This is a genomic window from Kordiimonas sp. UBA4487 (genome assembly GCF_002389025.1).
Lineage (GTDB): Bacteria > Pseudomonadota > Alphaproteobacteria > Sphingomonadales > Kordiimonadaceae > Kordiimonas > Kordiimonas lacus.
On record NZ_DGNR01000012.1, the window covers coordinates 286080 to 399580 of the forward strand.

A 113501-nucleotide genomic window follows, 5' to 3' on the forward strand; every position below is an offset into this window, starting at 1 on the left:
AGAGAATTTTTCATGTATGGAAAATAGCAACCTGAACTTCCAAACTGACCGCCTGACGGTTACCCATTGGCGCGCGGATCTAGCCGACCCTGAGGCGCGCCGGGCGCTTGAATTGACGCTGCCTGGTATCCTGGCGCCCGAGACAACGGCTTTCCTGCCGCCCCATATGCAGCTCGGTGCTGCCGCAGAGGCGGCTACGTGGATCGATGCACGGGCGGCGGAGTCGGACGTGTGTCTGGTGAAAACCCACGATGATATGCTGATCGGCCTCCTGATCCTGTTTGTAGCGGATGAGGACGAGCGTACGGTGGTGCGTATTGGTTATCTCCTTGACCAGGCCCAGTGGGGCAAGGGATATGCGTCAGAGCTGCTGGCGGGGCTCGTGGATTGGTGCAGGGGGCAAGTGCAATCTGGCGGCAAACCCATGGAGCTGATCGGCGGCGTCGAGGCCGACAACGGGGCCTCTATCCGCGTTCTGGAAAAAGCCGGATTTGCGCTCGAGGGTGACACCTCGACAGACACAAACAGATATTACCACCTGCAAGTGGAATAACGACCGGGGGATAGTATGCGGAATTTTGTGACAGCGGCCCTGATGGCCTTTGGTTTGGCCGCAGCGGCGCGGGCGGATGTGGTCGATGATATCGCAGCCAAAATGCGGGCGGGCGACTATAAGGGCATCACCGGCATGATGGTCAGCCAGGACGGTAAGATGCTGGCGGAAGCCTACGCGCCCGGCTGTGGGGCCGACAGGCACCATGATATCCGTTCCGCAACCAAAAGCATCACGGCGCTGCTGGTCGGTGAGTTGATCGAGGATGGGTCGCTCAAGTCCGTCAAAACGAAGCTTTCGAAAATCCTGCCGGACGCTTTTGCGCACATGCCGAAGGATGACCCACGCCGCGATATCACGGTGGAGGATGCGCTGACGATGCGCACGGGCCTGGCCTGCAATGACTGGATACCCGCAAGCGTGGGCCTGGAAGACAAAATGTACAAAACCCGCGACTGGGGCGCGTTCCTCTGGGCCCTGCCGATGGCCTATGAGCGCGGCAAGCATTTCAGCTACTGTACCGGTGGCGTCGTGTTCCTGGGGCGCGTGATTGAAAAGCTTTCCGGCAAGTCTGTACCAGCGTATGCCGAAGAACGGCTCTTTGGCCCCATGGGCATTGAAGGCGCCAAGTGGGAGAAAACCCCCAAGGGCCATACCGACACGGGTGGGCACCTGCGCCTGACGCTTTCCGACCTGCACCGGCTGGGGCAGTTGGTGCAGCATGGCGGCGAGGGGCTCGTGGACCCCAAGTGGCTCAAGGATGCGACGTCCGAGAAAACCCACGTGTATGAAAGGAACGAGCGCTACGGCTATCTGTGGTGGCTGAATAGTGGCATCGTCAAGGAACAGCCCATCAGCCTGGTGTACGCCCACGGCAATGGCGGTAATTTCATTTTTGTTGTGCCAGAGCTGAAGCTGGTCGCCGCCTTCACCGGCAAGAACTATGGCGACCGCACGCAGTTCATCCCCATGCAGCTGCTGACCCGCGAGATCATCCCGAGCCTGATTGAAGAGAAATGATTGCACCAGGGTCACGGACCCTGTAGTCAAGGCTGACTATAAAAAGCCCCGACAGAGGGCACTAAAAGGACAGCGACTATGCAACTTTCTTCTCTTCTTGGTGACAGGTTCACCAAGAGCCGTTTGGCCATTATCATTCTTTTGGCAGGCCTGCTCGTTTTCTACCATATTTCAACGGTCTATGACCTGTATCTGGGGGACGGCATGGCCGATCACCCGCTGATGATCCATATCCAGTCGGCATTGCGGCTTTCGATCGCAGCAAGCTTGATGCTTGTGGTTATCGGCGTAAGGCGCGCGCTCTACGCCATGTGGCTGACGATTGGTGGGTTGGTGCTGACACAATATATCGTGCATTTTGGCTCGAATCCGCCCGAGTTTGCGCTGGAACGGTCAGCTTTTTCCTACCTGCGGGGGTTTATCTTCCCCACCATCATCACGTTGCTGTTTCCTTACCGGAAGAGCCCGAAGAGCTGAATTTAACGCCAGACACGAAAGCTCCCATCTCGAACGCGCAATTCCGCCCGAATTGGGAGTCTTCAAGCATGTGGGCCATCAGTATGCTGCCGGGGATGTCGCAACGTCCCCGGCCATTATTTGTTTCCAGTTAACCGAAGATGAAATCGTCAGTTGTTAGCAAGGTCATATCGAAATTCTGCAGCGTGATACTGCTGCCCATGCCTGTGCTGATGATAGTGTGTCCTTCGCCTTGGGTAATGGTCAGATCATCAAATTGCAGTCCTGTGGATGTCAGGTCCAACAAATCGATTCCATCCTCGAACCCAACGACAAGGTCATTTCCCCAGTCGGTATCGAAGACAAGAATATCCGTCATATTGTCAGGATTGGCTGGTGCGCCGGCGATTGTATCGTCTCCGGCTCCGCCAATGACAGTATCCTGGCCCCAACCACCGAAGACATAGTCGTTACCGTCACCGCCATCGACCACATCGTTGCCACTGCCACCCTTAAGGATGTCATCTCCGGCGTCACCGTAGACAAGGTCCGACCAGGAACCAGCGTTGACGTAATCAGCCCCTTCGCCGCCAAATATCGTGTCATTCTGACCGCCATAAATGGTGTCGTCGCCGTCATCCCCAAGAATATGATTATGGCCGGACCAGCCTGTTATATAGTCGTTACCCGTTCCGCCAGACATGACGTCGTTGCCGTATCCGCCATTCATTGTGTCGTTCGCGGCGCCACCGAAGACATAGTCATCACCGTCACCGCCGTCGACAACATCTGCACCGCCACCGCCATAAAGGATGTCGTTCCCAGCGTCGCCATAAACTAGGTCTGCCCAGGACCCGGCACTGATATAATCTGCGCCTTCACCTCCATGAATGGTATCTGCTTGGCCACCGTAGATGACATCGTCGCCATCGTCGCCAAACATGAGATTATGGCCTGACCAGCCTGCCATAAGGTCATCGCCTGCGCCACCAGCCATGGTATCGTTGCCGTACCTGCCTTCCAGCGTATCATTGCCGCCCAGGCCGTTTATGGAATCATCACCATCCGTGCCGACCAAAGAGTCGTCAAAAATGGTGCCTTCGATAATATTGATAGGCATAAAGTCTCCTTATTCGCCATTGAAAATGGCACCCAGCGTAAAGTCCCAAAAAATGTTCAGGTCGGATTGCAGAAAGCTTTAAAATGCTTGGGAAATTGTATGAAAAGTTGGCGATGTCTCAGGGGTGGAAGGCTGTTGTGGTCAAGCTTGCGGGCGACTATATCAACCGGTCTAGCTAATCGGCTAGTTCAGTTTCTGTACCAATTGCTTTAGGCCAACCTGGACGGGGCTACCTGTTGCGGTCGTTACTTTTCTGGCATGTCCAGCGAACTGCCACGCCAACTGGCCACTTGATCTAGATCACATTCCCTTGAAACGAACTCTGTTATCCAGAGGCTGGACCGATTTTGGCTGGATAATATGTATCGCGATACGACACGACAAATGGCGACGGTGGCCGTGCAGAAAATGGAGTACCTGAAGGCGCATCCCCTCGGGTTTTCCATCTCGACCATGATGGCGGGTGCCTATGTGGGCATTGGCATCATTCTTATCCTGACGCTTGGCAATGACGCCGAGCCCCTGTCCCGCAACCTGATCATGGGCTGCTTCTTTGGCATTACCCTGACGTTGATTGTCTTTGCCGGTGCCGAGCTGTTCTCGGGCCACACCATGTTCATGGCATTCGGGTATCTTTATAAAAGGCTGACGGCCATTCAGGTGATCTGTGACTGGGTGATCTGCTGGGGTGGTAACCTGTTTGGGGCCATGATGCTGGGCGTGCTATTCACGCTTGGCGGCGGGGGCGGCTGGCTGGATGATCCGGCTAGCCTCGTGCATCAGATATCTGCGGCCAAAGTGGAAAGCAGCATCACCGCACTGGTCGCCAGGGCGATCATCTGCAACTGGCTTATCTGCCTGGCCATCTGGATGACGGCCCGCACCATGAGCGATACCGCCAAATGCATCCTTATTTTCTGGTGCCTGTTCGCCTTCGTGGCGGCGGGGTTCGAGCATGGCGTCGCCAATATGACGGTCTTCACCATTTCGCTTCTGGGCGCGCATGCTGACAGCGTGACCGTCTGGAGCGCCTGGTACAATCTGATCTGGGTGTCGGTGGGCAACATCATCGGCGGGGCCGGATTCATCGGCGTCGCCTATTATCTTACCGGCAGCCCAACGCAGTTCTCGCAAACCGACAGCGAGGAAGACGTCGAAAGCTCAGGCGCCAACCTTCACTAATAGGGCTGCTCTGCAGGCTTGGTAGACGCGCCTAGGCCGCATATTCGCCGAACTGCAGGTCCGCGAGGCGCTTATAGAGGCCGCCCTTGGCCACCAGTTCATCGTGCGTGCCTTCGGCGACGATCTTGCCGTCTTCAAGCACGATGATGCGGTCCACCTTTTTGACAGTCGCCAGTCGGTGGGCGATCACCAGCGTGGTGCGGCCTTCCATCAGATGTTCGAGCGCTTCCTGAACCTTGAGTTCCGACTCGGCGTCGAGCGCACTTGTGGCCTCATCAAGAAGCAGGATCGGTGCGTCCCGGAGGATCGCACGGGCAATGGCGATGCGCTGGCGCTGGCCGCCCGATAGGCGCGTGCCGCGTTCTCCCAGGAAGGTATCGAAGCCGTCTGTGGCGCGCTCGACAAACTCGGTTGCCGCCGCAGCCTCAACCGCCTGCCGCACTTCCTCGTCCGTGGCATCCTGACGGCCATAGCGCACATTCTCGGCGATCGTGTCGGCGAAGATGATGGTGTCCTGCGGCACGAAGGCCAGATGCTCGCGGAAGGCTTTGGGGTCTGTCTGGGCGATATCGACGCCGTCCATCTTCACAGCGCCCGATTGCGGGTCATAGAACCTCAAGAGCAGCTGCAGCACGGTGGATTTGCCCGCGCCAGACGGGCCCACAAGTGCGACCGTCTCACCCGCCTTCACATGCAGGTTGAAGTCTTCGAGCGCGGCCACGTCGGGCTTGGTCGGATAGTAGAACGTTACGTTATCGAAATGAATATCGCCTTCGATTTTAGCCGGCAATGCCTTGGGGTTGTCTGGCGCCTTGATCTTGGCTTCCGACGACAGCAGTTCCGCCAGCCGCCCGGCAGCACCCGCCGCGCGCTGCAGTTCGCTGTAGACTTCCGAGAGCGCACCAAAGGCACCGGCCACGAACACAGCCAGCATGATAAACTCAAGCATCTCGCCGCCTGTCATGTCCCCGGTCATCACATCCTGCGCGCCTTCGAAAAGCACCAGGGCGATGGCGGAAAAGATCATGAAGATCATGATGAAGGTCAGGCCTGCGCGTACCTGGATGCGGCGTTTGGCGGCAACGAAAGCGTCATCAACCTGTTCACCGAATCGGCGGGCTTCAGTTTTTTCCTGGGTGAAGGCCTGCACGATATTGAGGGCCGAGAGCGATTCGCCCGCGCGTGCACCCACATCGGCCACCTTGTCCTGGCTGGTGCGCGACAGGTTTCTGACCTTGCGCCCGACCACAATGATGATGCCGAGAAGGAGCGGGATCACCAGAGCGATATAGCCCATCAGCTTGGGCGACATAATGAAAAGCGCAATGGTACCGGCAACGGCGATCAGGAAGTTTCGTAGCCAGACGGACGCGCTGGAGCCCACGATTGTTTGAACCAGCGTGGTGTCTGCCGTCAGGCGGGAGACGATCTCGCCGGGGCGGTTCTCTTCAAAGAACTCGGGCGACAGGGTGATCAGCCGCTCATAGACCGCTTTCCGGATGTCCGCGACAACCCGTTCGCCGATCCAGGTAACAAAATAGAAACGGCAGGCGGTTGCCACAGCCATGACAACAACAATGGCCACAAACACAAGGAAATAGTCGTTCACCGCCTGGGCGTTGTCGTTTGAAAAGCCGTTATCGACAATGTTGCCAAGAGCCTTTGGGACCACCAGTGTGGTTGCCGCCGCCACCAGCAGGAAGAAGCCGGCCAGTACCAGTTGGAGCTTGTAGGGCTTTACGAAAGTCCAAAGCGTCCTGAGGTTCGCGAGCTTGCCCTTTGGCGGTTCGTGCTCGCGGCGGATGGTACTGTCTGACATGGATGCTCCCTTGGCTTATGTTTGTGCTGATATAGGGAATTGGGCGCCATAATCCAATCAACGATTTTGACTTTGTTATAATGCGCCTGTGCAACATGTGGTTATAATGCGCCTGTGCAACATGTGGGAAGGGCGCGGCATATTATTTTCACCACTGAGGGCAAAAAGCGTAGAAACAGCCTTGCATTCGTTGAAATATTGACCTATACGGACGCCTCGTTTTCGGAGGTAAGACCATGAAACAAGAAATTCATCCCGACTACCACAACATCAAAGTGGTAATGACTGACGGGACGACTTTTGAGACCCGCTCTACTTGGGGCTCGGAAGGCGACACCATGACGCTTGAGATTGATCCTAAGTCGCACCCAGCTTGGACTGGTGGCGTTCGTCAGGTTCTTGAAGGTGGCCGTGTGGCTAAATTCAACAAGCGCTTCGGTGGCCTGTCGCTCAAGAAGTAAGTCGTTCTCGACATTCGAGTTTTTCGGAAAAGGCGTCCCGTTCGGGCGCCTTTTTCATTTTCTGCTCTTGAAGGCCAAAAACTCCTCCCCACATATGATTTGTCCGGTCGCCGAATTCGGGGCCAGACAGTGAACCGACCCGGCATTTATGCGGGTCACGTAAAATCAGTCGCTTCACTTGGAGGACATGACATGAGAAACTTTGACCTTACCCCCCTTATGCGCAGCACCGTTGGCTTCGATCACCTGAGCCGCCTGCTCGATTCGGCCCTGACATCAGAAGGTGCAGCCGCGTATCCGCCCTACAATATCGAAAAGCTGAGCGAAGATGATTACCGAATCACCATGGCGGTGGCCGGTTTTGCTCCCGATGAACTGAATGTCACCGTTCAGGAAGGCACGCTCTATATCTCCGGCAAGGGCCGTGAAGAGGAAGAAGAGCGCCGTTTCCTGCACAAGGGCATCGCAAAGCGCGCCTTCGAGCGCCGCTTCGAGCTTGCGGAAACCATCCGCGTTGGTGACGCCAAGTTTGAAAATGGTCTTCTCGAGATCGAACTGAAGCGCGTGATCCCTGATCACAAGAAACCGCGTCAGGTCGAGATCCGCTCTACGGACGCGAAGATGAAGACCATTGAGGCAGACGCCGCCTAAGGGCGCGTCAACTCTAGCGCCCTGACCCCTTCCGGGGCGCTAACCTCCCAGTTTCCTCCACGACTCCTCGCTGTCGTGAACCTGACGTGAGGGCCGGGCATTCCTCCCCCAAAGCTCCTGGCTCTCACGGCTTTTTGCTGCAAATCGGACAAAAGTCCCTCGGCTACGCCTCAGTGTACTTTTGCCCGGGGCTCAATATGAAAAACCGACCCTCGAAGCGGTTCTTCGGGCCTGTTTTGCTCATTGTCTTGAAATCCGCCTCTGGCGGATTTTTCATGTAAAATTTGGAAACAAGGCGAAGAGCCGCCTCGAGGCTTGTTTTCGCCTTGTGGCTACTGAAGGAAAGTACATTGAGCGTTAGCGAAGGACTTTTCTTCAACTCTTAAAGAAGGCCTCAGCCGCTGCCTTGCTTGAACCCTTGGAGTCGAGTTCGCCCTTGGTGCGGGTGATTTCTGCTTCAAGCCGGCTGATGCGTTCCTCAAGTTCATGGGCGCTCAGGGTGGACAGGTCTTCCTTCTCGACCGCCGTCAGCGGACTGTCTTTCTTGATCGGGAGATCGTCAAAATCCATGGCATGTGCCTCCTGCCTTTTTTCACCTTTTACCTTGTATTCCTGCCTATCGCCCACAGATACTTTAGGCAAGCAGGGAGATGACTTTATGAAAGCGATTGAGATTACCACACCGGGCGGGCCTGAGGTCTTGAAACCGTGTGAGCGCGACAACCCGGCGCCGGGTGCGGGTGAATTGCTGATCCGGGTGATGGCGGCAGGCGTAAACCGGCCAGATGTGGTGCAACGGCTGGGCCGCTACCCCGCGCCACCGGGCGCCAGCGATATTCCGGGCCTTGAGGTCGCGGGCGAAGTCGTGGCGCTGGGGGACGGTGCTGAAGGCTTCAAGGTCGGCGACAAGGTCTGTGCGCTGGTGCCAGGCGGTGGTTACGCAGAACTATGCACGGCCAATGCGGCCTCGGCCATGCATGTGCCGAAGGGCTTTTCAATGGTGCAGGCAGCAGCGATCCCCGAAACCTATTTTACTGTATGGTCGAACCTGTTTGACCGGGCCGGTCTGACGGCGGGTGAAACACTTCTGGTGCATGGTGGTTCGTCTGGCATCGGCTCCACGGCCATCCAGCTCGCGAAGGCTTTCGGCGCCAGGGTCATCACCACCGTGGGTAACGCCGAGAAGGCTGAGTTCTGCAAGAAGCTGGGCGCTGACGTGGTGGTGAACTATCGCGAGGGCGACTATGTCGAGGCCGTGAAAGACTTCACGGAAGGCACGGGCGTGAATGTGGTGCTGGATATGGTGGGCGGCGATTATATCGCCAAGAATATCGAGTGTTTGGCGGTTGAAGGCAGGCATGTGTCCATCGCCTTTCTGCAGGGGCCGCAGGTGACCATGAACATGCTACCGGTGATGCTGAAGCGGCTGGTGCTGACGGGCAGCACGCTTCGGGCGCGGGACAATGCCTTCAAGGGCGCGATTGCAGCGAACCTGCAGAAGCATGTCTGGCCACTGATGGAGGCAGGCAAGGTGGCGCCGGTGATCGATTCGACCTTCCCGCTGGATCAGGCCGCAGACGCCCACGCCCGCATGGAAACAAGCCTCCATATGGGTAAGATCATGCTTGAGGTGGCCTAAGCGGGGCCAAAGTGCGGAAAAGCGGTCAAATTGAACCAGAAATCTGTTCAGGGCGCCATTATTCGCCATGACAGGGGCTTTTTGACCTGTTACACATGGGGCGGGAGGAATTTCTCTCCCCCCTTTCAGGAAAACATGGATCCAGAGAGGGCAGGTAAGCGGTACCGCTTATCTGGGCGAAGAGGAATTTCCGTAAACAAGGGATAACGGGATGACACAACCTTTGATGCCGATGGCCACCGCTGTATGGCTGGTGGATAACACGGCGCTTACATTCAAGCAGATTGCCGAATTCTGCCAGTTGCACGAACTTGAAGTTCAGGGCATTGCAGACGGCACTGTTGGTACGAATATCGTTGGCCAGGACCCGACTGCGAGCGGCCAGCTGACGTGGGACGAAATCAATCGCTGCCAGGCAGACCCAAAGGGTGCGCTTGTACTGAGCGAAGACGATGTGAAAGCGGTGCCGCGCACCAAGGGCCCGCGTTATACGCCGGTGTCCAAGCGCCAGGACAAGCCAGACGCCATCGCCTGGCTGGTGCGTAATCACCCAGAGCTTTCGGACCTGCAGATCAGCCGCCTGGTGGGCACCACCAAGCCGACGATCTCTGCGATCCGCGAGCGCAGCCACTGGAACATCCAGAACATCAAGCCGCAGGACCCGGTAGGTCTGGGCCTGTGTAAGCAGCTTGAGTTGGACGAAGCCGTGCGTCAGGCCGCAGCCCGCCGCGACAAGGCCGCTGCCAAATCAGGCGAAAAGCCTGCAGAGGCTGCGCCCGTAGAGGCGCCGGTTGAAGCCCCTGTTGTAGAAGCGCCAGCTGAAGAAGCTCCTGCGAAGGAAAAAGAACTGACTGCCGCTGACGTGTTCGGTGAAGAGCCAGCAGCGGACGCTGACGAAGAAGCTGACAAAGAATAAGGCCCACGCTAACTGGGCAAACAAAAAGCGCGAGGACTTGCCTCGCGCTTTTTTTGTTAAGCTTGTCTGCCCTTAGTGTCTGACCAGGCGGGTCATTTCCTCTTTCAGGCGGAGTTTCTGCTTTTTAAGCTGTGCTATTCGTATGGTATCGGGGCACGGCCTGTGTTCTTCCCGGGTGATGATCTCTTCAATTTCAGCATGTTTCGCGTTCAAGGTATTCACATGCGACTGTAGGTTCATTCCCGCACTCCTCTTCATTACGATTTTAAGACAGCATTATGAGACCAAATGAAGGGGCTCTTGTCACGGAAAAGATTTGCGCCCGAGCACTTGTCCTGTATCTTCGGGCACTTAGCAAATCGCGGAAAACCCCCGTTTGAAGGATTGTTGCGCCAAATGGCAGAGACTCGAAAGAAAAGGCTGATTATTGCCATCACGGGCGCTAGTGGTGTGGCTTACGGTGTCCGCGCGCTTGAGCTTCTGAAGGGGCTGGATGTTGAGCGCCATCTGGTGATGTCAAAGGCGGGTGAACGCACGCTTCTGGAGGAAACCGACTATAGCGTGCGTGACGTGCAGGCGATGGCGGATGTGCTCTATCCGGCCAAGGATATCGGCGCCGCGATCGCCAGTGGGTCCTTCCGTACCATGGGTATGCTGATTGCGCCGTGTTCGGTCAAGACCATGGGGGAAATCCGCACCGGGATCACCTCCAGCCTGGTCAGCCGGGCGGCCGATGTGATCCTCAAGGAACGCCGTCGGCTGGTGCTGATGGTCAGGGAGACGCCGCTGCATACCGGACACCTCAGAACCATGACGGCGCTCAGTGAAATGGGGGCGATCATCGCGCCGCCTGTCCCCAGCCTCTATGCCAAGCCCGCAAGCATTGACGACATGGTCACCTACACGGCGGCCCGCGCGCTGGACCTGTTTGATCTGGAAGTGGAAGGCCTTAACCGCTGGGGTGAATAACCGCCTTCATGCAGGCATATTGGGCGCCTTCAGCTTGGCCCCGCAAATCTGCAGATAGCTGCTGACACACGGCCATACGTCCCGCGCGTGGCTTGATTTGAGCGGCGGTTTGGTCAGGCACTTCAGAAGCGCCCGCTGCTCCTGCTGTTCGGCTTCAAGCTCTTCGGCCTTGGCGTCCTCATAGCCGTCCTGGCCCTTGAGGGCGCGCCGTGCCATACGGAGCGGCGCCAGCTTTTCCTCCTGCCACCAGCTGGCGGCTTCCATCAGCAAATCCCAGTCGTCAGCCACCGGGCGAACACCATGGTCATCCATCCACAGGCACAAAAGCAGCAGGTTTACGTCCGCGCCCAGGCTGTCCTGCGCATCAAGGCAGGCTTCCTGCATCGATGCATGGCTATAGGTACGGCAAGTGAAGTCCCAAAAATCGTCAGGCGAAGGCCAGCGGGTCGATTGCTGTGCTTCTATGTCGGCATTTGTCATGCTATAACCACCGCAATTCTAATGAGTTTTGGGGCCAGTATATGGATGAAGATGCCATCAGGGAGCAAATTTCTGCCCTCATGGAGGAGCACCGCGACCTGGATGATGCCATCACGGCAGTACAACGCGCCGGTACGTTCGATCTTTTGCAAGTGCAGCGCATGAAGAAGCGCAAGCTTCTTCTGAAGGATGAGATTGCGAAACTGCGTAATATGCTGGTGCCTGATATCATCGCTTGAGGCATAGCCCCCTGAACAGGGAGCCCTTAGCGTGGCTCGCTGTCGCCCTTGAGTTCCCGCTTGTTTTCATACATGGCCTTGTCCGCCTTATCGAGCGCGTCATGCGGCTCGTCGCCCTGGCGGAAGGTATAGGTGCCGAAGGCCATGCTCATCTTGATGGTCTCGCCGCCAATCACCAGCGGCGTGTCGGCAATGGTCTGCGCCAGTGAAGCTGCCTTGTCGTGTCCCACCTGTTCGTCAGCTTGCGCCAGGATCACGCCGAACTCGTCGCCGCCCAAACGACCAATCACATCGGTGCCGCGGACATTGTCCACCAGCGTGCGGGCCACATGAAACAGGGCCTTGTCGCCAGCTTCGTGGCCATATTTGTCGTTGATCAGCTTCATGTCATTGAGGTCAATGAACATCAGCGTTGAAGGCGTGCCGTAGCGTTCCGCGAAACTGATCATGCGGTTCAGCTCGCGCACAAACGCCCGCCGGTTCGGGATTGGCAGAAGGGCGTCCGTGTCGGCCACATCTTCCATTTCCCTGAGGCGCCGGTTGGTGGCATCCAGTTCGCGCCTGAGCTTGTCCACCTCTTCCATCAGCGACATGATCGCCTGCTGGACGCGCGGCGTCATTTCCTCAGGGGGAATAGTGGTAACCTGTACGGTGTCATTGATTTCGCGTGGCGCGGACGTTTCAGTCGCGCTGCCGGTCGCCCCCGTTTTGCGCACTGGGCGCGTCGGAGCGGTACGCGTGACGCCGGGTGTATTGGTTATTTTCATACAAGACCCTGTACCGGTTACTTTCGACTGTAGATAATCCATTATGGCGTCTTTGTGAATCGACTTGCAAGTTTCCTGATGAAATTGGCGTGAAATAGGCGGTTTTTGGGGCTTTTCGGCAAAGCTTGCAATAAGGAGGCGCATGCCTATAATGCGCGCTCCGCAGGGATGGCAGATGGGTTGCCCCTATGGCGGCACCTGTCATGGCTTTTAGGATGGAAGCGACCATGAGCACTGAGACGCCCGAAATTGGTATCATTATGGGAAGCCAGTCTGACTGGCCAACAATGAAGCACGCAGCAGATGTGCTCGCCGAACTTGGGGTCTCCTTCGAGACCCGCATCGTTTCGGCCCACCGGACGCCAGACCGCCTTTATGACTATGCCAAAACAGCCAAAGACCGTGGCCTGAAATGCATCATTGCCGGTGCTGGCGGTGCCGCGCACCTGCCGGGAATGGCAGCCGCCATGACCCCGCTGCCGGTTTTCGGTGTGCCAGTGCAATCCAGCATGCTTTCCGGCAAGGACAGCCTGCTGTCGATCGTGCAGATGCCAGGCGGTGTGCCTGTGGGCACCTTGGCGATAGGCAAGGCCGGCGCCAAGAACGCGGGCCTCCTGGCCGCGGCTGTAATTGCCCTGATGGATGAAGGCGTTGCCGAACGGCTTGACGCCTGGCGTGCCGCGCAAACCGAAAGCGTGGCCGAAATTCCGGTAGATGACGCTTAAGCGCTAACGGCTCAAAGGCAGGATATCAGCATGACACAGATTAAACCGGGTGGAAAAATCGGCATTTTGGGCGGTGGCCAGCTTGGCCGCATGCTCGCTATGGCCGCTGCGCGCCTTGGCTATCGCTGTCACATTTTTTGCCCGGACGTCCGCAGCCCGGCGTTTCATGTGGCGTGCGATTTCACTATCGCTGAATATGAAAATGAAGAGGCGCTGAAGGAGTTCGCCTCCAGCGTTGATGTGGCAACTTACGAGTTCGAAAATGTCCCGGCCCGCACGGCTGAGATTGTCTCGAAGGAAACGCTGCTGCGCCCGGGTGCGCGCGCCCTTGAAGTGTCGCAGGACCGGCTGACGGAAAAGAAATTTCTCAATGAATGCGGTGTGAAAACAGCGCCCTTCAAGGCTTTCCAGACACAGGAAGAGCTGGATGAGGCCTACAAGGAAATCGGCCGTCCGTCTGTCGCCAAGACCCGGCGTTTTGGCTATGACGGCAAAGGCCAGTTGATGATCAAGGCGCGCAAGGACGTGGACGACGTCATGGGCGTGACCAAGGGCACCGCCGCCATTCTTGAAGGCTTCGTGACCTTCGACCGCGAGATCAGCGTTGTTGTGGCGCGCTCGGCGTCGGGTGACGTGGCGGCTTTCCCGGTGGCGGAAAATGTGCACACCAACCATATCCTGGATACCAGCACCGTGCCGGCGCAGATCAGTGAAGTGGTGGAGGCCAAAGCCAAGGTAATGGCCACCCGCATCGCCAACGCGCTCGAATATATCGGTGTGATGACCGTTGAGATGTTCGTCAATGACGGCACGGGCGAGATTGTGGTTAATGAAATTGCGCCGCGCGTGCACAACAGTGGCCACTGGACCATCGAAGGCGCTGCCACCAGCCAGTTCGAACAGCATATCCGCGCCATCTGCGACCTGCCGCTGGGCGGAACGGATGCCCGCGGCAAGGTGCGGATGAAGAACCTGTTGGGCAAGGATATCCTGGATTTCGAACAGTATCTCACGGACCCAAAGGCCCACTTCCATCACTATGGCAAGCTGGAGCCGCGCGAAGGCCGCAAGATGGGCCATGTGACCTGGGTCGAAGACGCAGACTAAAATCTGAATAAGGAAAGGGAGGCCTTCGCCTCCCTTTTTTATTGCCTGCATAAGGCTTTGGGTGATTGGCTTGTCCTGCGGGATGGTTGTAATGATATAACTTTTGGTATAGCCTTTCCCTGTCAGAAGGGGGGCTTATGCAGTTTTTGAAATATTCACTTGTCGCCTTGCTTGTGGTCGGCTGTACGGCAGTGCCGACAACCGGCGACTGGCCGGAGGCGAAGATCGACCGCTCTGAAATCGAGCGCGTGTCGCTGAAGGGCCGGATCGTAATTATTGAACAGGTGCCCCGTTTTCTGCAGTTCGGCAGTGCGCAGGTGGTCAGCCCAAGCCTGGATCATTATCTGTTCTGGGACTTCTGCCGGGGCTCGGGCACCGTGTGGCAGATGGTGGCGCTCAGGCCCGATGAGAGGGCCAGTTCAGGCTGGTCCTATACGCGTACCAGGACCTTCCCTGCCACAAAGAGGCATGAGGCGGAAACGCGGGTAACCGAAGGGTTTCTTGAACGGCGTATCGCCGGATTTGAAGACCTGCGGAAAGCGGGCCTGTCCTTCTTCAAGCCCGGCACCATCAAATGCGACGCCACCTACGGTGACCCGATCTAGCGCCTAGCGCTCGAGAATCCAGGTGGCGTGTTCGGCGCGCACGGTGAAACCGTATTTATCCGCAAATGCATTGACGATATCGCGCATGGGGAAGCCTTTTGACCGGCTCCAATGCCAGTCATCGCCGGTGATCTGGGCGTCGGGCCACAGCTCATGGCAGACCTCAAGGTCCACGGCCTGCTTGTTGGCGTCAATATAGACCAGCTCCGGCTCGAAGCCCTTGTCTTTCAGTTCATAAAGCGCGTCGGGCGACAGGCCGCGGTACGGCACGAAGCGGCCCTCGAAGCCGCGCAGGTTCGCAAGCGCGGTGGGGAAGGGGCCCTGGCGCTCCACGTCTGCGGCAAAGCGCTTCTGGTCTTCCATATTGGGGTATTCGCGGGTCAGCTTCGGGCGGCCCACATAGCGCTGGACCTGCTCGATCAGATGGTCGCTCCAGGGGTCCACGCCCACAAGGCGAAGGTCCGGCTCCACCGACAGCCAGCGCTTGGCGCTGGAGCACAGGAAGCAGCCGATTTCCAGCATGTAGCGGGGCTTACGCGTGCGGATGATCTCATCCACCATGTCGCGCCCATAACCACCAAGCGTATAGTCCCACGCCACCAGGCCTTTGGTCTCGGGCCACGGGTTTTCCGCCAGAAGTTTTTCGAATGCCGTGTCCGTCATGCTGTGCTCCGGATACAAAAAGGGCGCGGTGTGTCCGCGCCCTGATCGATTGGTTCTTTAGAGGATCGAGAAGCCAGTGGCTGCCCAGTCCTTGTCGAAGCCCGCGAGGCCATTGGTGGTCAGCGGGTGATTGAACAGCTTCCTGAGCACGTCGATCGGGAAAGTGGCAACATCGGCACCGATGCGCGCGCTCTCCAGGATGTGCGTGGGGTGGCGAACAGAAGCCACCAGGATTTCCGTATCGAAATTGTAGTTGTCATAGATGTTGCGGATGTCTTCAATCAGCTCCATGCCGTTGAAGCCCACATCGTCATGACGGCCCACGAACGGGGAAATGAAGCTTGCGCCCGCTTTGGCGGCCAGAAGCGCCTGATTGGCACTGAAGCACAGCGTCACATTCACCATGATGCCTTCAGCGCGCAGCGCCTTACAGGTTTTGAGGCCATCGATGGTCAGTGGAACCTTGACCGCGATATTGTCGGCGATCTTGGCGCACTTGAGGCCTTCCTTCAGCATGGTTTCATGGTCGTGGGCAACGGTTTCAGCCGATACCGGGCCATCCACTTCCTTGGCGATCTCGGTAATCACTTCGAAAAACTCGCGACCAGCTTTCTTGATCAGCGACGGGTTGGTGGTTACGCCGTCAAGAAGGCCCGTGGCGTTTGCTTCACGGATTTCATCGATGTTGGCGGTATCCAGGAAAAATTTCATTGTTAGCTCCTTCGGCACTCCGGGCATGGAGTGGGTCACAGTATCCAGTGGGCGGCTGCAATCTTATATATCGACAAATGATGTGCGATGCACTCAATTCCGCCTATTCGAGGCCTGACTAATCAAGATTAGGGCTGCATGCAAGCACGGAGTGCAGAAGCAGCGTGCAGAATCAGGCCTCAACAGGATGGCCGATGTCGTCTTCCGCCTGATCCTGCTTGGGCATCTTGACAAAGAGGGATGCCAGAATCACCACAAGGGCGGCGGCAAACAGCGCCATATAGGCATTATTATAGGCCATCATGGCGGCTTCGCGCTGTACCAGCATGTCGCTGATGGCCAGTTGCTGCAGTGCCTCCGGACTGCCGGACATGGAGATGGCCTTGGGCGTGAAGGCCCTCAGCGGGCTCAGCCGCTCCACAAGCTCGGCGTGGTTGATCTGGCTATAGCGGCTGACGAGCGCCACCACCATGGAAATGGCGGCCGCCTGGCCCAGCCCGCGCACCAGCGAAAAGACGGATGAGGCCTCCACCTGCATCTCATGGCTGATGGACGCATAAGCGACGGTGGAAGCAATCACGAACAGGATTCCGATACCGAAGCCGTGCAGGATGGGCGGCACCGCCAAGAGCATGGCCGGTGTTTCCGTGGTCAGATGGATGAAGGGGTAGAGCCCTGTGGCCATGCAGGCGCCGCCAAGCGCCAGGAGCAGCCGCACGCTCAGGAACTGGGTCAGCTTTGGGGTCAGCATCATGCCCACCATCATGCCCACACCGCGCCACATCAGGATCACGCCGGTCTCCAAGACCGGATAGCCCATCAGGTTCTGCATCATGGGCGGCTGTAGTACCACCGAAGCGGTCATGTTGCCGGCGGTGATCAGGATCAGGAGCATGCCGATCATATAATTGCGGTCGCGGAACAGGGCACCGGGCAGGAAGGGGCGGGGGCTGGTGCGGCTGTTGACCGTGAAAATCCAGGCCGCGGCCAGGAACACCAGGCAGTAGGCGATGATTTCCATGCTTTCGAACCAGTCTTCGGTCTCGCCCCGGTCGAGCGCCAGTTGCAGCGTGCCGATGGCAATAGCAAGGCTGAAGAAGCCAATGAAATTCAGCTTGTGGCCGGGGAAATGCATGCCCTTTTTCATGGTCATGCCAAGGCCGAAGGCCGTCAGGATGCCCACAGGCAGGTTGATGAAGAACACCCAGCGCCAGTTGGCGACATCGGTGATATAGCCACCCAGCGACGGCCCCAGCACCGGCCCCGCCATGGTCCCCAGGCCAAACAGTGCCATCAGGCGTGCGCGGTCTGTATTGTCGGTGGACATGCGGTTCATGGTGGCGATGGCAAGCGGGATCAGCGGGGCGCCCGCCGCGCCCTGCAAAATGCGGGCGGCCAGCATGGCCTCAAGCGTGATCGCCAGCCCACACAGCACGGACGCCAGCGTGAAGATGGAAACCGACAGGATCATCAGCCTTTTCACGCCAAAGCGGCTCGCGGCCCAGCCCACCAGGGGGGTCAGCACCACGGCGGCGATGATATAGGTGGTGACCACCCATGAAATCTGGTCGAACGTTGCCTGCAGGGTGCCGCGCATTTCCGGCAGCGCCACATTGACGATGGTGGCGTCAATGGTGTGCAGCGACACGGCCGCCATCAGGCAGACCAGAAGGCCGCCCCGATGGTCTGTGATGGCGCTTGCGGGATGCTCGACTTCCGCCATGGATCAAAGCCCCAGAAGCGTCAGCAGGTCATCCGTTGTGCGTTCATGACCGGTGTCGATCGAGACTTCGGCGCTCAGGCCCGCGCGCAGGGCGCTTGTGTCCTGGCCATCATCCAGCCGGATCTGCACGGGAATACGCTGGATTACCTTGACCCAGTTGCCGGTGGCATTCTGGGCTGGAAGGACGGCGAATTCAGCCCCCGTCGCAGGGTCGATGGATGCCACCTTGCCGGTGAAATGCTCACCCGGCAGGGCGTCGATCATCACATCAACCGGCTGGCCAACCCTGATGAATGTCAGGTCGGTTTCCTTGGGGTTTGCTTCAATGCGCAGGTCGTTGTCCACCGTCAAGCCAAAGATTGGGTAACCTGCGGCGACATATTCGCCCGGGTGCAGATCGATCTGCGTGATGGTGCCGCCGGTGCGGGTGCGTACCTTCAGGTGGTCCAGCATCACTTCGGCGGACCGCACAGCCGCCTTGGCCTTCAAGACCATTGGGTGTTTGTTGGTTTCCAGGTCCGGGTTGCCGCCCAGCTGCGTCAGTGCCATGTTGGCTGCTTCCCGAAGCACTGTCAGCTGGCGCTCGGACTCCATCACCTTGTGGCGGTGGTTGTCGAGTGACGCTTCAGAGATATTCTGGTCCTTCGCCAGCGCTTCGGCGCGCTCCAGCTCACGCTGTTCGAACGCCAGCACTTCTTCTTCCTTGGCGATGGCGGCCAGGCTCTGGCGGTGGTTGGCGCGGATCGCGGCCACAAAGTTGCGCGCGCTTACCACTCCCGCCTGTGCTTCCAGAAGTTTCACCTGGGCGTCGGCGTCATCCAGTTCGGCGATCACATCGCCTGCGTTCACATGCTGGTTCCGTTCAACAAGCACCGTGCGTACTTCGCCGGAGACGCGCGCCGCACCCGTCAGGATGCCGGTGCGCACATAGGCATTGTCGGTGGTGATCATGCGCCCGCCAGACAGGTAAACCATGGCGGCAACCACGGCGATCAGGCTGGGAACACTGATATAAAGGAGGATACGCTTCATTGTTTGTTACTCGCGGTCTGGTCGGCCCGCCGTTGGCTGGCGTCGGTGATGACACGGTCCATCAGCTCAAGGAGTGTGTCGCGCTCGGCTTTTGAAAGGGCCGACAGGAAGAGGTCGGATATCCGGTCGATCCGCTCCAGCATGGGGCGGATAACGGGGTCTGTTTTCTCGGTGATGAACAGGCGGCGGACGCGGCGGTCTGTGCTGTCGGTGCGCCTCTCGATCATGCCGCGCGCCTCAAGAGCGTCAACCTGCCGACATACGCTCATGGTGGCGATATCCAGTCGGGCGGCCAGCGCCTGCTGGGTAATGCCCGGGTTCCGCCAGATGGCAATCAGCATCTTGGCCTGGGCGCGGGTGACGTCCAGATCCTGTTCGGCTTCAAAGCTTTGGCGCACCAAACGGTACAGGTCGCCCACCTGGAATACGAAGGAGTTATGGTTTTTTTCCTGTTTCATGGCGCCTGATATGGGTCGGTGAGTTTCATAAGCAAGGATAATTGTAAGCTAGGCTTATTAATATTTCCTTGCGCGGAGCTTTTGGCGCAATTGCTGTGGCGGATTTTGTCGCCTATGGTGGCGCGGATTGGTTGTCCATTCGGGCAGATATTGGCAGAGGTCTTACCGCGTGACGCAGGCGCAGCTTTTCAAGGATCAGGAAGTGGTGAGCGAGGAGGCTGGCGCGCGCGTGCAGGTGCTGTTGCCGCTGCCGCTGGCTGGTCCCCTGGATTACCGCGTGCCGGACGGTATGGCGAACCAGCTTGAACCTGGCGCAGTGGTGGAAGTGCCGCTTTCGGGCCGCAAGGCGATTGGCGTTGTGTGGCCCAAGAACACGTCCGGTAAGGCCAGCGGTAAAACGCTGCCCCTCAAAAAACTCAAGCCGGTGGAGCGCATCATCGATGTGCCGCCCTTCGGGACAGACCTGATGCGATTCGTCGATTGGGTATCGGCCTACACGCTCTCCAGCCAGGGGGCGGTCTTGCGCATGTGCCTGTCAGTGCCCGCCGCCTTTGGCGACGTGCCGGTGAAACGGCATTATGCCACCACGCCCGATATGCCAGACGGCATCCGCATGACGCCCGCGCGGGAAGCGGTGCTGAAAGTGCTGGCCGACGGCAAACCGCGGATGGCGCCGGAGGTGGCGTCGCTCGCGGGCGTTTCGGACGGTGTGGTAAGGGGGCTGGCGGACGCCGGCGCGCTGGTGGCGCTTGATATCTCCGTTGACCAGCCCTATCCCCAGCCGGACACCAGCCTCAAGGGGCCGAAACTGTCTCCTGAGCAGACCGAGGCCGCAGAAGCGATTCGCGCCGCCGTGTGGGAAGGCGGCTTCCAGCCCTTCCTGTTGGACGGCATCACGGGGTCCGGCAAAACCGAGGTCTATTTCGAAGGCCTCGCCGAAGCCCTGCAGGAGAAGGGTACGCAAGTACTGGTTCTGGTGCCCGAGATTGCGCTGACATCCCAGTGGCTTGAACGCTTTGAAGCCCGCTTTGGGGTCACGCCGGTGGTGTGGCATTCGGAAGTGGGGCAGGCCGAGCGCAGGCGCGCCTGGCGTGCGGTGGCATCAGGCGACGCCCGTGTGGTGGTGGGTGCGCGGTCCGCGCTCTTTTTGCCGTTCAAGAAGCTGGCCTTTATTACAGTAGACGAAGAACACGACCCATCCTTCAAACAGGAAGAGGGGGTGCTGTATCACGCCCGCGACATGGCAGTGGTGCGGGCGATGCAAGCGGGGTGCCCTGTGGTGCTCGCCAGCGCGACCCCCAGCCTGGAGACGCAGGTGAATGCGGACGAGGGCAAATATCAGGTGCTGAAGCTTCGGGAACGTCACGGCGTGGCGGTGCTGCCGGAAATGCGCGCGGTGGACATGCGCGCCGAACCGCCCGAGGCCGGCACCTGGCTGTCGCCCATCCTGGTGCGCGAGATTGAAGAGACACTGGCGGCGGGGGAGCAGGTGATGCTGTTCCTCAACCGCCGGGGCTACGCGCCGCTCACGCTCTGCCGCACCTGTGGGCACCGTATTGAATGCCCCAGCTGTTCGGCCTGGCTGGTGGAACACCGCTTTCGCCAGGAACTGCAGTGCCATCACTGCGGCCATATGGAGCCGATCCCTGAGGCCTGCCCCACCTGCGAAAGCAAGGAAAGCCTGGTGGCCTGCGGCCCGGGCGTGGAGCGCCTGTTCGAGGAAGTGACCCGCCGTTTTGCAGACGCCCGCACCAGCGTGATGACCAGCGACACGATGATGAGCCCATCACAGACGGCGGCGGTGGTGAAGGAAATTGCGGGCGGGCATCTGGATATCGTGATCGGTACCCAGATCGTGACCAAAGGCTATCATTTCCCCAACCTGACACTGGTGGGCGTGGTGGACGCAGACCTGGGACTGCGCGGCGGTGACCTGCGCGCTGGCGAGCGCACCTACCAACAACTGGTGCAGGTGGCGGGCCGGGCAGGCCGGGCGGAAAAGCCGGGCAAGGTGCTGCTGCAAAGCTATGAGCCCGAGCACCCGGTGGTGCAGGCACTACTTACCGGCGACGGCGACGCCTTCATGGCGGCAGAGAAAGCCGCCCGCGCACAATATCATATGCCGCCATACGGCAAGCTGGTGGCGATTATCCTGTCGGGCCCGGAAATGGCGGAGGTGCTGGAGGTGGGCCGCGCGCTTGCGAAGGTGGCGCCTGTTGAACACGGTGTGGATATCGTGGGCCCGGCACCCGCGCCCATGGTGCGCATCCGCGGCCAGCACCGCTTCAGGATGCTGCTTCATGCCAAGAAGCACATCAAAGTGCAGCAGCTGGTGCGGAATTGGGTTTTGCGGGTGAAGCCGAAATCCAGTGTACGCATCAAGGTGGACATCGACCCCTATAGCTTCATGTAGTAACCCTTCTGAAAAAAGGGGAGGTGTTGGCCTCGAAAGGTTACTACTGAATGAGGTTAAGGGCCGGGTTAGCCCTTTTCTTCTGCCTTCAGGGCGTCCATTTCTTCCTTGTGACGCTTCTTCAGGGCTTTCTTCTCGCTTTCATGCTTCTCATAGAGGCTGGCGAGGTCGGCATCAGGGTTGCCCTGCATGCTTTTGATCTCGTTCGCCTGCGCGTCCAGAAGCTCACGCCATTCTTCGTGCTGGCGTTCTTTCAGTTCCTGCACTTTCTGTGCGAATTCGCTATTGCCTGATTGTGCGACTGCTGTCGCAGCCGTTTCAGAGGTCATCGTTGCAGCGGCCTGGGGAACAGCTGCGCCTGCGACTGCGGTTGCAGCAGCCAGGGCGATGAAGAGTTTCTTGTGTGTCATTTTATTTACTCCCTTGTTCTAGCCCCACGGCTAAAGTTATGAGAGCCACTCGTGGACGGATTGAGGCGCGAAAGCGGTTAAAATGAGGCAGGTCGGGACCCCGGTTTACACGAACTGGGCCCTGCTTCAGTAGCGGCTGGACGGGTAGGCGATTCGTACCACCCGGGCGGATTTCGGCTGATGGTGGCAAGGGGCCGTGGCATATGCCCAATGTGGCCCCGCGACGGGCTGTTTTGGGCCCATATATAGAAGAAGGGGCAGCTGAAACGCCCAAGCCGTTGCTGGCCTTCAATTCCGGGCGGTCGTCTCGCCCGGTTCTCACCCCCTGGCATGCCCGCGCGTGGCGGGGGGAATGGGATTTCCCCATAAGATTCCAAAAACGGGTTCAAGGTGGCTTGCGCCCGCCAAATCCTTATGCTAGAGGGAGCACGCATTTCGGCTGGCCTTGGCCGCGGTGGGTCTATCTACAGGTTCGTCAAAACAGGTCAAAAATTGAGCGTGGGCGGTGCTTTCGAGTGGCCGTCTCACAGGTGTGTCAAACAGGTTCAGACCTAACCCAGGGGAACGTCTGACGTGACCTCGCACAAAGCGATAGTATCCGGGATTTCAGGCCGCTATGCGGTAGCGCTTTTTGAACTCGCCCTAGAGTCCAAGGCGCTCGAGGCGGTTGAATCCGATCTCTCAACGCTTAAGGCAATGCTCGACGAAAGCGCCGATCTGCGCGATCTCGTCTCCTCGCCGCTTTACAGCCGGGACCAACAAACTGCAGCCATCGAAGCTGTTGCGAAAGCAGCCAAGCTTGGTGACCTGACAGTGAAGTTCCTTGGCGTGCTTGCAGCGAATCGCCGCCTTGGCGCTCTTGGTTCAACCATTGCAGCATTCGAAAAGCTGATTGCCCATCACCGCGGTGAAGTGCGGGCGTCGGTTGTGAGCGCGCGCAAGCTGACCAAGACCCAGCTTGGGAATCTTGAGAAAAAATTGAAACTGGCTGTCGGCCAGGACATCCTCATCGACGCTAGCGTTGATGAAAGTCTGCTCGGCGGTCTCACGGTTAAGGTTGGTTCGCGTCTTATCGACGACAGCCTCAAAACCAAACTCGACAACCTCGCAATCGCCATGAAAGGGGTTCAGTAATGGATATCCGTGCGGCGGAAATTTCCAAGGTCCTGAAGGACCAGATTGCAAACTTCGGCAATGAAGCCCAAGTTTCTGAAGTAGGCACCGTTCTCTCTGTTGGTGACGGTATTGCTCGCGTTTACGGCCTCGACCAAGTTCAGGCTGGTGAGATGGTTGAATTCCCAGGTGGCGTTAAGGGCATGGCCCTCAACCTGGAAACCGACAACGTGGGTATCGTTATTTTCGGTGACGACCGTGGTATTAAAGAAGGCGACACCGTTAAGCGGACCGGCGCAATCGTTGACGTTCCTGTGGGCAAAGGCCTGCTGGGTCGCGTTGTCGATGGCCTCGGTAACCCGATTGACGGCAAAGGCCCACTCAAGGACGTTGAGCGTACGCGAGTGGAAACCAAGGCGCCTGGCATTATCCCACGTCAGTCAGTATCCGAGCCAATGCAGTCGGGCCTGAAGGCAATCGATGCCCTGGTACCTGTAGGTCGTGGCCAGCGTGAGCTGATCATTGGCGACCGTCAGACCGGTAAAACGGCTGTTGCGATCGACACATTCATCAACCAGAAGCCAATCAACGACGCAGCAAAAGAAGACGGCGACAAGCTGTTCTGTATCTATGTTGCGGTTGGCCAGAAGCGTTCCACGGTTGCACAAATCGTGAAAGCACTCGAAGAAAACGGCGCGCTGGAATATTCCATCGTAGTTGCCGCAACCGCTTCCGAGCCTGCTCCGATGCAGTTCCTGGCACCATACACCGGTACGGCGATGGGTGAGTATTTCCGCGACAACGGCATGCACGCTGTTATCGTTCATGATGACCTGACCAAACAGGCTGTTGCCTACCGTCAGATGTCCCTGCTGCTGCGTCGTCCTCCAGGACGTGAAGCATACCCAGGTGACGTATTCTACCTGCACTCACGTCTTCTCGAGCGTGCAGCGAAGATGTCTGACGAGCGTGGCGGTGGTTCCCTGACGGCTCTGCCAGTAATTGAGACCCAGGCTGGTGACGTATCTGCATACATCCCAACCAACGTGATCTCCATTACCGACGGTCAGATCTTCCTCGAGACTGAACTGTTCTATAAAGGTATCCGCCCTGCGATTAACGTTGGTCTGTCCGTATCCCGTGTGGGTTCCGCTGCACAGATCAAGGCGATGAAGCAGGTTGCAGGTTCCATTAAGCTTGAGCTGGCCCAGTATCGTGAGATGGAAGCCTTCGCTCAGTTCGGTTCCGACCTTGATGCGTCTACCCGGCAGCTGCTGAACCGTGGTGCCCGCCTGACCGAGCTTCTGAAGCAAGGCCAGTACAGCCCACTGCCAGTTGAAGAGCAGGTAGTATCCATCTTCGCGGGTGTGAATGGTTATCTCGACAAGATCGCGACCACGTCTGTAACGCGCTTCGAAGAGCAGTTCCTCGCTGAGGTTCGTGCGAAGCACGCTGACGTCCTGAAGACGATCCGTACCGAGAAGAAACTGTCCGATGATACGATTTCCAAGCTGAAATCCATCCTCGACGCCTTCGCGAAATCTTTTAGCTAAGAAGCTGGATAGGAGAGGCTGAGCAATGCCAAGCCTTAAGGATCTAAAAATCCGCATCAATTCGGTTAAGTCGACGCAGAAAATTACCAAGGCCATGAAAATGGTTGCTGCGTCGAAACTGAAGCGTGCGCAAGAGGCGGCTGAGGCCGCCCGCCCGTACGCAGAGCGGATGGAAAAAGTACTGACTGGCCTCGGCGCATCCGTCGCTGGCCAGCCGGGTGCTTCTCCGCTTCTGATTGGTACGGGTAAAGACGATGTCGAGCTGGTGATTGTTGCCTCTTCAGAGCGTGGTCTCTGTGGCGGTTTCAATACCAACATTGTCAAAGCCGCCCGTATCCATCTCCGGGAGCTGATTGCAGCCGGCAAGACGGTCAAAATCCTTTGCATCGGCAAAAAGGGCTTCAACGTCCTGCGCCGTGAATTTGGTGATAAAATCATCGACGTGAAAGACATGTCTGGCATCAAGAAGCTTGGCTTCGCGGACGCCCAGACGATCGCCCAGGAAGTCCTGGCGATGTATGAGCGCGGTGAATATGACGTAGCGACGCTGTTCTATGCGAAGTTCCAGTCTGCCCTGGTGCAGCTGACAACCAAGCAACAGCTGATCCCGACGCCTTTGCCCGAAGCAGCCAATGAAAATGAAGCTGCGGACGAGCTTGGCGGTGCTGCCTATGATTACGAGCCGGACGAGACAGCGATCCTTGATGATCTGCTGCCCCGCAACGTGGCTGTGCAAATCTATCGTGGTCTTCTTGAAAATGCTGCATCCGAGCAGGGTGCGCGTATGACCGCAATGGACAACGCAACGCGTAACGCTGGCGACATGATTGATAGCCTGTCCATCACGTACAACCGTACGCGTCAGGCGAACATCACCAAAGAACTGATCGAAATTATTTCTGGCGCTGAAGCGCTTTGAGTTTGATTACACGAAGGAGTGTAAAAAATGGCTAAGAATACTGGCCGCGTAACACAGGTAATCGGTGCTGTTGTCGACGTACAGTTCGACAATGAACTGCCGGCCATCCTGTCAGCGCTGGAAACTGAAAACAACGGTGCCCGCCTCGTTCTCGAAGTGGCATCTCACCTGGGCGAAAACACTGTTCGTACCATCGCAATGGACGCCACCGACGGTCTGGTGCGCGGTCAGGAAGTGACGGACACAGGCGCACCGATCTCCGTTCCTGTTGGTCCTGAGACGCTGGGTCGTATCCTGAACGTGATCGGCGAGCCAATCGACGAACGCGGTCCTGTTGGTCACAAGCAGGTTGCCCCAATTCACGCTGAAGCGCCTTCTTTCGAAGACCAGTCAACAGAAGCCGAGATCCTGGTAACAGGCATCAAGGTGGTTGACCTTCTCGCACCTTACGCAAAGGGCGGTAAGATTGGTCTGTTCGGTGGTGCCGGTGTGGGCAAGACCGTACTGATCATGGAGCTGATCAACAACATCGCAAAAGGCCACGGTGGTTACTCTGTATTCGCCGGTGTGGGTGAGCGTACGCGTGAAGGTAACGACCTTTACCACGAGATGATCGACTCCAAGGTTATCAACCTCGAAGGCGAATCGAAAGCTGCCCTCGTATACGGTCAGATGAACGAACCTCCAGGAGCCCGTGCACGTGTGGCCCTGACTGGTCTGACGCTCGCGGAATACTTCCGTGACCAGGAAGGCCAGGACGTTCTGTTCTTCGTAGATAACATCTTCCGCTTCACGCAGGCGGGTGCAGAGGTGTCCGCACTTCTGGGCCGTATCCCATCTGCTGTGGGTTACCAGCCAACACTGGCAACTGACATGGGTGCCCTGCAGGAGCGTATTACTTCCACGAAGAAGGGCTCGATCACTTCCGTACAGGCCGTTTACGTACCTGCGGATGACCTGACTGACCCTGCACCTGCAACGTCGTTCGCACACCTTGACGCAACAACAGTTCTGTCGCGTCAGATTGCGGAACTTGGTATTTACCCAGCTGTGGATCCACTCGATTCCACCAGCCGTATCCTTGACCCACGCGTTCTCGGTGACGAGCACTATGAAGTTGCGCGTTCGGTTCAGGAAGTACTGCAGAAATACAAATCCCTGCAGGACATCATCGCGATCCTGGGTATGGACGAGCTTTCTGAGGATGACAAACTGGTTGTGGCACGTGCCCGTAAGATCCAGCGTTTCCTCTCCCAGCCGTTCCACGTGGCAGAGATCTTCACCGGCATTAACGGTGAGTTCGTATCCCTCGAAGACACGATCAGTGGCTTCAAGGCGATCGTTGCCGGTGAATACGACCACCTGCCAGAAGCTGCCTTCTACCTCGTAGGCAACATCGAGCAGGCTGTTGCGAAAGCTGAAAAACTGGCTGCTGAAGCCGCATAAAGAAACGGGACAAGGACATCATGACCGATACCCTTCACTATGAAATCGTTTCTCCTGAGCGCCTTCTCAAGGACGCTGAGGCAGCGATGATTGTTGTGCCAGGTGCCGACGGCGACTTCGCCGCGCTGCCAGCGCACGCGCCCATGATGTCCACGATCCGCCCTGGTGTTGTTGAGATTTTCGAGACTGAAGGCGGCACGCCTGAGCGTCTCTTCGTCAAGGGTGGCCTGGCACAAATCAGCCCGGCCGGCCTGACGATCCTCGCCGAAGAGACCCTGTCTCTCGACGATGTGGACCTGGACGATCTCAACAAGAAGATCGCGGATACCCGCGAAGACATCGAAGACGCCAAGGATGATGTGGAACGCGCAGGCTTTGAAAAAGAGCTCGCATGGATGGTCGCCCTCGCGGACATCGTCGCTCACTAAGCCTAGCCAATCGGCGAAAGAATAAAGAAGCGCTGCCCCGACCGGGCGGCGCTTTTTTCTTATGAGGCTGCCAGATTGGCGGCCGAAGGGTCTTCCGCCGTCCGCATCCAGGCTTTCATTTCCGGGAATTTGGGGTGCGCCATCGGCCCTTCCACTTCCGGCATGCCTGTCAGGCCCATCCAGGCCAGCAGCGGCACACCCGGCCAGTGGCCTTCGCGGTAGAGCGACGCCGCATGGGTCCCGCCGCCCTTGTAGCCGTGGTCATGGAACACCACCTCGGGCTCAATACCGCAGGCGATTGCGGCAGCATAGGACCAAGCCTGGGCCGCGATCTCTTCGCCCATCTCTGGACCGGCGTCGGCAAAGCGAGATTCGCGCTGGCTGGGGGCCATAACGGCGATATGGCCGGCTTCATGCAGCAGGTCGCCCGGGTAGGTCATGCGCGCGGGGTCATATACCAGGCCGCCATGTTCCAGTCGGATGCCGGGCAGGAAGGTATCCTCCGGCAGCGTGCCTTCGCGCACCGGAATGCCGATACCCGTCAGAAAGGCGGTGATTTTCTCGATGATCGTCGTTTTGTCCATGGCCCCAGTATCGCCTTTGCAGGGATTTCCTGAAACCATAAGACGAATTTATTCGCCCTGTCGAGGTTGTATTCAGTCCTTGGCCGCACCGGGAAAATGCAGGTTCAGCATCAGCATGTCGATGTTTTCGCCGTCGCGGGCCAGCGGCAGCGCCAGCACATGATAGGTGGGGTGTTCCTCATGCTGCCACGGGGTAGGGCGGTCCAGCGCCAGATAAGGCTGGGCGGCGTCCACCAGCGCCGTGAAACGGGCCTGCAGCACGTCACCACCGCGCAAGGACGCCACATCCATGCCTGTGGGGTCGCGGCCCATCATGTGCGCGATGCCGGTACCGGCCAGCCGTACGGTGAAGCTGGTTGGGTTGCTGAGGACATCCACCAGCATGATGGTGGGCAGGACAGAGGCGCTGAGGTCCTTGGGCGAAAAATCGTGCCGCCCGGGCAGCTTCTCGTCCCTCAGCTTTGAGGCCCACAGCGCATAGGTCCTGCGGCCGCCTTCCCAGAGAATGCTGGTCTCATCGAAGTCCCACCGCATATTGGCAAAGGTGCTCGCTGTCATGGCGCTTATCCCAGCAGCTGGTTGACCACCTCAGTATAGACTGCCTGCTTGAAAGGGACAATCTCGGCCACCAGGGCTTCAGGCGTGGTCCATTTCCACTGGCTGAACTCAGGGTGCTCTGTTTCGATATTGATGGCATCGTCGCCGGCCTTTAGCTCCATCAGGAACCAGCACTGCTTCTGGCCGCGATACTTGCCGCCCCAAGCTTTGCCCAGAAGATGCGGGGGCAGGTCATAGGTGACCCAGTCTTCGGTCTGTTTGATGATCTTCACATGCTCTGGCGCGACGCCGATCTCTTCTTCAAGCTCGCGTACGGCGGCCACCTCAGGCGTTTCGCCGTCATCAATGCCGCCCTGCGGCATCTGCCAGGCGCCGGGTGTGTCGATACGCTCGCCGGTGAAAATCTGGCCCTCAGCGTTCACAAGCATGATCCCCACACAGGGGCGGTAGGGCAGGTCCGTCATGACGCTTATCTCGGCAGGGGTTGTTTGTTGGCAACAGCGCTGATTGGCACCAGCACGAAGCCGCGCTCTTCAAGCCCTGCTGCCCAGACCTTGATGGCATCAACCGTCACCGGATATGGCCGTCCCATGCCAACGGCATAATCCAGCGACCGTGCCCGGCTTTCAAGTTCTGCCAACTGTTTGGCAATCTCGCCGGGGTTCACATTCTCGTCGACAAAATTATTGTTGATGGCTGTCGGCAATCCCAGGTCACGCCCCATGGAGGCCGCGCGGCTATATTGCGATGCCCGGCTATCCAGCAGCATCAGGCCGCGCCGGTTCAGTTCCTCAAGCACCGGGCGCAGGCTTTCTGACGCCGCGGTGAAGCGCGACCCCATATGGTTCACCACGCCCACATAGCCCGACATGCGGCCAAGCGATGCCCGCAGCAGGTTGATGTTTTCGCGCGCGGACCGGCTGGTCAGCAGCGTGAACGGCCCCGGGTCATTCTGCGGGTAATTGATCGGCTCCATCGGGATCATCAACAACACTTCGTGCCCCGTGCGGCGGGATTGTTCCCCCCATTCAAACCCATTGGTGGAATAGGGCGAGAAAGCAAAGCTTACGGCAGAGGGCAGCTCGGTGATCACCCGCTGGGTGCTGTTGCGGCGCTGGCCCATGTCGGTGATGACAATGGCAATCTTGTGCAGATGCATGTTCCGAGGCGGGGGTGCGGCATATTCGTCAAATGGCCGGCGGCCTTCTGGTGAGACGCGCGGCAGCGGGCCGTTGTTGGTCTGTTCAATCAGGTCCGAGTTCGCATCCACGCGGATGCCGCTGCGGATCTGTGTCTGCGAATTTGGCTGGGTTGCCGGGTTTTCTACCGGCTGGGTCATGCCTGTGGTCATGTCCTGCTGCATGGCAGGCGTGTCGTCCGTTGGCTCGTCACGGGTGGTGGCAGCAAGCTCTGCGGGCTCATCCGCCGTGTCCATCTGTGTCTCGCCGGGGGTAGCGTCAGCGGTGTCCGTGCGTGTCGGTTCAGCGTCTGCCGGTTCCGTCTGTTGCACAGGCGGGGTCGCCGCGCCCGCATCCGCATTGTCAGGCGTGGCCATGGCGGCCAGTTTCTCGTTCGGGTCGTAGGACAGTTCAAAGTAAACCGTACCGCCAACAATGATAATCAGGCTGACGGCCCACGCGATCAGAAGAGCATTAAGACTGGACGGCACGATCGTGAATCCCTCTTGAGTTTTCAGTCATGCCGTCCAAACCGGCGGTGCAGCGGAGGTCCTTAGCGGACTTCGGCCACCTGTGATTTTGGAAGGCCTGACATATTCTTCAATAGCTTAATGGCATACCTGAGCTGTACGTCAACCTGTTCGTCACTCGTTTCGCTGGTTTCGGTGGCTTCGCCAACATTGTCGACCTCGTCGGTCATGGCCTGGGCATCATATTCGCCGTCGAATTCGCCGGTGCGGTCGACGTTGTCCTGGTCATTCTCGATGTGGCCCTGCAGGTCTGCCTCGCGGCGTGGGTTGCCGCGCTGACCGGCAGGACGCGGGAACAATACTTCGATATCCGGCTCAACACCGCGTTCCTGGATCGACTTGCCGCTTGGCGTATAGTAGCGCGCGGTCGTCAGCCGGATGGCGCGGTCGCCCGCGCGGCCCAGGCGAATTTCGCTTTGCACGGTGCCCTTGCCGAATGTCTTGTCGCCCAGCACGATGGCGCGGCGGTGATCCTGCAGCGCACCGGCTACAATCTCGCTTGCCGAAGCCGAATAGGCGTTCGTCAGTACCACAACGGGCAGGCCGTCCAGCATGTCACCCGAAGTCGCATACCAGCGGTTATTGTTCTGGCGGCGGCGGCCACGGGTGGACACGATCTCGCCGCGGTCCAGGAAGGCATCAGACACGCGGATGGCTTCGTCCAACAGGCCGCCCGGGTTGTTCCTCAGGTCCAGGATCACGCCGTCAAGGTCCGGCCCCAGTTGGGACTTGATCGCCTCGATGGCCTTCTCCACGCCTTCGCCGGTCTGCATGTTGAAGGTGGTGATACGGATATAGCCGATGGTGTCATCTTCCACGCGGTGACGCACGGATTGGACCATGATCTTTTCGCGCACGATGGTGACGTCGAACGGGCCGTCATAGCCTTCGCGGATAATGGTCACCACAATCGGTGCGCCCACGGCGCCGCGCATTTTCTTTACGGCTTCGGTCAGCGTTTTGCCCTGGATGCTCTCGCCGTCAATGTGAGTGATATAGTCGCCGCCCTGAATGCCGGCCTTGTCCGCCGGGGTGTCATCAATGGGGGAAACAACCTTCACCACGCCCTTTTCCATCTGCACCTCGATGCCGAGGCCGCCATATTCGCCTTCCATCTGGACGCGAACCTGCTGGTAGATGTCAGGGTTCAGATAGGTGGAGTGAGGGTCAAGGGAGCGGAGCATGCCCTGGATGGCCGCTTCAATCACTTCCTTGTCGTCAACTTCGTCAACATACTCGGACCGGACGCGCTCGAAAATCCGCATCAGGAGGTCAAGCTGCTCGTAGAACTCGTCCTGATTCTTGCGCGTGTCTGCCTGGACTGCTGCGGGGGCTGTGAAGGCCACCATCAGGGCCACCATAGTCCCGGTAATAAGTTTCCGCATGTTGACACCTTTCATCGTTAACACTCGTAACCCTGCACGCCTTAACGCGCAGATGCTGTTTGTCTGCTCAGCCACGGGGCCGGATCAACCGATTCCCCATTGTGCCTCAGTTCCAGATAGAGCTCGGCCGTGGCCTTGTTGTCGCTCATGGAACCTACGGGTTCTCCCGCCAGAACCCACTGGCCTACCACTGCCTGCAGCGTCTCAAGCCCTGCCAGAAGGCTATGGTAGCCATCACCGTGCGAGATGATCAAGAGCTGTCCATAGTTCCTGAACGGTCCCGCAAAAACAATCTGGCCGTCATAGGGCGATACCACCTGGGCATTTTCCCGCGTACCGATGCGGATACCCCTGACATGCACAGCGCCGTCCACTTCCCCGAACCGCTTGATAACCGATCCAATCGCCGGATAGGTCAGCCGACCTTTCATCCGGGTAATCGGCGTCCGCAAGGTCGGCGCGGGCAGGGGAACAACCGGCTTCTGCCTAGGCGTAACAGGAACCGGTGCAATTTCCGCCCGTTTTGCGGCCTGCTGTTCCAGTTTTTCGACCAAATCCCTCAGGCTGGACGCTTTTTCCGCAATATCGGCCAATTCTTTGGCCAGCCCTTCGGCCTGCGCGGTCGCCCTCTCAGCCTCCGCTTTTCGCTTATCTAAGAGTGAACCAAGTTTTAGTTGACGTTGGGTTAACTCGGCCAAGGTATTTTTCAGCGCAAAACGCTCTTCGCTCAGGGCTTCCTGCAGGGAGGCAAGGATACCAAGCTCTTCCCGCAAGGTTTCTGTCTGGCGGTTGATCTCCGGCACTAGGTTGCCCATCAGCGATGCGGTGCGGGCCGTTGTGATGGCTTCGCTGGGCTGCACCAGGGTGAAAGCCACAGGCCGCTTCGACAGGCGCTGTAGCGCTGATAACAGCTTCAGAAGCTCTCCCCGCCGGGCACCCAACTGGTCTTTTTTCAGCGCCGTCTCTGTCTCAAGGTCCTTGATGCGGTCCTCAAGCCGGATGGCTTCTTCTTCGCTCATGCGGATGTCCCGCGCGGCGGCCACAAGGTCTTCGGAAAGCTGGCGGGCTTCTTCGGCGGCCTCTTTCGCGGCCTCCTCAAGTGCCAGCCGTTCCTTTTCCTTGAGTTCCTGCTGGCGTTCCAGCCGCTCAAGGTTGGTTTCTGCCGCATCCTTGCGGTCCTGTGCGGCGGCCTCGGGCGCCACCGCGGCAAGGCTCATCAGCGCCAGCAGGCTGACGCTGAAGCTCCAGTATGCCGCGCCTTTACGCAGTGGCCCGGCCCTCGCTGGAAGCTTGCTGTGTTTCAGTCAGCAAGTTGTGGCCGGTCATCTCCGTCGGTTGGTCAAGGCCCAGAAGCGCCAGCATGGTGGGCGCCACGTCCGCCAGGCGGCCGTCTTTCATGCCCTTGTCGCTGCCGATCATCAGCACAGGCACATCAAAGCTGGTGTGCGCCGTGTGGGCCTGGCCGGTGCTTTCGTCCTTCATCATCTCCACATTGCCGTGGTCTGCAGTCACCAGCATAGCGCCGCCAACCTCCAGGATGGCTTCCTCGAGGCGCCCGATGCAGCCGTCGATGGTTTCAACCGCCTTGATGGCCGCTGACAGCACGCCGGTGTGGCCCACCATGTCCGGGTTGGCGTAATTGACAACAATCGCGCCATAGGTGCCCGACTTGATGGCTTCCACCAGCTTGTCTGTCACTTCAGGTGCGCTCATTTCGGGCTTCAGGTCGTAGGTGGCGACATCAGGGGACGGCACCAGGATACGGTCTTCGCCTTTGAATACGTCCTCGGACCCGCCGTTGAAGAAGAAGGTCACATGGGCGTATTTCTCGGTCTCCGCGATACGCAGCTGGTTGATGCCATTGTCTGCCAGCACCTGGCCGAGCGAATTGTTGATCTCTTCCGACGGGAACAGGACGGGCAGGAATTCGTTCAGCGCTGCGGAAAACTCGACCATGCCGGCAACGGCGGTGAATTTTGGCAAGGTGCCGCGCTCGAACCCGTCAAAGGCCGGGTCGACCATGGCGGTCAGGATCTCACGCGCGCGGTCGGCGCGGAAGTTGGCCATGATGAAGCCGTCGCCGTCTTTCATGCCGTCGTAACTGCCGATGGTGGTGGCGGCGACAAACTCGTCGTTTTCGTCGCGGGCGTAGGACGCTTCCACAGCCGCCTTGGCGCTATCCGCCTGCTGCTGGCCTTCGCCTGATACCAGGGCGTCATAGGCTTTCTTCACCCGGTCCCAGCGCTTGTCGCGGTCCATGGCCCAATAGCGGCCAGTAACGGTTGAGATGACTGTGTTTGGCGCGTCTGCAATATCGGCTTCGAATTTGTCGAGAAACTCAAGCGCAGACCGTGGCGGCGTATCCCGCCCGTCCATGAAGGCATGGATGCGCACAGGCACGCCTTCACCTGCGATGATAGTCGCCAGTGCCGCGATATGGTCCTGGTGGCTGTGTACCCCGCCGGGGGACATCAGCCCCATCAGGTGCGCGGTGCCGCCTGAGGTCTTCATCTTTTCAATAAAGGATTGAAGTTCCACATTTTTCGCCAGCGCGCCGGACTTGACCGCGTCATCGATGCGCGGCAGGTCCTGCAGCACCACGCGGCCGCCGCCCAGGTTCATGTGGCCCACTTCACTGTTGCCCATCTGGCCGTCGGGCAGGCCCACAGCCAGGCCACTGGTCGCCAGCCATGCGCGCGGCACGCTGGACCACAGGCGGTCGTAATTCGGGGTGTTTGCCAGTTTGATGGCATTGTCGGCCGTTTGATCGCGATAGCCCCAACCGTCCAGGATACAAAGGACTACGGGTTTTGGTGTGGTGGTCATCTACTTACTCTTTCCGCATACCTGCTATGTTTGATTTCAAGTTTGGCCTTATTTTCTGTCGCTATTGGGGCATTCTAGTCGCGATGATAGGGATGCCCAGCATTAATTGACCACGCGCGGTAAATTTGTTCCGCCAGCATGGCGCGCACCATCATGTGGGGCCAGGTCAGCGTGCCGAACGCCAGCTTAAGGTCGGCTTTTGCGAGCACGCTATGGTCCAGCCCGTCGGCCCCACCGATCACGAAAGCCACGCGGCTGATGCCCGTGGCCTGCCATTCATCTATCTTGCCCGCGAACTGGCGGGACTTGAGCGCCTTGCCGTGTTCATCAAGGGCCACCAGGGCCGCCCCAATCGGCACAGCCGCCAGAATGCGTTCGGCTTCCCGTGCCTTGCGCTCAGCCGCGTTTGCGGCCTGCTTCTTGATGTCGATTTCCGTGATGTCGGCCTTCCACGGCAAGCGCCCCAGATATTGGGTCACAAGATCCATTTCTGGTCCGCGCTGCATGCGGCCAACTGCAATGATTGAAATCAGCAAAATCGCCTCTTCAGGGCCGTGTCTGCCCTGTTACCCTCAAGCCTTTGGCGCCACCACATCCGGCGCCTGACTGGTCATCTGGCACTGGTCACAAGGGGGTTGATGCCCCCAGACCCAAGTATCAGACTGAACATCAGGGAACGCGGTTTAGTTAACCGTGTCGCCTTCTTCAATCTCAGTGCCCCACATTTTGTCCAGGTTGTAGAAGCTGCGGACTTCCGGGCGGAAAATATGAACGATCACGTCACCGGCGTCGATCAATACCCAGTCTGCTTGCTCCAGGCCCTGTACCACAATGTCCTTGTGGCCAATCTGTTTCATTCCCTTGATCACATAGTCAGCAAGTGCTGCGACTTGCCGCTGCGAACGGCCGCTTGCGATAACCATATGGTCCGCAATGCTGGATTTGCCTGCCAAATTGATGGAAACAATGTCTTCCGCCTTGTTGTCATCAAGGTTCGAGACGACCGATTTGAGAAGATCCTCGGTTTTCACAACCGGGATAGGATCAGTGACGCTGAGCGTCTCCGATGAAGCTTGCAAGTAATAATCCTTTCTACTGTTCGCTTGTCAGCCAGGTCTCACCCAGTTGCTGACGAAGCTTTGTAGCCGAGGCCGGATGACGCGGTATTGTCAAAAAGGCCCAGGCCGGTGAAGCGGACTTGCCAAGCTGTTCCACTGTCGTGCGGAAGCGCCCAAACACGCGGGCAAACTTGGCGTTCTGTCCAGCTATAGAATACCCCGGACGGTCAAAAACCGCAATGGGCAGCGCGTGGGCAATTTTTCGCCAGTCACGCCACTTGTCGAAGGTAGCCAGATTGTCTGCACCCATCACCCAGATGAAGCGGGTGTGGGGCATCTGTTTCTGTAGTTCCGTGATGGTATCGGCGCTGTAGCGCGTGCCCAAACGGGCTTCGATATCCGTCACCATCATGCGCGGGTGGCCCGACACCAGCGCACTGATGCTCGCGAAGCGTTTCTCAAAGTCCGCCATATGCCCGGCGTCCTTCAAAGGGTTGCCGGGGCTCACCAGGAACCAGACGGCATCCACCCCCAGGCGCTTGAGGCACTCACGCGCCACGCGCCGGTGGCCCTTGTGCGCCGGGTTGAAGCTGCCACCATAAAGCGCCACGGTGCGGCCACGCCACCGGGCGGCCTCGGGCAGAATTATGTTTCGGCTTCGCAACAATCCAGTTATGGCCTTGTTTGGCCGCTGCCGCGAACCTGATATTTGAAGCTGGTGAGTTGCTCCAGCCCCACCGGGCCACGGGCGTGAATGCGGCCTGTTGCGATGCCGATTTCGGCGCCCATGCCGAACTCGCCGCCGTCGGCGAACTGGGTGGAGGCATTGTGCATCACGATGGCGCTGTCGACTTCACGCAGGAACTTTTCGGCCGCATCAACATCTTCGGTGACGATGCTTTCCGTGTGGCCGGATGAATTTTCCGCGATGTGGGCGATGGCGCCCTCGACCCCGTCCACGAATTTGGCGGAGATGATCGCATCCAGATATTCGGTTTTCCAGTCGGCGTCCGTGGCGGGCTTCACCCGGTCATCCAGCGCCTGCATGCCTTCATCGCCGCGCACTTCACAGCCGGCATCAAGCAGGGCGCCAACTGTGAAAATCGCGGTGGCTTCGGCGTCCTTGTCCACCAGCAGGGTTTCGGCGGCCCCGCAAATGCCGGTGCGGCGCATCTTGGCGTTCACGGCAACATCAAGTGCTTTCTGGGGGTCAGCCGCCTTGTCTATATAGACATGGCAGATACCCTCGAGGTGCGCGAACACGGGCACGCGGCTCTCATTCTGCACGCGCTCCACCAACGACCGGCCACCCCGCGGCACGATGATATCAATCAGGCCTGTCATGGTCAGCATTTCGCCCACGGCCGCACGGTCGCGGGTGGTCACAAGCTGGATGGCGTCTGTGGGCAGGCCAGCGGCTTCAAGCCCTTCCTTGAGGCACGCATGGATCGCACCGGAACTGTTCAGGCTGTCGCTGCCGCCCCGCAGGATCACCGCGTTGCCGGCCTTCAGGCACAGGGCGCCGGCGTCTGCCGTCACATTCGGGCGGCTTTCATAAATCACACCAATCACGCCAAGAGGCACGCGCACGCGCGCGATCTTGAGCCCGTTCGGGCGGTCCCATTCGGCCATGGTGTCGCCCACCGGGTCAGGCAGTTTGGCGATGTCCTCAAGGCTTTTGGCGATGGCGATGATGCGGCTGCGGTCAAGCGCCAGCCGGTCCATCATGGCGTCCGAGAGGCCCTTTTCGCGGCCATACTCCAGGTCTTTTTCATTGGCCTCCAGAATGGCGGGCACGTTTTTCTTCAGCGCGTCTGCGGCCTTCAACAGGGCCTTGTTCTTGGTGTCGGTGGAGGCGAGCGCGAGCGCGGCCGCGGCGGCTTTCGCCCGCTCGCCCATTGTCCGCATCATGGTGGAAATATTCTGAATATCGTCCATCGTCTTCCTCCTTTAAAGTAAAACCAGGTCGTCGCGGTGCACCAGCGCCGACCGTCCAACATAACCGAGGATATCATAGACATCCTGCATCTTGCGGCCCTGGATCTTTGTAGCGTCGATATGGTCGTAGGACACAAGGCCTTGTCCTACCAGATGGCCGTCCGGGCCCATGAAGGCCACTAGGTCGCCGCGGTCAAAGCCACCGTCCACTTCCGTCACACCAGCCGCCAGAAGGCTCGCGCCTTTCTTGAGCGCAGCCACGGCACCTGCATCAATATGCAGATAGCCCCTGGGCGCCATCAGGCTTCTGATCCACTGTTTGCGGACCGTCAGCGCATCGGTCGTGGCCGGGAACAGGGTAGCGCGTTCGCCCGCCTCAAGCCGCCCGATCGGGTGCGCTTCCTTGCCGTTCATGATGATCATTGAACAGCCGCCGGCCAGCGCGATCTTGGCAGCCATCAGCTTGGTGATCATGCCGCCGGTGCCGGGCGTGGTTTTGGATGGCGGGCCAGCCATGGCTTCCACCTCCGGCGTGATCGCCTCGACCCGGTCAAAGAATTTGGCGTTCGGGTTCGTGGTCGGATCGCTATCATACAGGCCATCGATGTCCGAGAGCAGCACCAGCGTATCCGCGCCCACCATCTGGGCCACGCGGGCCGCCAGCCGGTCGTTGTCGCCGAAGCGAATCTCACTGGTGGCCACCGTGTCATTCTCGTTGATCACCGGGATCACGCCGCGCTCCAGAAGCGCCTCAACCGTGTTGCGGGCATTGAGGTACGCCGGGCGCTGCTCCAGCTCATGGATGGTCAGCAAAATCTGGCCGATCACAATGTCATGATGCTCGAACAGCGACTGGTAGGCCTGCGCGAGCCGGATCTGCCCCACGCTTGCCGCCGCCTGGGCTTCTTCAAGCTTTTCGGGGCGGCTGGTGAAACCAAGGGGCGCCATGCCCATGGCAATTGCGCCCGATGAGACCAGGATAACCTGTGTGCCACTGGCCCTCAGCGCCGCCACATCATCGGCAAGGGCCGCCAGCCAGTCACGCCTGAGCCCCCGGGTGTCCTTATCAACAAGCAGTGCGGAGCCGATCTTGATAACAAGACGGCGGGCAGTCTTTACCGCTGATAAGGCACTTTCCATGGGGCGCATTCCATTTGCTTAGATGGGAGACCAGCTGCCGCCGGTTGACGTGCTGTCGTCTTCTTCAGACCCATCTTCTTCGATATGGCGCTGGGCGATATCTTCCTTGACCACGTCCCACAGGGCAGACAGCACATCGCGCACGCCTTCCTGCGTGGCGCCCGACAGCACCATGACGGGGCGCGCCGCTGCGTCCTGCAGGGCAACGCGCTTTTCTTCAAGCTCGTCTTCTGGGATGGCGTCGCATTTATTGAGGCCGACAATCATCGGTTTGTCCCGAAGGCCGCCGCCATATTCGGTCAGCTCTTCCATGATGGTCTCATAGGCCGCGACCACATCTTCCTGCGTGCCGTCCACCAGGTGCAACAGCACACCGCAGCGTTCCACATGGCCAAGGAAGCGTGTGCCCAGCCCGTGGCCTTCGTGCGCGCCTTCAATCAGGCCCGGGATGTCCGCCAGGACAAATTCGTTTTCGCCCACGCCCACAACGCCCAGCTGCGGGCTGATGGTGGTGAAGGGATAATCCGCGATCTTCGGCTTGGCGCGCGATACGGCGGAAAGGAAGGTGGATTTGCCCGCATTCGGCAGGCCCACAAGGCCGGCGTCCGCGATAAGCTTCAGGCGCAGCACCACATACATTTCCTCGCTCTCGCCGCCCGGCGTCGTGCGCCGTGGCGCGCGGTTGGTGGAGGATTTGAAGTGGGTGTTCCCCAAGCCGCCTTCGCCGCCCTTCGCAAGCACCACACGGTCGCCCACCTTCGAGAGGTCAGCGATCTGGAATTCCATGTCTTCGTCGTAAACCTGGGTACCAACAGGCACCTGCATGATCAGGTCGTCGCCAGACGCGCCGGTCATGTTCTTGCCCATGCCGTGCTGGCCCTTTTGCGCCTTATAGTGACGCTTGTAGCGGTAATCGACGAGCGTGTTCAGCCCGGCTACCGCTTCAACAATCACGTCGCCGCCTTTGCCGCCGTCACCCCCGTTGGGGCCGCCGAATTCGATATATTTCTCACGCCGGAAGGAAACACAGCCGTTTCCACCCTTGCCGCTTTGAACAAATACTCTGGTCTGGTCTACGAATTTCATGCGCTGCTTGTATCAGATTGGCGGGCGTCGCGGAAGTCGCAGGGCCCTGGGTTAAGGCAATAATTTGTTGCCGGATTATCAACGATTGTACCGGTGTTTGAAGCCCCCGGGGGCTGACACGAGAAAAGGCGGACCGATCTGGCCCGCCTCTCCCAAACTTTTCAGCAATGATGCTGGGCCTTAGCCTTCTACAGAAACAAACGCGCGACCGCCTTTGCCTTTGGAGAATTTAACTTGGCCTTCGGTCAGTGCGAACAGGGTGTGATCTTTACCCATGCCTACGTTCTCGCCCGGGTACCATTTGGTGCCGCGCTGACGAACGAGGATGTTACCGGGGATCACGTTTTCACCACCGAATTTTTTTACGCCCAAACGGCGACCTTCAGAGTCACGACCGTTACGGGAACTACCACCAGCTTTTTTATGAGCCATTAGAGTACTCCTTTATCTTTAACGAGGCCGCTTACTCAGCCGCTGCTTCTTCAGTCTTCTTCGCTGCTGCTTTCTTTGCAGCGGCGCCTGCGATCTTCGTCACGCGCAGTACAGTGATCTCCTGACGGTGACCAACCTTACGGCGGTAGTTGTGACGGCGCTTCTTTTTGAAGACCGTGATTTTCTTGTCTTTCTTTTGCTCAAGTACCTCGGCGGTTACTTTGGCGCCTTTAACGAGTGGCTCGCCAACTTTGATGCCCTTGGCATCGCCAACCATCAGAACTTCGTCGAGGGTGATTGATTTGCCTGCTTCGCCATCAAGTTTCTCAACTTTGATAACGTCGCCTTCGGCTACGCGGTACTGTTTACCGCCGGTCTTTACGACTGCGAACATGTATGTTCCTTCTCTATCTTCGCGCCGCAGCAAACCGGATGGGCCTAACCCTTTGAAGCGCCTCATACTTTGGGCGGTTTCCGCTGGCTTTTTTCAAAAGCAAAAGCGGCGGAAGGAATCAGGCTCCTGCCGCCAACTCGCGCGCAATATACGGATGTGGGCCCCAGAGTCAATATTTTAGTGGCTATGGGGCAGGGTGCCACGGGGTATGGATGGTGCCGGGCGGCACAGGGCCGCACGGGGGAGCAGCACCGGGGCAGCACGGGGCCGCCCTGGCGTTGTCTATAGGTTTGCTACTCGGCCGCTTGTGCCAAACCGCCCAGGCGGGCCTTGGCGGCGAAATACTCATCCGCCAGCCGGTCAACCATCTTGGCCGCCGGAACAATCTCCTTGACCGCGCCAATACCCTGGCCACAGCCCCAGATGTCTTTCCAGGCTTTCTTGTCCTGGTTACCGCCCGACCCGAAGCTCATCTTCGATGGGTCGCTTTCCGGCAGGTTCTTGGGGTCCAGCCCCGCAGCTTCAATCGACGGTGCCAGATAGTTGCCGTGCACGCCGGTGAACAGGTTCGAATAAACGATATCGTCGGCATTATAGTCGACAATCGCCTGCTTGTAGCGCACGTCGGCGTTGGCTTCTTCGGTCGCGATGAAAGCCGAGCCGATATAGCCCAGATCCGCGCCCATTGCTTCGGACGCCAGCACGGCACCGCCCGTGGCGATGGAGCCCGAAAGCGCCAGCGGGCCATCGAACCATTCACGGATTTCCTGAATGAGCGCGAAAGGCGACAGCGTGCCCGCGTGCCCGCCCGCACCTGCAGCCACGGCGATCAGGCCATCAGCGCCTTTTTCAATCGCCTTCTTGGCGAAGCGGTTGTTGATGATGTCATGCAGTACAATGCCGCCATAGCTGTGGATGGCGTCATTCACTTCGGTGCGCGCGCCCAGGGACGTGATCACGATCGGCACCTTGTATTTCACGCACATTTCCACGTCATGCATCAGCCGGTCGTTTGACTTGTGCACAATCTGGTTCACGGCAAACGGCGCCGCCGGCTTGTCCGGGTTGGCTTTATTATAGGCGTCCAGCTCGCTGGTGATGCGCTGCAGCCATTCCTCGAGCACGTGAGCCGGCCGGGCATTCAGTGCGGGGAAGGAGCCCACGATGCCGGCCTTGCACTGGGCAATCACCAGGTCGGGGTTCGAAATGATAAAGAGCGGAGACCCGATCACCGGGATACGGAGTTTTGATAACTGTGTCGGTAGCGCCATGAATTGTCGTCCTGCTTGCCGATTGAACTGAAGATTTTACGTGAGGGTAGGCCCATCAGCCCGCCCGTCAAATTCCATACGCCAGAAAATAGGATACTGGACCAATTAGTCCAGTAAATAATTCGCATGCGAACTTTATGGTGAAAGTCGGGGCTGATTTGCCTGCGGTTTCCTCGTGCTGAAAATCGCCCTGTTTTCCCCTTGATCGGGGGAGAGCGTTGGAGTAGGGTGCGCGCCGCTGTCGCCCCTTACGGAGCGGCCATGCCCCGATGCGGAGAGTTGCCAGAGCGGTCGAATGGGGCGGTCTCGAAAACCGTTGTGCGTGCAAGCGTACCGAGGGTTCGAATCCCTCACTCTCCGCCACTTTCTTTTGAAGATTTCGGTACAATATGTCGTGTTGTTTGTTTTGGCTGCGTGGCAAATATTCTTTGCTACGGAAACGGCTACGCCAATTGCGACCGGCTCAGTTACGTAGTCCGGCTCCCTAAACACGCTTGGCCTTTAGGCCGCTCCTGGCCCAAGCGGGTATTAATGGCAGCTTGCCCTAAGGACTGCCTCTCGCCAGAAGGGGGCATTTCGATGGGGAAAAAGGTGTGACGTTTCCGCCCAGGCAGACACTTCTTCTCAGGCATATGAAGGGCGGGCCTCAGGTTTGAGCAGGGAAGGTGCTCAAAAAGAGCTTTCTGGGGAAAGTATGCCCAATCTGGGACCCGCCAGCAGCGTCCTTGACGGACGGGGAAATGCCCCGCCTTTTCTGCTATCGGAAGTGATCGCATGGCGGGACGTGAATGAATATGGCTGTTTGTGACTGTTTGGGTCCGTTGGTGCCAATTCAGGCTGGCCAACCTCATTGGCATGATAGCACTTTCGTGTGGCATGGTTGCATGATCAAGGCTTTAGGCGGGGCTCAGCGCCTGGCAGGAGGGGCTGTCTCCGTGAAGTCACGCTTCTCTGGGAGGAGTCATGCCGGCAATGAGACCCGCCTCAGGCTCTTGAAAAGCCAGGGGCATTCACCACGCTTTGGGTGAATGACCAAGGGAACTCTGGCACGGTTAGCTACTCATGCTAATGGCTGTTTGTGACTATAAGAGGCAATATGTGCCAACCCTATGCCGCGATTTGTGGGCCGCGATTTGTGGGCCACGGCTTGATGGGCAAAGCTTGATGCATGCTGTTTGCCTGGGCGGGGCATACGTCAACTTGCTGCGCCAATGGCCTTGAAGCGTTTGCGGTAGTTATGCGGGGACACGCCTGTCCGGCGTTTGAAAAGGCGCCGGAATGCGCTGGAATCGGCATACCCGACCTCTTCGGCAATGTCGTCGATGTCGGCATCGGTTGCTTCCAGCATCTGTTTTGCTTCCTCCATCCTCAATGTCTGGACATAGTCAATGGGGGTATAGCCGGTTGCGGCTTTGAAGCGTCTCTTGAAGGTTCGTGATGCCAACCCTGAAAGGTCAATCATTTTTGCAACAGGCGCAGGGGTGGCGTAATGATCAGCCACCCAGGACTGTACGCTTGCGATAACAGAGTCCTCATGCTGACGGGGGCGCACCATCGCGGTGAACGGAAGCTGCCCCTCGCCCCTGTCGCCGAACAGGAATATTTTCGCGATGCGTCTTGCTTCTTCTTCGCCGCAGAAGCGAGCGATCAGATATAATACCAGATCGTTCCAAGACGCAGAGCCGCCTGACGTAACAATCCTGTGGGCTTCGCCCGTGGGCAGTAGGACGCGTTCGGGCTTCAGTAGAACTTTCGGGTAGCATTCCGCAAACGTACGTCGGGCACTCCAGTGTGTTGCGGCCTCTTGATTGTCCAGGATGCCGGCTTCGGCCAACATCAGCGAGCCCGTGCAAACTGAGCAAATTACAGCGCCATGTCTATATTGCTCTCTGATCCATTGCGTTGCCTCGGGCCACAAGTCGGAAAGTTGGGAGCCCGGCTTTATCATGAGGTCCGGTACAATCACAACGTTGCTGTAATGCATGTCGCTGAATGTATGGCTGGTTGTGACTGTCACGCCCATTGTCGTTTGAAGGTTGCCTTCAGACTTGGCGACAATGCGAGGTGAGATTCTCCGTGCGTGTGTTTTAGCCCCGGTCAACTGTTCCCAAGTGCTGCCTACAGCAGCGAAAACTTCATGCAAGCTATACAGGACCGCAGCCGAGGACTCCGGCACGGCCACCAGGCTGATGGAAAGCTCATTTTTATATGTCGGCACTGGCATAATGGCTGAAATGGCACAAATGGCACGTTCTTGTCAACTATCGCACTAACATTCTCCGGCTCCAGATGACACCTTTGTCAAGACCAACAGTTGTAGTCACGACAAGTAAGGGATTGAAGCCAGCCATGTTTGAAGTCTCTCGAAGAAAGCTTTTGGGTGCCTCCATGTTGGGAGGCGGCCTGCTTCTGTCCAGCTTGGGTGGAAGAGCGAGCGGTGAACAGCTTGCCAGGAAAGGACGTATTTTGCTTAACCAGTTTGACAAGATTCCTGATGGCTTGAACGAAGCTGTCAGTTTTCCCCTCATTGAGGCGATCCATGGCAGGCGTTCCCGGCGATTTGCCCTTGGGGCATCAATCCCTGACGGGCCCTTCAAATATCAGTCAAAACATGAAGCGAAGCCGCTTAGCGAGTTGGAGCAAATGCTTTTGCTGACGACGGTTGGGGGGAATACTGGTTGGTCCAATCTGATACCCTACAATCGGTTTTACCTGCCAAATATTCCAAACTATGCCGGCGCAAGTGGTGGGCGGACCTTCCCCTCCGCTGCGGGGTTCCATACGTCGGACATATTCTATACCGATGACAATGGCGTCTATTACCTTCCCACGCGCGATATGCCTTCAGCCAAGGCGATAGGCGAAAATGGTGAGACGGATCTGAATGGTTACCTGGAAGAGCACAAAAAACGCATTGTCAAACTTGCCGATGGCCGCCTGAATATTCCGGCAGCGCCGGAGCATATGGAAATGCACAATGAATGGTGTGCCAATGTTCCTGGTAGCACCTTCATTATCCCCGTCGCAGATTTAGCGCAGCACCATATCCTGAACCTATGCTATCTGGTTCAAAATGGCGCCTGCATATATGATGACACCAAAGGGAAGCAAATCCCGGGTCTAGACCGATTCAAAAGCCTTGTTGATATCGGCAATCCATATCCAATGTCATTCGTGGACCAGATGAGCTTAACCGAGGTGACGGTGGAGACCTCTACGGCTTGTTATAGTGGGGCGCTGATGCTTCAGGCTCTTGGCCTGGGCGGTTGGATGTATCAGGGCGTAAATCCATTCAGTGTTCTGGGCGCCAGTGGTGACCCCGCGGTGCCAGGACTTGGTTTCTCCTATGATTTGGACGACCGATGGCCGCTTCCGAATGTTACTGGCCTCGAAGGCGTGTTCGAAGGCCATTGCCCGCCACACTTCCCCGACATGAGGGCTGCGGTTGATTCAGTGATTGACCGGAAGTTCGGCAAAGGGGGGCCTTTTAACAAGCAGACGTCAGGGCCATACAAAAACACCGAAGCAGCTCGCGGCAGTGCAGCGCCAGTATCCGAGGAGTTCCGCCAATGCGTGAGCGTGATGGCGCAATATATCTATGATGAATACGGGCGCTTTCCTGCGTCTGTACCTTCCATCTTTACCATGATGTACCTCCAAGCCCACAAGCTGGATACGGACTTTTATGACCACTACCACGAGGCAGGCGGTTACTTGCGCACGCATGCAAACAACAAGAAAAACTGGTAGAGGCGCGCCCTTGTTTCAGGGCAGGCATTCTCACTGACACGAAAGCGAAAAAAATGAAGAAAACTCTGTTCCTGGTTTATGCAATCGTTGGCTATCTGATTGGGCAGGCCAGTTTGCTCTATATATTCGGGTTCCTGATCGACCTTGCGGTCCCTAAAGGCATCAGTGACGGGAACCAGTTATCGCCGCTGATGGCAAGTGCCATCGATTTGCCTCTTATCATGGCATTTGGGCTTCTCCACTCGATCATGGCCAGGGCCAGCTTTAAGCGCTGGTGGACACAGTTTGTGCCTTCGCCGATCGAAAGACCAACATATTTGCTGGTCACGGCTGGTGCCACAGCAGCTTTGGTGTGGTTTTGGCAGCCAATTCCAATCACGATTTGGCATGTTGAAGCACATTGGGGTCAGGTGGCGTTTTATGGTGCCTATGGGTTGGCGTGGTGCATGATGCTGGCTGCAACTTTCCACTTTGGGCATTTCGACTTTTTTGGATTGGCGCGCGCATGGACGGAGTTCCGCAAGGCTCCGGCTGAAAGCAAGAAAATGTCCATCCGTTTTCTGTACGCGCTGGTCCGGCACCCAATAAGCCTAGGCTGGATGATTATGCCGTTTCTGACACCACATTTTACCTTGGGGCATCTTGTGTTCGCGGTTGGGGTGCTTGCCTATGTCATGGCAGCAACGCCCTTTGAGGAAGCTGACCTGATTGATGAATTGGGTGATGAATATCGGCAGTATCGCAAGCAGGTTCCAGCTTTTCTTCCATACAAGAAGACAGGCCGACCCCAATAGGGGTGGGTATCGATGCCTATTTCTTGGAGTTTCACCTCCATCGCGCCGGTGCCGGCACCGATGCTGAGCACACCGCGGCTGCTTTCGGAGAGGCCGCCAATAAGGTCTCGTTCGTAAGCGCGCCTGCAGTTCCTTCAATCAGGTTGGTTGAACAGAGTGGCCAGTTCACATTGTGAACTCGCCAAATAACCTGGACTGCCTTACGGCTAAAAGCTGGCGACAGGCGGCTGGCGGCAGGCGGCAGAAATAGCGAGGCTGTTGACGGTTTTGGTGATTGTCTGTTGCAGGCGTGTTTGTGTGGCAGCTCGTTATTTCGGTGAGGTCAGATCTTTATTGAATTTAAGTGATCGCTATTGTTCATCAAAATATTGACGCGCTTCCCATCGAAAGGTATTTAAATTTAAGTGAACAATATTGGTTGTTTAAAATTTAAAGAGTAATTCTCTCATGACGGCACGCGTTCACCCTGAGACCAGCCAGCCATGACATTCTCCGGATGACATCAAAATGGCAGAAAAGAACCTTTTCTGGCTTTTATGGCGCTTAACGCTGAAGGGCTGATGCGGCAAAACAGTTCGCTGTTCACGGTATCGGATTCTGCCGTTGGCGGCTTGTGAGCAGGCTACGTACCCAGCCTGTTTTCTCGGTGGGTTTAACCATCTTTGGTTAAGCTTTTCGAGGCACCCGTGTGGCCTGGACGTCGGACATATGCTGATCGGTGGAGGATTCATGGCAAGTGCACCTTGAGTACAGTAGATCGCCCGCTTCTGCTTTGAGACGGTGTGTTGCAGGACACAGTCCTCTTTACAGAAAAAAGCGATGAACAGGGAAAGGAGGAAAGTTAGTTGAGGGTGCCGCGTACATGAATATAGATTCTTTTGACTTAAAAGCAGGGCCTATTGCACAGGCAGCTGACATCATAAGCATGCCTTGGAACCCGCTAATAATTCGCGAACTGATTTGCGGGTGCAGGCGTTTCAACGAAATTCACAAAAACATACCTCGTATTTCCCGCGCTTTGCTGGCGAAAAGAATGCGCCATCTGGAATCAGCAGGAATTGTGGAAAAGACTGGCGCCAAAGGCACAGAATATAAATTGACAGAAAGTGGCATGGAGCTCGCGCCAATTATTTCTGAAATGAGCCGTTGGGGGCAGAAGAAAATTGAGCACCTATATCAGCCTGACGATTGGCAAGTGCACTGCACGATGTATGCCATTGGCGCCCTGGCGGCAGCGTCGTTCCGCTATATTCAAAGCTGTGTCATTAGCGTTGAAATATCAGGGGCCTCAGGCTTGGTTCGAAATTGGTGGTTTGTTGTTCGGCCTCAAGGGGTTGAGCTCTGCAACATAGATCGAGGACTGGCCGTTGATCTTCACTTGGTATTAGACTTCAAGACAGTCAAAAGCGTTTGGAGCCGAGAGCTTAATTTGTGGGCCGCAATTGAAAGAGATCGTATTTTCTATTCAGGAAATAGGGACATCGTCAATTTGGTAAGCCACTGGCTGGAGCGGCTTAAGCTGTCAGGCTTGCTGGATGAGCTGGTTCTAAGGTTTTAGTTTTATCCGCTGTTTTTTGGTTCACATTGTGAACTATTCGATACCAAAAATCTCATCTAGAGGTCGTCATTGAAACTTTTGGTTGGTTACACCTCCTTGTTCGCAAAGGAGGCTAAACTAAAGGATAATCAATGCGTCTTCGTGCATCCAAAATTGAAGGCCTTTGGCCATGTTTTCCGGGTCTTGGCGCCTCGCCGAGTTTGCGAGAGCAGGGCGGAGGTTTTGCTCTGCCGATCTCAGGAAAGAAGCTTGAAAACAGAGTGACGTATGTATGAGTGGCTTATCTACGGCGGGTATACCTATGCCTCCAGACAATATGTTTAACCATTTCATACGCTATTATATTAGCTTGGTGCAGGATGGCCAAATACCCTCCCGAGCCCAAATCCATCCGAAGGATATTCAAAGGATCCTACCTTGGCTTTCCATCGGGAAATATATAAAGCCAAGGGTCATGGTGCCAACCCTTGTGGGGTCTGCCATTGACGAGTCGATCGGCACGCCTCTTACCGGTAAAAATATCTTCGAAATTTTGCCTTCAGACGCTTGGGCGCACTATGAATATTTCTACGACACGGTATGTGAAACCCCCTGTTTTGGCCGTATTCGCCGTTCCTTTCTTACGCCTTATGGGCGCTATGCCCAGCTGTGCAGCCTGTACGCACCCCTGAGGTCCAACACAGACGGAGAGATGCTGTTGCTGGGATGTAGCAGCGTATGTTCCATGGGCCGTGGAAACGACAAAAGATGTATGACGGCAGGGTTATGTCCCGTGCTGCCGGCACAGCCTCACACTGAAGGCAGTGACTTGTCGTCCAGGGAATTGAGATTCGGAAAACTAATCGATGTGTCTTTTGCTGATTTTGAATTTGGTCAGCAAGCGGGCCAGCCAGTGGCTGAAAGCCACTTCACTCCGGACTGGACCGTGAAGATTCCCGCGTCCGGTTAACCCCGGTACCAGTTTTATGCCACTTAAGGAGCGCACTTATGTTGAATTTGGGTGGTCAAAGAATTGCGACACGACTACCGCTGGCAGTCGTCTTGTTTGTGACCTTCACATCGGCAGCTGTCTCGGTATTTGCTTTTTTTCAGGCAGGAGCCGAACTGGAAGAGCAAGTAAAGAGCCGTCTGGAAGCAGTTCTGGGAGCCAGAAAGTCAGAGCTGTCCGGCTACCTTTCTTCCATTCAGGAAGATTTGGAGTTGGTTGCTGAAAATGAAAATACATTGACGGCCCTGCGCGCGTTTAGTGCTGCCTGGGCAGATATTGACGGAAACCCGCAAAACGTCCTGCAGCAACAATATATTACGAACAACCCTCATCCAACGGGCGAAAAAGACAAATTGTACGACGTTGGTGATGGAACTGCATACAGCCTTGCTCATGTGAATTTTCACCCTTGGTTCCATCAATTGCAGCAGGCGCGGGGATATTATGATGTCTTTCTGTTCGACCTAGACGGAAACCTTGTCTACAGCGTGTTCAAGGAACTGGACTATGCGACCAATATGAACAGCGGTGAATGGCGATCAACTGATCTCGCCAACTCCTATAGAGCTGCCATCAAAAATGGTGCGCGAGGGGGCAAAAGTTTCTTTGATTTCAAACCTTATGCGCCCAGCCAGGGCGCCGCAGCCAGCTTTATCTCGACGGCAATCCCTGATGAAAACGGTAATACAGCGGGCGTTCTCGTGTATCAGATGCCGATCAATCGCATAAATGACATTATGCAGAAGACTGAGGGAATGGGTGAAACTGGTGAGACCTATATCGTAGGTGAAGATCGTCTCATGCGTTCAGATTCCCGCTTCTCCAAAGAAAGCACAATTTTGAAAACTCGCGTGTCCGGGGCGACTGTTGATGCTGGTTTAAGTGGCAAAACCGGCGTGGACATTATTGAGGACTATCGGGGCGTTGACGTTGTTTCTGCATACATCCCCCTCGAATTCCTGGGCGCCAAATGGGTACTTCTTGGCGAGATTGATGTGGCCGAGATGGAAAAGCCGGTAAACGGCATTGCCTGGATGATGGTGCTTATTGCCGTTTTGGCTGCGGCCATCATGGCTGGGATCGGCTTTCTGTTTGCGCGCAGCATCACGGTCCCCATTCATACCATGGTCGCGGCGATGGCTAAGCTGGCTGAGGGCAATACCGACGTTGATGTGCCATGCAGAGAAAGGAAGGATGAAATTGGCGATATGGCGTCGACTGTTCAGGTGTTCAAAGAAAACCTGATTGAACGGCGCCGATTGCGTGAAGAAGCCGAAGCTGAAGAGAAAGCCAGAGCCGAACGGCAGACGGAGCGTGAACGAGCAGCAGCAGAGCAGCGAGAGGCTGAATTGGCACGCGAGCGCGAACAAATAGAAGCCAAGGAAGCTGTTGCGAAAAAAATGACAGACCTAATCCTGGATTTCGACCAGAAGACGGCCGACTTGCTGGAAACCGTTTCTTCAGCAGCTACTGAATTGGAGAGCACGGCCCAGTCCATGAGTAATACGGCACAGCACACCAATGAACTGTCTTCTTCGGTGGCATCTGCGGCTGAGGAAGCCACGGTAAATGTTCAGACAGTAGCAAGTGCGACTGAGGAGCTCAGCGTTTCCATCTCCGAGATCGGAAAGCAAATTTCTCGGTCATCCGATGCCAATGCAGCCGCTGCCCAGAAAACGGAGGAAGCCAGTTCCGTTATGAACGAGCTGGAAGCTGCCTCAACCGCCATTACGGAAGTGGTCCAGCTAATTAACGATATCGCGAAACAGACAAACCTCCTTGCCTTGAATGCCACTATTGAGGCTGCAAGAGCCGGGGATGCCGGAAAAGGTTTTGCAGTAGTTGCATCAGAGGTGAAGTCGCTTGCTGGCCAGACTGCCAAGGCGACTGAACAGATTGAGCACCAAATTAGATCGGTACAGGAGAGAACATCGGTAGCCACGCTTTCTATGTCCGGAATCCAGAAGGCCGTGAAGGAAACCGCCGAACTTGCAAGTGCTGTAGCTGCTTCAGTCGAGCAGCAAAGAGCAGCTACCGACGAAATCGCTCGCAACATTCAGCAAGCATCAACAGGTACTCAAGAGGTCAACAAGAGTATTACAAGTGTCGCCCAGGGCGCCTCTGAGACGATGGCTGCATCCAGCCAGGTCCTTGGGGCCTCGGAGCAAGTTTCCAGTGTATCCGATACTATCAAGCATTCTGTTGAACAGTTCCTGAGTAGCGTTCGTAGCGTTATGGCCCGCTAACCATTGGTGGGCAGTGACGTTTTGCAGCCATGCACAAAAGCCAAGAAGGGAAGCCTATGATGATGACAATAAATGCCTGGACTAATGCAGTTCCACATGACCGCACGTCGCCGCGTGTCGCTATCCTGATTGTAGCGTTTGGTATTCTCGCGTGCGCTTTTTCTAGTCCAAAGGTGGTGGCAGACGACGGCAGTAGCTTCAGTCTGTCAGCCAATGCCGCGATTGTGAGCGAATATAGGTTCCGCGGTTTGAGCCTTTCCGATCATGATCCGGCAATTCAAGGCGGCTTTGACCTTGAGCACGAGAGCGGCTTTTACATCGGCACTTGGGGTAGCTCCATCGAGCCGGTCGGGGGATCAGAGTTCGAATTCGATATTTATGCCGGCTATGCCTCTGAAATTGAAGGGATTTCCACTGATATCGGCCTATTGGCCTATACCTATCCCGGTTCCTCGGGAACATACTATGTCGAGCTCTATGGCTCGGTTGGCGGGACAGTACAGGATACGGTCGACTGGACGCTTGGTGCTGCATTTGTCTGGGATCAGGAAAATGTCGGCAACAAAGACAACATATATCTGTATCTGGACCTGAGCATGCCGATAGCAAAGACACCGCTATCGCTTGCTGGTCACGTGGCATACGAAGACGGCGCTTTCGGTGACAAAAAATGGGACTGGAGCCTTGGTCTCACCCATGCGTTTGACCGGTTTGAACTGAGTGTGTCCTATGTTGATACGACTGTTGAAGGGATTGGTAAGGGCGCGATTGTTGCCGGACTGAGTGCAGGCTTCTGATCTGGCAGCAGCGTCTAAAAAGCATTCCCAGATTGCTCATGGCAAGCCATGCCAGAACAGCCATTCCCACGCTGAATTATTGAGAGAAGCCTCGGTCTGGTTCTGGCTGTTCTGGCATGGTTGGTCATTGGGGAAAGAGCCTGCCGCATTGAGATGGCAGGGCTGTTGCCGGTGAAATTCACTGCACCAAATGTTTCACCGGCCACCCATGAGAGCAATTTTGACGACGTTCGGAATGCTGCAGTGGCCAGAAGATTGTTTGGGAATGACTGACATCACCCACTAGCAATGCACGGGGAGGGGGAGTTGCATCAAAAAAAGATTCATGGATTACGTGTTCTTCTCGCGCTTGAGAACGAACAAGTCGCTCGGGGGTTGAAGCACATGCTGCTGAGCTATGGAGTTAGTTCTTCCATGGCAGTAGACAATCGGCGGGCGACCAACCTGATGGCTACTGAAACCTACAATATTATTGTAACAAATGAGAGCTTTCCAAAACTTGGGGGCGCTGATTTTACACGATTTATTCGTCTGACGGATAAACCCATGGCGATTGCTCCAATAATATATGGTCTTGAAATGCCGAGCAGGGAGCGAGTTCTGGAAGCACGCGACGCCGGCGCAACCAAAGTTGTCGCGATGCCCTTCACTGTAACAGGGCTTATGAAGGCTATTTCGTTAGCCATGACCGATGGACGGCCCATTGTCCAGCATACCAGCTACAGCGGTCCCGACCGCCGTATTGCCAATGATACAAGCTATATAGGGCCTGAAAGGCGTTATAGGTCGGCCGCCGTCATTTCTTGGGGTGATCAGTTAAATATGTTGCGATCCACCCTCTAGCTGCCTCGCGGTCGCATCATCAGTTCCAGGTCGATTGAAGGGCGCCCTGTTGCCGGAAACAGTTTCCTTCGTCCCTGGCAAAGGTTCCCTGATAAATGGCGTGCATCGATTGGATTGACCTCAGGCAGGCACAACCGACACCCGGAAAGGCGTGAGCCTGAGGGACGCATACAGCACCGGCATCATCACCGGCTCGTAATCCGGGCACAGGGCGAAGGGTTGGCTTTCCGCGCTGCCGACCACCAGCGCGCCGTCCTCCATGCGCCAGCCAACCGACCACAAGCGGTTCGGGTTGGCGAAAATGGCGCCGCCTTCGGCCTGATAGTCCAGATAGTGCGGCTGGCCCGCGATCTGGCATTCCAGATAGTCGGTATCACCCTCGAAATTCAGGCGGGTGAAACTGGTGGCCTGATCCTTGTGCGGCACAAAACAGAACAGGCGGCGCGAATTGGGCCGGTATCCCAGATAGCCGGTCTCGCCCTGCTCGTTACCGCTTCTGTATGTCAGCTTCAGGAGCACCTTGTCACCCGCGCTGGTCAGGCGGTCTTTAAGCAGCATCTCCATCACTTCATCCGCAAGGGTGAATTTAGCCAACATATTCATTTCAACTCTCCTGGACCCGGCCCGTCCGTTTTGGCGGCCCGGTTCTGCCTTGGCGTTTTCGCATTATGGCGCCTTATCAGCAGGAAGCATGCCAACAGGCGGCCCCGCGGAAACCGGGGACTTCGTGTGAATTTTCCCTCAATTGGCCGCGCAAACGCGTGTCCAGTCCGTGTCAGACGTGTCCGACACGGACATGGGAGGTGCAGGTCCTCCTGGTCATCCATCAAGTCATTGAAATAAATGAATTTTATAATTGGCATGCCCCCTGCAATCGCCAGTCCTACGGGGTAGATCACCGACGACACTTTGAGGGGACGATGACAATGAATGCACCACTGGTTTCAATGCAACGGGGCCTGGGCCATGACCTGGCGTCAGAGTATAAAGAGGAGCTCCTGGGGGTTGTCCTGCACGCCAGTGCGGCGCTTGAAGCCCCGGCACCATCACGCGGTCTGCCGGACGCTTTCCAGAAGCGCTACAGCGAGGCCAAGACAGCAGCCTACAGGTTCGTCAACCAGGTGCTGGACCCGCTTCTTGAAGTGCCCATGTACCTGAAGCGCCAGCAACAGATCATCTGCAAGAACCCGGTTGGGGTGCGGAACTGCTTCACGTTGCTGCGCGACAGCGCGGCCCCCGCAGACGCCCGCAAGCAGGCGACGGATTTCCTGAAAGTTCAGGCAGACACAGCCTATTTCAGCCTCAACAGCAGCGCCGGCAAGGTGCTGACGCTGGAAGCCAGCATCCGCGACTATGCCGACAAGATGACCCAGCCGGTGCAGAAGCTGAAGAAGCTGGCCGGTGAAGTCCGCGCCCAGACAGCGCGCAAGGTGGACCTGGCGCAACTTCATGCATTTGAGGGCCAGCGTGGGCATCTGGCGATGCAGCTTCGCGCGGCTTCCTGGCAGTTGATTGAAAACGGTGTCCGCACCGGTGACCGCTTCCGCGTGGCGCACGCGGAAATCTCAACAGAGATGCCGTGGAAGAAGGTGCCGTTTGTATCTGTGGTCGCCCAGGTGGGCGAAGACACGATCCGCATGGACGGCAAGCTGCTGCAGAAATCGGCGGCGCGGGCGCAGGCCCTTTATCACAGCCTGTGCGAGGCGGCAAAAGCCGTCTTTCATGCCGGTGCCACGGCAGACGCGTTGGCGGGCCTGATGATGCATGCCCAGGATGTGCTGGCCCAGCGCAAGGCCATCTGCGAGGCGCTTCTTATTGTTGCGGCGGAGATCGAGCGTGCCACCACCCACTGCACCCAGGCCCAGAAGGCGCTTGAGGCTGATGATTATGCGGGCGCCGAGGCCGCGTTCGAGAATATGGCCGAAGCCTGGCACGAAGCGGTGCTGACCGCCCAGGGCATGGAAGTGGATATCGCCTACGCCAACGGTGATTTCGTCAGCGTCGGCATGGAAGGCAAGCAACTGGGCGCAAAGCTCGCGGAAGTCACCCCCGCCCATGGTCTCGCCAGCGAGATCTGTTGACCCCCAATCGAGGGACGGGGCGTGAGAGCCGGTGCAGCGGGAAACCGCCGCACCGGTTTTTATATGGGGAAGGTGGGCGACGGGAAACCGCCGCACCGGTTTTTGTTTGGGGAAGGGGCTCGGTCGTCACCCCGGACCCGACACTTGCCTTGGTGCACTCTGTCGTCATTCGCCGGCTTGACCGGCGAATCCATTGGTCATGCCATCCAACATGGACTCGCCGATCAGGTCGGCGAGTGACGAAGATGAGGGAGAGCGGACCCACCCCTTGATGCGTGTCTGACACGCCTAACATGTCTGAAGGCGGGGCGGATGAGCGGCAGGCAATAAAAAAAGCGGGCACCGCAGCGCCCGCTTTTGTGGGTGTATTTGGGCAGTGCATCAGTCTGGATTATCACCGCCACCGCTACCGGTTTCTGGGTCAAAGCTCAGCACGCGCGGAATGCGCACGATGTCGTCGCCCATGTTCTGGTATACGGCCACACCGAGGAAGCCTGAAAGCTGCCAAAAGCCTTTTTCGGCAACGACCGTGAGCGTGTCACCTGACCATGTGCTGACCCAGGTGCTGATGCCAGTGGACGGGTCTGTGGACTGCGTCGGCTCGCTCCAGTCGCCCACCAGGCATTTGGTTACCTGATCCATTTCAAAGGGCGAGAAGCTCTCAATCTCATGCCGCACATTGGGTTGGGATACCAGGTCCAGGCTGATCACCTGCATGTTGCTTACTTTGCGCAGTTCATCTGGTGTGGCGGTCATGGTGACTTCCACCTCAATGGTGTCGCCCGCATTGAACTGGATACAGCCGGTGTAGCGGCCTTGTTTGGTCATAGCGTCCTTGCCGTTATGCTCAAACCGGTACAGTAGCACGTCGGAAATCTGGTCCCCGTCGAACTGCAGCCTCAGTTTATAGTCGTTCTTTTGCTTGGTCATAAAAAGACTCCCCTGTGATTAAACTGTTTTGTCAAATGGGGGCAGGTGCCCAACTCGGAACTCAGGAAACTTCGTGGCCCTTGCCACCCCACAATGGGGATACAGCAAGATGCGTGCCTTATTTTGATGGTTGGCTGGCAAGAAGTTTGTGATAGGCCGGGTCCTCCCGAAGGGACGCCAGAAACGGTTCGTTTTCAATCTCGCTGACGGGGTGGCCAGCAGCCATTGCTTTTACCAAAAGGTTTAAGGCCTCTGCACGGTTACCGGCCTGTTCCTGCACAACGGATGCACGGAACAAAACATATCTGCTGTTGGGGGCAAGCGAGAGCGCGCGTTTGGTCATTTCAAGGGCTTTGGCGGGCTCCCCAGCTTTGGCATAATAAAGGCCTGCACGACTCAGTAGTGTTGGCCGTTCTTCGTTTGGCTTCATTCGAGCAGTCAAAAGCTGAATAGCCCTGCGATATGCCAATCTTGTGTCTTCCATCTTATTAGGAAGCATGCTGTATGCATCGCCAAGGTTGGCCCAAAGGAAATAGTTGTGGCTGTTGCCTTGGGCATCAATGGCGCGTTCAAAGGCCTGAGCAGATTGGGCATATTGGCCAAGGGAAAAATAGAATGACCCAAGATTGTTGTAAAGCATTGGGTCAGAGCGGACTTGCAGCCCTTTCTGAGTAATAGCTATAGCATCAACTGTTCGGCCCTGCGCAAAAAGTATCGCGCTTAGCGTCCGGTATGAATTGACATTGTCAGGCTGGGACTCAATAGCTCGACGGGTTACATTCTCTGCGGCTTGTTGATCACCTTTTTTGAAGTATAGATCGCCGAGATAGGTCAGTGATCTGCTGTCAGTAGGGTACAACTTTATGACATGTTCGAATTGTTTGACAGCTGCATCGATATTTCCGCGCATCATCTGCAATCTACTATGGCCAAACAGCCCAAAGTAATTGGTCGGGTCTAATGCCAAAGCTTGCTTATATGCATTCTCGGCTTCATTTAGCTCTCCTTGGAATTCATCTGACCAAGCATTGGCTACATGGCCGAGGGAAAGTTGGTCATCCAATTTCAGCGCTAGTTCCGCAGCCGCTTTCGCATTCTTCAGGGTCGCCGGGTCGCTCTCGACATTGGCATATTCCTTCAGCAGCGCGAGGCTGTAGCCCGCTGTTGCCGCAGCATTTTCCGGGTCTTCGGTCAGGATGCTTTGGAAATAGGCCTTGGCTTCCTCAATTGCGCCTTTTTCCTGGCTGTGGCGCAGGCGGTCCATGCCTGCCTCGATGCGGCCGCTGACGGTCAGGGGTTCGTCACCCATGTAGCGGGAGCCGATGAAGCCTGCTCCCAGCGCAATGGCAATGGCGGCCACAGCGGCGATGCGTTTGAAGGAAACCAACCGCTTGGCCTTGTCTGCCGCTTTACGGTCACGGAGCGGCGTGCCGGGGTCGGCGCTGTCGATCGCCTTCAGAACATCCGCGAAGGTCTGGGGCCGGGCCGCGCGCTCCTTGGATAGCATCCGCGCCACCAGGTTGGCGCACCAGGCGGGGGCGTCCGGCGCGTGGGTTGATACCGGCGCTGGGTCCTCGTTCAAAATCAGGTGCACGATCTCGGCGTCCGATCCCGCCTTGAAGGCGCGCTCGCCCGTCAGCACTTCATACAGAAGCGCGCCGAAGGAGAAGATATCAGACACTTCATCGGGCTTCCCGCCCTTCATCACCTCAGGCGCCATGTAAGGCAGCGTGCCCAAAATCAGGCTTTGCCCCAGCGACCCGCGCGTCAGGGTTTCCATGTCATTGGCGGTGGGTGCGGTTTTCGCCAGGCCAAAGTCCACCAGCACCGGAACCCCACCAGATCTCATGATGATGTTGCCGGGTTTGATGTCCGCGTGCACGATGCCGAGTGAATGGCTGGCCCGGAGCGCGTCGGCCAGTTGCCGCACCAGCGCGAGGCGGTCGTCGAACGTTGGGTTCACGCGCGTCAGGTAGTCTTTCAGCGGTTCGCCGTCCAGATATTCCATCACCATGACGGTGTGGCCGTCATGCTCTGAAATCTCATAGAGCGTCACAATATTGGGGTGGTTCAGCTTCGCCAGGGTCTTGGCTTCCACAAGGCTGGCCTTCGGGTCCGCACCGTCAGACACCGACTTGTTCAGAAGCTTGATGGCGACAGAGCGGTCCAGCAGCGTATCTTCGGCGCGGTAAACCGTGCCGTAAGCGCCCTTGCCCACCGTTTCGCCAAGCTGATACCTGCCGATTGCCTCAGCCATAAATAGACTTCCCCCGAGCCACGCACTTTTTGCCCCGCGCACCAGCCCCCACACAAAAGGCTCGCGCCCCTTTGACCTGCCTGCTATATCGCCTTAAGTTGCTATAGAGGCACGCAAAAGTAGACAATATTGCTTTTACGCGCAGGATGATGACATTTCAAGGACAGTGCATCAGGTCCGTGAGCGGGGAGAGGGCAGCATGCAGGACGAAACCGGTGAATACGGCTTGATGGACGAAACCGTATCGGTGGAAGGCGCGCGCACCGGCGGCCCCGGGCGGGAAATTCTGCTGCCCAGCCTGGGGATCATCTGGCACCCTGACGCCTCGCGCATCGGTGCCGTGGCGCCCCTGATGTTCGGCCGTGCGACTGAGGCCAGTGTATCCCGGAACGCACCGCAGTTCCGCAAGCGCGGCGTGAGCGAAGAACCCCTTGCTGACCGCCGGATTTCGCGGTCCGAGGTCAAGATCAAGCGGGTGGGCCCGCGCGAGTTTTCCATCACCCCGCCAGACAGCAAGATGAAGGTTCTGGTGAACGGCCATCAGGTTACCGCGCCCGTGACCGTCAGCCTCGATGCGCTCGGCGACGATATCATCATCACGCTGGCCGGCACCATTGTGCTCTCCCTGTTCCTCAGCCCTGCGGAGGCCGCGCCCGCGCCGCCGGAAGGCCGGCTGCTGGGGGTCAGTGGGGCCATGCAGGCCATCTGGCGGGCGATCAGCCGGGTTGCGCCGACACATCTTCCGGTGCTTATCCGCGGTGAAACCGGCACCGGCAAGGAGTTGGTGGCGCAGGCGCTCCATCTGGCCAGCGACCGGGCGGCTGAAAACCTGGTGTCGATCAATATGGCGACGCTCTCAAAAGAACTTGGTGCGGCGGACCTGTTCGGTGCCACCAAGGGGGCCTTCACCGGCGCCGTCAGGGACCGGGTCGGCTTTTTCGAAACGGCCGACGCCAGCACCATTTTCCTGGATGAAATCGGCGATACACCCGCGGACCTGCAGGCCATGCTGCTGCGCGTGCTGGAGACCGGCGAATTCCGCCGGGTGGGGGAAACCCGTCTCAGGTACACCGGCGCGCGGGTGCTCGCGGCCACTGACCGGCCCCTGGGCGCGGACGATTTCTCGCAGCCGCTCCTCCGCCGCCTTGAAAGCATGGTGATCGAGATGCCGCCGCTTCGTCACCGGCGGGTGGATATTGGCATCCTGATCAAGCATTTCCTCGACACCGGGTCGTTCGGTGCCGCGCCCACGGATTTCACCGAGCATATGACCGCCATGGTGCTGCATGATTGGCCCGGTAATGTGCGGGAACTCAGAAACGCGGTGCAGCAGATGTCCGTCGGGCAGGTGCCCGCGTTCAACGTGCCTGAAATGGGCCCTACGGGTGTGCCCCAAATGGGCCCAAAATCCTCAGGTGTGCCCAAAGCGAAGCCGTCCTACCGCGCGCCGGCGAGCGTGACGGAAGCCGAGATGCTCGCGGCGCTGGATGCCACCGATTGGCGCATCAAGGAGGCGGCAGAGCATCTGAATGTCTCCCGCACCGCGCTCTATGGTTTGATGGAAAAATCCAATAGTGTCAGGACGTTAGAGGATATCTCAGACGCCGACATCCGCACCGCCATGGAGGCTCACCCCGGTGATATCGGCGCCTGGGCGCGGGCGCTGAAGGTCCCCCACGGCGTGCTTGAGCGCCATACCAAGAAGATGATGTTCGACTAGAAGCGCCTAAAAGCGCCAGCCCAGCTCCACGCCGAACGTGCGCGGGCGAAGCGGTGTTGCGTGTAACCCCGTGGAAACCAACACGAAATTCGGGTCATCCGGGTCTTCGCCCTCAATCACTTCAAGGCTGAGCGGGTTGCCGAAGGCGAAAACATTCGATGTGTCGCCGATCAGGTTGTTGCCGTAAACGGTCAGCGACCAATTGTTTTTCTGCAGGCTGAGGCGCGCATTTACCAGGTGATAGCCGTCCATTTCCGGCGAAAAATCGCTCTCGAACAGAAGGTCCGCGCCGCCTTCATAGCTATAGTCCGCGCTCACGCTCGCCCGCAGGTCGTCGTGGACGGTGAATTCCTTGTAAACCGACGCACCCGCAGAAAACTTCGGCGCCGCGGGCAGGGGGGTACCAATTTCGGCCCCGAAACGAGCGGTGGTGTCCGTGAGTTCGCTGTCGCTCGCGGACAGGTGCGCGCGCACCTCAAAGTCATAGGCCGGGCGGTAGGCCAGCTCGAACTCGGCGCCAATCACCCGCGCGTTGCCGACATTGTCGATATCCGGCAGGCCTTCGAAGCTGAATTGCTGGCTCTGGATACGGCGCCACAGGGCCACGTAAACCGCCCCTGACGTGGTCAGCGCCTTGTCGGGGCTCTGGTACTTGTAGCCCACTTCATAGTTGGTCAGCGCGTCGGATTTGTAATTCGTCAGCTCGGTCGCGACTGTTTCGCCACCCCCGATCGGCGTGGGTCCGGCCAGGTTGATGCCGCCCAGCCGGTAGCCTTCCGCCACCTGGGCATAGATCATCAGGTCCTTGGTATGGTGGTAGGCCAGCACCGCCTTGGGCGTGACCCCGGATTTCTTCTGCTCGCCTTCGGTCTGCGCGAACAGGAACAGGCCCAGGTCGACAAGGTCAGAGGACGCGCGTTCGCGGTAGTCGAACCACCGAAAACCGCCGGTGACGGCCAGTTTTTCGGTCAGGAAATAGGTCACCTCGCCAAACAGCGCCGCTTCCTTGAGGGTGCTGGTCAGGTCTTCGGTATAGATATCCAGATCGCCTTCTTCATCCGGCCAGATGACGGACGCGGGGATCGCCAGGTTGGAATTGATCCGCTCATTTCTCTTCGACCAGAAGGACCCGATGGTCCACTCAAGCCGCCCCCCGGTCTTGGACGAGAGGTGCGTCTCATTGCTGGTCGTCGCGATATCGCGGTTCATGGTGAAGGGGCTGGCGACCACATCGATCAGCACCAGTTTCGGCACTGCCAGCGAGCCATCAAAGGTGGCGTCGATATTGCGGTCTGTCCAGCTGAAGGTGGTCTCAAGCGTGCCCCAGCCATAGTCCGCGCCCAGTGTGGCATAGACCTGGCTGAAACTGTCTTTCCTGGGTTCCTGCACATAGTTTCCGCGCTTGCTGAAGCTGCGCTCGACATCATAATAATTGCTGTCGTCGCGGTCGTTTTCCTGCAGGGTGACACCCGCGAGCAGGTGCCAGTTGGGCCCCAGGTTCAGATGGGCCGAAAGCCGCCCGCCATAGGTGTCCGCCTGGTTGACATTATCAAGCCCGAGCCGCAGGTCATCGATATAGCCGCCTTCATGCTCGAAGTAGGCCGCGGCGCGGATGGCCATCTGGTCTTCGACAAGCGGGACATTGACGATGCCGGATAGATTGCGTGAGGCCGTACCGCCCTTGGTCCAGGCAAGGCCTGCGCTGGCGGTGAGCTCAGTTTCCGCCAGATTGGGTTTCTTGGTGACCACCCGGTAGAGACCCGTGAGCGCGCCCGAGCCATAAAGCGTGCCCTGCGGGCCCCGCAGCACCTCGATGCGCTCGACATCCACTAACCGAAGCGATGGGTCGGGCGCGTTGTAGGTCAGGCGCGTATTGTCGAAATAGGTGCTCACGAGCGATTGCGCCCGGCCAGAGAATGCCCCGTCTGACAGCCCGCGCACCATCACCTTGTTCTGGCCATCGCCCTGCGTTGTGGCATGCATGCCCGCAATCCGGCGGGCGGCCGCGTTGGTAGTTTTCAGGCCAAGCTGCTGCTGGGTGCTGGCGCCGATGGCGCTGATACCGTAAGGCAGCTTCTGCAGGTTATCAGTGCGTCTCAGAGACGAGACCATGATCTCCTGCACGAAGGGTTCGCTTTGCGCCTTGGCAGCCGGCTTCGGAACTGTTTTTTCCCTGGCTGGTTCACGGAACACCCGGACTACGCTGGGGCTCACGACCTCGAACGTGAAGCCGGTGCCTTGCAGCAGCTGTGTGAGGCCTTCTTCAACAGTCAGGTCGCCTTTGAGAGCGTGCGCTTTGCCGTCCCGGTATGATAGGGGTGGGCGGCCGATGGAAATGCCCGCCTGACGCGCGAAAGAGGCCAGCGCTTCGGCAAGCGGCATGGCCTCTATCTCAAAATGGCTGGTGTCGGATGCTGTGGCAGCTCCGGGCGGCGCGGCAAGGCAACAGGCCAGCAGCACCGCAGCGGAAGCTGTCTTCCCATTTATGCGCACATGCTACTCCTTGCGACCGATCAGGATTGCCCCATCCGTTTGTTTTACGGTAACCGGCAGCAGTTGTTCAAGCGTCGCAAGCACGGTCTGCTTGTCACCCATGTTAAGGATTCCAGAAAAGTTGATATCCCTCGCGCTGGATGTCACGGCGATGGGTTCGCCGAAATAGCGGCTCAGGTCCCGCGCGATCTGATGCAGCGCCGCGTCTTCATATTCCAGATAGCCTTCAAGCCACGCGGTGACTTGCCGTGCGTCGACTTTTTGGACACGGGTTTCACTGGATTTTTCATAGGCAACCAGTTGGTCGCCGACCCGCAGACGTTCCCGCGCGTCTGACTGGACTTCATCCTCGATCACCTGTGTCGGCGCTACATCCACGATGCCTTCCGCCACGGTAACAACCAGCTGGCTGTCGTGGCGCAGGATATTGAACTGGGTACCCACCACCTGCACAGAACGGTCGCCCAGGCCTACCCGGAAAGGCCGGTCCGGGTTCTTGGCAACGGAAAACAGCGCTTCACCGTACGCGAGGGCTGTCTGGCGCACGTCGCCAGTGAAGGCAACTTCGATTTTCGTGTTGGTGTTCAGCTGCACAGTCGTGCCGTCTTCGAGCGTCACAAGCCGGGTTTCGCCCAGGCCGGTCTGGTAAAATTGCGCATCCGGGGCCATGAAATTGGTGCCGATCATGACCAGCAGGGCTGCGGCCACCGCGGCAGCTGCTCCGGCCCACGCCTTTGGCTTTGTCCAGCGCCAAGCAGCATCGATTACGGTGCCAGTGTCTGTTTCAGTGTTTTCAACGGAAGCCGCCACCACATCAGCGTCCTCTTCAACCATCAGGGCCAGGTCTTCCACATGGTCATAGGCCAGGCGGTTGGCATCATCGGCTTCAAGCCAGTCTGTGAAGGCAAGCCAGTCGGCCTCCGTCACGCTGTCGCCAGTGAGGCGCGCGTGCCAGCGGGCAGCGGCGTCAAGCCGCTCGTCCGTCAGGAAACTGGTATCGGTTTTGGTCATCTGTCTGTACTGCCTTCACGAGCCCTGGGGGCTCAAATCAATCCTATTCAGGGTTAAGACGCCACCACAGGCACCCACCCGCCATGTCCAGCTGCTAATCCTTGTCCTTCAGGTGCAGGACAAGGAACTTCATGGCCTTGGCCATGTGTTTTTCCACTGTGCTGACCGCAATCCCAAGGCTTTCGCTAACCTCGCGGTGGCTTTTGCCCTTCAATTTGTGCAGCACAAATACCTTGCGGCATTGGGGCGGTAATTGCTTGAGCGCTTCTGATACCTGCGCCAGCTTCTGCTTGGCTTCAATCGCGCGGTCTGCAGCCGGGCCTTCGTCAACGCTTTCACCGCCCTGGTCTGCCCTGCTGACATCCACCCAAGCCTTGTCGCGCGCCATCTGCCGGGTCTTCTGACGGCGGTGGTCCAGCGCCACATTATTGGCCATGCGGAACAGATAGGCGCCAACATTACTGATGGCTGAGGCATCCTCAATGCGCTCCAGCTTCAGATACAGGTCCTGCAGCAGATCATCGGCGACAGTTTCATCCCGAAACCGCGCGACCAGAAATCGCTTCAGTGCCGGGCGTTTTTCCAGGAACGCCTCCAGCAATATTGATTTTGTTCCAGTATCCAAAAGGGTCGCCCTGACAAATGCGGCGCCTTCCGCGCCGCCATACCGGTGCCAACCATTCCAGATGTCAAAAGATTTCGCAATATCGCTCATAAGCAAAAATAAAATGGCCCCCCGCCAAAGAGGGAAACGGGGGGCCAGGTTACGGGCCAGAGCTCGATCGCAAGCTGGACAAAATTATCCATACTCAGCCCGATGAGGAAATCGTCTTCAAGCAGCGGACGCGCCGAGGATAACTCCCCGGCGCCGCCCCACAGGCCGTCATCACCATGACCCCCATCGATGGTAATGTCGTCCGCGCTACCAGAGGGTCTTGTGGCGCCAGCCTCGCCGACCTTCTGGTGATTTCGGGTGCCCAATCTGTCCGGCCATCAGCAGCCCTCTCGAGTGCAAGGTCTTGCTGCTGCCTCCTGAGCGGCCAGGGCACCCAGAAATTCTCACCCCTTCGGGTGGTCTACTAGGACTATGACGCCGCGCGTGAGTGATACCCGCCATTCAAAAAAACATTTTTTATTGGTGGTGATTTGACGGCGGAAATGGGCAGGATCGGCCCTCTGTTTGCAAAAATAAAAGGCTTCCAAAATAATGGAATTTCTTGCTAAAACAGGGATAAGAAAGAATACGACAGAAAATTTTGCAAAAATATGCAACTCGGGGTGACAGCATGAGTGACGACGAAAAAGAAAAAAATCTTCACCGTCTGGAGGATCTGGCCGCAATTGCCGGTGTGTCGATTTCCACTGTGTCGCGCGCGCTGAATGACAGCCCGCTGGTATCGGACCGCACCAAGAAGAAGATCCTGTCGCTAGCCCAAAGCAATAACTACAACGGCCGCCTGCGCGACAAGGTCTATACCGAGGATGCAGACAAGACGATCTCCATCGTGATCCCGCCGCCGCAGGGCCGCGACACGCGCCTGTCTGACCCCTTCACGCTGGACCTGATTGGCGGTATCGGTGACGCGCTCAAGGAACAGAATTGCGACCTTCTGATTTCGCACCTGACGATGACCGATTACCACAGCGCTGCAAACCTTGTGGCCAGTGGCCGGTGCGACGGCCTGATCGTGCTGGGGCAGAGCACAATGCACAAACAGCTAAACCAGTTGGCGGCACAGCGTGTGCCGTTTGTGACTTGGGGTGCACAGTTCCCGGATCAGCGCTATTGCTCGGTCGGCAGTGATAACCGCCAGGGCGGGCGCCGTGCCACTAATCACCTGATCCGTATGGGGCGCACGCGCATTGCCTTCGTGGGCGACTGTGAAGGGCCTGAGATGAAGTTGCGGCAGGAAGGCTACCGTGAGGCGCTTGATCAGAACGGCATCGCCTTTGACCCACGCCTCGTCAGGCCTGCGCATTTCTATCCGGAATCCGCCATGGAGGCGGTGGATGTGCTGGTGGAGCAGGGCGTCGAGTTTGATGGCGTTGTTGCCATGTCGGACATGATCGCCATCGGCGCCATGAAGGCGCTGGCGAACCGCGGCATCAATGTGCCCAAGGACGTATCCGTGATTGGCTATGATGATGTGCTTGTGGCGGCTTATTCAAGCCCTGCGCTCAGCACCATTCGCCAGGACGTGACGAAGGCGGGGCGGCTTCTGGTTTCCAAATTGCTGCGCATGCTGGAAGGCGAGGATGTGCAGTCTTCCACGCTGCCGACGGACCTGATTATCCGCGAAAGCTGCGGGTCTTAAGTCTTCCTTATATGGATATGAAAAAGGCGGCACCAACGGGCGCCGCCTTTTTTGTTTGGGTATCGGCTTTGATCAGCCCTCGCAGGCTGCTGGTTTGAACAGGGCCCAACTCAGCGCTGGTGCCGTGTAGGCCTCGCCAGTCTCACCCGCTGTGCCGTCGATGAAACAGAGGGGGTCTTCAAGCGCCGGGACGCTTGCTGTCGCCACCTCGGCCGAGGTGTTGAAGACCGCCAGAACCGTGTCGCCTGTGGTTTCGTCCGTGCGCTCAAACACCAGCAGCCCGGGTTCACTGTCGGCATGCAGGAAAGTCATCTTGCCGTGCCTGAGGGCCGGGTGCGCGCGCTTGACCATGGTGAAGCGCTGCATGGCCTGATAAAGAGGGTGATCGACGTCGAAATTATCCTCGGCGCTCGATTTTTCCGTGCCCAGCAGGTCATTGTCGGCGTAGGACGCCACCTGGCTCACAAACATATCTTCGCGCGCGTCCTGGTCATGGCCGTCGCCGATAAAGCCTTGTTCGTCGCCATAATAAATCACCGGAACCCCGCGGCTGTAGAACATCAGCGCGTGGGCGAGCAGATCTTTCTTGAAGGATACTTCCGGGCTTTCGTCCGGATTGCCGCGGCGGATGAAATGGGCGATGCGGCCCATATCGTGATTGCCCAGGAAAATGGGCAGCGACCGGGCGTCGCCCTTCACCGGCTGATAAAGGGTGTCTTTTTCAATGGTTTCCGCCAGTGCCTGCGGACCCTTATTTTCCGAGAACATCTGATAGGCGGCTGACTGGAAAGCAAAATCCAGCACGAAGGGCACCTTGGCCTCATTGGTGAAGTGGCTGAGGCGCTCCGGCGTGGGTTCATACACCTCACCAAACATGTAGAAGTTCGGGATGCCTTCGGCCTCGGCGTGGGCCGTGATGGCAGGTGCGAAAGTTTGCCAGAAGCTGTCGTTCACATGCTTGACCGTGTCGATGCGGAAGCCGTCGATCTTGAATTCCGAGATCCAGAATTTATAGATGTCGATAAAGCCTTCCTTAACGTCCGGATGTTCGGTGAACAGGTCATCAAGGCCCGCGAAATCACCGTAGAGTGAGCTTTCACCCTGCCATTCGCTGTCGCCGCGATTGTGGTAATAGCGCATGTCGTTGAGCCACGCCGGCACCTTCACATCTTCTTCGCCCGCAGGCACATAGGGCGTGTAGGCATAATCAAGGGCGGTCAGCTTGTCGAAATTGTCTTTCGTCTGGTGCTCTGGGTCGTCGCCTAGGAAGCCTGCGTTGATGGCTTCACCGTCCGGACCGCCTTTGGTGGTGTAGGGGAAGGCTTCTTTGCTGCGGTAATCGCACAGCGGCACGTTTGCCGGGTCGCTGCCGCGGGGGAAGCATTCCTCATATTTGATCACGTCGGCCGTGTGGTTGGTGATGATGTCGAAAATCACCTTCATATTGCGCTTGTGCGCTTCATCCACCAGCGTCTTGAGGTCATCATTTGTGCCCAGGTGCGGGTCGATCTGGGTGAAGTCCGTGATCCAGTAGCCGTGGTAGGCGGCTGTCATATTCACCGGGTTGCCCTGCACGGGCTTGTTCTTGAAGATGGGTGTCATCCAGATGGCGCTGACACCCATGTCAGCCAGATAATCCAGCTTTTCCGTCAGGCCCTTGAAGTCCCCGCCATGGAAGAATCCCTTGTGGGTTGGGTCAAAGCCGTGTGTGGTGGCGTCGCCACCAAAGCCGCCGGTGTCGTTGGACGGGTCGCCGTTATTGAACCGGTCAGGCATGACGAAATACATCACATCATCGGTGATCGGACGGCTGATGTATGGCTCCAGCAGTTCCGGGCGAACGGTGATGGGGTCTTCCGGGGGCAAGGCTTTATCAGCCTGGTCACAGCCAGAAAGAAGGGTCAGGGCAAGGCCGAAGGCGGCCAGGTTTGTTCGTTGAAATTTCATGTTATTCGGCCTCCGGCTCGGCGACATTGAGGGTGGCAAGGGCTGCAATGATCATGGAGCAGCCGGCAAACACAAGGCCATAGATGGCCTGGCCGGCAAACAGTTCACTGACCAGGAGGCCCAGCGTGGTGGACGCCACGATTTGTGGGATCACGATGAAGAAATTGAAGATGCCCATATAGATGCCCATCTTGTGGTGCGCGACCGCGCTTGAGAGCAGCGAATAGGGGATCGACAGGATCGATGCCCAACCAAAGCCGACAAGCCCCATGGACACCACCAGCCAGTCTGGGTCGGTGACCAGATAGAAGGACGCCAGCCCGATGCCGCCGAGCGTCAGGTTCAGCATGTGGATTTTACGGCGGCCGATCCTGTTGGCGCAAAGCGCGATGAAGATGGCTGCGCCGATGGTCACGATATTGCGCACCGAATTCAGCACGCCGGCCCAGTTGGCGCCGGTATTATAAAGCTCGCTTGACGGGTCCAGGGCGCCAAAATGGAAGGCCGTGACCGCCGGCGTGGTGAAGGACCACATGGCGAACATGGCAAACCACGAAAAGAACTGCACGACGGCCAGCTGCTTCATGACCGTGGGCATCAGCATCAGGTCATCTGTGATTTCCACAATGGCGGATGTGGTTTTTCCTTTGGCTTTGCTGGCTGACACGATCAGGCGCAGCAGGCCAAACACGGCCACGCCACCTGACAGGATATGCAGCCGGTAGGATCCATCTGTCATATAGATAAGAAGCGAGGCGGCGGCGCCGACAATAAGCCACAGGAGGCCGCCTGATTTATGGCGCTGTGGCGTGATCAGCGCCCTCTCTTCATCTGACTGGGTGTGCGCAGCGGCGGCTTCGCCAATCGCCTGCTCGGCTTTGTTGAAGGCTTCAAGTTCCTCGGGGGCATACTCCTTGGTGGTGAAGACAGTCCACAGCACGCAGATCAGCAAAAAGATGCCACCGGTATAGAAGGCGTAAACCACCGAATCCGGGATGATGCCGGGATCGGCCTCGTTCGCCACACCGAACATGTTGGTCATGATCCACGGAAGTGCCGCGGCAACCGATGCACCAGTGCCAATGAAGAAGGTCTGCATGGCATAGCCAAGAGACCGCTGGCGGTTCGGCAGCATGTCACCCACAAAGGCGCGAAATGGTTCCATCGCGATATTGAAGGAGGCATCCATGATCCACAGCATGCCTGCCGCGATCCAGAGTGTCGGCGAGTTGGGCATAATCAGAAGCGCAAGTGTCGACAGAATCGCGCCATAGAAAAAATAGGGGCGCCGGCGGCCAAGCCGGGTCCATGTCTTGTCGCTCATATAGCCGATGATCGGCTGGACAATCAGGCCCGTAAGCGGCGCGGCCACCCACAGTATGGCAATTTCGTCGATGTTGGCGCCCAGCGTCTGGAAGATACGGCTGACATTACTGACCTGCAGTTCGAAGCCGAACTGAATGCCCATAAAGCCGATACACATGTTCCAGATTTGCCAGAAGCTCAGCGCAGGTTTTTGCGTCATGCGATGATCCCGTTCCCTATAATAATGCGGCACCGAAGAATCGGGCCTCCCTTCCTGTTGTCTAGGATTAGCAATTTTTGCAAAAAATGCAAAAAGAATATTGCAAAAGACGTCTTTGCAAACTTGCAAGGCAGCTAAATCGGTCTCTTGTAACGTGATATATCACTCTATAACCCTTTATATGAGCCAGTATACGCAAAACTGTTGCAGGAAAGACACAGTTTGCATGGTCGCTGCAATAAATAGCAAAAATATGAAAAAATGACTTGATGTTTGCAAAGTGATGCGCGAACTTTCGACACAGGGAAAGTTGCGGAAGTTTAACTTTTGGCCAGTAGGATCGGCCTGTGGGTTTGCTTCCAGGGTTAATACAGGGAAGGGAAGGCTTCATGCGTACCTCTAAATTTAAGTCTCATTTTTTATCCTTTGCGTCGGCTTCCGCCATCGCATTCGCCGCACAGCCTGTGCTTGCACAGGACAGCTCATCTGACACCGATGAGGACGAAGGCGTACAACTGGAAGAAATCGTTGTTACGGGCATCCGTGCATCGATCATGAGCTCGGTTGCCCGCAAGCGGGAAAGCAGCTCCATCGTGGAAGCGATCTCAGCGGAAGACCTGGGCAAGTTGCCTGACGCGTCTATTGCCGAATCGATTGCCCGCCTGCCGGGTCTTGCAGCACAGCGCCTTGACGGCCGCGCCAACGTGATCTCGATCCGCGGTCTGGCGCCAGACTTCACCACCACCACACTGAATGGCCGCGAGCAGGTTTCTGCAAACAACGGCCGTGCGGTTGAATATGACCAATACCCATCAGAGCTGATCAACGGCGTGACCATTTATAAAACGCCGGACGCCAGCCTGACCAGCCAAGCTGTTGGTGGTACCGTTGACCTGCAGACCATCAAGCCTCTGGCGTACGGCGAGCAGGCCATTGTAGTGAACCTGCGCGGCGAATATGCGGATCTGGGTGCGCTCAATTCCGGCACGACGGCGCTTGGCTACCGCGCCAGCATTTCCTACGTTGACCAGTTCAACGACGATCAGGTTGGCATCGCGCTAGGTTACGCCCGCATGCTGTCACCAACGCAGGAAGAGCGCTGGAACAGCTGGGGCTTCCCGGAAGCGGCTGACGGCAACCTGATCATTGGTGGTGCCAAGCCTTATGTGAAATCGAACGAGCTGACGCGCGACGGCTTCCTGGGTGTGCTTGAATATGCACCACACGACAGCAAGTTCCGCACAACCATCGACGCCTATTATTCCAAGTTCGATGACGAGCAGACCCTGCGCGGTATTGAAATTCCACTGGCATGGTCTGGCGCGCAGCTGCAGGACGGCTACACAGTTGAAGATGGTCTGATCACGCAGGGCCAGTTCAACGGCGCAGAGGTTGTAGTGCGTAACGACTTCGTAAACCGCGAAGCTGAAACGCTGGCCATCGGCTGGAACACCGAATATCAGGTGAATGACAATCTGACGATCGAACTGGACCTCAGCCACTCCAGCGTTGACCGTATCGAAAGCAACATGGAAACCTACGCGGGTACCGGTCGTGGTAGCGGCAATGGTGCCACTGATAACCTGGGTTTCACCATCGGTGCGGACGGCAACGCTGTCTTCACCCATGGTCTTGACTATTCTGATCCGAACCTCATTCAGCTTGGCGGTCCGCTTAGTTGGGGTTGGGGCCTGTTTGTTGCTGGCTTCTATCCAGATGATCAAGCCCAGGACGGCTTTATCAACGCACCGGAAACCGATGACGAACTGTCTGCCGTTCGCCTGAGCGCCGAACAATTCATGGACGAAGGCTTCCTGTCCAGCGTTGAATATGGTGTTCGCTTCTCAAAGCGGAGTAAAACGCTGCTGGACCAGGGCTTCTTCCTGACGCTCAATGAATATCCAGCGGACGTTCCGGTGCCTAGCCAGTTCCTTGAGGACCCAACGTCGCTTGAGTTTATCGGCATGGGTGACGTGCTCAGCTATGATGCGCAAGCGCTGTTTGAAAGCGGCGCCTATGTGATCAATGACGAAGCCGCCAGCACGCAGTCCCGTCTGACTAACAGCTGGACCGTGACCGAGAAAGTTGTGAACTTGTATGCCCAGGCCAATATCGACACCGAGCTAGGCAACCTGCCGGTTACCGGTAACGTCGGCCTGCAGGCTGTTTACACCGACCAAAGCTCAGATGGTTGGGCAGCCAAGACAGTAGACAACCAAGTGGTTGCAGCACCTGTTACGGAAGGCACTGATTACTGGGACTTCCTGCCAAGCCTGAACCTCAGCTTCAATCTGGATGACAACAACAAGCTCCGTGTTGGTGTTGCACAGGTTCTGGCACGTGCACCAATGGCTGACATGAACGCAGGCTTCGGCTTTGGTTTCGACCAGCAGAACCTGATCTTCACCGGTGGTGGCGGTAACCCGAACCTGAAGCCGTTCAAGACCTGGCAGTATGACCTGTCCTACGAGCACTATTTCGGCGAGGGCGCTTATGTGTCGGTTGCTGGTTTCTACAAGCAGATCACAAGCTTCCCGTTCAGCTCGTCTGAAACCTATGACTTTGCGGAAGTTCTGGGCCCACTGGGCGAGGACCTGACGTTTGTCGACGGTGACGGCAATGAGTTTACGCTTTCGACCATCGGTCGCCGCGACTTCAAGGACAACGTAGACGGCGGTAAGATCTACGGTATCGAACTTTCGGGTTCCCTGCCGTTCGCGAACTTCTCAGAAGCGCTTGACGGCTTCGGTATCCTTGGTTCGGCTTCCTTTACCAAAAGCTCGATCATCGACCCGAACAGTCAGGAGAAAATCACGCTCCCTGGCCTGTCGAAGACTGTTCTGAATGGTACGATCTACTATGAAAAGTATGGCTTCCAGGCACGTGCCAGCGTTCGTCACCGTTCTTCGTTCCTGGGTGAAGTTTCCGCCCTCAGCCTCACCCGTGTGAAGGTTGATGTGGAAGCAGAAACCATCGTTGATGCGCAACTTGGCTACGACCTCAGTGAAGTTGGTGTGGATGGCCTGACCGTTCTGTTCCAGGTGAACAACCTGACGAACCAGCCGTTCACCACCTTCTACAACTCAGACAGCCGCCAGGTGCGTGACTTCCAGAACTATGGCCGTACCTTCCTTTTCGGTCTGAACTATAAATTCTAGTCAGATCCGGCTGAGGCTGGTTGAAACAATTGCCCCTGCCGATATGATCGTCGGCAGGGGTATTTCTTTTTCAGGGTTTGGGTGAGGGCATAGCGTGCAACAGGGCAGCATCAAGAAACTGGTAATCGTGGGCGGTGGCACCGCTGGCTGGATGGCGGCGAGCCTCCTCGTCAAGTTGATGCGCGGCCAGCTTGAGATTGTCCTCATTGAATCCGACGATATCGGCACGGTGGGCGTGGGCGAAGCTACCATCCCGCCGATCCAGATTTTCAACAATGTGCTGGGCCTGAATGAAGACGAGTTCGTCAAGGCCACCCAGGGCACCTTCAAGCTGGGGATCCAGTTCGAAAATTGGGGGGCGGTGGGCGACAAATATATGCACGCCTTCGGCTCCATCGGTCGGCAGATCGGCATGGTGCCGTTCCAGCATTATTGGCTGCGCGCGAAAGAGGCCGGCTTTGCGGGTGACCTGTGGGATTTTTCCTTCAACTATCAGGCGGCGAAGGAAGACCGGTTCGACCGTATGCGCCAGATCCCCAATTCGCCGCTCGAGGGCATCACCCATGCCTTCCATTTCGATGCCGGACTTTATGCGCGCTACCTTCGGAAAGGCTGTGAGCTTTCGGGCGTCAACCGCATTGAGGGCATGATCACCGACGTGTCGCTTGATAGCGCAAGCGGCAACATTGCATCCGTCACGCTCAAGGACGGGCAGGTGGTCGAAGGCGATTTCTTCATCGATTGCTCGGGCTTCCGCTCGCTCCTTCTCGGCCAAGCGCTTGGGGTGGGATATACGGACTGGACAGGCTGGCTGCCGTGCGACAGGGCCGTGGCGGTGCCCGCGGAAAATGGCCCGCGCATGCGGCCCTACACCCAGTCGATCGCCCACAAGGCCGGCTGGCAGTGGCGCATCCCGCTGCAGCACCGGGCAGGAAACGGCCATGTTTTCTGCTCTGACCATATCAGCGAAGACGAAGCCACCCAGACGCTCCTCGACAATCTTGAGGGCAAGCCGCTGGCGGACCCACGGGTGATCCCGTTCAAGACCGGGCGGCGCGAGAAATTCTGGCACAAGAACTGTATCGCGGTGGGCTTATCAAGCGGCTTCCTGGAGCCGCTGGAGAGCACCAGCATTCACCTGATCCAGACAAGCATCGTGCGCTTTGTGCAGATGTTCCCATCTCTGGGGCTGGATGCGACCAATATTGATGAATATAACGAGCAGGTCGGCTTCGAGTTCGAAAGCATCCGCGACTTTATTATCCTGCATTATCATGCGACCGAAAGGGACGATAGCGCCTTCTGGAAGCGCTGCCGCACGATGGAGATCCCCGAAAGCCTGAAGCACAAGATGGACCTGTTCCGAGAGACCGGCCGCATTTTCCGCTTCAATAATGAGTTGTTCTCGGAAGCTGGTTGGCTGCAGGTGATGCTGGGCCAGCGTGTGATGCCGAAGGCCTACCACCCGATGGCGGACGGCTTGAGCGACAAACAGCTCAGGGAATATTTCACCAATTTGAAAACCATCATCAGCGGCACCGTGCCCAAGCTGCCAAAACAGGTCGACTTTATCGCCAAACACTGCGCGTCTGTCCTGTAAGTGCAGCAAGGCTCAAATCGCCACTTGAGCTGTACTCGCTAAGATTGTTTATATGCAAGTAATGTGATAGGATTTCCCCCGGGACATAGCAGGGGGAGATTCCATGATCACGCGCATGCTATTGGGCCTTTGCCGCAAGGTCATCGTCCTTTTTGCCTTGGGGGCGCTGCTGACTGCCTGCTCATCCGGCGGCTCGGCCAGGCTGCCCCACCTTTATAACGGCGGGAATGACGCTCTGGCCAAAAGCGCCAAGGAAAAATACGATAAGGCGGAGCTGACGACTGCCCTCACGAAGGAATCCGAAAACCTGGACAAACTACTGGCGAGCGAAGTAGCCGCCGTTCGTGCGTCCTATGACGCGGAACTGGATGCCCAGTTTTTCCGAATGGCTGCAAACCAGCGCTATAGCCTTGCCGATGACTTCATAAAGGCGTCGGCGGCGCTCCAGCGGATGGGGTTCAGCTCTGCCGCACGGGCACGGGATCGATTTCTCGATCAGCAGGAGGCGAATACATTGTCGGGCGAACTAGAAGAGGTTTATGAACGGTTTGCCCCCGACATAAGAAGCAAGGTGCCCAAATGCGACACCGGAGATGACATGCCTGAAGACTTCGATTTCGGCAATGTGTCGGCCGGTCAGCAGCGCAGGTTGGATTTGGCATACAAGGATTTGCGGGAAACCTGTGAAAATTGGCGGCGGTTGGCTGCCGGTCAGTCACTGAATGAACTTCAGGATGTACAGGTCGCCTACCTGAAAAAGAAAGCTGACTTGGCGGGCGTCAAGGTTGATGAGAAAGCAGTTCGTAAGGCAATGGCGACCCGTCGCGGCGAACGCGCAAAGCGTGATGGGGAAGACGGTAAGGACGACAAGAAAGTCTTGCCTATGGATCTCATCAAGGAAGCACCGGAAGTGATCGCCGAGGCAAACGACTTTCTCGGCCTTGGCCTCAAGGACGAAACCGAAAAGAAAATTGAAGCAGCAAGCGGCCTCATTCAGGCATTCGCCGCCGGGAAGTTCGGCGATGATTGCGGTGATGATGGCGAGCAGGCCTGCCTGTCAGAGGATGATCTGGCCGCTTTTGGAATCGACAAGGATGTTGCCACAAGCCTTCAGGCGGTTGGCAAAAACTGGGATGCTTTCATGAAGGCCAGTAAGCAGGCTGTGCTCGCGGACCTTCTGGTGGAACTTGGTCAGCTCAAGATCAAGCAGGATGACGCAAAGAAGCGGCTTGCGATTGCTGCGCGCCGGGTTGACTTTGTGCGTTCAAAGCTTGAGGCAAGACAGAATGAGATTGCCGCCTGGATTTCATTCCGCGACCACCTGTGCAATTTCGCCTATTATTCCAAAGGCCGTTTCAAGGACGCTAACGACACCGTGCCGCCTGCCGAACACCCGGGCATAAAGTGCGACAGTTTCACAGTGTCGTCCACGCCCCAGACTGAGGCCAAGACATGCCAGCAGGATGGCGTGGCGTGGGGCGAATGTGCATTGACCCTGCCTTGGCGGGATGCACTGGCATCGGGAGCGGAAGGCTTCCCGAAGATGAAAAAGGGCACAAAGGCCCCAGAGGGCTTCAGTGATCAGGACATCATGGACCAGAAGCGTGAGCTTTACCTGGCCATCAGCGCGTTCGCGCGGGTGTATGAAATGAAGGCACAGCAAGCCGAAATCGGCTACCGGATGATCGATCTCAATCACCGTGAATCGCTGCTGTCCGATGATTTCGCCCTAAAAAGCTGGGACAACCTTGTTGCTGGCGGCATGACGCAGCTGGCTGGATATCATGCAGAGGGCCTGAAGCCTGAAGCGATCGCGGACTTGATCCTGAAGGCAACCATTGCAGCGGGAGTAACACTCAATGACTAGAAAGATTATATTTCTGGCGATCTGTGTGCAGCTGGGTGCGTGCGCAACGCCTGAATCCGTTCGCGATTTAGCCAAGAAAACCTCTGCCAATGTGGCACTGGCTGGCAAGGAGGTAAAGTCGATGGAGGCGCGCCGCAAGGAACTTGCGGAACAACGGGCCCAATCGGCGGGCCGCCTGATAGCGTCAACGCAGCGACTGCAGGGCTCAGTTGCCGCCGACCTTGCGATTGCGGACCTGGTCAACGACAAGGCGACCAAGCAGCAATATGAGAAGCTCAAGTCGGTGCAGCAAACCATGGCAGGCATCCGGGCAGACCATTCAGCCGGGGCAGATGAGTTTGCAGCGCAGATATTGTTACCTCGCCAGAAGCTTGAGGTTGATGGCAAGGCGCTGGATGAAGTCGCCAAAATCCTTGTGAAACTGGGCGAGAAAAAGAGCCTGCTGGCGCGGGCCAAATTCCTGGTGGCTTTCGTGAAAGACGTCTCGGCAGACATCAAGAAGCTGCAGGATGAGGCGGAAAAGCAGGTGGAAGACTCTAAAGCCGATATCCAGAAGGTTGAGAGCAGAGTTGATGCGGATACAGATACGGCGGCCAACGACTAGACGACATGCAGTGCCGCTAATCCGCGGGGGAAAAGAAAATGGAAGACGAATATACAGTTGTATATGAAGCGTGGGTGGCGGCGCGAAAAGCCTACAGGCTGGTTGAACGGGGTCTCGGGAAGAACCCCAGCGATGATGAGCGTCGGGAGCTGGAGATCCAGTTGCTGGAATTGGGGCGCGAAAAGGAGCGCCTGAAAAATAAGCTTGCGGCGCTTGAGGCAGAGTTTGACGCAGCTCAGCCCCCTACAGAAGAGCAGATTGAAGCAGTCAAAGGCCTGATGGCCAAAGTGGAAGCCCACACTAATGCCACCATTACTGCTTCTGCTGCATTGGGCCTTGCGGCATCGGCGCTGGACTTCACCTCCAAGGTCTGACGCCCGATTGGGTTCGACCTTTTCCCGGTACCAGTGAAACGCGTGGCCCTGCTGATAGGCAGGCCCGCATCAAGGGCAGGCCAGGTTGATGAGCGTGCGTGCGGCGTCTTTGGCGTCGGGGGCAGCGAAAGCCTTGCCCTGAATGTGTGCGGTGACAATCGCGCCTTCCTTGAGGAGCATCAGTTGCCGCGCCAGCGCTTCCGGCTCCTTGGCGCCGGCTTTGCGGGCCAGGTTTGCCATATGCTCTGTCAGGGCACGCTTGTGCGTGGCCGCCATCTGGTGGATGGGGTGCGACGGGTCCTGAAATTCCGATGACGCCTTGATGAACATGCAGCTGTTGAAGCCGTCGCTCGCGATCCATTCCTGCAGTGTATCAAAGCTGGCCATCAGTTGGCCCTTCGGCGTGTCGGCCCGTGCGGCAGGGCCTTCGGTCAGCAGGGCAGTGAACTGTTCATGCCGGCGCTCAAGCGTGGCCAGGATCAGGTCTTCCTTGGTCGCGAAATATTTATACATGGACGTCTTCGAGATGCCGGTCTCATGAACCAGCTTGTCCATGCCTGTGGCGTGGAAGCCGTCCCGGTAGAAAATCTCCAGGGCCTTGTCGATAAGTTCGTCCTTGCGCGACGGTCGCATGACTGATTCTTCCTTTAGGTACTGATCTGTTCTTTTTGTACCATTTTGGGCTTTCTTGATCCAGATAAGAAAAAATCAATAAAAATCAATATCATGAGACAGTATTTCTGCCCGTCACGTGTTTGTGAGAAGGCTTCTCTTGACGAAATGTACCGATCTGTCCATTTTAATGTGTACCGATCAGTACATTTTCATATGGCGCGCGAAAGCGCTGGAAACGGAGGCATTCATGTCTGAGACCAAACGTATACTCTATAGCTTTCCCTTGTCGGGGCATTCACACCGGGCCGAGCTGGCGCTGTCGCTTCTGGGGCTCGATTTCGAGAACCGGGTGACGGACCTGCCGGCGGGCGAGCATAAAGCCGACTGGTTTTTGAAGTTGAACCCCGAAGGCAAGGTGCCTGTTCTGGTGGACGGCGACGATGTGATCTACGAATCCACGGCCATCCTGACCTACCTTGCGGCCAAGTATGACGCGGACAATAAATGGATACCTGCTTCTGCCTATGGCCAGTCACTGGTGCAGCGCTATTTCGCTCAGGCCAGCGGGCCATTGGCGGCGGGCCCGGCGCGGGCGCGGTTGATCCAGGTTTTCGGCGCAAAATTTGACGAAGAGGAAACCGTCATAAACGCCCACGCCTATCTTGAAGGGCTGGAGGCGCAGCTTGAAGGCCGTGATTTCCTTCTTGGCCAGGAAGTCACTTTCGCTGACGTGGCGCTCTATAGCTATGTGGCGCGGGCACCTGAAGGGTTCGTCAGCCTTGAGCCTTACCCCCATATTCGCGGCTGGCTTGCGCGCATAGAGGCGCTGGAGGGCTTCGTGGACATCCCGCACACAGAGGTTTCAGCGGCCGCCTAGCGGCAGCTGTATGGCCGGGGCGGGCGTTTCCATTATCCCTCAGCGGGGATCTGCCCCGGCCAACCCCAACCACGAAGAGGCCCAGGAGAAAAACATGCCAGTAGACGAAGTGAAAGATGCGTTCAGCCCGTTTCACGACAGCGAGCTCGCCATCCAGGAAAGGCTGGGTGTGCGGGAAAAAGTGCATAAATATGCCAGCAAAATGGTGCGTCCCTACATGCCTGACCAGCATCGGGCGTTTTTTGAGGGCCTTTCGTATTTCTTTCTGGGGACGGTGGACGCGGAAGGCATGCCGTGGGCCCACATGATTTGGGGCGACCCCGGCTTTATCAGGTCGCCAGACGCGGAGACCCTTGTGTTGCCGTTTGCCTGTGTGCCGCCGGAGGCCCGGCATGTTGGGGCAGAAGTTGGCGGCCTTGGTCTGCTGCTCGAGAACCGTCGCCGCAACCGGGTGAATGGCCGCGTGGTTAGGGTGAGCGATGACAGCGTGACGCTGCAGGTCACCCAGTCTTTCGGCAATTGCCCGCAATATATTCAGGCGCGCGTGCCGGAGCCAGTGGCGCGGAAGTCGGGTGAGTGGCAGGAGGCCACCTTGTCCACCCGGTACCGGCACATGATTGAGACAGCTGACACCTTTTTCATTGCCTCATCCGCGTCCCGGCTGGGCGTGGACGTCCGGCACGGGGTGGACGTATCGCACCGCGGTGGGGCGCCGGGCTTCGTGAAATTTTTGGATGACAGCACGCTCCTGTTCCCGGATTTTTCCGGCAACCGCCATTTCAACACACTCGGCAATATCCACGACACCGGCCGGGCAGGGCTGCTGTTCGTGGATTTCACGACCGGTGATCTCTTGCAGGTCAGTGGGGCCGCGGCCATCGTCTGGCCGGAAGACAGCCCATATGCGTACGAAGGTGCGGAACGGTTCGTGCGCGTCTCGATTGACAAGGTGAAGGCCACATCGGCCGCGGTGCCCTTTATCTGGCGGTTTCTGGGGGTATCCCCGCGCCTGCCGGCAGGGGCGGTGTGGACGCCAACGCCAGCACAAGGAACGGCGTCATGAAACCGGCTGGTCTTTCCAAAGTGCCGCCGCGAGCCCCCTTTCGGCATATTCTGTGGTCCTGGTGTGGCGGCATGCTGGCCATTGGGCTGATTGCCTTACTGGCAAAGGCATCCGCATTCCCGTTGATGATGGCGCCTTTGGGGGCCAGTGCTGTGCTGGCGTTCGGTGTGCCCGACAGCCCACTGGCACAGCCACGCAATATTGTGGTGGGACATGCGGTCAGCGCCTTTGTTGGTCTTGTGGCATTGTCGGTGTTTGGTGACGCCTGGTGGGTCGCAGGGGGCGCGGTTGCGACCGCCATCGCCGCCATGCAGTTGACGGGTACGGTGCACCCGCCTGCGGGCGCAAACCCACTGTTGGTGATCATGACGGGGGCTGGATGGGATTTCCTGTTCATGCCGGTGATCGCGGGTGCCGCCCTTCTGGCGCTGGTGGCTGTGGGTTTCAACCGGTTCGCAGCCAGGCGGGCGTACCCTGTTTATTGGTGAGGGCGGCTTATCAGTGAAGGGTCAGGCAGGCTTTTTGGGCAGGTCGAAGGTCACGGTGGTGCCTTCGCCAAGCCGGCTTTCGATCTTAAGTGAGCCGCCATGCAGCGTGACAAATTGTTCAACGATGGCGAGCCCCAGGCCCGTGCCTTCAATGGCATTCGTCGGGTCCAGATGGCCGCGGTCGAACCGGTGGGTGATCGTGGCCAGGCGGTCTTCGGGGATGCCGCGCCCGTCATCCATCACGTGGAACAGGGTGCTGTCTTTCTGATCAATTACCTGGACCCAGACAAAGCCGTTCTCCTTACCGAACTTCACGGCATTCGACATCAGGTTGATCAGGATTTGTCGAAGCCCGCGCGGGTCGGCCCACACGGCCACAGGCGCCTTATTGAGGTCCGGGCGGATCTGGATGCGTTTCTTGGTGGCCTGGGCGCTGACCATCACAGTGCAATCGCCAATGATTTCGGCGACATCAAGATGGGCCTTTTCAGGTGGGCGCTCGGCGGCATCGATGGCGGACAGGTCAAGAATGTCGTTGATCATCTGCAGCAGGAAGGTGCCAGAACGGTATATGTCGTTGCTGTATTCTTCATATTTGGCATTTTCAATGGGGCCAAACAGCTTGTCTTTCATGATCTCTGACATGCCGATGATGGCGTTCAGCGGTGTCCTGAGTTCATGGCTCATGTTCGCAAGGAAAGTGGATTTGGCCTTGTTGGCAGCTTCCGCTTCGGCCAGAGCACGCTGCAGCGCCGCCTGGTCTGCCTTGGCGTCCGTGATGTCGCGGCAGATGGCATAAAGCGCCACCTGGCCCTGGTAGGGCACGCGGGTCAGCGTCACCTCCACGGGGAACACTTCGCCGGTTTTCTTGCGGTGCATCCATTCGAACCGGTTATAGCCTTCTTTGACTGCGATGCGCATCATGTCCTCGGCCTTTTCAAACGACGTCAGGCCGCAGGGCTGAAACTCCGGTGATACTTCCGATGGGTGCGCCTGTTCCATTTCTTCGGCGCTGGCATATTCGAACATCGTGGCCGCGCCCCGATTGCACAGTTCGAACTTGTTTTCCGTCAGGATCATCATGGCGTCTTCGGACATCTCGAATAGCTGACGGTATTTTTCCTCGCTTTCGGCCAATTGTTGGTGGGTCTGCCATTCGGCCAACCGGACGGCGAGCATGGAGGCCACCGTTGTCAGAAGGTCTTCATGGTCTTTGGTGAAATATCCGACGTCCGGGTGTTCACAGTCGATAATGCCATACAGCTTGTCGGCATAGACAATCGGCACTGTCAGTTCGGACCGCATGCCCCGCAGGTCTTCAATATAGCGCTGGTCCAGGCGGGTGTCGGCAATGCGCTCCGGCTTCAGGGTCATGGCCACGTGGCCGCTGATCCCGGCGCCCAGGTCCAGCTCGATCTTGTTCTCGATAGACTGGTCCGGGCCCTTCTTTTCGCCGTATGCGGCCCGTTGCACCAGCTTGCCGCGCTTGTCGTCATGCAGGTAGATCACGCAGTCCACGAAGCCCTGCTGGCCGACAACTTCTTCCACCACATACCAGACCAGGTCGTCCACAGACGACAGTCGCATCAGGTCCCGCGCAAACTTGTTCAGGATCTGCAGCTGTTCCTTGGGTCTGTTGTGCTTTGGCAAGCGATCATTCCTTGTGAAGGCCTTGGTGCGCCTTTCATAGCGCAAAAATGCTTAACGGGGAATTGATGGCGCCAATTTATCGCAGGGGATGAGAATGTGGTTTCATGCCAGCACGTTAGGTCGTCCGTTTGGCGGGGCAGTGTCTGGCAATGAAATCCGCGTGGCTGGGCATGGCAGCGGCGGTTTCTTCCATCACGCGCCTCAGGCCCTGAAGCCGGCCCTGATAGTCCACGTCCCGCGCGTCCGCCAGCGGGTCATGGCGCTCGGGCCAGATGCCCTGGCCGGTGAACACCGCCAGCCAGCTGGGGTTCCTGAACAGTTCCAGTTCGTGCGCCACAATGCGGCCGCCGCGCCGGAATTGTTCGATCTTGTAAGCCAGTTCTTCAGGGATTTCCATATCCGCAGCATATTGCCAAAGGGGCGCGTCGCGGCGTTCGGTGGCTTTATAATGGAGGATGATAAAGTCGCGCGTGCGCTCATATTCGCCTGTTGTGATGCGGTTATATTCCTGAATGCCGTATTGGTCGAAATCCAGCGTCGGGAACAGCGCCAGAAGCCGCGTGATGCCGCTTTGGATCAGATGCAGGCTGGTGCTCTCCAGGGGCTCCATGAAGCCCGCGGACAGGCCGATGGCCACGCAGTTCCTGTTCCAGAATTTCTTGCGCCTGCCGGTGATAAACCTGAGAAGCCGCGGGTCTGCCAGCGGCGTGCCGTCCAGATTGTCCAGGAGCGTCGCCTGCGCCTCATCGTCGCTGATATGCTGGCTTGCATAGACATAGCCGTTGCCGATGCGGTGCTGCAGTGGGATGCGCCACTGCCACCCCGCCTTGTGCGCCGTGGAGCGCGTGTAGGGCGTGAATTCCCCACCATGTTCGCACGGCACGGCCACGGCCCGGTCGCACGGCAGCCAGTGGGTCCAGTCCTCATATCCGGTTTTCAGCGTTTTTTCGATCAGCAGACCGAAGAAGCCGGTGCAGTCGATGAAAAACTCGGCGTCCACCTTGGTGCCGCTTTCAAGTGTCAGGCTTTCGATGAAACCATCCGTGCCCCGCAGCGCCACATCCACCACCTTGCCTTCCATGCGCTTCACGCCGCGGGCTTCGGCATAGTCGCGCAGGAAGCGGGCGTACATGGTGGCGTCGAAATGATAGGCATAATCAAAGGTGCTCTGGACCATGCGGCGGTCCTGGGCAGGCACGCTGAACTTGCCGTTTTTCGCCATCACCCAGGCCATGGAATAATCGTCGATTGGGTCCACTGGGCCTTCCGCGCGGGCCTTGAGGTAATAGTGGTATAGCTGCACGGCGTCAAAGGGTGCGCCATATTCCCCGAACGGGTGGAAATAGCGGTGGCCTTCCTTGAACCAGTTCACAAATTCGATCCCCAGCTTGAAGGACCCTTCGGTGCGCTGTACGAACTCGGCTTCATTGATGCCCAGCGACTGATTGAAAATCTTGATCGGCGGGATGGTGGCTTCACCCACACCCACGGTGCCGATCTCTTCCGATTCCACAAGTGTGATCTCAGCAGAACCCTGCAGCGCGTTCGACAGCGCCGCTGCCGTCATCCAGCCGGCGGACCCGCCGCCCACAATGGCAATCTTCTTGATGTTGCGATCGGTAGCGGTCATCACTCGCCTCGTGGCAGTTGCAGGATCATTGACTGGAGCGGCGCAAGCGCCAAGTCGATCATAGCTTGACCATCACGGACGACAAGGGTCGCATCGCCGCCGCCAAGTTGATCGCCCAGCCGGTGGGTGCCGTCCGTAAGACCCCACGTGGCTGCAAGGTCTGGGGGCAGGCGGAGTGGCAAGTTGGCGGTATCCGTGTCTGAAAAGTTGGCGATAACCAGCAGCTTTTCCGTACCACTCCAGCGGGCGAAGGCGAACAGCTGGTCTGTGTATCCCGGCACATGCTGGCGGTTCACGCTGTGCAGTTCCTGATATTCGCCCATCAGTGCGGTGCTGGTGGCGGTAAAGCTCATCAGGCGCTCATAATAGGCGCGCAAGTTCGCCTCATCTGCGGTCAGCGCGCCACCGTCGAACTTGCCGCCGTTCATCCAGCGCTGGTGTGCGGGCACGCCGATATAATCGAAGATGCTGGTGCGGCTTGGGTCGCCAAAGCCCGCATCTTCAGACCCGTCCTCGCCCACGGCCTGCCCGAAATAGAGCATGGTGGGGGATGTGCGCAGGGTGGCGGAGACGACCATGGCCGGCATGGCGCGCCACGGGCTGCCCGCGAAGTCACCGCTGGCGATGCGTTGTTCGTCGTGGTTCTCGAGGAAGTGCATCATGTGGGCTTCGATATCGCTGAGGCTCGCGATCTCGCGCGGCAGGGCATCTGTCGTCTCGCGGCCCTGGATGATGGCCTTCAGCAGGTCATAAAGCCCGACCTTGTCATAAAGCACGTCCATCTTGCCCAGATGCACATAGTCCCTATAGAGCTTCGGGTTATAGACTTCCGCCAGCAGGAAGGCGTCGGGGTTTCGCATCTTGATCGCGCTATTGAGGAAGCTCCAGAACTCCACCGGTACCAGTTCCGCCACGTCATAGCGGAAACCGTCCACGCCCTGGTCCAGCCAGAAGAAGGCGATGTCGCGCATCTTGAGCCAGGTGTCCGGCAGGTCTTTGTCAGCCCAGAAGGCGGCGTGGGCGCGGTAGTCCCTGTCCGCATACCCTTCCGGAAGCGAAGGGAAGTCATAGCTGCCGTCGGGGCGCACACCGTAATTAAGCTTCACGGTCTCATACCAGTCGTCGGCGCTGGGTTTGACCGACCGCGCGCCATTGCCGGTCCATTTGGCGGGGATTTCCGCAAACTTGCCGTCTGCCAGCGGGTGCGCTTCTCCGCCTAGCGGCTCATAGCCCGCAGGGAAGTCCGGCACCTCAAACGCCTCGCCAGGGACATAATAGAAATTATTGTCGCGGGCATACTCGAAGCTCGTGTCGTCCGCCGCGCCAAAATCCTCCACGCCCGCAGGCTTCCCCAGCGAGGTGTAGCCCCGCGCCACATGGTTCGGGATGATGTCGATAATCACCTTCAGGTCGTGCTTGTGCGTGCGGTCGACGAGCGCGCGGAACTCATCCATGCGCCTGGCTGGGTCAGTCGCCAGGTCAGGGTCAACGCTATAATAATCCTTCACCGCGTAGGGCGAGCCCGCGGGACCCTTGATTACGTCCGGATCGTCATTCGAGATGCCGAAGGCCGAATAGTCGCCAATGACGCCGTGGTGCAGCACGCCTGTGTACCACACGTGGCTGACGCCCAGTTCCTTGATGCCCTCGAGCGCTTCATCGGTGAAGTTACCAAACTTGCCGACGCCGTTTTCCGCCTTGGTGCCCCATGGCTTGTTCGTCGTGTTCTGGTTCCCGAATAGGCGGGTAAACACTTGATACACGACTGGCTTGCCTGTGCGCGCAGCCTCAGCCGTCGGTTCGGTTTCAGGGCTTGAACAAGTGGCGCTGGTGAGGGACGCTGCCGCCAGGGCGCCAAGGCAACCGATCAAAAACAGCTTGAAGATTCCCATAGTTCCCTCCTTCGACGTGGACGGAAGTATAGGCAAAACTGAAAACTTGTTGCAAACAAATCTGCAAAAAATGGCAAATGGCAGCGTTTAATTTGCAGTTATTGTTATGTTTATTTAATTTATTTCAATATGTTAATATTATTTTATCGCTTTTGCAAATTTATGCAAAAATATCACCGACTCTCTTTTTCCCAGTCGAAAGGCGGGTAATCTGGATAGTCGAGGGTGATTCCCGTTTCGCCGGCTGCTGTGCGGGTGCGGGCCTCTTGGCGCAGGCGCGCCAGGTCTTCAGTGATGCTGTAGCGCAGGTCCCGAAGCTGGGTCCAGTAGGCGCCGAAATGTTCCGGGCGCTCGTCCGCCGCCAGCATAGGGCCAACGATGGCAAAACCACCATAGATGCGGGCTGCGTGCTTGCTTTCGAATTCCTTGATTTCGGCCATCAGCCGCGCCAGTTCGCCCGTGGGTGCAGGCGCAGCATTCGGTGTGCGGTTCTGGCCGGCAAAAAGGCTGATTACCTTATCTGTGGGCATGGCCGCCGCGTCGCGCCAGATGTTCACCGTGTCAGCGTTCAGAAGCGTCTCAGATTCCGGTTCAATCACCAGCACGGTGGGCGTGCCGTAAATCACGGGCAGGCCGAAGCGGGTGGCCACATGCAGGCCGTGATCCAGATAGCCTACGTCAACAATTTGTACTTCATAGCCTGCCTTCACCACCGCGGCGACTTCGGGCTTGCTGAGGTGTTCAATCAGGCCCATGCTGTCGTGGCACCAGTTGGCGCCCATGACGATCATCGCAAGCTTGCCTGACGCGCGGGCACGCATCAGTGCAGCATCCACATCTGTCATGGCATCGGCGGACGGTTTGAAGGGCGCATCGGTGTCAAAATGGTAGCTGGACTGACCTTCTGCATCCTCGGGTTCAAAGCCGGAGGCAAGAGCCGGATCCTGAAGGCCGAACATCCCGGCAAAAAGGGCGATTGCCAATTTATACATGTGTCTGTCTTCCCTATAGGTCTGCTAAACTCATGCAGCAGAATTTGCCACTTTGCCAGTACTAATCGTCAGGTATATATAGGCGCATTGTCGCAGATGATTCCAGGCTTGGAAAAGCTGCGCATTAAAGTTACAACTGAAACCAATTGATATTGCTGCGATCCACACCCTTAGGAGAGTCTAATGTTTTCGCACCTCGAGCCGCTTCCCGCTGACCCAATTCTTGGCCTGTCGGCGCTTTTCAAGGCTGATACCAACCCGGAAAAAGTTGATCTGGGTGTCGGTGTCTACAAGACGGCAGAGGGCAACACACCGATTATGCGCTCCATTCAGGCGGCATTTGACCGGCTGGTGAAAACGGAAGGCAGCAAGGTTTATATCGCGCCTACGGGTTGGCCTGGCTTTACCGATGCGGCGCTTGACCTCTCGTTGGGTGCACCGCTTGTGCATGCCCTTGAAGGCCAGATTGGTGCGATCCAGACGCCGGGTGGCTGCGGTGCGCTGCGTCTCGGCTTTGAACTGGTAAACCACGCGGCCCCAGGCACCACCGTGTGGGTTTCGAACCCAACCTGGGCCAACCATGTGCCAACGCTGAAGGCGGCGGGCCTGGACAGCAAGGTGTACCGCTACTATGACCGCGCGACCACATCGATCGACATTGAAGGCATGCTCGAGGACCTCAAGGGCGCCAAGGCGGGCGACCTGATCCTGCTGCACGCATCCTGCCACAACCCGACGGGCGCTGACCTGAATGATGAGGAATGGGACCGGGTGATCGAGCTGATCGGCGAACGCGGCCTGGTGCCGTTTCTGGACATGGCCTATCAGGGCTTTGCCCAGGGGCTCGAGGCTGATGCAGGCCCGCTGCGCCGCGCCTTTGAAAAGCTGCCGGAAGCTGTGCTTTCCTATAGCTGTTCCAAAAACTTCGGCCTGTACCGCGAACGCACAGGCGCGCTGATCGTCAAGTCCCAGGGCAAGGACGCCGCGAAGGCGCTGACCACCAACCTCGCCCGCATCGCCCGCGAAAACTATTCCATGCCGCCAAGCCACGGTGCCGCGCTGATGACCACCGTGATGCAGGATGAAGCCCTGCGCGCTGACTGGGTGGCTGAACTGGGTGAAATGCGCGACCGTGTCAACACCCTCCGGCGCACGCTGGCTGACAGCCTGACCCAGAAGGGCTATGGCGCTGAGTTCGGTGCTGTAGGGCGCCAGACGGGCATGTTCTCGCTGCTGAACCTGACGCCTGAGCAGGTAGCGGCTGTACAGAAAGACAAGTCCATTTACTTCCCGGCAAACGGCCGCATCAACGTGGCGGGCCTGACTGAAGCCAACATCCCGTATGTGGCGGACGCCATTGCTGCCGTGATGTAAGGCAGGGAATATATTTATGGAAAAGGCGGTCCCTTAAGGAAATCAACTCCGGGGCCGCCTTTTTTGCTGATGCACATCAGAAGGTGAAAGGCTAGCAGTCCCCGATGGGGGTAGGGGATTGACTGAAAAGGCCGAATCGATAAGGTTGGGCAAAATGATGGGGGCATCAGTGATTAGATTAGCACTAATTTTCATTTGTATCCTTGGCCTGACGATGCAGGCACATGGCGATGAGTTTGAACGTGAAGTGCGCTTGCTTCGCAAATCGACGAACGCAGCTGAAGTTGAGCGGGCTTCGTTCGGTGTTTTCCTGAATATTCAACGTAAATTCATGGCGCCAGCCATCAAGCTGCAAATGTCTGAAGACGGGCAGATTACCAGTGTCGAAAAAATCGACGCGGTGCTGGACAGGTGGCAGCGAGAATACCTGAAGGCATTGCCCGACCTTGCGTTCGAAACCCATTTGAAGTTCTACAAGGAAAACTATTCACTTGCCGAGATGAAGGAGTTGCGCAGCACTCTGGAGAAGCCGCTTTTTCAAAAGTATTTTGGAACCGGCGTGAACAATCATCACCTTCTTGCCAATATGCTTGTCAGGATACAGGACACAAACGGACAAATCCTGGACCGTATCTTTGCTGAGGACCCGGATTGGTGGGTGCTGCAGCCTGGTGAAAATCAGCGTGCTACGGGTGGCGAGAGCAGCCACGTTGAGAAGTTGGCTGATCGGTGGAGCCACATTTCTGACCTGGTGATGCAGCGGGACGACTTGGGGTGGTCTCTCGTGGACGTGAGCATGGCAAAGAAGGTTCAAAAATATGGCGCGGCTTGTCAGCTTGATCCCTTTGTGGCGGATATTAATGAGCTTCTTCCGTGGATGCAGCAGGAGAAAAAAGCCGAGCTGGATGACCTGTCGTCCATTGCGGCCGAGGGTGCGATCGGCTTTCAAAGCGATGATGGTTTGATCGTTCAAGTGTCACCGCAGGCTTTGCTTCAGATCGCCATTCTCGCCAGCGAGGATTGGCTTGGCGAGGCAATGGATATTGAAGTCACAGATGACCGGGGCGCCCCTAGATGTGAAAAAATCAGGGGCTGGGCTATGGTGTTGAACGAAAAAGCGTTTGATCTTCGTTCACTCGATAATTGATGAGCCGGTTGCCGAAATGCGGACAGTTGCCCTTGCTTGGAAATGCGAGGGCCGACTGATCCTAGTTCCGAAAGGCGGTCTTGGTGGCCGCCTTTTTTTGTGACTAGCTGGTTTCTTCCAGAAGCATCTGGATATCAGCCTTCAGGCCGTCGACGTCATAATCAGGGAACACTTCCAGAAAGCCAATGCCGGCGCGGGTGGCGGCTTCGCGCTTGACCGTGTCGCGGCCCTTTGCGGTGCCGTCCAGATCATGGCCCTCACCCTGATATTCCACCAGGATAACCGGGTATCCTTTCGCATCCGTAATGGCAAAATCCACGCGCTTGCTGTTGATCGCCAGGAAGCCTTCATCGGTGTCGCACGCGATCAATTCCCCCATGGAGACCTGCGGGAACACCTGATACCCGCGGTCATAGGCGGCCAGCAGGGTCTGCAGCTGACCATAGAGCTGGTGTTCGCCGCGTCGCATGATCTGCTTGCGGTCGAGAGAGGCGCTTTTGAGCGCCCGCAACTGCTTGCGGGACACCTTGCCCAAGCGGCCAATCGTACTGCGCCATGCAAGCCACAGAAGGGCGACAAGGACAGCAACGCCGATAAAGGAAATCATGGTTTCCGAAAATGTCATGAAGCACAGCCCCTTGTGTTTCAATTTCCACCAGCCTATGCCGGGTAGCGCGCAAACGCCAGCCCGCAGCCTAAAAAAGAAAATGGCGGGCAGCACCGGGGGCCGCCCGCCTGTGCGGGAATTACCAGAATTTCAGGCATTTCTCTGTTGGAGCTTAGGGAATGCCGAAGGCCAGGATTGCCCGGTGGGGCGGCCAGCGACTGCCGCCTCCCGCACTTAAACCTTGGGCTCAGGCGCCTGGGTCTGTCGCCCCTTCTTCCCGATAGACGCTGAAATCGAAATCTTCCACTTTAGCCGTGCCCAGCATCACGCCGAAGCCGATCAGCACGCAATATTGCATATAGAGGCTGGTCAGCACCGGGTCGAACGCTTCCAGCGCATATTCATCCGCCGCCACGGTAGTGATATGGAACAGGCTGATGCCAATGGAGGAATAGACCAGCACCTTTGTGATGGCTTCCACGGTTTTCATATAGTCCTTGCTGGCCTGGTAGGGGTCCAGCTTCTTGCCGTAGATGAAGCGGGCGATGATCCAGGCATAGAGCAGGTTCATGCCGGTGGTCATGCCCACCGAAATGTAAACTTCTTCCTCCCAGGGCTGGTCCCAGCCCTTGACGGTCAGATAGTATACAAGCCACGCACCAAAGCAGACGAGTGCCGTAAACACCGCGACCGGTGAGACAAAGTCAAACAGGTGCCGGGGGCGCAGATCCGCCGTGCGCCGTGCTTCCTTGAAAGCGGCGCGCAAGGCTTTGTATTGCTTGTGCTCTTTCACTGCGACAATGAAAAACGGGATGAACTGCAGGAAGAAATAGAACATCACGAAGATTTCGTCACCGCCCAGCGGGTCAGGCCGGTATCCGCTGCCAAGCATGCCGGCCAGGATCAGCAGGCCAATGATGGCGATCCCATTGTTCACGCGCCTGAAAAGCTTCAGCTTTCCTGCCATGTTTGCGGCGAAGTTGGGCCCGGCATTCGGATACAGTTTCGGGTATTCTTTAACTGGGAAATTGTCGATCACATAGCGCACCCGCGCGATGAAGCGTCCCGGGAAATAGTGGCTGAGCAGGTAAATCTGCCCCAGGAAGGCGGCATAATAAATCACCATCACAGCGGTTTCGGACATATTGAACGGCATGTCATTGGCCTCCCGCGACGAGCTTGAACAGATGGGCAAGGCCGCCTGCGGCGACCAGCATGAGCATAATGATAAGGGCGGCGTACATTGTTATTCTCCCGCTGTCGGTTTGTTTTGCATGATGTTCGCGAAGGCTATTCTGATCTCGCTGTCGGTTGCGCCTTTTTCGCGGCATGCGTTGATTGTTTGGTTGATCTGGCCTGCGACCCAGGCATTCAGGTCAAAGTCCATGTTCCTGCGGGCATCGGGGTGCACGAAGGTGCCCCTGTAGCCCTTGGTGACAATCACCTTGTCCCGTTCCAGAAGCTGGTAGGCCTTGGCGACGGTCTTGTTATTCAGGTTCAGGTCATTTGCCAGCTGCCGGATGGAGGGCAGGGCATCGCCGGGGTTGATGCCGCCCGCGCTGACAGCACGTTTGATCTCGGCCATCAGTTGGGCAAAAAGCGGTTCCTCGGCGTCTATGTCGATGACTATTTCCATATTCTTCTCATCTGTCGTGACTCGGGTTTCTGCTCCAAATGGCCGGGATCGCTTGGTGTTTTTGTTGTTCCCTGTGTACCATGTATATAAGGGGTACAATGGGTACATTAAAGAGTCAAGCGCCAAAACCACCGGCAGACTTTTGCGTGCCCTGCAGAAGTGTCTGTCTTTACCGATTTCAGGTCCGATGCCCCTCAGGGGCTAGAGCCGCACCAGGTCATCCCGAGTAAGTGCGGCAGATTGGAATATCTGACATGCGGGAAGCCCCTGACTCTCCGCTCGGTCGCGGTGTCTGAAGCGCTGCGGTTGATCGTGCGACCTATTTATTCTTGGTCAGGAAGTTCTTGATGATGCCTGTCAGGTCCAGGATCGAGCTGTCGGCAGCATCCATGTGTTCCTCAAGGTCATCCACCTCGTGATGCTGGCGTTCCAGCTCACGCGCCTCCAGCTCGGCCTCCAGCGCGTCCAGCAGTTTCCTCGTTTTCTTAACCCGTTTCTTGAGCTTCTTGTATGGCAGGTCTGTTATGTCTTTAGCCATGATTAAGTCTCCTCGCACTTCTTAAGCAAACATCTGGTAAACCAATACCAGCACGCCCGGCAAAGCAAAGTAAACACCCAAAATATACAACAAGGCCAGCGACTTGTTCTTGGTGGCCAGTTTCGCAAGCGACGTTGCGCCCTTCAGCGGCAGCATGCGCAGGTTCTTGATGCCGTAAATAACCAGCACCGCCAGCACATTGAAGGTAAGGTGTACCATGGCAATTGTCATCGCCGGCAGGGCTGTGGCGCCGGTAATGGCCGTCGCCGCCAGAAGCGATGTGATACAGGTGCCGATGTTGGCGCCCAGGGTGAAGGGGTAAATCTGCTTCAGCCGGAAGCTGCCCGCGCCCGCCAGCGGCACCATCAGGCTTGTCGTGGTGGAAGATGATTGCACCAGCACCGTGACAATCGCGCCCGACGTGATGCCCGCAACCGGCCCGCGGCCAATGGCACCATGCATCACCCTTTTGGCCCGGCCGACCATCAGCTTCTTCAGCAGTTTACCAACAAACATGATGGAGAAAAAGATGATCGCCACACCAAACAGGATGAGGAGCGCGTTGGCCCAGGGGGCATAGATCATTTCGGAAAAGTCCTTCACCAGGCCAATAACGGGTTTGGTGATGGGCTTGATGAAGTTGAAGCCTTTTACGCTGACATCCGCGCCGCCCACCAGGAAGCTGGCCACAAACGCGCCGATCTTATGGAGAATCCCTGTTGCCAGCTCCAGCGTCATGAAGATGATCACGGCAATCAGGTTGAAGATGTCATGCACCGTTGCGGCAGCAAAGGCGCGCCGGAAGGCTTTCTTGCGGTGAATATGTCCCAGCGCCACGATGGTGTTGGTGATGGTTGTACCAATGTTGGCGCCCATCACCATGGGTACGGCCATTTCAACCGACAGCCCACCAGCCACCAGACCGACGATGATGGAGGTAACGGTGGACGAGGACTGGATCAGCGAGGTGGCCAGGATGCCCACCACAAGGCCCATGAAGGGGTTGGTGGCGAATTCGAACAGCTGGGTTGCGTCCCCCTTGGTCGCGCCCTTGAAGCCGCTGCCGATCATCCCGACCGCCGTAATGAGAAGATAGACCAGAAACGCGACAGCGATCCACTGGACGGTCGACTTCAGGATGGAAGTTTCCTCCGCACCGGCCGTTGCTACGGGTTGATTGGTCATGATTGTCGTCCCCTAAACCACCAAATTTCAGTATCGCCCCCAGAGGCGCTGGATGCTAGTTGGGTTGCCGCCCGAGGTCAAATCCAATCGTCTGTTGGCGCCATTGGTGGGCACGGAAATCTCGTTGGGGGGTTATTCAGGTTGAAGATCTTTGATCACCTGCGCATCGATCCAATAGAGGTCAGATTGAGGCTCTCCGTTACCGCCCGCTGATGGCACCATCCTGTTGAAGAACAGATATTTGCCGTCTGGCGAGACATAAGCCCCCGCCTCCGAGGCTGCTGTATTGATCTCGGCCCCCATATTTTGGGCGTCTGTCCATGTGCCGTCCGGCAGCTGGAAGCTTATATAAAGATCACCGTCCCCCTGGCCGCTTTCCCGCTCCCCATCCCAGATGATGTAAGATCCGTCCGGTGCGACGAAGGGGTGGGCGTTCCACAGGCCTGTGTTGATCTCTGTCCCGAACGCTTCTGGGGCCTGGCGCACACCGTCCACCAGATGGGAATAGCGGATGATGCCGTCGCCGTTCGGGACGCCGGCCTCGTCAAAAACATAGGTGCCATCCAACGTGGCCGACAAGCGCATGATCCGGATGTCTTCAAAATCAGGGCCCAGGCTTTTCATTTCACCCCAGTCATCGCCGGCTCGCTCCCTATAATGCTTACCCAGATGCATGGTCTTGCCGTCAGGTGAAACGATCGGGCGGCCAACGCGTTCCGTCATGCCAGACACGGTCCAGCGGCCATCTGCCTGTTTCAGGGAAACCAACCACCAGTCTTCACTGTTGGTCTTTTTCAGCGTGTAATAATATTCCGTCATGTCCGGACTGAAAAAGCCGCTGAGTTCCCGGTGACCTTTCGAAATGATGCCCGGCGCGAACACCTCGGGTGTCAGTCCGGGTGGTTGTTGGCCAAAGTATGGGCCTTCGGCAACCGACGCCTCGTTGCCTGCGTGGCTGGCGTCGCTCAATATCATCGCCGCAAATAGCAGGGCTGCCTTTGTACAAGAAGGTTTCATAACGTCTTTCATGCCCATGGTTAGTTTTTCGGCCGCAGGTCTTCGATGAAGCCCGCGCTGACCCAGAAAATGTCCACATTCTCAAAATTGTCTGAACCCACATTTCTGTTGAAGAACAGGTATTTGCCGTCTGGCGTCACGCCTGCTGCGGCCTCCCAGGCTGGCGTATTGATCTTGTCGCCCAGATTGATGGCCCCGCCCCACGATCCGTCCTTCTGGCGGTAGCTGATATAGATGTCGGAATTGCCGTAGCCGCTGTCGCGTTTGACATCAAAGATCAGGTAGGATTCGTCTGGCGCGATGAAGGGGTGGTTGATATGCACGCCTGTATTGATCGCCGCGCCAAGCGCCTGCGGTGTTTCCCGCTTACCGTCAATCATCCTTGAAAAGCGGACGGGGAAGGATTCATTGTTTTCGTCATAGGTATCGAAATAAAGCGTGCCGCTTGCAGACGATGACATCCGCATGATCAGAAATTCACTAAAGGGCGCGTCCAGCATTTTCACGTCCGACCAGCCGTCTTGGGTGCGCTCCCTGTAGCGCCGCCCCAGATGCATGGTTTTGCCGTCCGCCGAGATAACAGGCTGGCCCAAGCGCGGCGCCATAACCTCTTTGTGCCACGCGCCACCCTTTTGCCACAGGCGCATCAGCTCATGCTCGTCCGTGTCGGCATTGTTGCGCAGGAAATAGGCCTCCTTCATGTCCGGCATGAAAGTGAGGCCATATTCCCAGCCGTCAGTTACAACAATACCGGGCGCAAAGGGGATGGGGGTGTCGCCGGGTGGCGTTTGGCCAACGTAAGGGCCGCTCATGCCTGTGACCCTATCACCGGCTTGGCTGCCAGCCGTTACTGCGGCAGATGCAAGAAAAAAGGCAATAGAGAAAGAAAGACGTTTCATAGACTTACCTTCCTGTAGAGGCTGATTCCGGATCAGCAATAAGACCCGACAACCATTTGAAGCTGCGCACTGCTGTGGCTGGGAAGGCTTCGGAGTGGCCGGACTTTTCAACAATCTCAAGCTCTTTTGGGTTGAGGCCCGCAGCTTTATGGCGCTGAAGCATGGACATGAATGCTTCAATCAGGGGTATTGCGTCAGTTTCTTTCTCACCCACGCTCACATACACATTGGCGTTCAGCGGTGTGCCATCAGCTTCGTGTTTTGTGGCGAGGTCTTGAAGAAACTTGAGGCTCCTTGGGTCGAAGGCCGGACTACCGAGCACATAATGTTTGAATGTATCCGGTTCTTCAAAGAGAATATAGGAACCAAACTGACCCCCAAGGGAAAAGCCAAAATAGATGCGCTCAGTCGGGTCCGTCTGATAGGTGGCTTCCACAAACCCGATCACGTCATTGCGGATAAAGGTCAGGTGATTACGAGCCTGGCCATCTTTATATTTTGCTTGCAGTTCTGGGGTGGGAGCCGGAATAAACGTGTAATCGCGGTTGCGGCTACGATGAGGCCGCTCGTCACCGTCAAAATCGTCTTTCGAATCCTTCTGCCAGGACATAACCACGACGATGGCGTTCGGCAGCATAAACTCGGCGGCGCCAGACAATAACGGCATGTGCCAGTCACCGTCGGTGGCATAAACCACGGGGTGCTTTACACTCGCGTCTTTCCCATAATCTTCCGGCAGTCTGATATAGAGATCATACGCCCTGCCCGTTGAGCTGTCCGTGATAGGCACCACTTCAGTTCTCAGAATTTTATAGGACTTATGATCGCTACTTTGCGCGCCTGTAAGCGACAGCAAAATTAACGCAATCACAACAATAAATTTTTTCATGATAATCCCCCCATAAATGTCGGCAAGCATACGTGCCAGCAGACCAAGCTGGGCGCATTAGGTCATATATCGGAAGATATACAAAGCCCGTGCGATGAAACGTTTCGTCGCTGAGGTAAGGTGTGAGGTTATAACAAATCGTGGACGCGGGGCTTGAGCGCTTTCCTAAGGGAAGTCGCAATCCGATCTCAGGCCGTCGCCGTATACCTTTCAGGTAAATCAGCAGGAGTATCCATGCGGCACTTACTGATCATATGGAAGGCGCGATGACATCCAAGGCGTGGGCTTCTGACCTGTCCGGCCTGCTGGCGGAAAGCACCGATGCTGCGGTGGTGATTGGCGCCAGCGGCGGCATCGGCGGCGCGCTTTTGCAGGCCCTTGAGGATGTGCGTCCCGCCGGGCAGGTGATCGGCTTTTCCCGCAGTAGTGAGGGCGGGCTGGACCTCCTGGATGAAGCCACCATCAAGGAGGCTGCGGCATCCATCCGGCGGCGGGGCGTGACGCTCAGGCTCCTGATTGTTGCCACTGGCGTACTGGAAACAGGCGCGACGCGGGCCGAGAAAAGCCTGCGCGAACTGGACCCCACCAGCATGCTCAGGATGTTTCAGCTGAACACAGTCGGCCCCGCGCTTGTGCTGAAGCATTTCCTGCCGCTTGTGCCGCGCAAGGGCCGGTCGGTGGCGGTGTGCCTGTCGGCGCGGGTGGGCAGCATCGGCGATAACCGTCTGGGCGGTTGGTACAGTTACCGCGCATCGAAGACCGCGCTCAACCAGCTGATCAAAACCGCGTCGGTGGAGCTGGCGCGCAGGGCGCCAGAGGCCGTCTGCGCCGCGTTGCACCCCGGCACAGTGGACACGCCGCTGACCAAACCGTTTGCGAAAACCGGCCTTGAGGTGCAGGCGCCTGGTGTGGCCGCAGGCCGGATGCTCAGCGTTATCGCGGGGTTGCAGCCCGCCGATACAGGCGGCTTTTTTGACCATAAAGGCAAGAGGATAGAATGGTGAGACATGGCCTATGGGCAGCGATGCTTCTGTGTGTGCTGGCGTGGCCGGCGCACGCGCTGGACGCTGTGAACCATTATGACGTACTTAGGGGCGGCAAGAAAATCGGCGACCACGAAATTCGCTTCTCCCGCGCCGGCAACACCCTGCGTGTGGTGTCGGAAACCCGGATGAAGGTGAAATTCCTGTTCATCACCGCCTACCGCTATCACTACTGGTCTGAAGAAATCTGGCAGGGCGGTGTGCTTGAAAGCGTATCCACTGAGGTCAATGACAATGGCGAGCGCACCAGCACCCGGATTGAGGCCGACGGCGGCGACTATGTGGCCATAGACGCGGACGGCAGCAGCCGGCGTATCGAGCGCGCCTTTGTCACCACCAACCACTGGAATGTGGGCGTGGTGGCGGCGCAAACGCTTTATAACACCATCACAGGCCGGCTGAATGAGGTGGAGATCAGCGGCACCAATGACGCGCAATCGCCTGAAGCCTTTGCGCTGCAGGTGCGCGGTGATCTGGATCTCGACACCCGGTATGACGTGCTCGGCAACTGGCTGGGCATGATCTTCACCCACGATGACGGCAGTGAAATCGAATTCCGCTGCACGGATTGCCGCAACACGCTGGAGATACCATCATGATTATCTGGATCACGGGCGGCAGCTCCGGCATCGGGCGCGAGCTGGCACTGCAATATCTGGCTGCGGGCCACAAGGTGTTTGTGACCGCCCGGTCGGCTGACAAGCTGAAGACGTTGGCGACTGAGGCAGAGCCACTTGCGGGCGACTATAACTGGGCGGTGGCCGATGTGTGCGACCGGGCGGCCCTCAAGCTGGCGGTCGCTACCTTAGAGACCGCCTGGGGTGTGCCTGACCTGACTGTGCTGAACGCAGGCACGCACCAGCCCACGTCCGCCCGCCAGTTTGACCTGGCCACTCATGAACGGTTAATGCTGGTGAACTATATGGGCGTGCTGAATTGTCTTGAGGCGGTGCTGCCGTCCATGCGGGCGCGGGGGCAGGGGCAGGTAGCGCTTGTGGCGTCGCTGGCGGGCTATCGCGGCCTGCCGATGGCCAGTGCCTATGGTGCCTCCAAGGCGGCGCTGATCAATTTTGCAGAAAGCATTCGGGAAGAACTGAAGCTGGACGGTATCGACGTGCGGCTGGTGAACCCTGGCTTTGTCAAAACCCCGCTGACGGACCTCAATGAGTTCCCTATGCCGTTTCTGATGCCGGTCGACAAGGCAGCGGCGCGGATCGTCAGGGGCCTCGCGGGGGCCGGGTTCGAGGTGACCTTCCCGACCCGCTTTGCCTTCATCATGAAGTTGCTGCGGCTGCTGCCAGACAGGCTCTATCTGGCAGTCACCAGGGGGATGGTGCGGGGCGGCTGACCGTTATTCAGCGGCAATGTCAACGCTGCTGCTGCCCGCCTCGTCCGCGCGGCGGAAGCTCAGGAACACGGTGCCGATCTTGAAGCCCCAACGGTAGACCGTGGCCTTGTTCAGAAGCGTGCCGTCTTCCTGCAGGAACATCCAGTCATCAAACGTCACGTTCCAGACATCGTCGCCCACCGACAGGCGGAACTTGTATTCCCAGTGGAAGCTGTTGCCTGATGTCTCGCCTTCGGCTTCGCCAATGGCCATTTCCGTGCGGCCGACATAGCTGTTCGGCCCGGTTTTATCGATTTCCCAGCGGCGGAATTCGGTGCTTCCGTCGTTATAGAGGAAGTTCTCATCCAGCGTCAGCGTGGTGCCGTCGAAGCTGCCGTCGATATCCACGGTGAACTGGTTGCGCACATTCCCGAACCGGTCTTCAAAGAGGCCGGTCGCTTTCGTCTTGCCGGTAAAATAGTCCTCCAGAACGAATCTGGGTTCCTGATCTTTGAATTCTTCTACTGTCATGCTTGTGCTGCAGGCGGTCAGGCAAAATAGGGCAACTGCCAATGTGAAAATATGCCGCGCCACTCCTGTCTCCTTTGATTGAAACGACTGAGTTTTGTACGGTTTCTCGGGGGTGCCGGATTAGTCGGAAGCTGAAGAAATCTGCCAAAGTCTGCGGGTTGCCATCAGCTTGAGAAGCGCTGGAAGCAGGGCGTAAACAAGGGCGATAACTAGGGGCGGCACAGCACCGCCGGTGACGGCTTCAGAAGCCCCCAGCGCACCGAACGCCAGCAGGATGGCGAAGGCGAACGCGAGCTTGCTGATCATGCCCCAGATGGCGAAATGGCTGGCCACTTCCGCGTGGCCCAGATGGTGGCGGGCCTTGGCGATATCCGCCAGAACAGCGGGCCCCAGCGTCAGTTCAGCCGCCAGCGCGCACCCGGTGATCACGCAGATAACATAAAAGAAGGCAATCTGACCCGCCCCCAGAAGGGTGGCGAAAGGGAAGGCCAGGCATACAACTGCCATGCCCAGCGCCATGATGCGCTTCTTGTTCGCGCCCTTCGCGGCGTGCGCCCACACCGGCATGGCCAGCACGGCGGCGGCAAAATAGACCAGGATCGCCAGGTCTTTCTGGGCGTCTGTGCCCTTCAGTACTTCACTGACATAAAGCGGGAACAGGGCGGCGGGGATGGCGCTGGCGGTGGCGGTGAAAAACCAGACCGTGCCAAAACCCCGCATCTGGGGTGTGCGCACAATGGCCAAGAGGGATGAGGCTTTTCGCCGAGTGCGCGCGATGTCCCCGTTCGGCAAACTCAGCATGGCCAACACCAATGTGCCCGCGCCGATGGGGATCAGTATCTGTGGGACAAGCGGCAGGATGGCGGCGTCCGTAAATAGCGGCAGCGCCAGCGCACACAGCATGCCGACAAGCGACCAGGCCTCACGCGATGTGGTGAAACGGGTGGTCTCAGCCTCATTCCTTGCGATATCCGCGCCCCATGCCTGGTAGGGAATCATCACCATGGTCCATCCGATATAAAGAACCGCAGACCACGCCCCCAGATAGAGCGGGGTGACGGCCTCCCCGGGCAGGCAAAGCCGGATCAGGGCGGCTGAGGCAATGACACCGCCTACCGCCATCCAGCCCTTGCGCCGAAGCGCGTCGCTTTTCGTACTGTCGCTCAGCTTTCCCACGAAGGGGTCGCTGACCATGTCAATCAGGCGCGACAGGAACAGGGCCACCGCCACAGCCGTGAAGCCCAGGGCTTTGTCTTCGGCGTAAAAGGTGGGCAGATATACCGCGAAGGGGATCAGCGGAAAGGCCAGCGCTAGCCCCGGCAGACCATAGAGAAACAGCTGAAACGCATGCCGGAAGCTGGCGCCAGTGTCATCAGCCTGCCGGGCGTCACTTTTCGCTGATGACATAGTGGCTGACATCGATGGTACCCTCAATGAAGCCGGCCTCGCAGTAGGATAGGTAAAAGCGCCAGGTGCGGATGAACTTGTCGTCAAACCCCTGGGCGCGCACGCCGGTGTTTGCGCCGATGAAGGCGTCATGCCACAGCTTCAGGGTTTCGGCGTAATCCAGCCCGAAATCCAGCTGGGACTTGAGCTGAAGGCCTGCGCTTTCGAATTGGTCTTTCAATACCGCGTCAGAGGGCAACATGCCGCCCGGGAAGATATATTTCTGGATGAAATCCACACCCTTCCGGTAGCTTTCGAACCGGTCATCGGCGATGCGGATCACCTGGATGCCGATGTTGCCGCCGGGCTTCAGGCGCTTCCTGAGCGTCTCGAAATAGGTGGGCCAGAACTGTTCGCCCACGGCCTCCAGCATCTCGATCGACACGATATGGTCAAACTCGCCTTCAAGGTCGCGGTAGTCGCACAGCATCAGGTTGGCGGCGGCACCATTGCGGGTGGCGCCAAGGCGTTCGCGGGCATAGATCAGTTGTTCGGTCGACAGGGTCACGCCTGTGACGCGGCAGCCCAGCTTGTTGACCGCAAAATCGGCGAACCCGCCCCAGCCACAGCCCACCTCAAGCACATGGTCGCCTGGCTTTATGCCCACGGCTTTCGCCAGTTGGCGGTATTTGTTTTCCTGTGCGGCCTCAAGGTTTTTGGCGTCATCCCTGAACAGGGCGGCCGAATAGGTCATGCTGGGGTCCAGCCACAGCTCATAGAAGTCATTGCCCAGGTCATAGTGATAGCTGATGTTACGGCGGCTGCCGCGCACCGTGTTGCGGTTGAAGAAATGGCTCAGCCGGTCCACCAGATTCAGGGCACGCAGTTTCGGCAGGCGGCTTTCAAGCCGGTCCATATTGGCGGCAAGAAGCTGCAACAGCGCCGTCAGGTCAGGCGTGTCCCATTCGCCGTCCATATAGCCTTCCGCGAGGCCAATGGCGCCGCCCGTGAAGGCGCGGCGGATCGCTGACCATTTGGTGAAATGCATTTCTGCCCGGTAGGGGCCGGGGCTTTGGGTGCCGGTGAAAAGCTGGACATGGCCAGACGGGAAGGCGACGCGCAGCGTGCCCACCGCCAGATGGTCAAGGACGCGGGCGAAAAGCTTTTCAGCCAGCGTCGGCTGCGGATTGACCTGAACCCTGTTGAAGCTGCCGTCCATATTATCCTCCGTTATTCTTGCTCTGGCCCGCATGGGCGATCTTCGTACGTATTTTTGCCTGCTCCGGTTTGCTGAAAACTTTCAGCCGCTTCAGCCACAGCCGCAGCGCTTCATAGTGAATGGCCGCTGTTACTTTGAAGGTGACGAGCGGGATCTTCAGGAACAGCTTGGCCAGGTTGGCGCCCGTGAGCGGCAGCGGGGCCAGTGTCAGGCTGGCCGTCATGTCCAGCACGCCGTCGCGGCCCAGATAGTTGATCGCCAGCCCGAGCTTGTCGGCTTGCGTGCGCACGCGGAACCGGTATGTTCCTTCGACGCCATAGAAGGGCGAGACGTGAAAGCATTTGTCTGCGTCATGCAGGGGCACAGCGCTGCCGGGCGTGCTGTGGCAATAGATATAGCTGTGGCTTTCGCCGAAGGTGTTGTGCACTTCGTACACGATCGCCAGCGTTTCGCCGGTTTCCGACAGGCAGAAAAACACGGTCAGCGGATTGAAGCCGTAGCCCAGAAGGCGCGGCATGGTCAGCATCATCACCCGGCTTACTGGCGCCGCCGTACTGCCTGCCACAAGCGACAGCACATGCGCCTTCAGTGAACTGCCGTCACGCTTGCCGTAATCCTTTTCGTAAACGGAAAACAGGTTCGGGCGATTGAGCGACAGACCTTTCGGTAGGGCGTGTGCGCCCCTCTCGAACGCGTCCAGATCCAGCATCAGATAATAGATGGGGTAGCGGAAGGCGTGGCGCTTGGGCCGCCGCCTTTTGTGCCACACATCGCCCACATAAAGGGATGTCTGGAGGTCCGCGCTCATGCTGCCTCCGGTGCTTTTTCCAGCAACTGATCCGCAAGGCCGATGCGCGCATTCTGGCCCGGCTTCTGCCATGGCCGCGGCACGCCGCCCAGCATTTCGGCGACCGCGAGGCCCGCCTGGATGCCGTCTTCATGGAAGCCGTCGCCCAGATAGGCGCCGCAGAACCACATATTGTCTATGCCCTGTCCGGCCCAAAGCTGCTGTCGTGCGGCGTGGCTAGCGCGGTCGAACACCGGGTGCTCATAATCATACCAGCCGTGGACCAGCTCGCGCCTGATGTCCCTGTCCGGGTTCAGGGTCACGATCACCGGGTGGTCGGTGTCCAGATGCTGCAGGCGGTTCATCCAGTAGGATACGGCGGGCCCGGCTGTGCGGGTGGCATCACGCCGCTCGATATAATTCCAGCTGGCCCATGCGGCCTTGCGCCGGGGCATCAGGCTGATGTCGCTATGAAGCGCCACCCTGTTGCGGCTGTAGCGCATGGCTGAAAGCGCGGTCGCGGTCGCATCATGGGGCTGGTCGATCATTCTCAGCGCCTGGTCGGAATGGCAGGCGAACACCACATGGTCATGAAGGCTGCGCGCCCCTGACCGGGTGATCAACTCAAACTTGCCGCCAAGCTTGCGGACTTGCTCAACGGGGTCAGCCAGGCGGATCTGGTTTTTGAACGGGGCCGTCAGGCGTTTCACATATTCGCGGCTGCCGCCCATCACCGTGCGCCAGGCTGGCCTGTCCGCCAGTTGCACCAGGCCATGGTTCCTGAAGAAACGCAGGAAAGACGCCGCCGGATAATCCAGGATGTCATCGCAGTTGCTGGACCAGATAGCCGCGCCCATGGGCGCCAGATGGTCCTTGATAAAGGTCTCGGTGAAGCCGTGACGCCCGAGCAGTGTGCGCAGGCTGATGTCCTGCCCATCGGCTTCCGCCAGAAACGCGTCTGATTTTTTATAGAACCTGAGGATCCCGATGATCATCTTCCAGAAGCGCGGGCGCAGCAGGTTGGTGGGCTGGGCCAGAAGGCCGAAGCCATCCCCGCCCGAATATTCGAACTGGCCGTCATCCAGCGACACCGAAAAAGACATGTCAGTGCCCTTCGTGGGCACATCCAGGCGGTCAAACAGGGCTGTCAGGTTAGGGTAGTTGGTGGGGTTATAGACAATGAAGCCGGTGTCCACCGGGATGGATTTGCCGCCAACTTCAATGTCCACCGTGTTGCTGTGGCCGCCGATATAATCATTGGCCTCATAAACCGTGACGGTGGCGCTTTCGCCCAATAGCCAGGCGCAGGAAAGGCCGGCAATACCACTGCCGATCACGGCGATATCCTGATGGGCTTCCCCGCGGCAGGGCGGGTAGGTGATGCGGGACTGATGCACGGCGGCTCTCCAAAGTGATTGTTACTCTGGATACGCCGAATGTTTGGGGCTGGATCATCTGCCGGGTGGGCGCACGCCCCCGGGGTCGGTGGACTGGGGCGGCGAGCTGACGGAAAAAAGGCTGGCCCGGCATGAAGCTGCCGGGCCAGGGTCATCACCCGCGTTGGAAGGACGGAGGGGATGATGTCTCTGCGCACTTTCCGGTGGACTGGGAAGGTCTAATGGAAGTTGTCACAGAGGGGTATTTCGGCAGGGCGCCGAAATTCTGTATGATCTTTAGAAGCCAACGATCAGCTCCAGCCCCAGCACGCGCCCGCGCTTGAGCGTGGAGAAGGTCCCGCCTTGCGGGTTTGCGGCAAAGGGTTGTGCCACACCGGTGGACAGGGGCCCGCCGAACGGCAGCTGGGTTTCGCCGCCAACCACGGATTCGTCCAGCAGGTTCTTGCCGTAAAGCGCCAGCTTCACATTCTCAAGCGGGGTCTGCCACGCCAGTGCCGCATCCAGCATGGTAGCGCTGCTGATCCAGCCCAGGTTGTTGTCACTGTAGGCGAAGCGGTCCTTATACTGGATGTTGGAGCGCAGCGTCAGCATACCGGCTTTACCCATGTCCATGTCCCAGATAAAGCCCACACCGTAGGTCACATCGGGCACCCGCGGGATCTCAAGCGCCAGGTCGGCCCCGTCTGTGACGCCGTCACCGGATATGTCAGACCGGACATCCTGATAAGCCGCGTCAATCAGGCCGAGGTTGCCTGTGACCAGGAAATTGCTTGCAAGCCGGACAGAGGCTTCAAGTTCAAGGCCCGTGATGTCTGTGTCTGCGGTGTTCAGGATAAACTGGGACACGCCTGAGGTGGCGGACGCAAAGTTTACCTCGCGCTGCATGTCGTCAACCTTGGTGTGGAAGACAGCGGCATTGAGGGTCAGGCCACCGTCTGCGGAGCGGTATTTGACGCCCAGCTCATAGGCATCCACGCTTTCCTCATCGAACGCGAAGGACCCCGTGGCGGCAACCTGCTCAAGGAAAGCCACCGGGTTGGTGATGCGGAAATTATAGCCGCCCGACCGGAAGCCTTTGGTGTAGGAGGCATAGGCCTGGAGCGTGTCGGAAAAGCGGTACTGAAGGCCCAGTTTGGGCGTGAAGTTGGACCAATCGTTCTTATCTGTCACGTCATCCGGGCAGGTTGCGTCAACAACAGAACAGGCCGCTGCCCGCGGGATGGTGTAGCTGATGTTGGCGTCTTTTTCTTCTGAGGAATAGCGCAGCCCCAGGGTTGCCGTCAGCTTTTCGGTAACGTCAATATCGGCTTGTGCGAACACGCCCCACACCGTGTGGTCCTGCGCGCCGCCACCATAGAAGGAAAGCGGTGTCACGGGTGGCAGGTGGCGGATTTCCGTGTAGGCGATATCCTGCTTGAAATAGAAGAAGCCGGTTGTCAGGTCGACATTGCCGAAACGGCCAGCATAGCGCAGTTCGTTCGAAACCTGTTCCTGCCTCAGGTCGCTGTCGGAATGGAAAATGAAGGCGGGCAGGGCGTCAATATCACCGCTGGTCTGCTGCTGGAAATCGCGGTAGCCAAAGATGTTGGAGATGGTGCCGTCCCCGAAGGCCACGTCCAGATCCGCCCTGAGGGACGCCAGCGTGGATTTGTTATCGAACAGGCCCTGGTTATCGTTCGAAAAGTCGAAGGTGCCGCGCTCATACACACCCCTGTTTTGTGAAACCGGGCCGTCTGCATCCACGTTTACATGTTCGATTTTAGCCAGAATGCGCAGGCTTTCACTTGGGAGGAACTCAAGCGATCCGCGGACAAGCGTGGTCTCGCCGCCGCCCCTGTTGTCACCGAACACCAGGTCTTTGAAATAGCCCTTGTCCTTGTTGTAGTAGGCAGACAACCGCCCGTTCAGCCTGTCCTCAACCAGTGGGCCGGAGACATAAGCCTGCAGGAAGGTGCTGCCGCTGCCGCGGCCGCTGTCCACCGGGGCTTCATGCGCCACCCGGACCTTGGCTTCAAATTCTGCCGTCGGGTTGCCGGTGTTGATCAGGACTGCGCCGCCCGTGGTGTTGCGTCCGAACAGAAGGCCTTGCGGGCCGCGCAGCACCTCGATGGAACTGAGGTCGAAGGTGTCCTGGATCAGGCCGTTGTTGAGCCCGATATAGACGCCGTCCACAAACACGCCAACGGTGGGGTCGATGGACGGAATGGATGAATTGATGCCCAGGCCGCGGATCGAGAAATTGGCCACCCCCTTGGAGGTGCCGATGTCATCAAGCGACACGTTGGGCGCGGAATAGCTGAGGCCTTCGATGTCGCGAACCTGCAGGGCTTCGATTGTATCGGCGTTGAAGGCGGTCACGGCGACCGGCACGCTTTGGACGTTTTCAGCATCCTTTTTCTTGCGGGCCGTGACGGTGATTACATCAAGGACACGGTCGATGGTGCTTTCGCCATCAGCGCTGTTGGCTGCGAAAGAAGGTGTGATGGAGCCGCAAGTGAGTGCGGCGATGCTGGTGCTTATCAAAAATCGTTTCATGTTTCCCCTCCGGATTACTGGCTAATGCCACCCTCAGTGCCGCCTGGAGGCGGCTATTCACACAGACGCGTTGTCCCTATTTTGTTGTATATACATCATTGATATTTGCAGCTTGCCTTGGCCTTGAACGAATTTTTGCAGGGCACCAGACAGTTGAAATTGCGTCCGGTGTTGTATATGCACCTATATGGATGATCAGCAATGATCCAGAATTGAATAGGGGCTATTCAATATGGTTGGTCACGCCAAAGCTGCGGTTATGATGTAGGTACACAAAAGGAGGCGCTGATGGACAAAACGACAGAAGTGGGTGAAAGGTGCGCCGCGGCCAAGGTGTTGCGGGTAAGCCGTGTTCTGACCCGCAGCTATGATGAAGCCCTGAAGCCGCTTGGCCTGACGGTCACGCAGTTCACTCTCTTGAATGTCATCGCGCATATCAAGCCGGATTCATACGCCCGCATCGGTAAACTTCTTGATATTGACCGGACAACCCTGTCGCGGAACCTGTCGCTCCTCAATAAGGCAGGGCTTGTATATCTGGGTACGCCGGGCGGCGACCGAAAGCGCGAAGTGCTGCTGACCACGCGGGGCCTTGCCCTTCTGGAAGAAGCTTATCCTAAATGGGAAGCCGTGCAGGACCGCGTGGAGGCCATGTTCAGCGCCGATGAATATCAGCAATTGGCCCAGATGCTGGGCCGCCTGCGACAGCTGGGCTAAGGCGGCACCGTAGGCGCGGCATGGCCGGCGAGACAGCATGATGTCTCGCCAGCATGTTTGGTCGGTTTTAGCCGTTCATCAGGTCGCGCACTGAAACCTTCAGGCTTTGGCGGCAGGCCAGATACCCCACCAGGCATACGGTTGTCACCATCAGCACCATGGTGCCAGCCACCCACCACAGATTTGGCTGGTAGCTCATGCCGAACTGGGCCTCATAGATCATCAGCCCCGCGGCCCAGGTGCCGCCGATGGCGCCTGCGGCGGCCACCAGCGCCGTCACAGCCCAGTCATGGAAGTTTAGCCACAGGCAGTCCTTGTCCTTCAGCCCCATGCTCATCAAGAGGCCGTTTTTCTGCCGGTCATCGGCCCGGAAGCCGCTGACACTGGCGGCCAGCACAAACAGCGCCAGCAAGAGGATCATGCCTGCGTAGCCGCTGGTGATCTGGGTGACGATGCCCAGGGTCTGGTCAAACCGTTCTGTCAGTTCCCGAAGTGGCGCCAGCGCCAGGGTCGGGTGCTGCTGCCACAGGGACGCCAGCTTGTCCCATGCGGCTTCCGGCAGTTCCATGCTGCCCATGAAGCGGCTAGGCGCATCAATATGGGCGCGGGCAGAGGCCGGTACCTGGAACCAGAAGGTGATTGACCCGCCGCCCGACTGGAAGACATGGCTTGATGTCAGCGTAAAGTCATATTGATTGTCGCCGATCTGGTAGGTCAGCGTGTCGCCATAGCTGAAGTTCATGTCTGTCATCACTTCGGGCTCAACGGAAATCTGCTGCCAGTTGTCGGTGCCGGGCTGCCAGAAGGTGCCGCCTTCCGGGCGGTTGTTCGCGGGCATCTGGTCTGTCCAGTGCAGGCGAATGGGTTCCTGCAGGCTGGCCAGGCTGTCGCTGGGCTTCTGCATATAGTCGTTGAGGCGCGCGCCGTTCACTGAAATCAGTTTGGCATAAACGAACGGCCGCAGCGTCAGAACCTGCGCCTTGTTGGCTGCGGCCCAGTCATGAAGGGCGTCAACGTGGTTTTCCTGCGCTTCGGTAATCATCAGGTTACCGTCGTGGGTGCGCGCATAGCCTTCCATCATGCTGCTCAGGTCGCGCATCAGCATCAGGGTGAACAGAAGCAAAAGCCCGCAAAGCCCCAGCCCCATCACCTGCGCCGATTTGGCGAACAGCCGCTGACGCATGATGAAGAAGGCGAACGGCAACAGCCCGGCCCGGCGACGCCCCCACACGTCACCGAGCCGGACGGCGCCCCAGGTGAGCGCGATCATCAGCACCAGGGCCACGCCAATGGCCGCCAGCGTCATGCCTGTCAGAAGCCAGTTGTCTGAATAGGCGGCCGCCAGCAGCGATACCGACAGAAGCCCCCAAAACAGCCGCTGCCAGACATGGCTGTCTTCGCCTGTGTGCCGAATGAGCGACAACAGCGATGCCCGCGACAGCTGCAGCATGCTGGGGATCTGAAGGGCCATCAACAGCATCAGAAGAAGTCCGATGGTCTGCGCGACATCTGCAACGCTCCAGCTTGCCTTCGCGCCGGGGAAAACGGTTTGCAGATTTGCAATAATGGCTGAATGGGCAAGGGCTGCCAGCCCGGTTGCCAGCAGGGCCGCCAGCAGGAAGCTCAAGAACCAGCCCCCCAGCGCCATGGCGATGCCTGTGCCCAGCGGTGTGCCGATGCTGGAGTAGATCGCCAGCCGGTAGCGCATTTTGGCAAGCCAGCGGCGGTTGGTCATGTCAAGCGCGACAGCGCCCAGGAAAAACAGGATCACAGACGCCAGCCCAAGGAAATTTTCCGTGCGCTGCCAGAAGGTGGCAAGCGGGTGCTGGCCGCCATGCTTCTTTACAATGCTGGCTGCGGGCAGGGCGTCTGTGGCCCAGGCCTCAATGGCCGCCTGCGCGTCTGTTGGTCCGGCAATCAGGTGCCGTGTGCGGTCCTGGCCGCTGGTGGGCAATTCGGCGCTCAGGCTGTCATGATGCACCATGGCGCGAAGGGCCACGCTGTGGCCTTCCATCAGGCGGTCGGGCTCATGCAGCAGGATCGCCGATACTGTCAGCGCCTTGCCGCCCAGCATGATCGTTTCGCCCACCCGGGCCTGCAGCTTGGTTGCCAGGCGCGCGCCCAGCCAGATTTCCCCAACCCGCGGGCCACTGGATGCGGTGCGTTCCGGGGCCGCCGGGGTGTCCGCTATCCTGAGCGTGCCCTCAAGGGGATACTGGCTGTCCACCGCCTTCAGCTGCACCCGCGCCCAGGCATCCTTGTGGGTCAGGGTAATACCGCTCAGCCGGGTTCTGGACACGCCGCTGGCCATGCCGCGCAGTGTATTTTCCTGCGCGGGCGCGAGCGGTTCATGTGTTTCCAGTACCAGGTCTGCCCCCAGCATCTGGTCCAGGTTGGTGGCCAGGAACTTCTGGATGGATGCGCTGGTCAGCGTCAGCGTGATCAGGAACATCAGAAGCGCGGCCTGGGTTGCCATGCTGATGCGGCCATCGCTGTCTTTCAGGTCGTTGAGGCTATTTTCTAACGTCAGGCGAAGCTTGCTCATGCTGCCATCTCCAGCTTGCCGGCTTCCAGGTGCAGCCGGGTGTCCGCCTGTGCCGCCAGGCGCCTGCTGTGGGTCACGATCACAAGGCCGCAACCGGTTTCCCTGGCGCAGTCAAACATCAGGGATGCGATGCTTTCGGACGTGCGGGCATCCAGGTTCCCAGTGGGTTCGTCTGCAAAGATGAAGCTGGGGTTCGAAATGAAGGCCCGCGCCACCGCGATGCGCTGCTGCTCGCCGCCGCTCAACTGGTGCGGGCGGTGCCGGGCGCGGTCCGAAAGCCCGACCTTGGCCAGCCAGTTAGCAGCCTGGTCGAACGCATCGCGCGCGCCCTTCAGCCTGAGCGGCAGAGCCAGGTTGCCGATGGCATCCAGTTCCGGCATCAGGTGAAACTGCTGGAAGATGAAACCACTGTTTGCCCGAAGCGTCCGGGCGTCCACATTGGTGCCGTCCAGAAAGAATCGCACGGTGCCGCCTGTCGGGGCCTCAAGGCCCGCCGCGATAGACAGCAGGCTGGATTTCCCCGCGCCTGACGGGCCAACGATGGCCTGTGTCTGGCCGGTGCGGATGGTCATGCTCAGGTCTTCAAAAAGCCGGATGCACTCCCGGTCGGTGGTGAACTCGTGGCTGATATTTTCAAGCTCGATTGTTGTTTTCATGGTCCTCTCCTGTCGGTTCAGGCAGATCATGCCAGCGCCATTGTCAAATGAAGGTGAAATGATCGGCGCGCCCGCTTGACGTCTGTTTGACATTGGCTGTGCGATGCTTTCTGATCGCCGAAGAAAAAGGGACCGCCAATGCGCATTCTGATCGTTGAAGACAATCTGGATATCCAGGCCAACATTGCCGATTATCTGGAAGACACCTACAGCCTGGATTTCGCCTACAGTGGTGATCAGGGGCTGTCGCTGGCGCTTGAAAATGAATATGACGTGATCGTGCTGGATTTGATGCTGCCGGGCAGGGACGGCCTGGATGTCTGTGCTGCATACCGACAGGCTGCGGGGCTGCAGGCACCGATTATCATGCTGACGGCACGCGACACCATTGATGACAAGGAAGCCGGTTTTGACGCGGGCGCCGACGATTATCTGGTGAAGCCCTTTTCCCTGCGCGAACTGAAAATGCGGATTGAAGCGCTGACCCGGCGCCCGAAGGCGCGCCAGAGCACCGAGCGCAGTTTTGCAGGGCTCAGTTTCGATGCTGGCGCGCTGACGGTCTCAGTGAAGGATCAGTCTGTGGTGCTGCATGAAAAGGAGGCGCGCATTCTGGGTCTGCTGCTGGATGCCGCGCCGGATGTGGTCACATCAGCCACCATCAGCTATGCCCTGTGGGGCGACGAGCCACCCGAATCCGGCGCGCTCAGGACCCATATCTATAATCTGCGCAAGGCCCTTGGGTCCCTCGGTTTGGGGGATCTGCTGAAAACCCGTCGCGGCAAGGGGTATGCGCTGGAGCAACCGTCATGATGCGCGCGTCACGCAGGGTCCGCAGCATGATCATGCGCCTGTTTGTGGGTGCCATGGTTTCAAGCTTTGCCGTCTTCACCCTGATGGTGGTGATTTTCGGCTTCTCGCTTGAGGATGAGATTTTCGATCTGCAGGTCCGGGATGCCGCAAAGGAGTTCATCAATGAGAACCCGTCGCCTTTGGAACTCAGCGGCACGATGCCCGGTCTCAAGATGACCTACTATATCGGCACGGAAGCCATGCCCGACTGGCTGAAGGCGCAGGTTGACCCAACCTACCGTAACGGGGCGTTTGAGGTTTTCGGCAAAGAGCACGGTCATTTCCACGCGCTTGTGCGCACGCTGGATGATGGCCGGAACCTGTATGTTTTCTTCAACGCCCGGCCGTTCATCCGGTCCACCCCGCAGATCAAGGGGTTTCTGGTGATCATTGGCGGCATGGTGGCTTTGGGGCTCCTGATCTCGCTGTTCTTCCTGGCGCGCATGAGCCGCAAGGTATCAGGCCCCCTTGAGCATATGGCCCAGGTTCTGGGCGACGGGGACAGCGTGGCGGGGCGGATGACCATTCCGAAAAGTGCCCCACGGGAGCTGCAGGCGCTGGCGCGCGCCATTGAGGACCGGGAAGCCCGCATTCAGGAACTGATTGAACGCGAGCGCCAGTTCAACCGGGACGCCAGCCATGAACTGCGCACCCCGCTTTCGGTGGCCTATGGCGCCGCGGAAGTGCTGGAAGAAAAAGAAGGCGGCAAAAGCCGGGCGCTGGTGCGCCTCAAGGCCGCGATCAAGGATATGCAGCAGCTGACGGAGGGCATTCTGTGGCTGGGGCGTGACCCGGGCCGGGCCCAGGCGTGCGACGTGAGCGCCGTGTGTGCCAGCAGCATCCGGGCCTATGGCCATTTGGTGGGGGACCGGCCAGTGACCATCCGGCAGGAAGGGGAGGGCGTTTCCATGCCTGTGCCTGAAGCCGTGGCGCATGTGATGGTAGGCAATATCCTCAGGAACGCACTTTCTTATACGGAAGAAGGGGAGGTGCTGGTGTCGGCTGCGGAAGGCATGCTGGAAATCACAGACACGGGCGTGGGCTTTGGCCATGCTGACCCGGCCAAACAGGGCTTCGGTGTGGGCCTGACGCTGGTGTCGCGCCTGTGTGATCATTTCCGCATCAGCTTTGAGGCTGCCGCCCGCCCTGACGGTGGCACCGTGGCGCGGCTGACATGGCGCGACATTGATTGAGGCGGGTTTGCTCGAGGTTTGACGAAGGTTTGACATTGGGCTTGTTAGAAGCACTCCAGCAAAGGAGACTTCTGATGAAACAGACAATGATAAAAATCTTCGCCCTTCTTCTGGCGATTACGGCAGCAACCACTCCAAGCCTTGCCGAAACCTATGTCCAGCAGTTCGGTTATGACGCGCCGGACGGCAACCGCATCACCGGCTTCATCTATCAGGCACAGGATACGCCCAAGGACGCGCCCCTGGCGGTGCTGATGCATGGCCTGATGGGCTCAAGCCTCTATTGGCTTGCGGACGACAACCGGATGCAAGGCGATGATGTGAGCGCCGATCTGATCGCACGGGGCTACCGCGTGCTGGCGCTGGATGCGCGACACCACGGCGCCCGCATCGTGGATGTGAAGCCAATCGAACATGTGTTGAAGGCCCGCAAGGGGGACAGTGCAGCCTATGAAGCCATGATCCTGAAAACCGTGGATGATTATCAGTTTGCCCTCGATAAGGTGCTGGCGAAATATGCGGACACCCAGCGTGTGCTTGTGGTGGGATACAGCATGGGCGCGCAGACCGGGGTGCTTCTGGCCGCCCGTGACCCGCGCGTGACCCATCTGGTAACCATGGTGCCGCCCGCTGTCAGGAACGTGCCTGCGGTATCGCCCCTTACCTTCGCGCCCAAGGTGACAGTGCCGTGGTTTCTTTTGATGGCGGAAAAGGATCAATATTCCACGCCAGAACAGAATACCGAATTGGTGGCGGCGGCTGGCCGCGCGCCTGAAACCCGCACCTTCGACAGCAAACATGTGCTGCCCGCCAGCTATGTGAGTGCTGTGGAAGCCTGGCTGGACCAAATTTCAGACTAGGCCTGATTGCCTCCGTTTGACCCGTAAGTCAGTTTGATCCCGGGTCAAACGGCAGGCAGTGAACCTGGTCACCCGCGCTAAGCTCCGAAACGCCTTCGGGCACCATCAGCCAGGCATTGCTCTCGGCGAAGGGTGCCGTTTGGAAGGACTGCTGCCGCTTGTTGGGTATTGCGATCATAAGGCCACTGTCGCTCAGGCGCATGCGTCCCATCAGGAACACTGTTTTCGATGCGTCGACCTGGACATCCCGTGTCAATCGGGCAACCCGCATGGGTTCAGGGGCCTGCCCTGAGAGGCGCCTTACAAAGGGGTAGACAAAGGCTCTGAGCGCCAAAGCCGTTGAAATAGGGTTTCCGGGAAGCCCAAAGAAGAAACTTCCCCCAGGCAGCCGGGCAAAGAGAACGGGCTTTGCAGGTTTGATGCGGGCTTTGTGGAAAATGATTGTTGCGCCCATGTCTGTCAGGACAGGTTTGACAAAATCATACTGGCCCGCTGATACGCCGCCTGTGGACAGGATAATTCTTGGCTTGCCCTCAATGGCCGTGTCGAGCGCGGCAGCAAAATCTTGCGGGGTGTCTCGTACGGTGGCGGTGTGTTGCAGGTCGAAGCCCAACTCCCGCGCAGTTGCCGCAGCGTACAGACCGGTGGCGTTATAGATCTGGCCGGGTTTTAACGTCTGGCTCAGGTCATCGACAAGTTCCTGCCCGGTGGAAATCCAGGCGGCAGTCGGCCTTTGGATGACCCGAACCTTGCCAAGCCCCAAGGCCGACAACAGCGGCAGGTGCTGGCTGGCAAGCAAGGTCCCGGCCTTCAGTATGGTTTTGCCCTGGGCAACGTCCTGGCCGATATGCCTGACATGTTGATCCGCCTGGTAGGGTGCATGGAAGGTCAGGACATCTGTTTCCCAACTTGCCGCCTCGACCGGCAGGACTGTGTCTGCGCCCAGCGGTAGCGGAGCGCCCGTCATGATTTTCACGGCTTGCCGCCCCTTCAGCTGTGCAAGTCCGGCATTGTCTCCGGCGATGCTGGCCCCGACGATTGGCAGTCTGACCGGAGAATCTATCGTGGCGTCTTTTACACGGTCGGAGTTGAAGGCAAATCCGTCCATGGCGCTGTTGTTGAACGAGGGCAGGGAGAGGGG

General features: G+C 57.9%; 106 protein-coding genes and 1 tRNA gene (2 of these 107 cut by a window edge). 48 read left to right on the forward strand and 59 right to left on the reverse strand.

Translation table 11 applies throughout. The features are described from left to right. The 4 genes from B3Z17_RS10780 to B3Z17_RS10795 all read left to right on the forward strand — a co-directional run. A protein-coding gene (locus B3Z17_RS10780; RefSeq protein WP_286829800.1) for a hypothetical protein crosses the window boundary here: on the forward strand, positions 1-27 show its final stretch. It extends 396 nt beyond the left edge of the window; the window shows 27 of its 423 coding nt (coding positions 397-423); the start codon falls outside the window, past its left edge; its stop codon occupies positions 25-27. Then, positions 17-553 (forward strand): GNAT family N-acetyltransferase, encoded by a 537-nt coding sequence (locus tag B3Z17_RS10785; RefSeq protein WP_286829801.1) that lies wholly within the window; start codon positions 17-19, stop codon positions 551-553. The genes B3Z17_RS10780 and B3Z17_RS10785 overlap by 11 nt, the downstream gene beginning before the upstream one ends. A 15-nt stretch (positions 554-568) precedes the next feature. Beyond that, complete coding sequence (locus B3Z17_RS10790) at positions 569-1573, forward strand: serine hydrolase domain-containing protein (RefSeq protein ID WP_286829802.1); 1005 nt, start codon at positions 569-571, stop codon at positions 1571-1573. 78 nt (positions 1574-1651) lie between these two features. Continuing rightward, positions 1652-2050 (forward strand): hypothetical protein, encoded by a 399-nt coding sequence (locus B3Z17_RS10795; protein WP_286829803.1) that lies wholly within the window; start codon positions 1652-1654, stop codon positions 2048-2050. 130 nt (positions 2051-2180) lie between these two features. Here B3Z17_RS10795 and B3Z17_RS10800 read toward each other — a convergent pair whose 3' ends face one another. Then, a complete protein-coding gene (locus B3Z17_RS10800) occupies positions 2181-3149 on the reverse strand; it encodes a calcium-binding protein (RefSeq protein WP_286829804.1) in 969 nt (322 codons plus the stop codon). 360 nt (positions 3150-3509) lie between these two features. On the opposite strand from B3Z17_RS10800, the gene B3Z17_RS10805 reads away from it, so the two are divergent. Further along, positions 3510-4331, forward strand: a complete 822-nt coding sequence (locus B3Z17_RS10805; protein ID WP_286829805.1) for a formate/nitrite transporter family protein — start codon at positions 3510-3512, stop codon at positions 4329-4331. 31 nt (positions 4332-4362) lie between these two features. Here B3Z17_RS10805 and B3Z17_RS10810 read toward each other — a convergent pair whose 3' ends face one another. Continuing rightward, positions 4363-6150 carry an ABC transporter transmembrane domain-containing protein gene (locus tag B3Z17_RS10810; protein WP_286829806.1) on the reverse strand — a complete coding sequence of 596 codons (1788 nt, stop codon included), beginning with the start codon at positions 6148-6150 and terminating at the stop codon, positions 4363-4365. Between the two features lie 236 nt (positions 6151-6386). Here B3Z17_RS10810 and rpmE point away from each other — a divergent pair, with 236 nt between their 5' ends. Both rpmE and B3Z17_RS10820 read left to right on the forward strand, forming a co-directional pair. Next, positions 6387-6611 carry a 50S ribosomal protein L31 gene (gene rpmE / locus B3Z17_RS10815; protein ID WP_286829807.1) on the forward strand — a complete coding sequence of 75 codons (225 nt, stop codon included), beginning with the start codon at positions 6387-6389 and terminating at the stop codon, positions 6609-6611. 192 nt (positions 6612-6803) lie between these two features. After that, positions 6804-7262 carry an Hsp20 family protein gene (locus B3Z17_RS10820; RefSeq protein WP_068304110.1) on the forward strand — a complete coding sequence of 153 codons (459 nt, stop codon included), beginning with the start codon at positions 6804-6806 and terminating at the stop codon, positions 7260-7262. A 375-nt stretch (positions 7263-7637) separates the two neighbouring features. Here B3Z17_RS10820 and B3Z17_RS10825 read toward each other — a convergent pair whose 3' ends face one another. Then, the gene (locus tag B3Z17_RS10825; protein ID WP_068304106.1) at positions 7638-7832 is read right to left on the reverse strand and encodes a DUF1192 domain-containing protein; all 195 of its coding nucleotides are present in this window, start codon (positions 7830-7832) and stop codon (positions 7638-7640) included. 88 nt (positions 7833-7920) lie between these two features. Here B3Z17_RS10825 and B3Z17_RS10830 point away from each other — a divergent pair, with 88 nt between their 5' ends. Both B3Z17_RS10830 and B3Z17_RS10835 read left to right on the forward strand, forming a co-directional pair. Next, the gene (locus B3Z17_RS10830) at positions 7921-8901 is read left to right on the forward strand and encodes an NAD(P)H-quinone oxidoreductase (RefSeq protein ID WP_286829808.1); all 981 of its coding nucleotides are present in this window, start codon (positions 7921-7923) and stop codon (positions 8899-8901) included. Positions 8902-9112: 211 nt separating this feature from the next. Then, positions 9113-9817 carry a DUF1013 domain-containing protein gene (locus tag B3Z17_RS10835; protein WP_068304100.1) on the forward strand — a complete coding sequence of 235 codons (705 nt, stop codon included), beginning with the start codon at positions 9113-9115 and terminating at the stop codon, positions 9815-9817. A gap of 72 nt (positions 9818-9889) precedes the next feature. Here the strand turns inward: B3Z17_RS10835 and B3Z17_RS10840 are convergent, their stop codons facing one another. Next, positions 9890-10057, reverse strand: coding sequence for a YdcH family protein (locus B3Z17_RS10840; RefSeq protein WP_074519394.1), 168 nt, complete (start codon positions 10055-10057; stop codon positions 9890-9892). 156 nt (positions 10058-10213) lie between these two features. On the opposite strand from B3Z17_RS10840, the gene B3Z17_RS10845 reads away from it, so the two are divergent. Continuing rightward, a complete protein-coding gene (locus tag B3Z17_RS10845) occupies positions 10214-10786 on the forward strand; it encodes a UbiX family flavin prenyltransferase (protein WP_286829809.1) in 573 nt (190 codons plus the stop codon). 6 nt (positions 10787-10792) lie between these two features. Here B3Z17_RS10845 and B3Z17_RS10850 read toward each other — a convergent pair whose 3' ends face one another. Further along, positions 10793-11266, reverse strand: coding sequence for a TIGR02444 family protein (locus B3Z17_RS10850; RefSeq protein ID WP_286829810.1), 474 nt, complete (start codon positions 11264-11266; stop codon positions 10793-10795). A 41-nt stretch (positions 11267-11307) separates the two neighbouring features. Here B3Z17_RS10850 and B3Z17_RS10855 point away from each other — a divergent pair, with 41 nt between their 5' ends. Then, positions 11308-11505 carry a YdcH family protein gene (locus B3Z17_RS10855; protein WP_068304091.1) on the forward strand — a complete coding sequence of 66 codons (198 nt, stop codon included), beginning with the start codon at positions 11308-11310 and terminating at the stop codon, positions 11503-11505. Positions 11506-11531: 26 nt separating this feature from the next. Here the strand turns inward: B3Z17_RS10855 and B3Z17_RS10860 are convergent, their stop codons facing one another. After that, on the reverse strand, positions 11532-12272 hold the full coding sequence (locus B3Z17_RS10860) for a GGDEF domain-containing protein (protein ID WP_068304089.1): 741 nt from the start codon (positions 12270-12272) through the stop codon (positions 11532-11534). A gap of 227 nt (positions 12273-12499) precedes the next feature. Between B3Z17_RS10860 and purE the strand changes: the two genes are divergently transcribed. The 3 genes from purE (at position 12500) to B3Z17_RS10875 (ending at position 14709) form a co-directional block, all read left to right on the forward strand. After that, positions 12500-12997 carry a 5-(carboxyamino)imidazole ribonucleotide mutase gene (purE, locus tag B3Z17_RS10865; RefSeq protein WP_286829811.1) on the forward strand — a complete coding sequence of 166 codons (498 nt, stop codon included), beginning with the start codon at positions 12500-12502 and terminating at the stop codon, positions 12995-12997. A 30-nt stretch (positions 12998-13027) separates the two neighbouring features. Beyond that, entirely contained in the window at positions 13028-14104 is a 1077-nt protein-coding gene (locus tag B3Z17_RS10870; protein ID WP_286829812.1) for a 5-(carboxyamino)imidazole ribonucleotide synthase, read from the forward strand. 137 nt (positions 14105-14241) lie between these two features. Beyond that, entirely contained in the window at positions 14242-14709 is a 468-nt protein-coding gene (locus B3Z17_RS10875) for a hypothetical protein (protein ID WP_068304084.1), read from the forward strand. A 3-nt stretch (positions 14710-14712) separates the two neighbouring features. On the opposite strand, the gene B3Z17_RS10880 is transcribed toward B3Z17_RS10875, so the two are convergent. The 5 genes from B3Z17_RS10880 to B3Z17_RS10900 all read right to left on the reverse strand — a co-directional run bounded on the left by B3Z17_RS10880 (position 14713) and on the right by B3Z17_RS10900 (position 19296). Beyond that, complete coding sequence (locus tag B3Z17_RS10880) at positions 14713-15372, reverse strand: hypothetical protein (RefSeq protein ID WP_286829813.1); 660 nt, start codon at positions 15370-15372, stop codon at positions 14713-14715. Between the two features lie 57 nt (positions 15373-15429). After that, entirely contained in the window at positions 15430-16083 is a 654-nt protein-coding gene (gene fsa, locus B3Z17_RS10885) for a fructose-6-phosphate aldolase (protein ID WP_286829814.1), read from the reverse strand. A 172-nt stretch (positions 16084-16255) separates the two neighbouring features. Beyond that, entirely contained in the window at positions 16256-17806 is a 1551-nt protein-coding gene (locus tag B3Z17_RS10890; protein ID WP_286829815.1) for an MDR family MFS transporter, read from the reverse strand. Between the two features lie 3 nt (positions 17807-17809). Further along, the gene (locus tag B3Z17_RS10895) at positions 17810-18838 is read right to left on the reverse strand and encodes an HlyD family secretion protein (RefSeq protein WP_286829816.1); all 1029 of its coding nucleotides are present in this window, start codon (positions 18836-18838) and stop codon (positions 17810-17812) included. Continuing rightward, positions 18835-19296, reverse strand: a complete 462-nt coding sequence (locus B3Z17_RS10900; protein ID WP_286829817.1) for a MarR family winged helix-turn-helix transcriptional regulator — start codon at positions 19294-19296, stop codon at positions 18835-18837. Before B3Z17_RS10900 ends, B3Z17_RS10895 begins: the two co-directional genes overlap by 4 nt. Before the next feature lie 169 nt (positions 19297-19465). Between B3Z17_RS10900 and B3Z17_RS10905 the strand changes: the two genes are divergently transcribed. After that, the gene (locus B3Z17_RS10905) at positions 19466-21709 is read left to right on the forward strand and encodes a primosomal protein N' (RefSeq protein WP_286829818.1); all 2244 of its coding nucleotides are present in this window, start codon (positions 19466-19468) and stop codon (positions 21707-21709) included. A 68-nt stretch (positions 21710-21777) separates the two neighbouring features. Here B3Z17_RS10905 and B3Z17_RS10910 read toward each other — a convergent pair whose 3' ends face one another. Then, positions 21778-22119, reverse strand: coding sequence for a hypothetical protein (locus B3Z17_RS10910; RefSeq protein WP_286829819.1), 342 nt, complete (start codon positions 22117-22119; stop codon positions 21778-21780). A 573-nt stretch (positions 22120-22692) separates the two neighbouring features. On the opposite strand from B3Z17_RS10910, the gene B3Z17_RS10915 reads away from it, so the two are divergent. Genes B3Z17_RS10915 through B3Z17_RS10935 form a run of 5 tightly spaced genes read left to right on the forward strand, consistent with a single transcriptional unit; the run spans position 22693 to position 27578 of the window. Next, entirely contained in the window at positions 22693-23253 is a 561-nt protein-coding gene (locus tag B3Z17_RS10915; RefSeq protein ID WP_068304076.1) for a F0F1 ATP synthase subunit delta, read from the forward strand. Then, positions 23253-24785 (forward strand): F0F1 ATP synthase subunit alpha, encoded by a 1533-nt coding sequence (gene atpA, locus B3Z17_RS10920; RefSeq protein WP_286829820.1) that lies wholly within the window; start codon positions 23253-23255, stop codon positions 24783-24785. The genes B3Z17_RS10915 and atpA overlap by 1 nt, the downstream gene beginning before the upstream one ends. Positions 24786-24810: 25 nt before the next feature. Beyond that, positions 24811-25704 (forward strand): F0F1 ATP synthase subunit gamma, encoded by an 894-nt coding sequence (locus tag B3Z17_RS10925; RefSeq protein ID WP_068304071.1) that lies wholly within the window; start codon positions 24811-24813, stop codon positions 25702-25704. A 27-nt stretch (positions 25705-25731) separates the two neighbouring features. Continuing rightward, positions 25732-27150 (forward strand): F0F1 ATP synthase subunit beta, encoded by a 1419-nt coding sequence (atpD, locus tag B3Z17_RS10930; RefSeq protein WP_068304069.1) that lies wholly within the window; start codon positions 25732-25734, stop codon positions 27148-27150. Between the two features lie 20 nt (positions 27151-27170). Then, on the forward strand, positions 27171-27578 hold the full coding sequence (locus B3Z17_RS10935) for a F0F1 ATP synthase subunit epsilon (protein WP_068304066.1): 408 nt from the start codon (positions 27171-27173) through the stop codon (positions 27576-27578). Positions 27579-27637: 59 nt separating this feature from the next. Here B3Z17_RS10935 and B3Z17_RS10940 read toward each other — a convergent pair whose 3' ends face one another. The 16 genes from B3Z17_RS10940 to B3Z17_RS11015 all read right to left on the reverse strand — a co-directional run bounded on the left by B3Z17_RS10940 (position 27638) and on the right by B3Z17_RS11015 (position 41958). Further along, the gene (locus tag B3Z17_RS10940) at positions 27638-28162 is read right to left on the reverse strand and encodes a hypothetical protein (RefSeq protein ID WP_286829821.1); all 525 of its coding nucleotides are present in this window, start codon (positions 28160-28162) and stop codon (positions 27638-27640) included. A 72-nt stretch (positions 28163-28234) separates the two neighbouring features. Further along, positions 28235-28720, reverse strand: a complete 486-nt coding sequence (locus tag B3Z17_RS10945; RefSeq protein ID WP_286829822.1) for a PAS domain-containing protein — start codon at positions 28718-28720, stop codon at positions 28235-28237. 5 nt (positions 28721-28725) lie between these two features. Then, a complete protein-coding gene (locus B3Z17_RS10950; RefSeq protein WP_286829823.1) occupies positions 28726-29184 on the reverse strand; it encodes an RNA pyrophosphohydrolase in 459 nt (152 codons plus the stop codon). A gap of 5 nt (positions 29185-29189) precedes the next feature. Then, on the reverse strand, positions 29190-30389 hold the full coding sequence (locus B3Z17_RS10955; protein WP_286829824.1) for a divergent polysaccharide deacetylase family protein: 1200 nt from the start codon (positions 30387-30389) through the stop codon (positions 29190-29192). Positions 30390-30451: 62 nt separating this feature from the next. Next, a complete protein-coding gene (locus B3Z17_RS10960; RefSeq protein WP_139167561.1) occupies positions 30452-31813 on the reverse strand; it encodes a S41 family peptidase in 1362 nt (453 codons plus the stop codon). 41 nt (positions 31814-31854) lie between these two features. Then, positions 31855-33030 carry a murein hydrolase activator EnvC family protein gene (locus B3Z17_RS10965; RefSeq protein WP_286829825.1) on the reverse strand — a complete coding sequence of 392 codons (1176 nt, stop codon included), beginning with the start codon at positions 33028-33030 and terminating at the stop codon, positions 31855-31857. Between the two features lie 43 nt (positions 33031-33073). Continuing rightward, entirely contained in the window at positions 33074-34639 is a 1566-nt protein-coding gene (gpmI, locus tag B3Z17_RS10970; protein WP_286829826.1) for a 2,3-bisphosphoglycerate-independent phosphoglycerate mutase, read from the reverse strand. A 74-nt stretch (positions 34640-34713) separates the two neighbouring features. Further along, on the reverse strand, positions 34714-35175 hold the full coding sequence (gene rlmH, locus B3Z17_RS10975; protein ID WP_286829827.1) for a 23S rRNA (pseudouridine(1915)-N(3))-methyltransferase RlmH: 462 nt from the start codon (positions 35173-35175) through the stop codon (positions 34714-34716). Between the two features lie 147 nt (positions 35176-35322). Further along, positions 35323-35718: a ribosome silencing factor gene (gene rsfS, locus B3Z17_RS10980; RefSeq protein ID WP_068304047.1), complete on the reverse strand. Its 396-nt coding sequence runs from the start codon at positions 35716-35718 to the stop codon at positions 35323-35325. A gap of 13 nt (positions 35719-35731) precedes the next feature. Beyond that, positions 35732-36364 carry a nicotinate-nucleotide adenylyltransferase gene (locus B3Z17_RS10985; RefSeq protein WP_286829828.1) on the reverse strand — a complete coding sequence of 211 codons (633 nt, stop codon included), beginning with the start codon at positions 36362-36364 and terminating at the stop codon, positions 35732-35734. A gap of 5 nt (positions 36365-36369) precedes the next feature. Continuing rightward, positions 36370-37635 carry a glutamate-5-semialdehyde dehydrogenase gene (locus B3Z17_RS10990; protein WP_286829829.1) on the reverse strand — a complete coding sequence of 422 codons (1266 nt, stop codon included), beginning with the start codon at positions 37633-37635 and terminating at the stop codon, positions 36370-36372. A gap of 12 nt (positions 37636-37647) precedes the next feature. Continuing rightward, positions 37648-38775, reverse strand: coding sequence for a glutamate 5-kinase (gene proB, locus B3Z17_RS10995; RefSeq protein ID WP_286829830.1), 1128 nt, complete (start codon positions 38773-38775; stop codon positions 37648-37650). Positions 38776-38793: 18 nt separating this feature from the next. Further along, positions 38794-39861 carry a GTPase ObgE gene (obgE, locus tag B3Z17_RS11000; protein ID WP_068304032.1) on the reverse strand — a complete coding sequence of 356 codons (1068 nt, stop codon included), beginning with the start codon at positions 39859-39861 and terminating at the stop codon, positions 38794-38796. A gap of 180 nt (positions 39862-40041) precedes the next feature. Then, a complete protein-coding gene (gene rpmA / locus B3Z17_RS11005; RefSeq protein ID WP_068146943.1) occupies positions 40042-40293 on the reverse strand; it encodes a 50S ribosomal protein L27 in 252 nt (83 codons plus the stop codon). 31 nt (positions 40294-40324) lie between these two features. Further along, positions 40325-40687 carry a 50S ribosomal protein L21 gene (gene rplU / locus B3Z17_RS11010; RefSeq protein ID WP_068146946.1) on the reverse strand — a complete coding sequence of 121 codons (363 nt, stop codon included), beginning with the start codon at positions 40685-40687 and terminating at the stop codon, positions 40325-40327. A gap of 293 nt (positions 40688-40980) precedes the next feature. After that, on the reverse strand, positions 40981-41958 hold the full coding sequence (locus B3Z17_RS11015) for an NAD(P)H-dependent flavin oxidoreductase (RefSeq protein ID WP_286829831.1): 978 nt from the start codon (positions 41956-41958) through the stop codon (positions 40981-40983). A 273-nt stretch (positions 41959-42231) separates the two neighbouring features. Here B3Z17_RS11015 and B3Z17_RS11020 point away from each other — a divergent pair. Further along, positions 42232-42321: transfer RNA gene (locus B3Z17_RS11020), tRNA-Ser, on the forward strand. 832 nt (positions 42322-43153) lie between these two features. Here B3Z17_RS11020 and B3Z17_RS11025 read toward each other — a convergent pair. Next, positions 43154-44182, reverse strand: coding sequence for a GlxA family transcriptional regulator (locus B3Z17_RS11025; protein WP_286829832.1), 1029 nt, complete (start codon positions 44180-44182; stop codon positions 43154-43156). Between the two features lie 125 nt (positions 44183-44307). On the opposite strand from B3Z17_RS11025, the gene B3Z17_RS11030 reads away from it, so the two are divergent. The 7 genes from B3Z17_RS11030 to B3Z17_RS11060 all read left to right on the forward strand — a co-directional run bounded on the left by B3Z17_RS11030 (position 44308) and on the right by B3Z17_RS11060 (position 52934). Next, positions 44308-45708 carry a hypothetical protein gene (locus B3Z17_RS11030; protein ID WP_286829833.1) on the forward strand — a complete coding sequence of 467 codons (1401 nt, stop codon included), beginning with the start codon at positions 44308-44310 and terminating at the stop codon, positions 45706-45708. 53 nt (positions 45709-45761) lie between these two features. Continuing rightward, positions 45762-46502, forward strand: a complete 741-nt coding sequence (locus B3Z17_RS11035) for a methyltransferase family protein (RefSeq protein ID WP_286829834.1) — start codon at positions 45762-45764, stop codon at positions 46500-46502. Between the two features lie 862 nt (positions 46503-47364). Continuing rightward, complete coding sequence (locus B3Z17_RS11040) at positions 47365-48060, forward strand: winged helix-turn-helix transcriptional regulator (RefSeq protein WP_286829835.1); 696 nt, start codon at positions 47365-47367, stop codon at positions 48058-48060. Between the two features lie 271 nt (positions 48061-48331). Then, complete coding sequence (locus B3Z17_RS11045) at positions 48332-49009, forward strand: PAS domain-containing protein (protein ID WP_286829836.1); 678 nt, start codon at positions 48332-48334, stop codon at positions 49007-49009. A 38-nt stretch (positions 49010-49047) separates the two neighbouring features. Beyond that, a complete protein-coding gene (locus B3Z17_RS11050) occupies positions 49048-51294 on the forward strand; it encodes a methyl-accepting chemotaxis protein (RefSeq protein WP_286829837.1) in 2247 nt (748 codons plus the stop codon). Positions 51295-51350: 56 nt separating this feature from the next. Then, positions 51351-52091, forward strand: a complete 741-nt coding sequence (locus B3Z17_RS11055) for a TorF family putative porin (RefSeq protein WP_286829838.1) — start codon at positions 51351-51353, stop codon at positions 52089-52091. Positions 52092-52397: 306 nt separating this feature from the next. Further along, entirely contained in the window at positions 52398-52934 is a 537-nt protein-coding gene (locus B3Z17_RS11060) for a hypothetical protein (RefSeq protein ID WP_286829839.1), read from the forward strand. A 120-nt stretch (positions 52935-53054) separates the two neighbouring features. On the opposite strand, the gene B3Z17_RS11065 is transcribed toward B3Z17_RS11060, so the two are convergent. Continuing rightward, the gene (locus B3Z17_RS11065; protein ID WP_068303991.1) at positions 53055-53537 is read right to left on the reverse strand and encodes a hypothetical protein; all 483 of its coding nucleotides are present in this window, start codon (positions 53535-53537) and stop codon (positions 53055-53057) included. Positions 53538-53860: 323 nt separating this feature from the next. Between B3Z17_RS11065 and B3Z17_RS11070 the strand changes: the two genes are divergently transcribed. After that, positions 53861-55015: a hypothetical protein gene (locus B3Z17_RS11070; RefSeq protein WP_286829840.1), complete on the forward strand. Its 1155-nt coding sequence runs from the start codon at positions 53861-53863 to the stop codon at positions 55013-55015. A 381-nt stretch (positions 55016-55396) separates the two neighbouring features. On the opposite strand, the gene B3Z17_RS11075 is transcribed toward B3Z17_RS11070, so the two are convergent. Together B3Z17_RS11075 and B3Z17_RS11080 are read right to left on the reverse strand one after the other, a co-directional pair. After that, the gene (locus tag B3Z17_RS11075; RefSeq protein WP_286829841.1) at positions 55397-55945 is read right to left on the reverse strand and encodes a hypothetical protein; all 549 of its coding nucleotides are present in this window, start codon (positions 55943-55945) and stop codon (positions 55397-55399) included. Positions 55946-56063: 118 nt separating this feature from the next. After that, positions 56064-58202 carry a serine/threonine-protein kinase gene (locus B3Z17_RS11080; protein WP_286829842.1) on the reverse strand — a complete coding sequence of 713 codons (2139 nt, stop codon included), beginning with the start codon at positions 58200-58202 and terminating at the stop codon, positions 56064-56066. Positions 58203-58401: 199 nt separating this feature from the next. Between B3Z17_RS11080 and B3Z17_RS11085 the strand changes: the two genes are divergently transcribed. Next, positions 58402-59922 carry a sigma 54-interacting transcriptional regulator gene (locus tag B3Z17_RS11085; RefSeq protein ID WP_286829843.1) on the forward strand — a complete coding sequence of 507 codons (1521 nt, stop codon included), beginning with the start codon at positions 58402-58404 and terminating at the stop codon, positions 59920-59922. 6 nt (positions 59923-59928) lie between these two features. Here the strand turns inward: B3Z17_RS11085 and B3Z17_RS11090 are convergent, their stop codons facing one another. The 3 genes from B3Z17_RS11090 to B3Z17_RS11100 all read right to left on the reverse strand — a co-directional run bounded on the left by B3Z17_RS11090 (position 59929) and on the right by B3Z17_RS11100 (position 64141). Beyond that, a complete protein-coding gene (locus B3Z17_RS11090) occupies positions 59929-62415 on the reverse strand; it encodes a TonB-dependent receptor domain-containing protein (protein ID WP_286829844.1) in 2487 nt (828 codons plus the stop codon). Between the two features lie 3 nt (positions 62416-62418). Next, complete coding sequence (locus tag B3Z17_RS11095) at positions 62419-63426, reverse strand: FecR family protein (RefSeq protein ID WP_286829845.1); 1008 nt, start codon at positions 63424-63426, stop codon at positions 62419-62421. Between the two features lie 94 nt (positions 63427-63520). After that, positions 63521-64141 (reverse strand): RNA polymerase sigma factor, encoded by a 621-nt coding sequence (locus B3Z17_RS11100; RefSeq protein ID WP_286829909.1) that lies wholly within the window; start codon positions 64139-64141, stop codon positions 63521-63523. A gap of 571 nt (positions 64142-64712) precedes the next feature. Here B3Z17_RS11100 and B3Z17_RS11105 point away from each other — a divergent pair. Continuing rightward, on the forward strand, positions 64713-65741 hold the full coding sequence (locus tag B3Z17_RS11105; RefSeq protein ID WP_068303969.1) for a LacI family DNA-binding transcriptional regulator: 1029 nt from the start codon (positions 64713-64715) through the stop codon (positions 65739-65741). Positions 65742-65813: 72 nt separating this feature from the next. Here the strand turns inward: B3Z17_RS11105 and B3Z17_RS11110 are convergent, their stop codons facing one another. Together B3Z17_RS11110 and B3Z17_RS11115 are read right to left on the reverse strand one after the other, a co-directional pair. Further along, on the reverse strand, positions 65814-67688 hold the full coding sequence (locus B3Z17_RS11110) for an alpha-amylase family glycosyl hydrolase (protein ID WP_286829846.1): 1875 nt from the start codon (positions 67686-67688) through the stop codon (positions 65814-65816). Between the two features lies 1 nt (position 67689). Then, positions 67690-69213, reverse strand: coding sequence for an MFS transporter (locus B3Z17_RS11115; RefSeq protein ID WP_286829847.1), 1524 nt, complete (start codon positions 69211-69213; stop codon positions 67690-67692). 389 nt (positions 69214-69602) lie between these two features. Between B3Z17_RS11115 and B3Z17_RS11120 the strand changes: the two genes are divergently transcribed. The 5 genes from B3Z17_RS11120 to B3Z17_RS11140 all read left to right on the forward strand — a co-directional run bounded on the left by B3Z17_RS11120 (position 69603) and on the right by B3Z17_RS11140 (position 76816). Next, positions 69603-72371, forward strand: a complete 2769-nt coding sequence (locus tag B3Z17_RS11120; RefSeq protein ID WP_286829848.1) for a TonB-dependent receptor — start codon at positions 69603-69605, stop codon at positions 72369-72371. 94 nt (positions 72372-72465) lie between these two features. Next, entirely contained in the window at positions 72466-73971 is a 1506-nt protein-coding gene (locus B3Z17_RS11125) for a tryptophan halogenase family protein (protein ID WP_286829849.1), read from the forward strand. 103 nt (positions 73972-74074) lie between these two features. After that, entirely contained in the window at positions 74075-75838 is a 1764-nt protein-coding gene (locus tag B3Z17_RS11130) for a hypothetical protein (protein WP_286829850.1), read from the forward strand. Then, complete coding sequence (locus tag B3Z17_RS11135; RefSeq protein ID WP_286829851.1) at positions 75831-76442, forward strand: hypothetical protein; 612 nt, start codon at positions 75831-75833, stop codon at positions 76440-76442. Before B3Z17_RS11130 ends, B3Z17_RS11135 begins: the two co-directional genes overlap by 8 nt. A gap of 38 nt (positions 76443-76480) precedes the next feature. Continuing rightward, complete coding sequence (locus B3Z17_RS11140; RefSeq protein ID WP_286829852.1) at positions 76481-76816, forward strand: hypothetical protein; 336 nt, start codon at positions 76481-76483, stop codon at positions 76814-76816. 69 nt (positions 76817-76885) lie between these two features. On the opposite strand, the gene B3Z17_RS11145 is transcribed toward B3Z17_RS11140, so the two are convergent. Then, positions 76886-77449 carry a TetR/AcrR family transcriptional regulator gene (locus B3Z17_RS11145; protein WP_286829853.1) on the reverse strand — a complete coding sequence of 188 codons (564 nt, stop codon included), beginning with the start codon at positions 77447-77449 and terminating at the stop codon, positions 76886-76888. Positions 77450-77678: 229 nt separating this feature from the next. Here B3Z17_RS11145 and B3Z17_RS11150 point away from each other — a divergent pair, with 229 nt between their 5' ends. The 3 genes from B3Z17_RS11150 to B3Z17_RS11160 all read left to right on the forward strand — a co-directional run bounded on the left by B3Z17_RS11150 (position 77679) and on the right by B3Z17_RS11160 (position 79859). Then, entirely contained in the window at positions 77679-78308 is a 630-nt protein-coding gene (locus tag B3Z17_RS11150) for a glutathione S-transferase family protein (RefSeq protein ID WP_286829854.1), read from the forward strand. Between the two features lie 94 nt (positions 78309-78402). After that, positions 78403-79371 (forward strand): pyridoxamine 5'-phosphate oxidase family protein, encoded by a 969-nt coding sequence (locus tag B3Z17_RS11155; RefSeq protein WP_286829855.1) that lies wholly within the window; start codon positions 78403-78405, stop codon positions 79369-79371. After that, positions 79368-79859 carry an HPP family protein gene (locus B3Z17_RS11160; protein WP_286829856.1) on the forward strand — a complete coding sequence of 164 codons (492 nt, stop codon included), beginning with the start codon at positions 79368-79370 and terminating at the stop codon, positions 79857-79859. The genes B3Z17_RS11155 and B3Z17_RS11160 overlap by 4 nt, the downstream gene beginning before the upstream one ends. A 21-nt stretch (positions 79860-79880) precedes the next feature. Here B3Z17_RS11160 and B3Z17_RS11165 read toward each other — a convergent pair whose 3' ends face one another. The 4 genes from B3Z17_RS11165 to B3Z17_RS11180 form a co-directional block, all read right to left on the reverse strand. Then, the gene (locus B3Z17_RS11165) at positions 79881-81509 is read right to left on the reverse strand and encodes a sensor histidine kinase (RefSeq protein ID WP_286829857.1); all 1629 of its coding nucleotides are present in this window, start codon (positions 81507-81509) and stop codon (positions 79881-79883) included. Positions 81510-81624: 115 nt separating this feature from the next. Next, on the reverse strand, positions 81625-83139 hold the full coding sequence (locus tag B3Z17_RS11170; RefSeq protein WP_286829858.1) for a tryptophan halogenase family protein: 1515 nt from the start codon (positions 83137-83139) through the stop codon (positions 81625-81627). Next, the gene (locus B3Z17_RS11175) at positions 83139-85031 is read right to left on the reverse strand and encodes an alpha-amylase family glycosyl hydrolase (protein ID WP_286829859.1); all 1893 of its coding nucleotides are present in this window, start codon (positions 85029-85031) and stop codon (positions 83139-83141) included. Before B3Z17_RS11175 ends, B3Z17_RS11170 begins: the two co-directional genes overlap by 1 nt. A gap of 173 nt (positions 85032-85204) precedes the next feature. Continuing rightward, entirely contained in the window at positions 85205-86023 is an 819-nt protein-coding gene (locus tag B3Z17_RS11180) for a hypothetical protein (RefSeq protein WP_286829860.1), read from the reverse strand. 183 nt (positions 86024-86206) lie between these two features. On the opposite strand from B3Z17_RS11180, the gene B3Z17_RS11185 reads away from it, so the two are divergent. Further along, positions 86207-87397: an aromatic amino acid transaminase gene (locus B3Z17_RS11185; RefSeq protein ID WP_286829861.1), complete on the forward strand. Its 1191-nt coding sequence runs from the start codon at positions 86207-86209 to the stop codon at positions 87395-87397. 118 nt (positions 87398-87515) lie between these two features. Next, the gene (locus B3Z17_RS11190) at positions 87516-88544 is read left to right on the forward strand and encodes a hypothetical protein (RefSeq protein WP_286829862.1); all 1029 of its coding nucleotides are present in this window, start codon (positions 87516-87518) and stop codon (positions 88542-88544) included. Positions 88545-88647: 103 nt separating this feature from the next. Here the strand turns inward: B3Z17_RS11190 and B3Z17_RS11195 are convergent, their stop codons facing one another. The 8 genes from B3Z17_RS11195 to B3Z17_RS11230 form a co-directional block, all read right to left on the reverse strand. After that, entirely contained in the window at positions 88648-89169 is a 522-nt protein-coding gene (locus B3Z17_RS11195; RefSeq protein WP_286829863.1) for a DUF2726 domain-containing protein, read from the reverse strand. A 229-nt stretch (positions 89170-89398) separates the two neighbouring features. Continuing rightward, positions 89399-90307, reverse strand: coding sequence for a hypothetical protein (locus B3Z17_RS11200; RefSeq protein WP_286829864.1), 909 nt, complete (start codon positions 90305-90307; stop codon positions 89399-89401). 90 nt (positions 90308-90397) lie between these two features. Continuing rightward, positions 90398-90787, reverse strand: coding sequence for a GntR family transcriptional regulator (locus B3Z17_RS11205; protein ID WP_286829865.1), 390 nt, complete (start codon positions 90785-90787; stop codon positions 90398-90400). A 319-nt stretch (positions 90788-91106) separates the two neighbouring features. Further along, positions 91107-91325, reverse strand: coding sequence for a hypothetical protein (locus tag B3Z17_RS11210; protein ID WP_068303928.1), 219 nt, complete (start codon positions 91323-91325; stop codon positions 91107-91109). Between the two features lie 21 nt (positions 91326-91346). Further along, on the reverse strand, positions 91347-92510 hold the full coding sequence (locus B3Z17_RS11215; protein WP_286829866.1) for a Na/Pi symporter: 1164 nt from the start codon (positions 92508-92510) through the stop codon (positions 91347-91349). 132 nt (positions 92511-92642) lie between these two features. After that, a complete protein-coding gene (locus B3Z17_RS11220; protein WP_286829867.1) occupies positions 92643-93527 on the reverse strand; it encodes a hypothetical protein in 885 nt (294 codons plus the stop codon). A 20-nt stretch (positions 93528-93547) separates the two neighbouring features. Beyond that, positions 93548-94426, reverse strand: coding sequence for a hypothetical protein (locus tag B3Z17_RS11225; RefSeq protein WP_286829868.1), 879 nt, complete (start codon positions 94424-94426; stop codon positions 93548-93550). Between the two features lie 4 nt (positions 94427-94430). Continuing rightward, the gene (locus tag B3Z17_RS11230; RefSeq protein ID WP_286829869.1) at positions 94431-95315 is read right to left on the reverse strand and encodes an alpha/beta hydrolase; all 885 of its coding nucleotides are present in this window, start codon (positions 95313-95315) and stop codon (positions 94431-94433) included. Between the two features lie 266 nt (positions 95316-95581). On the opposite strand from B3Z17_RS11230, the gene B3Z17_RS11235 reads away from it, so the two are divergent. The 3 genes from B3Z17_RS11235 to B3Z17_RS11245 are packed head-to-tail and all read left to right on the forward strand — an operon-like array spanning position 95582 to position 97706. Next, complete coding sequence (locus B3Z17_RS11235; protein ID WP_286829870.1) at positions 95582-96319, forward strand: SDR family NAD(P)-dependent oxidoreductase; 738 nt, start codon at positions 95582-95584, stop codon at positions 96317-96319. Continuing rightward, positions 96313-96957: a DUF6134 family protein gene (locus B3Z17_RS11240; RefSeq protein ID WP_286829871.1), complete on the forward strand. Its 645-nt coding sequence runs from the start codon at positions 96313-96315 to the stop codon at positions 96955-96957. Before B3Z17_RS11235 ends, B3Z17_RS11240 begins: the two co-directional genes overlap by 7 nt. Next, the gene (locus B3Z17_RS11245) at positions 96954-97706 is read left to right on the forward strand and encodes an SDR family NAD(P)-dependent oxidoreductase (RefSeq protein WP_286829872.1); all 753 of its coding nucleotides are present in this window, start codon (positions 96954-96956) and stop codon (positions 97704-97706) included. Before B3Z17_RS11240 ends, B3Z17_RS11245 begins: the two co-directional genes overlap by 4 nt. A 3-nt stretch (positions 97707-97709) precedes the next feature. On the opposite strand, the gene B3Z17_RS11250 is transcribed toward B3Z17_RS11245, so the two are convergent. From B3Z17_RS11250 to B3Z17_RS11275, 6 genes are all read right to left on the reverse strand, one after another. Beyond that, on the reverse strand, positions 97710-98279 hold the full coding sequence (locus tag B3Z17_RS11250) for a DUF3833 domain-containing protein (protein ID WP_286829873.1): 570 nt from the start codon (positions 98277-98279) through the stop codon (positions 97710-97712). A 57-nt stretch (positions 98280-98336) separates the two neighbouring features. Continuing rightward, positions 98337-99635 (reverse strand): MFS transporter, encoded by a 1299-nt coding sequence (locus tag B3Z17_RS11255; protein WP_286829874.1) that lies wholly within the window; start codon positions 99633-99635, stop codon positions 98337-98339. After that, on the reverse strand, positions 99604-100821 hold the full coding sequence (locus B3Z17_RS11260; RefSeq protein ID WP_286829875.1) for an SAM-dependent methyltransferase: 1218 nt from the start codon (positions 100819-100821) through the stop codon (positions 99604-99606). The genes B3Z17_RS11255 and B3Z17_RS11260 overlap by 32 nt, the downstream gene beginning before the upstream one ends. Position 100822: 1 nt before the next feature. Further along, entirely contained in the window at positions 100823-101629 is an 807-nt protein-coding gene (locus B3Z17_RS11265) for a DUF1365 domain-containing protein (RefSeq protein WP_286829876.1), read from the reverse strand. After that, complete coding sequence (locus B3Z17_RS11270; protein WP_286829877.1) at positions 101626-103005, reverse strand: NAD(P)/FAD-dependent oxidoreductase; 1380 nt, start codon at positions 103003-103005, stop codon at positions 101626-101628. The genes B3Z17_RS11265 and B3Z17_RS11270 overlap by 4 nt, the downstream gene beginning before the upstream one ends. 276 nt (positions 103006-103281) lie before the next feature. Further along, positions 103282-105540 (reverse strand): TonB-dependent receptor, encoded by a 2259-nt coding sequence (locus B3Z17_RS11275; protein ID WP_286829878.1) that lies wholly within the window; start codon positions 105538-105540, stop codon positions 103282-103284. A 288-nt stretch (positions 105541-105828) separates the two neighbouring features. On the opposite strand from B3Z17_RS11275, the gene B3Z17_RS11280 reads away from it, so the two are divergent. Beyond that, a complete protein-coding gene (locus tag B3Z17_RS11280) occupies positions 105829-106257 on the forward strand; it encodes a MarR family winged helix-turn-helix transcriptional regulator (RefSeq protein WP_068303903.1) in 429 nt (142 codons plus the stop codon). Positions 106258-106324: 67 nt separating this feature from the next. Here the strand turns inward: B3Z17_RS11280 and B3Z17_RS11285 are convergent, their stop codons facing one another. Together B3Z17_RS11285 and B3Z17_RS11290 are read right to left on the reverse strand one after the other, a co-directional pair. After that, entirely contained in the window at positions 106325-108802 is a 2478-nt protein-coding gene (locus B3Z17_RS11285; protein ID WP_286829879.1) for an ABC transporter permease, read from the reverse strand. Then, on the reverse strand, positions 108799-109458 hold the full coding sequence (locus tag B3Z17_RS11290) for an ABC transporter ATP-binding protein (RefSeq protein WP_286829880.1): 660 nt from the start codon (positions 109456-109458) through the stop codon (positions 108799-108801). The genes B3Z17_RS11285 and B3Z17_RS11290 overlap by 4 nt, the downstream gene beginning before the upstream one ends. A 138-nt stretch (positions 109459-109596) precedes the next feature. Between B3Z17_RS11290 and B3Z17_RS11295 the strand changes: the two genes are divergently transcribed. The 3 genes from B3Z17_RS11295 to B3Z17_RS11305 all read left to right on the forward strand — a co-directional run bounded on the left by B3Z17_RS11295 (position 109597) and on the right by B3Z17_RS11305 (position 112360). Next, positions 109597-110268, forward strand: a complete 672-nt coding sequence (locus B3Z17_RS11295) for a response regulator transcription factor (protein ID WP_068303897.1) — start codon at positions 109597-109599, stop codon at positions 110266-110268. After that, on the forward strand, positions 110265-111500 hold the full coding sequence (locus B3Z17_RS11300; RefSeq protein ID WP_286829881.1) for a sensor histidine kinase: 1236 nt from the start codon (positions 110265-110267) through the stop codon (positions 111498-111500). The genes B3Z17_RS11295 and B3Z17_RS11300 overlap by 4 nt, the downstream gene beginning before the upstream one ends. A 74-nt stretch (positions 111501-111574) precedes the next feature. Beyond that, on the forward strand, positions 111575-112360 hold the full coding sequence (locus tag B3Z17_RS11305; RefSeq protein WP_286829882.1) for an alpha/beta hydrolase family protein: 786 nt from the start codon (positions 111575-111577) through the stop codon (positions 112358-112360). 28 nt (positions 112361-112388) lie between these two features. On the opposite strand, the gene glp is transcribed toward B3Z17_RS11305, so the two are convergent. Then, positions 112389-113501 carry the 3' portion of a gephyrin-like molybdotransferase Glp gene (glp, locus tag B3Z17_RS11310; protein WP_286829883.1) on the reverse strand. It continues 156 nt past the right edge of the window, so the window shows 1113 of its 1269 coding nt (coding positions 157-1269); its start codon lies beyond the right edge, outside the window; the stop codon is at positions 112389-112391.

What these genes read in the sequence shown, in the direction of transcription:
- B3Z17_RS11030 (WP_286829833.1), top strand. Translation starts at nt 44,308, where the DNA reads ATGTTTGAAGTCTCTCGAAGAAAGCTTTTGGGTGCCTCCATGTTGGGA.
- purE (WP_286829811.1), top strand. Translation starts at nt 12,500, where the DNA reads ATGAGCACTGAGACGCCCGAAATTGGTATCATTATGGGAAGCCAGTCT.
- B3Z17_RS10860 (WP_068304089.1), bottom strand. Translation starts at nt 12,272, where the DNA reads ATGAAAATAACCAATACACCCGGCGTCACGCGTACCGCTCCGACGCGC.
- B3Z17_RS10845 (WP_286829809.1), top strand. Translation starts at nt 10,214, where the DNA reads ATGGCAGAGACTCGAAAGAAAAGGCTGATTATTGCCATCACGGGCGCT.
- B3Z17_RS11140 (WP_286829852.1), top strand. Translation starts at nt 76,481, where the DNA reads ATGGAAGACGAATATACAGTTGTATATGAAGCGTGGGTGGCGGCGCGA.
- B3Z17_RS11260 (WP_286829875.1), bottom strand. Translation starts at nt 100,821, where the DNA reads ATGGACGGCAGCTTCAACAGGGTTCAGGTCAATCCGCAGCCGACGCTG.
- B3Z17_RS11280 (WP_068303903.1), top strand. Translation starts at nt 105,829, where the DNA reads ATGGACAAAACGACAGAAGTGGGTGAAAGGTGCGCCGCGGCCAAGGTG.
- B3Z17_RS11045 (WP_286829836.1), top strand. Translation starts at nt 48,332, where the DNA reads ATGAGTGGCTTATCTACGGCGGGTATACCTATGCCTCCAGACAATATG.
- B3Z17_RS11215 (WP_286829866.1), bottom strand. Translation starts at nt 92,510, where the DNA reads ATGACCAATCAACCCGTAGCAACGGCCGGTGCGGAGGAAACTTCCATC.
- B3Z17_RS11050 (WP_286829837.1), top strand. Translation starts at nt 49,048, where the DNA reads ATGTTGAATTTGGGTGGTCAAAGAATTGCGACACGACTACCGCTGGCA.
- B3Z17_RS10820 (WP_068304110.1), top strand. Translation starts at nt 6,804, where the DNA reads ATGAGAAACTTTGACCTTACCCCCCTTATGCGCAGCACCGTTGGCTTC.
- atpD (WP_068304069.1), top strand. Translation starts at nt 25,732, where the DNA reads ATGGCTAAGAATACTGGCCGCGTAACACAGGTAATCGGTGCTGTTGTC.
- B3Z17_RS10880 (WP_286829813.1), bottom strand. Translation starts at nt 15,372, where the DNA reads ATGACGGACACGGCATTCGAAAAACTTCTGGCGGAAAACCCGTGGCCC.
- B3Z17_RS11145 (WP_286829853.1), bottom strand. Translation starts at nt 77,449, where the DNA reads ATGCGACCGTCGCGCAAGGACGAACTTATCGACAAGGCCCTGGAGATT.
- B3Z17_RS11100 (WP_286829909.1), bottom strand. Translation starts at nt 64,141, where the DNA reads ATGAGCGATATTGCGAAATCTTTTGACATCTGGAATGGTTGGCACCGG.
- B3Z17_RS11225 (WP_286829868.1), bottom strand. Translation starts at nt 94,426, where the DNA reads ATGAAACGTCTTTCTTTCTCTATTGCCTTTTTTCTTGCATCTGCCGCA.
- B3Z17_RS11070 (WP_286829840.1), top strand. Translation starts at nt 53,861, where the DNA reads ATGAATGCACCACTGGTTTCAATGCAACGGGGCCTGGGCCATGACCTG.
- B3Z17_RS11110 (WP_286829846.1), bottom strand. Translation starts at nt 67,688, where the DNA reads ATGAAATTTCAACGAACAAACCTGGCCGCCTTCGGCCTTGCCCTGACC.
- B3Z17_RS11105 (WP_068303969.1), top strand. Translation starts at nt 64,713, where the DNA reads ATGAGTGACGACGAAAAAGAAAAAAATCTTCACCGTCTGGAGGATCTG.
- obgE (WP_068304032.1), bottom strand. Translation starts at nt 39,861, where the DNA reads ATGAAATTCGTAGACCAGACCAGAGTATTTGTTCAAAGCGGCAAGGGT.
- B3Z17_RS10945 (WP_286829822.1), bottom strand. Translation starts at nt 28,720, where the DNA reads ATGACAGCGAGCACCTTTGCCAATATGCGGTGGGACTTCGATGAGACC.
- B3Z17_RS11235 (WP_286829870.1), top strand. Translation starts at nt 95,582, where the DNA reads ATGACATCCAAGGCGTGGGCTTCTGACCTGTCCGGCCTGCTGGCGGAA.
- B3Z17_RS11075 (WP_286829841.1), bottom strand. Translation starts at nt 55,945, where the DNA reads ATGACCAAGCAAAAGAACGACTATAAACTGAGGCTGCAGTTCGACGGG.
- B3Z17_RS11205 (WP_286829865.1), bottom strand. Translation starts at nt 90,787, where the DNA reads ATGGAAATAGTCATCGACATAGACGCCGAGGAACCGCTTTTTGCCCAA.
- rplU (WP_068146946.1), bottom strand. Translation starts at nt 40,687, where the DNA reads ATGTTCGCAGTCGTAAAGACCGGCGGTAAACAGTACCGCGTAGCCGAA.
- B3Z17_RS11200 (WP_286829864.1), bottom strand. Translation starts at nt 90,307, where the DNA reads ATGCCGTTCAATATGTCCGAAACCGCTGTGATGGTGATTTATTATGCC.
- B3Z17_RS11175 (WP_286829859.1), bottom strand. Translation starts at nt 85,031, where the DNA reads ATGGGAATCTTCAAGCTGTTTTTGATCGGTTGCCTTGGCGCCCTGGCG.
- B3Z17_RS11295 (WP_068303897.1), top strand. Translation starts at nt 109,597, where the DNA reads ATGCGCATTCTGATCGTTGAAGACAATCTGGATATCCAGGCCAACATT.
- B3Z17_RS11245 (WP_286829872.1), top strand. Translation starts at nt 96,954, where the DNA reads ATGATTATCTGGATCACGGGCGGCAGCTCCGGCATCGGGCGCGAGCTG.
- B3Z17_RS10850 (WP_286829810.1), bottom strand. Translation starts at nt 11,266, where the DNA reads ATGACAAATGCCGACATAGAAGCACAGCAATCGACCCGCTGGCCTTCG.
- fsa (WP_286829814.1), bottom strand. Translation starts at nt 16,083, where the DNA reads ATGAAATTTTTCCTGGATACCGCCAACATCGATGAAATCCGTGAAGCA.
- B3Z17_RS10895 (WP_286829816.1), bottom strand. Translation starts at nt 18,838, where the DNA reads ATGAAGCGTATCCTCCTTTATATCAGTGTTCCCAGCCTGATCGCCGTG.
- B3Z17_RS11305 (WP_286829882.1), top strand. Translation starts at nt 111,575, where the DNA reads ATGAAACAGACAATGATAAAAATCTTCGCCCTTCTTCTGGCGATTACG.
- B3Z17_RS11055 (WP_286829838.1), top strand. Translation starts at nt 51,351, where the DNA reads ATGATGATGACAATAAATGCCTGGACTAATGCAGTTCCACATGACCGC.
- B3Z17_RS11185 (WP_286829861.1), top strand. Translation starts at nt 86,207, where the DNA reads ATGTTTTCGCACCTCGAGCCGCTTCCCGCTGACCCAATTCTTGGCCTG.
- B3Z17_RS11255 (WP_286829874.1), bottom strand. Translation starts at nt 99,635, where the DNA reads ATGTCAGCCACTATGTCATCAGCGAAAAGTGACGCCCGGCAGGCTGAT.
- B3Z17_RS10900 (WP_286829817.1), bottom strand. Translation starts at nt 19,296, where the DNA reads ATGAAACAGGAAAAAAACCATAACTCCTTCGTATTCCAGGTGGGCGAC.
- B3Z17_RS11240 (WP_286829871.1), top strand. Translation starts at nt 96,313, where the DNA reads ATGGTGAGACATGGCCTATGGGCAGCGATGCTTCTGTGTGTGCTGGCG.
- rpmA (WP_068146943.1), bottom strand. Translation starts at nt 40,293, where the DNA reads ATGGCTCATAAAAAAGCTGGTGGTAGTTCCCGTAACGGTCGTGACTCT.
- B3Z17_RS10935 (WP_068304066.1), top strand. Translation starts at nt 27,171, where the DNA reads ATGACCGATACCCTTCACTATGAAATCGTTTCTCCTGAGCGCCTTCTC.
- B3Z17_RS11115 (WP_286829847.1), bottom strand. Translation starts at nt 69,213, where the DNA reads ATGACGCAAAAACCTGCGCTGAGCTTCTGGCAAATCTGGAACATGTGT.
- B3Z17_RS11210 (WP_068303928.1), bottom strand. Translation starts at nt 91,325, where the DNA reads ATGGCTAAAGACATAACAGACCTGCCATACAAGAAGCTCAAGAAACGG.
- B3Z17_RS10830 (WP_286829808.1), top strand. Translation starts at nt 7,921, where the DNA reads ATGAAAGCGATTGAGATTACCACACCGGGCGGGCCTGAGGTCTTGAAA.
- B3Z17_RS11035 (WP_286829834.1), top strand. Translation starts at nt 45,762, where the DNA reads ATGAAGAAAACTCTGTTCCTGGTTTATGCAATCGTTGGCTATCTGATT.
- B3Z17_RS11275 (WP_286829878.1), bottom strand. Translation starts at nt 105,540, where the DNA reads ATGAAACGATTTTTGATAAGCACCAGCATCGCCGCACTCACTTGCGGC.
- B3Z17_RS11230 (WP_286829869.1), bottom strand. Translation starts at nt 95,315, where the DNA reads ATGAAAAAATTTATTGTTGTGATTGCGTTAATTTTGCTGTCGCTTACA.
- proB (WP_286829830.1), bottom strand. Translation starts at nt 38,775, where the DNA reads ATGGAAAGTGCCTTATCAGCGGTAAAGACTGCCCGCCGTCTTGTTATC.
- B3Z17_RS11300 (WP_286829881.1), top strand. Translation starts at nt 110,265, where the DNA reads ATGATGCGCGCGTCACGCAGGGTCCGCAGCATGATCATGCGCCTGTTT.
- B3Z17_RS11180 (WP_286829860.1), bottom strand. Translation starts at nt 86,023, where the DNA reads ATGTATAAATTGGCAATCGCCCTTTTTGCCGGGATGTTCGGCCTTCAG.
- B3Z17_RS10990 (WP_286829829.1), bottom strand. Translation starts at nt 37,635, where the DNA reads ATGGACGATATTCAGAATATTTCCACCATGATGCGGACAATGGGCGAG.
- B3Z17_RS11085 (WP_286829843.1), top strand. Translation starts at nt 58,402, where the DNA reads ATGCAGGACGAAACCGGTGAATACGGCTTGATGGACGAAACCGTATCG.
- B3Z17_RS11170 (WP_286829858.1), bottom strand. Translation starts at nt 83,139, where the DNA reads ATGACCGCTACCGATCGCAACATCAAGAAGATTGCCATTGTGGGCGGC.
- B3Z17_RS10835 (WP_068304100.1), top strand. Translation starts at nt 9,113, where the DNA reads ATGACACAACCTTTGATGCCGATGGCCACCGCTGTATGGCTGGTGGAT.
- B3Z17_RS10890 (WP_286829815.1), bottom strand. Translation starts at nt 17,806, where the DNA reads ATGGCGGAAGTCGAGCATCCCGCAAGCGCCATCACAGACCATCGGGGC.
- B3Z17_RS11120 (WP_286829848.1), top strand. Translation starts at nt 69,603, where the DNA reads ATGCGTACCTCTAAATTTAAGTCTCATTTTTTATCCTTTGCGTCGGCT.
- B3Z17_RS10925 (WP_068304071.1), top strand. Translation starts at nt 24,811, where the DNA reads ATGCCAAGCCTTAAGGATCTAAAAATCCGCATCAATTCGGTTAAGTCG.
- B3Z17_RS10840 (WP_074519394.1), bottom strand. Translation starts at nt 10,057, where the DNA reads ATGAACCTACAGTCGCATGTGAATACCTTGAACGCGAAACATGCTGAA.
- B3Z17_RS11015 (WP_286829831.1), bottom strand. Translation starts at nt 41,958, where the DNA reads ATGGCGCTACCGACACAGTTATCAAAACTCCGTATCCCGGTGATCGGG.
- B3Z17_RS11160 (WP_286829856.1), top strand. Translation starts at nt 79,368, where the DNA reads ATGAAACCGGCTGGTCTTTCCAAAGTGCCGCCGCGAGCCCCCTTTCGG.
- B3Z17_RS11025 (WP_286829832.1), bottom strand. Translation starts at nt 44,182, where the DNA reads ATGCCAGTGCCGACATATAAAAATGAGCTTTCCATCAGCCTGGTGGCC.
- B3Z17_RS11080 (WP_286829842.1), bottom strand. Translation starts at nt 58,202, where the DNA reads ATGGCTGAGGCAATCGGCAGGTATCAGCTTGGCGAAACGGTGGGCAAG.
- B3Z17_RS11195 (WP_286829863.1), bottom strand. Translation starts at nt 89,169, where the DNA reads ATGACATTTTCGGAAACCATGATTTCCTTTATCGGCGTTGCTGTCCTT.
- B3Z17_RS10875 (WP_068304084.1), top strand. Translation starts at nt 14,242, where the DNA reads ATGCAGTTTTTGAAATATTCACTTGTCGCCTTGCTTGTGGTCGGCTGT.
- B3Z17_RS10795 (WP_286829803.1), top strand. Translation starts at nt 1,652, where the DNA reads ATGCAACTTTCTTCTCTTCTTGGTGACAGGTTCACCAAGAGCCGTTTG.
- rpmE (WP_286829807.1), top strand. Translation starts at nt 6,387, where the DNA reads ATGAAACAAGAAATTCATCCCGACTACCACAACATCAAAGTGGTAATG.
- B3Z17_RS10870 (WP_286829812.1), top strand. Translation starts at nt 13,028, where the DNA reads ATGACACAGATTAAACCGGGTGGAAAAATCGGCATTTTGGGCGGTGGC.
- B3Z17_RS10810 (WP_286829806.1), bottom strand. Translation starts at nt 6,150, where the DNA reads ATGTCAGACAGTACCATCCGCCGCGAGCACGAACCGCCAAAGGGCAAG.
- B3Z17_RS11095 (WP_286829845.1), bottom strand. Translation starts at nt 63,426, where the DNA reads ATGACCAAAACCGATACCAGTTTCCTGACGGACGAGCGGCTTGACGCC.
- B3Z17_RS10960 (WP_139167561.1), bottom strand. Translation starts at nt 31,813, where the DNA reads ATGCGGAAACTTATTACCGGGACTATGGTGGCCCTGATGGTGGCCTTC.
- gpmI (WP_286829826.1), bottom strand. Translation starts at nt 34,639, where the DNA reads ATGACCACCACACCAAAACCCGTAGTCCTTTGTATCCTGGACGGTTGG.
- B3Z17_RS10785 (WP_286829801.1), top strand. Translation starts at nt 17, where the DNA reads ATGGAAAATAGCAACCTGAACTTCCAAACTGACCGCCTGACGGTTACC.
- B3Z17_RS11220 (WP_286829867.1), bottom strand. Translation starts at nt 93,527, where the DNA reads ATGAAACCTTCTTGTACAAAGGCAGCCCTGCTATTTGCGGCGATGATA.
- B3Z17_RS11155 (WP_286829855.1), top strand. Translation starts at nt 78,403, where the DNA reads ATGCCAGTAGACGAAGTGAAAGATGCGTTCAGCCCGTTTCACGACAGC.
- B3Z17_RS10855 (WP_068304091.1), top strand. Translation starts at nt 11,308, where the DNA reads ATGGATGAAGATGCCATCAGGGAGCAAATTTCTGCCCTCATGGAGGAG.
- B3Z17_RS11285 (WP_286829879.1), bottom strand. Translation starts at nt 108,802, where the DNA reads ATGAGCAAGCTTCGCCTGACGTTAGAAAATAGCCTCAACGACCTGAAA.
- B3Z17_RS10965 (WP_286829825.1), bottom strand. Translation starts at nt 33,030, where the DNA reads ATGAGCCTTGCCGCGGTGGCGCCCGAGGCCGCCGCACAGGACCGCAAG.
- B3Z17_RS11290 (WP_286829880.1), bottom strand. Translation starts at nt 109,458, where the DNA reads ATGAAAACAACAATCGAGCTTGAAAATATCAGCCACGAGTTCACCACC.
- B3Z17_RS10790 (WP_286829802.1), top strand. Translation starts at nt 569, where the DNA reads ATGCGGAATTTTGTGACAGCGGCCCTGATGGCCTTTGGTTTGGCCGCA.
- B3Z17_RS11135 (WP_286829851.1), top strand. Translation starts at nt 75,831, where the DNA reads ATGACTAGAAAGATTATATTTCTGGCGATCTGTGTGCAGCTGGGTGCG.
- atpA (WP_286829820.1), top strand. Translation starts at nt 23,253, where the DNA reads ATGGATATCCGTGCGGCGGAAATTTCCAAGGTCCTGAAGGACCAGATT.
- B3Z17_RS10950 (WP_286829823.1), bottom strand. Translation starts at nt 29,184, where the DNA reads ATGACGGACCTGCCCTACCGCCCCTGTGTGGGGATCATGCTTGTGAAC.
- B3Z17_RS10910 (WP_286829819.1), bottom strand. Translation starts at nt 22,119, where the DNA reads ATGACACACAAGAAACTCTTCATCGCCCTGGCTGCTGCAACCGCAGTC.
- B3Z17_RS11150 (WP_286829854.1), top strand. Translation starts at nt 77,679, where the DNA reads ATGTCTGAGACCAAACGTATACTCTATAGCTTTCCCTTGTCGGGGCAT.
- B3Z17_RS10800 (WP_286829804.1), bottom strand. Translation starts at nt 3,149, where the DNA reads ATGCCTATCAATATTATCGAAGGCACCATTTTTGACGACTCTTTGGTC.
- B3Z17_RS11040 (WP_286829835.1), top strand. Translation starts at nt 47,365, where the DNA reads ATGAATATAGATTCTTTTGACTTAAAAGCAGGGCCTATTGCACAGGCA.
- B3Z17_RS10805 (WP_286829805.1), top strand. Translation starts at nt 3,510, where the DNA reads ATGTATCGCGATACGACACGACAAATGGCGACGGTGGCCGTGCAGAAA.
- B3Z17_RS11265 (WP_286829876.1), bottom strand. Translation starts at nt 101,629, where the DNA reads ATGAGCGCGGACCTCCAGACATCCCTTTATGTGGGCGATGTGTGGCAC.
- B3Z17_RS11130 (WP_286829850.1), top strand. Translation starts at nt 74,075, where the DNA reads ATGATCACGCGCATGCTATTGGGCCTTTGCCGCAAGGTCATCGTCCTT.
- B3Z17_RS11065 (WP_068303991.1), bottom strand. Translation starts at nt 53,537, where the DNA reads ATGAATATGTTGGCTAAATTCACCCTTGCGGATGAAGTGATGGAGATG.
- B3Z17_RS10825 (WP_068304106.1), bottom strand. Translation starts at nt 7,832, where the DNA reads ATGGATTTTGACGATCTCCCGATCAAGAAAGACAGTCCGCTGACGGCG.
- B3Z17_RS10940 (WP_286829821.1), bottom strand. Translation starts at nt 28,162, where the DNA reads ATGGACAAAACGACGATCATCGAGAAAATCACCGCCTTTCTGACGGGT.